Genomic DNA, 115,343 nt, shown 5'->3' on the forward strand with positions numbered 1-115,343 from the left:
CACACACCGACAACATCGGGTGCGGCTGCCCTCAAGAGAAACCACCTTCAGTGACGACCGCCAGCAAGTGTTAGTTCATGCGGAGTCCAAGCGGGCCAAGAAATCTCACCGACCGCATCCCCGTCGACGAACCGCGCAACGATCCGCGTGACGTCCGCGGCGGTGTTGTCGTAAACGGTTGCGTGGTCGGCTCGGTCGATCGCGGCGACGACCAGCGACCACAATCGTTTGAACCGCTCGCGTATCTTTTCTTCCGGCACCGAATGCCCACCCTCAACAACCCGTTCGATGACACGAGCGACTGACAATTCAACCGGAACCAGGACCACGTGAAGCACAACGACGTACCCGGCCTGGCGCGCGCGATCGATCAGTTCCAACTTCGACGGATGCGAGAACACCGTCTCGGCGATAAACGATTCTCCTTGCTCGACAAGTGCGTCCCGAATGGTCGCTGCGATTTGTGCGGCCTTGTAGGAGTGTTCCTCGGCGGCGTCGGGCCACCGATCCTTGGCGATCACATCTGCATTGACGAAGACGCTATTCGGCAGGAGAGGCGCGAGGCGTTGCTCAACGAACGTCGATTTACCGGCACCGTTCGGACCGACAACGAGATCGAGACGTCTCACAGGACGATCTGGGTACCGTCAGGTAAGTGCTTGACGACACGGCCCTCTTCGTCGAGCACAACGGTCGCGCGCCCCTGCACAGCGCGGTCGGCAACATGATTGCCGTTTGCGAGGGATTCTTCGAGTGTGGCCGCGATCTCGGCATTGAACACAGCGCCCTCCTCTGCTGAGAGCGCGCGAAGTGGTAGCCGGCCGGCGAGGGCTGCCTCGACACGGCGGCGGGCTACCTGCCGCTGGTTAGACACCTCGCGTCCCACACGGGCCCAGTGCTCGAGCTGCTGGCGAGCGGAGCGATGTTCCCGCTCCCCTTCGGTTGCTGCAGCGTCCACGAGTTCCGAGGAGAACCTGGTGACCTTGTCGACGACTTCCGCCATGGATCCTCCTTCGAGTAACACCATCGATAATATCGTAGCAATCTGCTACAGCTACAACCACCGTCGATTTTGGTCACCGAACAGAACTGGCCGGCGCTACCGGGCCGCGCCGATGTCGCGAAAGGGACCGCAACTCGCTACCGGACTCCGCAGAGTAAACAGTCGCATCGAACTGTCTGCGACCAAGCCCAGCTTCTCGATCGTCTCAAGTTGAAGGTTCGGCAAGCCCGACGCCTGCCACCATGCGCTGACGAAGATGCATGATGTTGAGGCGTGGGGACGAATTTCGCGGGCTCTCGACGACGCGCTTCCAGTGCAGCTCGCAGCCACCCCGCTACATCGACTCGTGAAAGGATACTCGTCAGTCGAACCAAGGCCATCAACGACTCAGAAGCCTGCTCGTCACCGCGCCCGAACACCTACGCGCCGCCCTGCGAAGCGGATCCTGGGCGGCCAGGGCGTCGTTACGGGTAATCCTGCGTCGATGTTCACGGGTCTGGTGTGGGACATTGCCACCCTCGCTGCGGCGCTGAACACGACGCAGCGGCAGGCTGGCGAGGCGAATCAAAAGGCGCACTACGCGACCGCTTGACCCGCCGAGAATCGTTCACCGCGAGACGGGATGCGGTTCTTCCCGCTCGGCGTGGCTGATCGCACGCCCTAGCCACATTGCCAGAACTGTGCCCGTGGTGCCCCAAACGGCGGCGATACTGGCAATCCACATGTCGCAGTCGGTCATGCGTCAGCGGAACGCAATGGATCTTGGTCCCGCCAACGCGGAAGAAAGATCGAGATGTGAGAAGAGCTCACCGGCGCAAGCGTGTGAATGCGGTGCGCCGGTCAGCCATACGCACCGGGCCACACAACGGCGAGTCAGAGGACGGCGCGTAGTTCAACGAGGCCTACCCCGGCCGATGACGTAGATGAAGTGATCGAACGGACTCTCGCCGAGTGCGAGATTCGGGTCGAACAGTCCGCGTTCGCGCCGTGATGCCATGGCCATTCCGACCGCCGACGCCAAGCCCTGTCCGAGAGGCCCTGTGGAGATTTCGACTCCGTCGGTGTGGCGAAATTCGGGATGTCCCGGCGCCTTCGACCCCCAGGTAGGAAGCGCTTTGATGTCCTCGAGTTCGAGGCCGAAACCATCCAGATACAACTGCAGATACAAGGTGAGATGGGAGTGCCCGCACGAGAGTACGAACCGGTCGCGCCCGATCCACGTGGTATCGGTCGGGTCGTGACGCATCGTGCGTTGGAAAAGGGTGTAAGCCAAAGGTGCCGGACTCATCGCCGTGCCGGGATGACCGTTACCGACCTTTTGAACCGCGTCAGCGGCGAGCACCCGTACGGTGTTGACCGCTCTCGTGTCAAGGTCTGTCCGTTACTCGGATGGTGCGCGGCGGTGAGGATGTCGACGTCATCTGTGAACGACACGAGCAGATCTCCTGTCACTGTGGTCCCGGTGGACGCAGGCGTGTGGTGTTGCCGCATGTTCGGCGAGTCGAGTCGAAGTAGCACGTGGCATCGAAAACTATCCACAGCCGAACTGGGCCAAGCAGCGAGACAGATACCCGTCGAGGAGGGTTTGAAACGCCGCTGACCCTGATTGCCGTGTGTCCTCACACCTCCGCAGTGTGTCCTCACCTCGGCGGTGTAGTGCGCTGGAACGATGCCGGTACTGCACGGCTCACGCTTCGCCGCGGACGATACGGTGCTAGAGGGTCCGATTCTTGCTACGTTCACCGAAGGGCAGCAGCGCGCAGACCGAACGTCGACGACGTCATCCGAAGAACTGCCCGCCTTCAGTGGCTGCAGCTGGTGCCCGGTCTGCGCCCTTGCTGCCGCGATCAGAGGTGAACACCATGAGCTTCTCGCGGGTCTCGCCGGACATGTTGCGAATCTTCTGGCGTTGTTGCGTGAGTTTCTCGACAAGATTCTCGGCGTGCGGGACGGCGGTCCGTGCGGGACGGCGGTCAAGGGAGCGGACCCGAAGGTGGCCCGGATGGTGCCGTGCCGACAACCGACGGTCCCGCCTCAAGACAGCCTCGCCCGTCCGTGTTTGTTCCGATCAACGTGACCGTGCAACGCTGATCAAGTTTCTTCAGCCGGTACTCGGCGCCGTTTCGGCCGTGCCGGGCGTACGCTACGACGCGGCGCGCTCCGGGCGAACCCGGTTTCGACTCGTCAGATCAGCGCGCGCGAAGCGCACCGATCACCAATTCGAGAGCATGCCGTGTGGTGAGCTCAACGATCTCATCGGGCTCACCTCGGAAGTGTTGCACCTCGGCGCGCACAGTACCGTCCACCGCCAGCCCGAACCACACCGTTCCGGGGGCAATTCCGTCCTGAGGGTCGGGACCGCCCACTCCGGTCACGGCGACTGTCACATCCGCGTCGAGAAGTTTCGCAGTCGATGCTGCCATCGCTTGGGCGGCTGCTGCACTGACCACCGGGCCGGAAGGTACCTCGAGTAACCCGTATTTGACGTCGCTTGAGTACGCGACGATGCTGCCGCGAAACCACCCGGCCGAATCAGGTGCAGCACCGAGCAGACACGAAATGTTCCCCCCGGTCAAAGATTCCGACGTGGCGATCGTCGTCACCTCCCCGCCTTTGGCGCGGCTGGCGATCTGCGCGGCAAGGGCTTCCGCACCTGTTTCGTCGGCCATCGCTCGTCCTCCCTTTTCTCTATCTCTTCGTAGTGCACTTCGGCGACCGGGCATCGGAAGCGGCGCACGGCAACCGTTTACCATTCCTCAGATACGTCTGGTTAGGTACGTGGAGATTTTCTCTTCTTATGCCTACCGACGCAAAAGGGAGGGCTCGAGGTGCCGCCGTACCGGCACAGCGCTACCGGGACGCGTTCGCGGCTGATCGGGGTGCCGTCGGCGTAGATCAGTGCCGCTGACCAGCGGACGAGCAGCGGCCCGTCTGGGTGCACCGTGTGATCAACCACTTGCCGAGAGGCACAAGACGGGCACCGACCCTTTGGAAGCCGCTGGACATCTCCGGATGCCGGCGGCTTCGTCTTGCACGGGGTTCGCTCAGTGTCGGCCGGGGAGATCGACTGGCGGACGTGCAATATTCGAAACGTGCAGTATTCCGGCCGGAAATGGACACATCCACCGTGCGTAATTCGCCGCTGGTGCCGATGCCGTCGAGACCAACACCTTCGGTTGCAACCTGCCCAACCTCGCCGACTACGACATCTCTCACCGGATCCTCAATCATGGGCTGAGCCACCAGGACCAAGGATGGACTAGATTCGTCCGCGCCCGGGAGGATGTACTCTTCGGCCGCGATCTACCGGTTCGCCTGGATGCAAACTCTGTTGAAGTTCTTCAACTGCTGCGCCGTCCAGATCAACGTGAATCGTCCCTGCTGCCCAGTCCCACAGCTGGGTCGACCAGACATAATGGGGCACACCCCATTTCGGCTCCCACCCTTCGGTGCTGCGGGGGCGGCGGGAGAGCATTGCTGCACTGTTGGATGCATCGAAGCCTCCAGAATCCGTTGCACGAATATCCTCCGGGGTGAAATCGATGGGTACGCGCACCCTCAACGGGACATCCGCCACGTTCTCCGCGAACCACTGCGCCTGCTGACGTTGCTTGGCTCGGTGCTCGTCGCGGAGCAACTGCTGATACTCCTCGGACGTGTAGGCCGGGCCGTCCCAAACGAACAACGTCTCTTCCAAGGGTTCGCCGACAATGACGTCGATGAACTGTGAGCCCTCCCCAACCTCCTCGACGCGGTAGCCGAGCATCTGCCCGGACTCGGTATCGACCCAGATTCGGAGCGGGTACGGCTTTCCTTCAGGTGGCGCGAGTTGCACTGTCCAACAATTCCGTCCAACGAACTCGGCGACCTCCACCTCCCCGACCGGTTCAGCGAAGTCGTCACCGGCCCATTCGGCCGCGTTTCGTCGTCTGAGCAGGAACTGGCTGGGACCGAGATAAATGACGCGATCAGGAGAGCCGACCCGAGGTCGATCGGAGCGGCCGGTGAAGTCCCATGCCCGAATACCATCACTGATGAAAACAGGTTTTTCGTCGACGTTCTCGACCCGAACCTTGTCGCCTTGCCGCCAGACCCGGCATCCATGACCCGGCACCACCATCATCGGAGGTTGCCCGCTGTAGGCGAATCCACCGCTGAACGACTCTGGAGCACCCTCGACACGAACCTCGTGAATCGTCCCTCGGAGGGGAAGGTCAGGGCCGGTAGTCAGCGCCGTGAGGACTTCGATCCAGGCTGTCATAGCCGCAGCCTAGCGGTTACTGGTCGCACCGAAGCACAGTCGATCGGCCCTCCGCCAACGTGACATGTGGGGGGCGAGAAACTTCGGAGTGTTTGCCTGGGGCCTGAACCGCATTTCGATCCGAGCATCCAAAGTGTGATCGCTGCATTCAATCGAGGGAATGCGTGTTGCATCCGCTGCAACATTGATGCGGCTAGGCGTGGCGGCGCTTGAACAAGCTGATGGCGCATGGTCGATCCGATTCCTCATAGCGCCGTTTCCTGGGAAAACAGTGGCCATAGATCGAGAGTCATGTTGCATCTGTATCGAATCATGGCACCTTGACCTCGTCGACCGATTTGTCGAGGTGCCCTTTGTAACTTGGATGCCTGAGTCCGCCACCGACGCACTTGCGGCACTCGACGTCACAGACATAATCGGGGCTGAGTAGCGCGCCACTCGTCCTATCGCATACGGCGGTGCGATCGCGAATGGACTGGTGGGTCGAACGATTTCGATGAGTGTGTCGCGCAGTTCGCGGCGCTGCCTGGAAGAAAATCCGGTGCCCACATTTCCTATGTAGACGAGTGAGTCTGAATCGTCGTGGGCGCCGAGGATCAGCGACCCGATGCCGTTGGCCGTGCCGCCCGAACCCTCTGCTGGTAAGCCGACATATCAGAACTTGTCGAATGCCTACGTCGCAGTTTTGCACTGACCTTCGAAGGTACTTAAGTGTCCCGCATGGTCATTCTGCTCGCGGGTACACATACGTATCGGAGCTAGCACTACTCGTCGGCTTGGCCAACCTCCTCGACCAGCCACTGTTGGGCTTACGCGATATCCGCACGGGTGAAGTCGATCATGGTCCCGAATGAGTTACCGTACTCGAACAACACTGAGTCGGTCTTGTTGACGACCTGGCGAATGGTGTTGCCGTGAGCCTTGATTCAGTTTGCGTTCAATCGATCCGGTGAGGAGGTTCGGGAAGTGTGGCCGGGCCGACGTCTCGGCATCAACCAACAAACTCCGATGCCTGGTCGTGTCCACGACGTACCGCAGTTACGCGGCAAGCGGAAGTGAGATGAACGCGAATCGCGATCTACCGGCCCGGTCGGGGCCATACGCTGACTCGTCCCAGCACTACCAGGATGTGTCGATAAATGCCGTAGCCACACCCTGGAGGAGACGTAGTGCGGCGCTCGTCCCCCAGTGAGTCCATCACCGGAAGGTAGACCGTATATGACAATGCTCTTCGAACGAACATTGACCACAGCCATGGTGAAACTAATGACGTCAATCTCGACACCCCGGGAACGACGTATTGCCCCGAGGGCTCGCCGATCGCCTTCGGCATTGAGCACGCAACACCGAGACCCACTAACAACTAACCGTTCCGAGTTGTCTGTTAACCCGCAATTTCGAAGCAGTACAAGCCGACCGATCCGGAGTTTTTCTCGACGGTAACAAGACGGTGACACAATCGATTGTCGAGATCGAAGCGAGAACTTGCCAGCCGGAAAACAACGGTGACGACGGCAGCCTGCGCACGCAGCCAGGGCACTTATCCGCACAGTCGGAGTTTTCGGCGTGTCTACACTGGCCGAACCAGGTCGATACTCATGCCGATTTGATCGTAATTTCTCTTGCGATGGAATTTGTTTCGCACTTAATTCTTCGAACTTCGAGTACGGCTGAGGTGGACACGGTTGCGGCTCAGATGACCTCGCGATTCCATGTCGCGACCCGGGGTGATCTCGGTTCGTGTTCAGTCGTTCGAACACACCTGCACCTGGCCTCAACACAAAATCAGAGTCTCGAAAATCAAGATGGGGCGCACCACACATGAGAAACTCGTGCTGCGGGATGGAAATCGTGCTCGAAACCTGTCCACTCCTAACACATTTCCGCCCAGAGCCCCTTGACAGGACGGGTGCGCGACCGGGAGGTGGACGTGACGCTACGGACCGACCGACTCACTGCCCGCGAAACCCCCGTGCAGCGTGCATCTGGTGACGAGAGCAGGCTGGGCCCGTCACGAGGTGAACCACACGTCCGGGAGAGCGCCTTATCTACGGAGGCAGCAGATCCGTCATGACTGAAGAACCAACGACCGACAATACCGCCGAGCAAGCAGTCGGTCCTCCACGCCTGCTCGCACTCCTGCTCGCGATGGCGATGTTCGTTCTCGTCGTCGACACATCACTGATGAATGTCTCGATCTCGTCCGTGGTCCGCGACCTCGACACGACAGTCAGCGGCGTCCAGGCGGCGATCGCACTCGAAGCACTGGTATCCGCGGCATTCATTTTGATCGGCGGCAAGGTCGGCGATCTCATCGGACGCAAACGCGCGTACGTGCTGGGCCTTCTCGGCTATGCAATCGGTGCCTCGGCAATGGCATTCGCGCAGTCCCTGACCGCGATCGTCATCTTCTGGGCCGTGCTAGGAGGAATCGGCGCCTCCCTCCTGCTGCCCGCAATGCAATCCCTCATCCACGGCAACTTCGAAGGAGCAGAGCAGAAGAAGGTCTACGCCTTGGTCGGTGCAGCGGCAGCGATTGCCGCCGCTGTCGGACCGCTACTCGGAGGATTCATCACCACCTATCTCTCGTGGCGCGTCGGTTTCGTGCTCGAGGTCGTCGTCATCGCGATCGTTCTCTCCGGCATCAAACTAGTTCGCGATGTGCCGTACACGGGCCCTACGGGCGTCGATCTGGTGGGTGCGGTCCTGTCCGTGCTGGGTATGGGCGGGATCGTGTTGGGAATCCTGGTCTGGCAGGAAGGCGGTGAAGCCGTTGGTGCGCTGCTGGCGATCGGGGCGATTGCACTGGCAGGGTTGGCGTACTGGCTCGTGCGGCGCAAACATCGAGGACGGCCGACACTGCTGGATCCGGAATTGTTCCGCTCCAAGATCTTCCGGCTGGGCACCTCCGGACAGATGCTCCAACAGATCGCCCTGGGGGGCACGATGATCGCGCTGCCGATCTACCTGCAAATGGTGCTCGAGTACAACGCAATGCAGGCAGGCTTGTCTCTCGCGCCGCTCTCCCTGAGTATGTTCGCAGTGGCCTTACTTGCGGCAAAGAAGGCAGGTGACCGGCGCCCGAGCAAAATCATCAGGTGGGGATTCGTACTGCTCACGATCGGAATCGTAGCGCTGATCCCGATCGTGCCACGGGCAGAGTTCGGCTGGGCTCTGATACTCCCCTTGCTGATCGCGGGATCAGGGTTGGGATTGTTGGTCTCTCAGCTCAACAACTACACACTTGCCCCGATCGAGGAGCAGCGGATCAGCGAAGCTGCCGGCGTCAATTCTGCGGCCGGGTCCTTCGGATTGTCATTCGGGTTGGCATTCGCCGGCGCCATCATGTTGGCGACACTCTCGATCACTTTCACCACCATGGCTGGGTCGAGCACCGTGCTCCCCCAGCCAGAGCAGCAGCAGGTGGCGCAAGTCCTCGAGAACGACGCCGAAGTCATGAGCAACACCCAGCTCGAACAACTACTCGTCAACCAGCCTCCGGAGATTCAGAACGAGATCATCCGCATCAACACCGACACAAGACCTCTCGCACTTCAAGTCGCGCTGCTCATTCCCCTCCTCGCCGGCCTCGTCGGGGTGTTCAATTCGTTCCGGATGATCCGGATCCCGGAAACCCCGTCAACGGTCACCGACAACGAACCGGATGCGCACTGAGTCGTTGCCTGTCTGACTGCTGAACCTCACGTCGGGTAATTGATCGGGTGTTCCAACCGAAGCCATCGTGTCCAACAATCGGGACTCCCCCCACTGAAGTGGGTGCAGTCCCCCAGTCCTGCTATCGAATTCAGCACTACAGGTCGGCCGCCGCGACTCTCGGCGGAGTACGGATAGGGCTGCGTCATGCGTCATGCGGTGCCCGCTTCGTTCTGTCGGGTGTTCACTGCGATCAGGTCACGCATCCGCCCGAGCAGTGACTCGCGAACATCGCGCGGGGAGAGCACTTCCAGAGCTACTCCCAGACCCAACAGGTAAGTGACGAGCATATCGGTGTCGTTTCCCCCTATCACAACGATCGTAGAATCAGATCCTTCACTGGTATAAGTTCCGATCGTCGGCGGGACCACTTCCTGCGCGCGCTCGACCGGCAGAGGTAAACGCACCGTTGTGTATATCGGGTACACAACGCTGGATATTCCCTCTGCCACAAACGCTTCCGCGTCCGGCGCGTCCAGCGCGTCCAGCGGTTCAGTCCGGCTACCTGTCGTGCGGGTATCGAGCACACGATCCGCGCGAAAGGTGCGCCACACGCCCTTCGCAACGTCTTTGGCCACTAAGTACCAACGGCGGTTCCGCCGAACAAGGCGATAGGCGTCCACTTCTCGAACAGAGTGAACCCCGTCGTGACTCCGGTACGACAGCACAAGCCGCTCGAATCGGCGACATGCCGTTGCCAGCCGTAGAAGGATATCCGGATCGATCTGCTGCTCGACGGCTTCGGACGAATGAACAATCACGGTATCCATGAAACGCAGCCGGTCAGCCACACGCACAGGTAACACCCGACGCAGTTTGAACAACGCGGACAGCACAGCCTGATCACCGCCCAACACACCTGTTCCAGCCGCTTCCCGCAGTGACACCGCCACCGCCAGCGCCTCTTCGTCATCGAGCACGAGAGGAGGAACTTGCTGTCCGCCGGACCCGAGCCGATACCCGCCCCACGGCCCTGGATCCGATTCCACGACGTAACCGAGGTCCCGTAACCGTCCGACGTCGCGACGAATGGTCCGTGCATCGACATTCATCCGGTTCGCCAACTCAGTGGACGTCCATTGCACACCGGAGGACAACAAAGCGAGCAGGTCAAGCAGGCGGGCAGAGGAACTGATCACAACAACCATCTTCCCGGACAACCAGGACAGAAACTGTCCTCATCGGATTCTATGGTTACGCCCATGACCGAAAAAGTGGCACCACCACCGCAAATCAGGTTCCTGTCCGTCGACTTCGACTGCCCCGATCCCGCCGTCCTGTCGCATTTCTACAGCTCGATGCTCGGGCTTCCGGTCCTCTTTTCGAGCGACGACTTCATCCTGCTGGGACGTGGCGGCGAATCTGGCCTCGGTTTCGTTCGCGTCGCCGACTACCGCAGACCCACCTGGCCGGACCCTACGGAAGGAAAACAGGCACACATCGAACTCGGTGTCGACGATCTCGATGCTGCACAGAGCTACGTGCTTTCTCTAGGAGCTGAGCTGCCCTCGTTTCAACCCGACATTACCCATTGGAGGGTTCTGCTCGACCCAGCCGGGCACCCCTTCTGTCTCTCGTTCAACGGTTGAGCGGTCGCGCATAGTGACACTTACAGCGGCCAGCGTTGCGTAGTCCGCTGATTCCACCGCTCGGCGAATGTCCTTGTGAGGCATTCGCCGAGCCCTCACGAGGAGCGCACACCGATCGAGCGAGTGAGTGCAGACCACCTCTGAATCAGTGCAGTCGACTTCTGACACTGACACACCCTGGATTGATCGATACCGCCTATCGAAATTCCGTGTCCCAGCATCATTCGGTTCTGAGGCATTGATCGGTGAGACAAGTCCACGAATCGAGGCTGCCTCTCGTGGGGGTTGGTCGCGGTGGATACTTGGAACCTTTCGTTATTTAGGCACCGAAAGCTGAGACAGTCCTGGAATCGGCGTTGTCCTCCGCACCTAGGAGACGGAGGACACCGTTGGTCAGGGTCCGTTGTGGGCAGCGGCTTCAGATGCTCGCCATCAGAAACTAGGGTCAGTGTTTCGGCAGTCGCATCCCCCAGAGAATCAGACCAATCACGAGCGCGATCGCTCCGCCAATACCGTCAATCGCCCACCACACCGACTTGCCGGCGTCGTCGATACCGACGCTCATCTGCGGATCGGGTGTTCGTGTCCATCCGTAGACGGCTATGGCGGCATCGCGGGTTCGGTCGCTGGTCGATTGGGTTGTTCCCGAGCAACTGTTCACCGACCACGGTGCGCCCTGAGTTTCGGTGAAAACGATGTATTCGGTGCCGATCTCGAAGCTGCGCCCGCAGGAAGCACTCAGCAATGCCGGATCGATGTCAGCCTGTTGCGTGGACATGTACCAGCCGACCGACGCATTGAGTGTCTGCACGATGTGAACCTGGACCATTCCTTACGGAAATGCGTACCAGTTGTCGGCGACGGGCTTATAACGACGGAGCTGGTCCGGGTTCAGACTGCAGTTCGCCGTGTATATCCACCCGGCATTGAGTACGACGCTCTGCTCAAGGTCGGCGAAATACACGCAGTTGTCCTCTCTGATATAGACGTGGAACTCAAGCCCGTCGATCACAGTACTTCGGCCGGTATGTGGCGTGAGGTTGTGTTGCATCGCGTTTAGCTCCTCCATCCCACCCCGGGCCCGGTCGAAGGCGCCCTCCGTCGGCGTCGGCAACAGCACAAACACCAAGGCTATCGTCACCACGGCCAGCGGCAAGCCCGAGCCAGATAGCTGTTCCGTTGACTATGAGACGTGCCAGAAATGTCATGTCTGAATGCTGGCAACCACCGTCATAGCGCGGTTCTACGCTGCTCGCATCGCCGATTCCAGCCGGCTACGAATCTCGGGGATGTTGACCTGCGCTTCGAGTGCCGTGCGCGTGGGACCGTCGGCGACACGCAGGATGCCGAGGAGTATGTGCTCGGCACCGATCTCGCGACTCTCGTGGGCAATCGCTTCCCGCAGTGACAGTTCGAGAACCTTCTTCGCGTCCTTGTCGAGTCGCGAGCGCGGGAAGGCGAATCTGCTACGACGCGAACCGATCCCGGCAGGTACGGCAGGCTCGTCGAGGGCCCCCTTCCCGAACGCTTGCTCGAGGCTCTCCCGAATTGCGGCCACGTCGATGCCTATCGACGCCAGCACCTCGGCGTCTTGATCAAGATCGTTCGTCGGAGCCTGGCTGTGCAGCGATTCAGCGGCGACACCGCACTCGCGCAGGGTCGCGGTGGCGATGCCTCGATCGGTGGTCAGAATTGCTGTCAGTAATTCTCGGGGAGTCACCTGATCGGCACGCCCGACCGCGTCGACGACAATCGCTCGGGCGTCTGCAGTAAACCTCTCGAACATGCCCCTACCTGCCTTTTCCTCGTAGCGACTCTACGCTTGCGTGTTTCTTGTGGACGGCCTGGCGGCTCACCTCGAGGGTCTCGGCAATTGCTTGCCAGGACCATCCCTGCTTGCGCGCGTTGGCAACTTGAATGGTTTCGAGTCGTTCGAGCAGTCGTCGCAGCGCCCGAACGGCTCGCAAGCCCTCGGCTGGATCAGGACTGCTTGCGGCGGTGGCGAGTGAGGTCGCTTCGGTCATGTTGTCAATATAGGTTGACAAAATACGGGTGTCAACCAGAGTTGACACATTCGAATGAAAGGCAAGTGACGATCAGTAACTCGCCGCGGCGTCATCCACCGCACGCTGCAGTTCGCCTTGTACGACGCGGGCAATGTTCATCGGCTTCCCACCGAGGCCGACTACCCGAGTGCCGATGAAAACCCGGGCGCTCTTGACCTGACCCGCATCCGGCCCGTAGCTGATCCCGACCGACAGGAGTGCAGGCGAGCATCCCAATTTCTCTGCGCGCGAAACGATGTGGCCGATTCCGCTGTTGACGTGCTGCAGTGTCCGGGGATCCTCGGTATTGCAGGTTCCCTCGGGAAAAATCGCCAGGCAGTCGCCGTCACACAGGCGCTGCGCCGCGACATCCATCATCACGCGGCCCGCGTCCGATACGGCCCGCGGTCCGTGATCCTTGCTGCTCCTGGCCTCGATTAGTGAGCGCAAAGTACGGACCGGCGAGGACAAACGCAACTGCGGCAGCTGCTATGGCGACTCCTTTTGACGCTTCTCGAAGACAAGTGGATCGAGACCGCAGACGGTGAACTCACCCACTACCACGAACTGGGCGAAGGTACCCCGATCCTGTTCCTGCACGGTTCGGGCACCGGCGTCACCGCCGCCGCCAACTGGTGGCTCAATCTTCCGGTTCTCAGTGAGCAGGGGCGTTGCATCGCAATCGATTCCATCGGCTACGGGCAGAGCGTTGTTGCTCCGAACACCGAGTACGGAATCAAGGAATGGGTTCGCCACGCGGTGCGCGTTCTCGACGCCCTCGGCATCGAGAAGACGTGGATTGTCGGAAACTCCCTCGGCGGTTGGCTTGCATTCCAGTTTGCCATCGATTTCCCGGAACGCCTTCTGGGGATCGTCTCGATGGGCACGGGCGGCGCAAAGTTGACGGGCGCGCTGGCCGGTCACTCCAACCCGAACCTGACTGAAGCCGGCATTCGCAAGACCCTCGAACTCTTTGTTGTCGACAAGTCGCTTGTCACTGATGAATTGGTGTCCCTGCGCTACCAATCTGCGCTCAACGATACGGCCTCGGATCGCCTCGCCGAGGTGGTCGCAGCCCGCGATCGTGACCGCACCGAGCTACCGCTCGATTTCGATGTGCTCTCTCGTTTGGATGTTCCGGTTCTGCTGATCCACGGTGTCCAGGACGTGGTGATTCCGGTGTCGCGTACGTGGGAGTTACTCAACGTCATCCCGAATGCCGATGTGCATATCTTCAGCCAGTGTGGCCACTGGTCACAGGTCGAGCGGGCAGAAGAGTTCAATACCGTTATCACGCAGTATCTTTCCGCTCGGGGTGTGAGCCGGTCATGAAGCAGGCTTTGCTGTGCATGTCGCACAGCCCACTGTTGCACCACCTCGACCCGCCGGCCGATGTCAAAGCATCGGTGGAAGCAGCGTTCGACCAGGCCCGCGCATTTGTTCACAATTTTGATCCCGATGTGATCGTGAACTTCGGACCCGATCACTACAACGGATTCTTCTACGATCTGATGCCGCCGTTCTGCATCGGCTACAAGGCAAAGGGCAGTGGCGATTACGACTCGTTTGCCGGTGAACTGAACGTGCCGGAAGCTATGGCCGAGGACTTGGCGCAGTTCGTGATGGATCAGGGGCTCGACCTTGCGATTTCACGTCAGATGGAGGTCGATCACGGTGCGGTGCAACCGATGGAGATCATCTACGGCGACGTAGCGTCCAAACCGCTGATCCCAGTCTTCGTCAATTCGGTGGCCAGGCCGTTCGTGAAGGTTGCCCGCGTGCGTAAGTTCGGCGAGGCCGTCGGCGCGTATTTCAAGAATTCCGACAAGAAGGTGCTGTTCATCGGTTCCGGTGGGCTGTCACATGAACCGCCGGTTCCGCAGATCGCCACCGCCGACGAGGCTCAGCGCAAGATGCTGACCGACGGCCGGAATCCGACGCCGCAGGCGCGCGCGGCCAGGCAACAGCGAGTCATCGACACGGCCGTCAAGTTCGCGGCGGACGAGGCCGACATCATGGATCTGAATCCGGAGTGGGACAGAGGATTTCTCGACGTGTGCGCGTCCGGGCGGATCGAGGACTTTGATCGCTACACCGCAGACGACATGGATGCGGTAGCCGGGCACTCCTCGCATGAGGTGCGCAACTGGGTGGCTGCCTACTCCGCCCTACGGGCCTGCGGTGAATACGAGATCGCCTACGAGTTCTACCGGCCGATCAAGGAATACATCTCCGGCTTTGCCGTCACGACCGCGATTCTGCGGGATATCTAAACACCCGGCCGCAAAGACCATCCTACCTGAAACACTGTGCCATGGTGGAAAGTACACGGAGCGGAAGAGTTTCCAGATGAAGCGTTCGACCGCCGGGCCTGCGGCTAATGAAACTGCTCCGGAGTAGCGTGATCTGAGACCCCATCGGTGCGATTACCGACTGATCCGGTGCATACGATTCTGTTGCACGCCAGGGTGGATCCAATTGGCGAACACCCCGTTCTACTTCATCGCGGGTCCTTGCTCATACCCGCAAATTCGTCGATGACTTAGCCCCGACCTCGTGATGCTGTTCGCACCGGATCACTATGATGTTCTTCTACGATCTCATGCTTCTTTTTTGCGTCGGCTAGCCGCGAGTTCAGTTGGTGACGACAGTTTCGTGAAGGATCGCTAGCGGTCGACCGCAAGGTTGCCGACCCTATCGTCAAGCGAGTACTCAACGACGGCCTTTAATCGCACCGGCGAGCCACCCGTGGACGGGGCTTAGTCCAGTGCTGTGCACCAATTAGCTGAAGGGGCGTCCGGCAACTCAGACTGGCACCGGAGACCGTCCGCAGTTTCTACTACGCAAGCAGTGTCGATGAATTGTTGGGGCGCCACGGGCCGGCCGACCCACAATGTTGGACGAGTTCACCGTCCACCCGCACGAGCATTTCAACGACGGATGCACCTCCGCTGCTGTACTTTACGAAGAACGTCGAGCATTGGGGTATCGCGGCAGTTATAGCTCTGTCCGCGATTACCTTCGCCCGTTTCGCAGAATAGGGGCAGCTCCACAGTCCACACCGAGGGTGCTGAAAGTGCGGCGGATCACCTCCTGGATGCTGCGGCATCCCGACAACCTCACCGACGACGACCAGTCAGACGGGGGCAGGTTCTCGCCAGCGGCCCACACCTCGAAGGCCACCGCAGGACATGTCAACTCGTTCGCGGAGATACTCACCGGACGCCTTGGTGAACAATTGAACTCGTGGATGTCTGCCATCTCGACGGATGATCTCCCTCGCAGCTGCATCGCGTCGTTCGAGGGCTCGACACCGACCACGCTGCGGTCCTGAATGGACTGACTTTGCCATACAGTTCCGGCGCCGTCGAAGGGCATGTCAATCGGATCAAGATGCTCAAACGACAAATGTACGGCCGCGCCGGATTCGACCTCCTCCGCAAACGAATACTCCTCAGCAACTGACACTTTCAAAAACGATCACGGAAAGTGGGCCAGAACCACTTTTCTTGCGCCGTACCTGTGGGAGGGCGCGAAGGACCCACCCGGCCTGCAGTGACATAAGCCGGGTGGGCCCCCTCGGCACGTTGGGGTTGATAGTTATTGACCCGTGGGTTCCTCACTGCACGCACTATCGGACAGGTTTCGATTTCGATCCCGTCGGCTACATAACTGTCGTGGCGATACTGGACGAAGTTTCGCCGCACAGATAGGGGGTCTCCACGTTGTGTGCTCAACGCGGATGACGACAAAGGCCCCCACTCCCAGCGATGGGAGTGGGGGCATCGTTCATCCTGGCGAAGTCCCCCGACGTGGAAGAAGTCTTGAACGACAACGGCTCCTGTGGGCTGTGTGCTCAACCGGCAAGAGCCTGAACCGGACGGTTACGAGGTGCATGCTTGCCTCGGCCATCGCAGCCTAAGGATTACGTACCCAATTGACCGTGATCGAAACGAGACCTGGACGATCGCTCAGCATCCCACCAATGAGCAATTCGCCGTGGGTCCTCACAGCTCGACCTATATCCCAGATGAGGAAACCGGGTGCAATTCCCGTCATCGTCGCACTTCTTGATAGTCGCTATGACGTTGGGACTCTGACGGGAAACCGCGCCCAACCTGATCAATTCCGGGCCGCCCTGAAATACGAATCGCTGTCGACAAAGACCCCCGCTCCATAAATCGGAGCGGGGGCGTCGTTCGTATTACGCGAAGTACACCCGAATCGGACGTACCCCTGAGCAACGATCCCTGCCGGCTGCGTTTTCAACTGGCAGGGATCTCAACCGCAAGGATTCGAGACCCCCTCATGCGAATCTCGACCGCCGCGGTCTGCGAATCATCTCCCCCATCTGTCCGGATTTCAAGCGAGTGGTCAGTCTGAGGTTTCGGATCCGATCCGATCGGATACAGGACTGACGTGTCGGTAACACGGGCGCGAGGAAACCGTCACGCTTGGCCTGCCTTCCGGCTCGCACCTCCCGGAGGTAGGCCTCGTTGAACTGCGCACCGCCCTCCAACTCGCCGTTGTGCGGCCCGGTGCGTATGGCTCACCGGCGCACCGCATTCACACGCTTGCGCCGGTGAGCTCTTCCCGACCGCCTGGGCGAGCAAGAGCGGAAGGGCAACCTGATCGCGATCGTTCGGGCCGATCAGGAAATCCACTCCCATCCCGCGTCGCTCAATTCGTGGTCGTCGCACAGCCATATCTCCACCGAGGCTTCCGGCGGTTCGACTTGTCCAAGCTGGCGGACGCCTTTTGCGTCGCCTCCGAGCCTTCTTGTCGCAGTTGCGGTGCAGTTCTTGACGGCGCATTCATGGTGTTGAGTCATGCTGCACACGTTCGTCTGGGCTGGGAATGAATGCAAATCTCACAGCCCAGGCATGGATTTACTAGGTGAAGCAATTCTGGGCGAGTGAAATCAAGCGCGAGCCCCAGGACCTACGTCCCCACCCTCGGCGACCTTGTGGCACACTTCCAGCTATGTGGTGGATTGTCGGAATTATCGCTATCGGGATCATCGTGGGCACGTTAACTGCAGTATGGGCAGGTCGCGCAATCAGCCACGCCGACCAGAGAGAATCAAGCGCCGAACTGCGTTGTGCGCCGACTGTCGAGGAGAAACCGAACCGTTGCCGAGAGTAGTACGCGATCAGTCATGCCGAAACGCTAGTGGAAGACCCAGTCACGTTAGCGGTAACCTCACCATCGCTGTCCGGGCAAATTCTGGGCGGCTACCTGCGGTACCGATCGATCATTCTGGTCAGCCATTCGACACCTGCCGGATTATCACTGTGAATGCGAATCTCCCGTGGCCACAGCCTATTTTCGAGCATCCAAAAAACGACGGTAGATGTGGTGTCTCTTCCACCTAGGTCGTAGGTGAGGGAGAGCCGTTCCACCATGCCGAAACAGAGTGCGTCGATAGCGCCTGAACTGGTCTTTGCCCACGTCCACCCATCTGGTGGTTTCCGCAAGTTATCAACCCAGAGGTTCATTATGTAGCCGAGCCTGTGATTGGTCGCATTGCTAACCATCTCCCGAAACGGGGGTGGAAGTCCAGAACCTACGTAGGGCGAGTCGCAAGTGCTGTCAGCCCTCAAGTTGGCGAACCTTTGGTCTGACAGAGGCAGGGACCTAAGTAATTTGCCTGTTCAGAAGCAACTTTGGGCGGGTGAAATCGGGGGTGAATCCTCGCTCAGGCGTTTAGTTGAACGCGCAAACAAACCCTGCCCCATGGGAAACCTCGCCGGTGAAAATACCTCGCAGGCGTAGATATTTCAATGGACTTTCTCACGGCCTCACCCACGACGCGTTCGCAGGCAATGCGACCGCGATGCAGCATGAATACAGGGCGGGCACTGTCTGTCCCAGGCACTATCTCGGCCACGGGCATGGCGCGGATACGGTATCGACCGGCGGCAGGAACTACCGGGAACCCCTCGACCTGTTCGCCGTCCAGTCTTATGATCTACGCGGATGACTCAATGCGCAGCAGAGCTTTTTCGACAACCTCCCACTCCGTTATCTCACTCGTGTCCGGTTCTGCTGCGAGCACAGTGAGTTCGACCTCCACCGGTCCATATGCGGTGCCGGTCAATACGATCGCGAAGCCGCTCCCCACTTCAAGCAGAGCACCCGACTGCTTCACGGCGAGGGTGTCGGCGTCCCGCGCTCCTACGACAAACTGATGGTGATCGGTGTTCACGAACGTCCACTGCGTCATGTAAAACACGCTATTCCCTCGCCGTCCGTGTCCATTTTTCTGTGTTTGATCACAAGGTTGCTCGCAGGGGCCGACCGAGTTTATTGAGCACTTCATGCACGAACAATTCTGCGAAAAACCTGCCAAACAATTCCGAGAGTCACAGGCAATTTTGCGCCGGCACCATCTTGACCGCTCTCCGAGCCGTTTCAGCTCGCTCGTCCCGGCAGGCCGGCGCAGGTTCCGAGTGTCTCATCGGCGAGTGTGTCAGCAACGACCGATTCCGAGACAGGCCGTACTGCGAGCACTCTCCACCGAACCGCACGTAACAAGATGTATGTCCGGCACGTCCGACGTGGTTGCTTCGTGCTCTGCTCTTCGTTCTCCCCTGGCTGAAACTCCGCGGCGCTCTTGCCTCAGGTGCCAGTGCAATCCCCGAGGCTCGCGACGATCGATCCCCGTTCCATGACCGGCCGCCACGCGCTGTTCGCGGACACGTCCTTGCCATCTACGGGTGTCGTACAGGTGCATACTCCAGCCATGGATGTCGATTTCGACTTTTCCTGGGCACAGTTCCTCTGGGGCGTATTCATCTTCGTGGGTGTACCCCCAAGATCGGTGCCGGCATCATCCGGTCTGCCTTGCGGTCCGAGCAGGCCCGACTGCGACACACCCCAGGCCGTGACAGTTCGACCGAAACACATACGGGCAGTGGCAGGTTAGGACTGTGGGCAACCGGCCTGACCGCGTTTCCCCTGCGATTCCTGTTCTGTATGGGTTGGCTGCCCTGGCCCGCCGACAACAACGTAGCGCCAGCGCCACCCGCCGGCGCCGCCTTTGCCCCAATTCGCCGCGTGATCCTCTCATGTGTCACAGCATTACCGGCTTAAAAACAAAGTGTCGAACAAAACATAGACAGCTATGACGAACACCAGGTAGGCGAACCAATGCTGAAGTCTTCCAGCATCGATTCGGCTGGAGAGTCGTCCAGTGAACAAGGATGCAAGGACTGCAGCACCGGAAAAGGCGAGCGTCATGGCCGGATCGATGGTGACTCCGCTACCGAGATGTGAGATCAGGCCAGCAGCGGAGTTCGCGACGATAACAAGAAGCGAGGTTCCGATCGCGATCTGCATATCGATTCCCAGCATCAGGACAAGCGCGGGAATGATGAGGAATCCACCACCGACACCGAAGAGCCCCGTGAGCACGCCAACCACCAAGCCGGCAGGGATCGCACGCGGTGCGCAATGCCGCCAATTGATGCCGGAATCCCCTAAGCTGCAGGCGGTCCCGGTATCGCCGTGGTCAGCGAGCATACGGACACCGGCAACGATCATGACGATAGCGAACCCTGTCATCACGACCGCCTGTGGGAGAAGTCTCCCTAGAGCAGTGCCGAGAAAGGTTGCGGGGATACCAGCAACTGCGAATACTGCCGCCAGTCGCCACTGCACGAGGTGTGCGCGAATTTTGGGGACTGCGCCGACAGCTGATGCAGCGCCGACGACGATCAGCGAGATCGGGATTGCCTGATCGATGTCGAGGCCGAGGGCGAATATCAGGACCGGTACGGCGAGAATAGATCCGCCGCCGCCGAGGAGTCCGAGCAGGATACCGATGACGGTACCGGCCGCGAGTGCAATTGCGACAGTCATCGGTATCCCTTTCCATCTATTGGAGGTCGGTATCTTCCCGTTTCATCAAGATCGCGAGTGCGCGTTGCGTGATGCTCTACGTCCTTGATTCATGGGGGGTCGTGGATCAGTTAGCCGGCACCGAGTCGTGCAATGCCGGAGCGGTGGAGGATCAGGCTCATCGGACACCAACCGACTGCGCTGTAGAGCAGGAGATTCGCGGCGACGAACGTGGTGAGAATGAGCCACCAGATGGAGAAGGTAAGAATCAGGGCCACACTGATCAGGACGACCAGTCCACCCAGCATGGGAACGATCCGTTCGATGGTCCAGCCCTGGCGTGGAGGGGAAGCTGTCACGATCTGCGTCTTCCTTTCGTTCGTTGTTCCTCGGAGCGTGTCGGTGCACCCTCGCCGCGGTCCTCGTCGTGGATTCAGGCGAGCGCGAGGAAGAGCTTTTCGAGTTCGGCTTCGGTCATCGGTTCCTTGCCGTTCTCGGTGTCGCCAGTCATGCATTCACGTAGGCCGGTGGCGACGATCTTGAATCCGGCCCGATCCAGCGCCCTTGAGACCGCGGCGATTTGGGTGACGACGTCCTTGCAGTCGCGGCCCTGTTCGATCATCGAGATCACGCCCGCGAGTTGGCCCTGGGCGCGGCGGAGCCGGTTGAGTACCAACGCGATGCTGACATCGTCGCCGACCATGGAGTTTCCTTCCGAAGTAGCATCTGTAATTTCAATATACCCCCGGGGGGTATATGGTCGGTTCGGCCGATCTATTCGTCACACACCGACCGAACCGCAGTGACGTTTGATCAGTGGGAGAAGTTGATGGCAGGTAGTACTTTTCGTAGCCAGGCTGGGGACCACCACGCGGCATGTCCGGTCAACCGCAATAACACCGGCAAAAGGATGAGCCGGATAAGGATCGCGTCGAGTAGGACTGCGACACCGAGAATGATGCCCATCTCCTTCGGGGGCAGTGGGTCAGCGAGCGCGAAGGTGAAGAATACAGCCACCATCACCGCGGCTGCGGCGAAGATCACCCGTCCGGAATGTGCCAAGCCGGCGATGTGTGCGACCTTCGGGTCCCCGGATCGTTCGTAGTGCTCTTTCGCCGTGGCAAGCAGGAACACCGTGTAGTCCATGGCGATCGCGAAGATCATCGCGAAGAAGAACACCGGCCCCCAGCCGTCCAGGAAGCCTTGCGGGGTGAAACCGAGCAATGACGCACCGTGCCCGTCCTGGAAGATCAACTTCGCAACACCGAATGCGGCCGCCGTGGAAAGCAGGCTGACGACGGTTCCGAGGATAGCGATCAAAGGAGCTTGCAGTGCCACTAGCAGCAACACGAACCCGAGCACCAGAATGATGCCGACGATCAACGGGAAGTAGTCGTTCAGCGCTTGCTGCAAGTCGAGGTTCTCCGCCGGCGCGCCGCCTACCAGTGCGCCAGAGGGGAGGTCCGCACGCAAGGTGTCGAGGATTGCCGCCATCTGTGCGTCGGACGGGTCGACGGTCGGCATGGCCTGCAGCATCACATAGTCACTACCGTCCGGGGCTGGTTGCGGCGGCGTCACCATGGCGATATCTTCGGCCGCGGCGGCGGCCTGCGCTGTCTGCGAGGCTTCGGCGGCGGGAGCGATGATCTGCAGCATCCCCGGCGCACCCTCCCCCATCTGAGCTTGAACGAGTTCGTAGCCTTGGCGGACTGGGGCGTCGGCGGGGACGACTTCAATGGAAGGCATCGCAACCTTGAGACCGAGGACCGGGATCGACAACGCGATCAGCACCAGGACAGAACCGATAGCGAACGGCCACGGGTGACGATGCAACAGCTCACCCCAGGCTGCGAACCGCGGAGAACGATGCGTTTGCCGCTTGGCGTAGGGCAATGAGCCGGTGTTGACTTTGCCACCCAGCGCGCCCAGAGTCGCCGGAAGAAGCGTCATCGAGGCCAGCAGAACGAAGAAGACGGCGAGCATGATGCCGATCGCCATCGTCCGCACCGCAGGGGCCGGAACGAGAAGCACGGCCGACAAACTGACCAGCACTGTGATACCGGACAGGACAACGGCTTTGCCCGCCGTGTCCATGGTTTCCGCCACTGCGGCCTGTTTGGAGGAGGCGTGCGCGATCGCGTCGCGGAAGCGGGCGACGATGAATAAGGCGTAGTCGATACCGAGGGCGAGAGCGAACATCATCGCGAAGTTCATCGCCCACACCGAGATCGGAGTGACCTGGTTGAGTAGGACCAGGCCACCTGCCGAGGCGACGAGTCCGGCCAGGGTCAACAGCAACGGGAGCCCTGCGGCGACGAGGGACCCGAACGCGAGCACCATGATCGCGAGGGTGACCGGCCAGGAGAACAGTTCGGCCTGAATCATCGCGTCGTGGTTGGCTTTGTTGAAATCACTCCACAGTGCCGAAGCGCCGGTCGGGTAGACCTCGATGCCGTCTCCGGACAGAGCGGTCAACTCCCCCTTGAGATCGTCCACTGCCTTGACCATCTCGTCGGTGGACGCGTTCGCGCCCGCGATGAGAATTCCGGTGTGCCCGTCCGGGCTGATGGACATTCCCGGTTGCGGTGCGATGATGGCACCGAAACGGGTGTCCCCGGCGAAGACATCCGCGACCGCAGTGAGCGTTTGCTGCACTTCGGGACTGTCGACGGTGTGGTCGCCGGAATGGACCACGACCTGGACCGCGGCGGAGGAGTTACCGCCGAAGTGTTCCTGTGCCAGTTCGCGGACCTGGACCGATTCCGACCCGTTGGCTTGCCATCCGGCGCCCGCGAGTGAGCTGAACACCGATGGTGCGGCGGCGCCGAGGGCTACGAGGACGATCAGCCAGACGCCGAACACCCATTTCGCATTGCCTGCCATGGCCGCGCCCATACGCCCGAGCGCTCCGCCGGAAGATCGAGAGGCCGACGTAAGACCTTCCTCGACAGTAGATTTGCCGGTCATTGGTTAACTCCTGAAGATGCGGTGAATGGGAGGGGCGTGCGCAGCAGTATCCGGTGCGCCGGTCAGCGGCCGAAAAGGGATCGGAAGAACCCGGACCCCGAGTCAGGAGCAGGGGTGCAGGTGCAGCGCCGCGCTTTCGGGACACCTGCCATGACCTGATCGGAGTGCTGGCCGATCCTGCCCAGGTGGTCTTGGAGCAGGAAGAACATGTCGTGGGGTAACACATCTGGTATCTCCTTGTCAGACGTTGTGCCACATATGGACACGAGAGTTTTTGTGAATAGACGCTATTCGGAAGATCGCTCGACCCAGGCCGTGTATCCGCCGACCAGGTCGCTGGCGTTCTCGATGCCCTCGGCCCGCAACAGTGATGCGGCGACGGACGAGCGCCGGCCGCCGGCGCAGTGCACGACGATCGGCTTGCTACGTGGCAGGTCCGCGATCTGGGAACGCAACTGTGCGAGGGGAATCGAGCGTGCACCGTCGATGACACCGAAGTCGCGCTCGCCGGGGTTACGGATGTCGATCAACGTGACCGCGCCCGAATCCAGGAGCTCCTCCAGTTCGACCACAGCAGTACGCGGCGCAGTGCGGACAAGGCCGGTGAGCGCGCCCGGGAAGATACCATCGGCGTCGACGGTGAGGTATCCGATGGCGTTGTCGGATCCGATGCGCGCCAACCGCATTGCCGCATCCTGTTCCTCACCCGGATTGGTGATGAGTACGATGCGCTCCCCGATATCGGCGACCATGCCGCCGGTTTCGGCGAACCTGCCGTCGAATCCGACATTGATCGAGCCGCGCAGATGCCCAGCAGCGAAATCGTCGGGGGTGCGGGCGTCGAGAATACGAGTTCCGTTGGCCATTTCTGTCCGGAGTTCCTCCGGTGTCAGCTCGGCGATGCGCCGATCTTGTTCGAGGAGAGCATGATTCGATTTGTTCAGGGCCACATCGACGGAAAAGTACCCCGGCACCGCAGGCTGACCGTCAGTAACAAGAGCAACGAAGGCATCTTCAGTCATCGACTGCACCGACGGGTTCGTGCGGCGCTGCTCGCCGATCGTGGAGGTCAACTCGGCGGAGAGGTTCTTACCGCAGGACGATCCCGCCCCGTGGGCCGGCATCACGGTCACCGAATCGGGCAACGCCAGCAGTGTCTGGTGGACGGTGCGGTACATCGCCCGAGCCAGGTCGGTACTGGTGCCGTCGCCGAGATTCGCCAGGTCCGGGCGTCCGACATCGCCGATGAATAGCGAATCCCCGGTCAGCACAGCGGACGGGGTTGCATCTCGATTCTCGCGCACCAGCAGGCTGATCGACTCCCACGTGTGGCCGGGAGTGGAGAGGATCTCGATGTCCACCTCCCCCAGTGTCAGGTGTTCGCCATGGCGCAGTCGGCGGATCGGGTAGTCGGTGTCGGCGGCATGGCCGAAACCGATCCACGCGCCGGTCGCCTCGAGCAACTCGAGGTGGCCGGAGACGAAGTCCGCGTGAAAGTGCGTGTTGACGACCCCTTCAATGGTCAGGCCGTATCGGGCTGCATCCGCGAGATATTCGGCGATGTCGCGACGGGGGTCGACCACGATGGCGCGGCCGGCCTTCTCATCGCCGATCAGATACGACGCGTGTGACAGGCACTCGATGTAGTACTGCTCCAGGATCATCAGACAACCTTTCTTGCGCCGTAATGGGATGCATCCAGGATGACATATACCCCCGGGGGTATGTCAAGTACCCCCGGGGGTATATAGCCGCGGCGATACGAGCTGGCAGAAGCGGGGGCGACCTCTTTCAGACGCCAGGCAAGCGAAGGAGTTTTGAAGGAGTGACGGAAAACGCCGAACACCCCCGTAGGAGTGGATGTCGATCTAAAGCATGTCGATCTAAAGCGGCACCCGGAGAGTCCGTAGCCCAGCTTGTCGACGGTAACGACCAGACAGGCCGAACTCTTCGCTGGGCGATGAGTCGCGAAGTCTCGACTCGTCGACTACCCGGTTCGGCCCATCCAGGGGCCGCGCTCCCAGCGACTCCATCTACCGGTCATGCGGAAATCCCGGCGTGTTCGGGTGGCGGAACGGACCTCGTTGCCCTCAAGCGCGCCGAGGTGCACAACACAACCGGTGACACGATGCAGTTCGCGCAGCAGAGATGCCACCACCAGATGGAACTGTTTTCGGTACAAGGCCTGCGCCCCGAACTCGGCCAGCGCGTCGCCCAGCTCATACCAGGGGTGGCGGCGCCGGAGTTAGTGGATTCGCACGAGACGTTCAAGCAGGCGATGGGTACTGGTTCGCGGGATACCCGTCTGGCGGGAGATATCGGCCAGAGTCAGTCGGGGCATGTCCCGCAACAGATCCATCACCAGGGTAGGCGATCGAGAGCCGATGAGAGGGTGATGCGTTCCGAGCTTTGTCCGCATGGCATGGGCGCCCCAGTAACAGTCGCGGTTTCCACCGCGACCTGCGGCCGTGGCGGGAATCCTATCTCAACCACTGACAGCACATCGACGCCAATGCCCTTTCCCGCCAATGGTATTCGGACGTCGGGAATGATGTTGATCAGGCAAGTTACCGATGATCGGAAGCCACGCTGGCTCGGAACGCTTCGTGCCGGACAGGATGAGGCAAGTTGTGGCAGCGCTCATGACGGCAAGGGTGAGACATAACCCGGACGGCACTTCATGGGGCACACACCAGACATCACTCACCCGAGCATTTTGCAGCCCACATCCCCGAAAAGGGATCTTTACTTGCACTCGTTCCGGACTTCGGAGAGAACTCCGACGGACGGAATAATCCGGAGGGGATGTTCGTTGTCGAGGCTGTCGGTGTTCGGTTCTTGCCCCGGGTACCACCCCAGAAATGCCGCTTCGAGCGGCCACTTGCCGAGAGGCGCAATACGGGCACCGACCTCGTGGAAGCCGCTGGACATCTTTTCGGGTGCCCGCGGCTTCGTCTTGCGTGGGGTTCGCTCAGTGTCGGCCGGGGAGGTCGACCTCGTCGGCCGATTTGTCGTTGCGCAGCCCTTTGTAGCTTGGATGTCTGAGTGCGCCACCGACGAATTCACGGTACTCGACGTCACACACGTAAATTGGGGCTGAGTAGCGTGCCACTCGCGCTATCGCGGACGGTGGCGCGATCGCGAATGGACTGGTGGGCCGCTCGATTTCGATGAGTGTGCCGCGCAGTTCCCGGCGCTGCCTGGAAGAAAATCCGGTGCCCACATTTCCTACGTAGACGAGTGAGCCCGAGTCGTCGTGGGCGCCGAGGATCAGCGACCCGATGCCGCCGGCCGCGCTGCCCGAACCCTCGACGAACCCGCAGATAATGGCCTCCGTGTTGGCCCTGAGCGGGGTCTTTATCCAGCTCGGAGACCGTTTCCCCGGCTGGTACGTCGAGTTGACACTTTTCGCGATGATCCCTTCGAGGTGATGCTTTTTCGCGACCTCGAGCATGGCGGCGCCATCTACATTGAGCCAGAACGGGGGGACTTTGATGCGCGGGTTCTCGATGTTCAGACTGGCGAGTGCCTCACGACGCTCGAGATACGGCAGCTCGGTCGTCGAGGTGCCGTCGATATCGAGGATATCGAAGACGTAGTAGGTGGTCAGGGCACTGTTTTGCAGATGGCTGGTGGGTGTGCGGACGTGCATTCTGCGTTGTAACCGGGCGAAGGACGGAACACCTTCGTCTAGGGCGACGATCTCGCCGTCGAGAACAGTTTCGCGGTGACCGAGCACTTCGGCGAGCGCCTCGACGATCTCCGGGAACGACTCGCTGACCCGGTTACCGTTACGCGACCACAACGCCGGTACTTCCTTCCCTGTGGTCGCAATCGCCCGCATACCATCCCACTTGCTCTCCCATGCCCAGCGCTCACCTGTCGGGGGATGCCCCAGTGTGGCAAGCATCGGCGGCACCGGCTTTCCAGTCGCAGGACTCATACATCGAGTCTGCGCAGGCTTCAGCTGATTTCGCGGGATTTTTCGCGGTTGAGACAATAGTGAGACGAGTTGGAAATCCGCCCAAAATCCACCTCGACACGACGCGGCTCTCGAAAAAGCGGGCACAGCGTTCGTCCCATGTCGAAGCTGAGGGTCCTGGGGCGTACGTCCCGCTTACTGGATGATCTGGCCAGCGTTCGGACCAGTGATCGGTGTTGATCACTGTGCACCTCGCAGGGGTGGAGTGATGGGTGTGCCGAGGTCACCGATGGTGCGCCAGTTGCCTGATCCGGCGGCGTCGCTGATCTCCATGCGCGCTGTTCTCCGTTGAAATCCTTTGCCGGTGGCCGCGACTTCGAGCTTCACCCCCGTCACTCGTCCGTGCCCTCGTCCGCCGGTCGGATGTAAAGCCGGGGCCATGTGCGTTGCGAGCACCGCACCCGAGACGGCACTGCCGAACGCCCAGCCGACAGTGCGTAGAACCTGATTGAAACTCACGGCACCACGGAGTGCGATATCGGCAACGCCTTTCGCGATGATGGCGGGCATCGCCCGCGTACGGCATACCCATTCCCGCCCCGAAAGCGAACATTCCGACCAGGATTTCCCACAGTTCACCGCCGCGAGCCACATGATCAGACTCGCGGCGGTGACAAGACCCGCTCCCAAAAGGAGAAGCGTTCCCAACCGGATTCGGTGGGAGATCACACGCACAAGACGATTCGCACCGAAACTTCCCGCCGACAGCGGAAGCATCGGTTCCGATTCTCGCGCATCAATAAGCGTGCGAACACTGTTGATCGACGGAGGATGCGCACTCAGAGCGTTGGCCATCGACGGAATAGGCGGATCGCTGAGTTGGCAACCGATTTCGAAATCCAGCGATCTGGGCACCCTCCCTTGACGTCGGTGGCAGGGCGTCGCTCACCACTAGTCGACTCCGGAGCCGCAAACCCGGCGTCGACAAGCTGAACCTCAATGCGCGTGTTGTTCTTCGTTCGCGGGCGACGACTCCCGGAAGGTGACTCTTCTCGCCAACTCGAGCACAGGCATGTTCATCTCCTGAGACAGCGTTCGAAGCATACGAAATGCTGCAATGGCGTCGACATCGAAACGCTCCATGAGTATGCCCTTGGCTTGGCCTATCAGATCACGTGAGGCAAGAGCACTGCGAAACTGCTCACCACGCCGCGCGCTCGAAAGCGCGATCGCCGCATGGGTGGCTAGATTGATCGCTTGCTCCTCGACCTCGGCATCGCCGTCGATCCCACCGGCAGTGTCCGAGAACATATTCAAAGCGCCGAGTTCCTGACCGTCGATGTAGAGCTGGATCGCCAACACAGACCGAATCGGAGTCCGCTCCCGAACCGCAACCATCAATCGGGGCCACCGACACTCAGAAGCCACGTCGGCGATATGCACCGTCTGATGAGACCAAATCGCATCAAAACACGGCCCCTCACCGTGCTCCTGCTGAAGCTCGTCGAACTGCCGTGGCACAGTGCCGGTCGCCGCAGTCGACTCGAGAAACTCCGGATGGTGCCGAGCACTGGTACGGCGCACCAACGTGACCGCCGCATGATCGACACCCTCGAGCAACTTCACCGCGGCTTCGGTGACTTCCTCGAGCACCTCCGACGGCGCCTTCACACCACCGGAAGACGTTCCGTGTACCGTCCGAGCCAGCTGAGAAATCCGCTCGTACACATCCAGGCCAGGCTCCTCCACTGCGTCCATCTCCACTGCGTCCATCGCCAGCCTCGCTTTCCTACTACAACTGTCACACACACCATCGCGGCCATCAACAAACCAAACAGTCCTGCGCACCAAGGAAAAAGCGGCCCGAAAACCTTCGCAGATGATCAGTTACATGTCCTGGCACCCACGGAAGCTGCGGCGCCGCACACACAAGTTCCGCACAGTTAGGCTGCTCGACACGACTCGGCGCGCGACAGCTAACAAATTCCGGAGCCAACCGATTCTCACGTCACCGAATCAGTGCGCGACAGTGCCGGATTCGCGACGAGCTTCGGGTGAATGCTGCGCATTCAGTGGCAGATGCCCTCAGCTGAACTCATATTCGATTCCCAGACCCGTCCGCTTCGAGCCCAGCGCCCCATCGATCAGCGCGACCAGCCGTGAGGAAGCAATCCGAAAACTCCGATACGGCCGGCCGTAGATCCCAACGCGACTAACGCGCCCGCCGACCAGAGGCGGGTCGCCGAACGGAGGTCCAAATTTTCGTGCACTGTATGCCAGTTCTGCGGCATCTTCGCGGACGTGAGACTCCCGCAATCGTCCCACCCAGCGACCGCTACAGCCGGAAAGCGACAGAAGGAGAAGGTGAACCATGATCAGATTCGGTGCATTCCATCACCTGCGCTCTGCATTCACACGCCTGCGCCGGTGAGCTTCCTCTTGAGACAGCCGACAGCCCCGTCATCCCTGCCGTTCGCTCACTCAACCAATCGCACAAGGCAAGCAGACCAGCACCAACGCGCCGAAGATTCTCAAGAGTGGGCCGTTTACTACACCCCCGGGTACGGAAGCCCGCCGAAGCAGTAGGCAGTGACTCAGCGACCGAGCGCTTTCATTCGAGTGGTCAGCGCGCTTCGAGGTAGGTGACGACGGCCCGATACCCACGTTCGAACGACTTTCTGCCATCAATGCCAGCACTTGCTGTTCGCCGGTGCCGGCCCACAATCCGAGCACACCGCGGTGTCCGTCGAGGCTGACGCCGATCGCGGCTGGGGGCCCGCAGTCGGCAATGAGTGTTCAGTCCCTTGGTGATCGGCACTCGCGCGAATTCCGGAAGTAACTCCCCCTCCGTGGTGATGGCCCGAACAAGTTTGCTGACATTGATCGTCGCTTCTTCCACTACCTCCCACGCTGAAAGAGGGGGCGAACTCGTCAGGCTCGTGATCCAACACCTCGACGGTCAACGAGACAGGACCGTATGCGATTCCCGTCATGATGGTGACAAAGTTCGGGCCTACCTCGAGCACACTGCCAGTTTCCGACGGCTCGTACGTCTCGGCTGCCTGCGATCCGACGACGAACTGATGGTGGTCGACAACAGCAGTCCCGGTCTGTTTCACCTCTGGAATCTATCCCGCCGCTCACGGTCCCGAATTCAGCACAGCGCTACGTTCCTTTGTTCCGTAGACCTCACGCCGAGTTTGCTATTGCAGAGAACTTTGCCCAATCCGGCATGCGACCGGGCATTGAGAGAGCTTCAAGTAGTGTCCGAGAATGAATCGATATCTTCAGCCCCTTGCGATGCCGTCCTCGACGTAGCCCACAAGGTGTTTCGGTCCATGATGTAGACGGCGGGAGACACAAGTGCGCCCTGCACGAACACGATTCCCTCCAAGAACAAAAAGGACGTCGACCTCCGACCCAGACGACACGTCGGCTGATCGTGTCGGGTTCACCGAGACTTGTCGCGATATGGACGGCGCGCACGAAACCTGGCACACAAACTTTCTCCGAGCCGCGATTGTGCAGCTGCGCGGTCGAGTTGGCCGGTACGAATGGCTTGATCGGCGATGACGGTGAGGGCACTCGTCCACGCGGTGTAGACCTTGGCGTGCTCATCGACGGCCTGTTCGAGGCTCAATAGCATCCCGATCGCGCTATGTGGTCTTGTGCGACGACGGTTGCCAGGCTCCGCTGAATGCTCACAACCTGGCGGTCACCCGGCCGAGCGTGTCGACCAGGACGGTGCTCCACAGGTGTACGAGGTACTGCGCCAGAGCGTTTCGGACGGAAAATGGTGACACAGGGAGCCCTTCGAATTACCGGTTCCGGCGAGGATCTCGTTGATACTCGCGGCGTCGTACGCGAAAATGTCAGTCGCAGGAAGAAGTCGCACCTACACCCCGCTCCACGGTTCTGACACAATGGTTATCGTGGCCTACCTGGTCAAACCTGGACATCGCGCGCCGCCGGTGAGTTCACCCGTGCCGGTTGACACTGCGCTTCCCTGGGTGTGCGTCATCGGTGCCGGATCATCGGGTATTGCCGCCGCCAAAGCGTTGTATACCGCAGGCATTCCGTTCGATTGCTTCGAAAAAGGCAGGATGATCGGCGGCAACTGGGTCTACGACAACCCCAACGGCCAGTCCGCCTGCTATGAAACGTTGGAAATCAACACCTCCTGTCCACGCATGGCGTACTCCGATTTCGCGATGCCACCCGACTACCCGCCGTACGCGCGGCACGATCAGGTCCACGCCTACTTCGAGTCTTACGTCGACCATTTCGGGTTCCGACACACCATCACCTTCGACACCACCGTCGAGAACGTCCGACGCGAGCAGGACGGCACCTGGTCGGTGCGCACCAACGGTCCCACCGGTGAACACACGAAAACCTACGACGCTGTCCTGGTTGCCAACGGGCACCACTGGGACGCGCGCTGGCCAGAACCCACCTATCCCGGCACCTTCAGTGGAACGCAGATCCATGCCCACGACTACCGCAATGCGGACCAGCTCGCCGACCGCGACGTGGTCGTCGTCGGTATGGGAAACTCGGCACTCGACATCGCCGTCGAAGCATCGAAAGTCGCTCGCAGCACCACCCTGTCCGTGCGGCGCAGCCAGTGGGTACTGCGCAAGATGCTCTTCGGCAGGGCCGCCGACCAGGTCGCACTGCCAGGATGGATGCCATGGTGGGTTACCGGAGCCAGATTGCGGCTCGGCGCCGTTGCCTCAGGCAGCCTCACCCGCTACGGCCTGCCCCGGCCATCGCACAAGCCGAGCCAGTCGCACCCGGTGCAATCCGAGCAACTGCGCGCACGACTCGATGCCGGCGCGATCATCCCACGCCCGGGCATCGATCGATTCGACAGCGACACAGTGGTTTTCACCGACGGGCGCAGCACGCGAGCCGACCTGATCGTCTGGGCCATCGGCTACCGGGTCAGTTTTCCGTTCCTGGACACGGATCTGATTCGCGCCCGCGACAACGATCTTCCGCTGTGGAAGCGGACCGTGCACCCGGACCTTCCGGGGCTGTACTTCATCGGACTCCTACAACCGGTCGGTGCGGTCATGCCGCTCGCCGAGGCGCAATGCGCCTGGATCGCGGACATCCTCACCGGCCGATATCTTCCGCCGTCCGACGCCCGGATCCGTAAGCAGATGGCGACCGAGCACAACCGCAACAAAAGGCAGTTCTATACTTCCCCGCGGCACACCATGGAAGTCGACTTCGACCACTACCTGTGGGACCTCACCCGCGAACGCAAACGAGGTGGGCGCCGCGCCCGCGCCCTGCACTGATTGCCCGTACGCGTGCGGGGAAATGACGATTGGCCACCACAATTGTCCTGGACACAGAATCTGTTGTTATACAGCCTGATACGAGATCATCACTGACGATCCTTGTCACCGTCCCTCAGCAGGACTGGGGTGAGGCACCATCACCAACCTCTACCGACGATAAACGGCGCGGCGTCCATGGTTGTTAGGCGGCAGAACTGTCACAGATCGTCGACGTCCAGCGTCTTCATGTTGAACCACAAATGACAGGAGACGATTATGACCAGCACAGCTCGCATTCCGCGGACCGAGATCAAGGGCATCTACGGAGGATTGGTCAAGATGGTGATGCGCAAGATGATCGGTCGCGTACCGGAAAGCGCCGAGATGCTGTGGAATCACCCTGCCGTCTTCAAAGACATGATGAAGTTCGGCGGCAGGACCGAGAAGTGGGACAAGCTCGACCGCAACCTGGCGACCTTCGCCACCATGGCCGCGGCCGCCGAGATCGGCTGCAGCTTCTGCTTGGACTTCGGCTACTTCACGGCCCACAACAAAGGCCTTGACGAGGCCAAGGCGCGCGAAATACCGAGATGGCGGGAATCTGATGTGTTCACCCCGCTCGAGCGACAGGTTCTGGAGTATGCCGAGGCCATGTGCCAGACCTCGCCGACCGTCACTGACGAGATGTCGGCGGCGCTGCGCGAAGAGCTCGGGACGCCGGCGCTCATTGAGCTGACCGCCAAGGTTGCCTTCATGAACCTCTCCGCCCGGTCCAACGTCGCACTGGGTATCCACTCAGAGGAGTACGCCACATCGTGTGGTCTGCGGCCGCTCGCGGCCCCGAAGCCGTAGTCTCCACCTCATGAGTGGAGATCCGTTCATCACCCACCGCCGACTGCTCTTCACAGTCGCGTACGAGATGCTCGGGTCCGCTGCCGACGCCGAGGACGTGGTGCAGGAGGCCTGGCTGAAGTGGACCAACGTCGACCAGGCCGATGTCCGGGACCCGCGAGCCTTCTTGGTCCGAATCGTCACCCGGAAGGCGCTCGACCAGTTGCGGGTGCTGTCAAGGCGGCGCGAGGAATACGTCGGCCCGTGGTTGCCCGAGCCGCTATTGACCACTCCCGATGTGGCCGAGGACGTCGAGTTGGCAGACAGTCTGTCCACAGCGGTGCTGCTCGTACTCGAGACGCTGACACCGACCCAGCGGGCTGTGTTCGTGCTCCACGAGGTGTTCGACGTGGGGTACGACGAGCTCGCGAAGGCAGTGGGCAAGAGTCCCACCGCCGTACGCCAGATCGCCCACCGCGCCCGGGAACAGGTCGCCGCGCGGCGGCCACGCGGGATCATCTCCCCCGCCGACACACGGAAGGCCCTGATAGCGCTCCAGTGGGCGATAGCGACTGGCGACCTCCACGACTTGGTCGACATACTCGCACCTGACGTCGTGGTCTTGGGTGACGGTGGCGGCATCAAGCAAGCTCTGCCGCGGCCTGTGTCGGGCGCGGACAAGGTGGCTCGACTGTTTGCTGCCGGTCTGGCCGGCTGGGGTGCCGGTATGACCGCCGAACTGGCCAATGTGAATGGCGGACCCGCGCTGATCATTTGGTTGGACGGAGAACTCGACAGCGTGGTCTCAATGCGCATCGAAGACGGCCTGGTCAGCGGGATCTACACCGTCCGGAATCCCGAGAAGCTCTCCCGGATGATGCAGGAGGCCGCAGTCAGTCGCTGACGCAAGCCTTCTCGCGGATCGTTTCGTTCAAAGCCGACGATCGAGTTCTGCCCCATCATGCCGACCTCGGGCACCGAGAGGTCGGCGGATCCGCCACAGCCACCGTTGACCCCTGTTGCTTTTCCCATGAGCTCCGCGCACATCGCGGTCAGTGGGGCGTCGCAGGTGAGTGCCTATCCGTGACCACGGTAGATGGGGAAGACCAGATCTCGTGGGAGGTCCAGAGCTCTGGTGGCACCGACGTAGATCGCTTCCTGCCCGCTGCAGAGGTGCACTGACGTCCGCCAGGGCAGCGTTAACCGGGCCCAATGCGCGTCAGTGGAGAGGTCGCCGCGATAGCTGGCCCGCTGACGAATCCACACTGAAACCAACGGTTTTGGTTTCGCAGTGACGAGAACGTGGAGTAATGAATCTCCACCGGTGGTGTAGTCGCTATGACACACTCCAACTCAGTCACTGTATATACCTCTCATAACGATCGAGGGTTCGCCGATGCAATCGCTGCCGGAATCAGCGTCGGGGCTCACTTCGCGCCACAGACTGCGGACATAAGTCTGTTGGCGCATCACACCAACGTTCACGGCAGACCACTTGTTCTCGTGCCGCCCGGGGGCGTCGAGTGGTTGGTGAAGGAGCTCTCCGCTCTCAAGGGATCGATCATGGTCGGCGACCTCAGTAGCGGCCACTCCATGATTCGGGGGCTCGTGGCGGGCGCCCACACAGCACTCAACTCGCAACTACCGTTCGCATCGCTGCTCGATGAGCTGCAGACTGCGCTGAGCTCCGATTACGTTGAGCCAGCACGCGACAACTCCTCGCTCGTACAACGCATCCTGTTGCGCACAGAAGAATCCGCACGAATCGCCAGGCTCACCAATCGCGAGTTCGAAATCATGGGACTTCTCTACGGTGGTTCTAACGTCGATTCGATTGCTCGAAGCGCCCACATTGCGCCGACCACGGTTCGCGCCCACATAAGAAGCATCTTGCAGAAGCTGCAGGTGCACTCTCAGCTGGAGGCCTGCGCGATGCTCCGCCGCTCTGGTCAGGACGCACGCAGGCACCCAATGGAACTTCGGATCGGACGCTTCTAGCAGGCAGTGCCCCAGACACACTTCCTGCGATGGGTGCGCGCCCTGATCGAACTCGAATTCCGCAAAGATCGTCAATTTTGACGATTCGACGACGTGTCCGGACGTCGATGATTAGGTCCTGCACGACACCGAAGACATGCGTGAACATCGAAAGGCGCCTCCAATCAATGGAATACACAAGCACAGTGCCACGCCATCTCGTCCACAGACATGCTGTTGCCGAGGTTTTCTTGACGGACTACCGGATCGAATCGGAGTCGACGTACCACGTTGCTGTTCAGCTCCCGGTCTCGCATCGGATATTCGACGCATCAAGCGAGCAACACGATCCCCTCGGGGTAGCAGAAGCATTTCGACAGGCAGTGGTGCTTCTCTGCCACACCCGATACAACATTCCACTGCACTACAAGTTCCTCATGGAGACATTCAGCTTCGAGATGTTGGATGCACTCGACGTGCAACCAGCAGCGGAGCCATTGACGTTCTCTATAACAGTGGACAACCTCACCCACCGTGACGGAGCCGTCTCGGGCGTCGAAGTGTCTGGGGTTCTCAGAGAGGGCACTCGTCACGTCGCCAGATGCAACGCTGTTGCGCGAGGAGCCAGTCCCGAGGGATACCGTCGAATTCGACAAGGACGAGAAGACTACTGCCCGCGCGAGCGCATCCTTCCCCCCGGAACTGCGGTCATCGGATCAGAACGGGTCGGACGTTCAAACAATCGAGATGTGCTCATCAGCACTGATGCTGCTCGGCAAACGGTGTTCTGCACCCCCGATCCCCGCAACCACTCCCTCTTCGACCACCCCGTCGACCACATCCCCGGAATGATCCTTTTCGAGGCCGCTCGACAAGCCGTGCGGTACCACACCGGCGACCCGGCAACACAAATCGCCACACTGTCGGCGGGCTTTCCACGGTTCACTGAATGGGAAACTCCGTGCCACGTGTCAACAACCCCCCTCGACGCGTCAGGCAACGTGCACCGGGTTCGGTTCACTCAAGATCAGCAGACCACTGCGGAACTTGAACTTACAATTGCGGACGCGTCATGAGGCCGCATGAACATGTTCGTCTCGCCACGTCGCCCACGTCAAAGGCCCAGTGGTTCCCATTCCCTCGGGGCAAGCGCCGCCAACCGCATGACGTGAGTCAACTTGTCCTCTCGGACAATCGTCGGCAACACCAAGTTCCACATCTGACTCAACCGCTCGTACAGGTCGGTTCTGCCAGTCAGCATCTCCGAGAGAATCTGCACTCCGGTGAACGACCCCACGACGAATCGAGCCAGCGCGTCGATATCGGTGCCCGGGACGATATCGCCGGCTTCAGCCGCTCGGCTTGCCACCTGCTTGATAGCCTCGATCCAATCGAGATACGGCTGTTCGATGGGGCCCCGAATACTGCCGATCTCCATCGTCAAACGCATGCCACCTCGTGCGATGGGCTCGGTCACAAGCTGTCGAGCCATCTCCTGCGAGACGAGCACCAGCGTTTCGACCGCGATGTCGGAATGCGCAGCAACCTGCCGAGTACCCTCCATCGCCATGCCATGCTGGGCAGCGATGACCGCGTGCGCAAGCTCCTCCTTCGACGCGAAATGAAAATACATCGCGCCCTTGGACACGCCCCCGTGCTGCAAGATCGTGCTCAGACTTGCGGAGTACCCGAACTTTTCGAAGCTCTTCGCAGCACCCAAAATGACGGCCTGGCGCGTGAGGACAGCACGCTCCTGCATGATCTACCCAGCTCTCGTTGCAGACGGAATGTATCTCAACGATACGTCGAAAGGCCCGATCGCCTCGCTCTCGACACGGACACACCGTGACAACTCTGGTACTCGGGGCCACTGGTTTCATCGGCTCGGCGGTGATGAACCAGCTGGTTTCCCAGAACGAAAATACCGCAATTGGTTTCGTTCGCACGGACAGCGCAGTCCAACAACTCAGCCGCAACGGAATTGCCGCCTCGATCGGCGAGATCAACGACAGCGCTTCTCTACGAGCTGCAATGAGTCAGGCGTCCACCGTCATCTGTTGCGTGTCGTACGTGGGCGCCGATGAACAACAGTGCATTCACGTAAACCAACATGGCATACGGAATGTTGCGTCGATCGCAACCGCCGTCGGCGTCGAACGGTTGCTCTACGTCAGCACCGCGGCCGTCTACGGGCCTGGCCCTTTTCGAGACTTACCGGTCAACGGCGCACCTCTCAGACCCCTCTCACCTGCCAGTCGCACGCGCGCCCTCGCCGAGAAGTTCGTGCGCGACGCGGGGGGCCTGGTCATCCGGCCCCACCTCGTATACGGACCCGGCGACAGATGGTTTCTTCCGACTCTGACGCGAATTGTCTCTCGACTCGACTCGATCATCGACGATGGAAACGCGGTCCTGTCAGTAGTCGATGTAGACCTACTCGCCCGATCTATCTACAAACTGTCGACAGAACGGCAATTTCGCTACGGCTCAACACTTCACGTCAACGAGCCTGTCCCACGGAAAGTCATCGACCTTCTCGAACGTCATACGCAGGAAACCAACTGGACTCTGCCCCGGAACTCTCTCCCCCGCGCCGACGCAGTGAAAGTGGCTCCCCAGCTGGGCCTCAACAGACGGCAGATAGACATGATCAGTCTCGATCACTGGTATCGGTCGCGACTGTACTGATGACGCAAGTTCGTTCTCGCCAAAAGTACTGCCTCCCAAGCATTTCATCTCCTTACCGGGCTCGCTATGGGAGTCGCCGAAGACGTCATGTACAACGACATTCAAACTGCCCACAATCCCGCCGAGGTTCTCAAATACCTCAAGAACGCAGGATTCACCGATGTCACACACCTGCAGGGCTGTGTCATCGCCGGGGCACACCAGTCTGTATGCGGCCGAGGTCGGCTAGCGGAATCCGTGGATTCCGCTAGCCGGAGCAGGGTCCGGCGCCGAATACAATCCGCATGCAGCGGTCAACCGACCAAACCACTTGTGGGGCTACGGGACCGGGAAGGTGCCACGACTCGGGTTGACCGGAATCTGGTAAGCCTCGAATGCCCTCGCGAAACACTGCGGTTTGACGCCGGATTACCCAGCTTGATCGAATGAGCCATGACTTCGTCGTACATCGACCTACGCTCGGACACCGTCACCAGACCTGACGCAGAGATGCGTAAGGCGATGGCCGACGCAGAGGTCGGCGACGACGTCCTCGATCACGACCCGACTATGGCTGCGCTCGAAGAAGAAGTGGCTCACACTCTGGGGTTTCCAGCGGCACTGTGGGTCCCGAGCGGATCGATGGGCAACCTGATTGCGCTGATGCTGCACCTTCGTCGCGGCGATCAGTTCCTGGCGCCGGAACACTCTCACGTGTTGGGCTCGGAGTTGGGCACCGCTGCCTGGCTCGCCCAGGGGATGCCGATGGCGCTGCCGCACGACGGTGGACCCGGACGCCCGAGCCCCGAGACCGTCGTAAGAGCGGCGGGCTCCCCCGGCCCGTACTTCACGTTGAACACCACGCTGCTCTGTCTCGAGAACACTCACAATTTCGCCGGCGGCGCCGTTATGAATCCCGCCGAGTGGACGACGCTGGTCCACGCGGCGCGATCACGCGGCTTGAAGATTCACCTCGACGGCGCCCGCCTCTGGAATGCCGCTGCTGCACTGGATATTTCGCCTGCTGAACTGGCTTCCGGTGCCGATACCGTGCAGGTGTGCCTGAGCAAGGGACTTGGCGCGCCGGTCGGCTCGATTCTGGCCGCATCACCCGAATTGATCACCGAAGCCCGAAGGATCCGCAAGATGCTCGGGGGCGGCGTTCGTCAGGGCGGGGTGCTTGCCGCCGCCGGAATCGTTGCGCTTCGCTCACAAGGTCGTCTGTCGGACGATCACGACAATGCGCAGCGGCTCGCGTCGGGGCTTCGTGAGCGCGGGTGGGATGTCGACGAACTTGCCACCAACATTGTTCTCGCCACCACCGCCGATCCATCGGCCACGGTTGCTCAGCTCGCCACTGTTGGCGTCGGCGCAGTGACCGTTGCCGGGAAGGTGCGGTTCGTGACACATCGAGACGTGAGCACTGCAGACATCGACACGGTCCTGTCCAGAATAACCTTCTGATCCGCGTTAAAGGTGTCGGTGCAAGGTGCTGCGAGCGAGCAACATTCAATTCGGCCGAGAAGCGACCGATGAAAGCTCGTCACACCGTCGAACGCGATACCGATCGCATCGCCCAACACGTCGCGTCGATCGATGTACTGCGTCCCGACGGATCCGGCGGGACCGGGTGGCCGTCGAACTCGACGGATGCCAACGCGTAGATCACCTCGGACGACTTCAGCCACCGCCCGCGATCATTGCGCTCCTGCTGCAATAGCACTCACACCGCAGCTCGCACCGTCGCTGGCCGAACCTCTGATCCGTACACGTAAAATTCATTCTTCTGGGCTGCCCGACTAGAACGCGCTGAGATCGTTTCTGCGGGTTTGGGTGGCGTTGAGACCATCGACACACGAACTCACGAACGGACCCTACTCGGCGGCGACATCCTCATCGGTGTCAACGCGGCCGGCATGGCCAACGAAAAGTTCTGGTCGACCATGGGCACACACCTGAACGACGCCATGCGCCATCTCGACTAGATCGGATTGGACCTGTTCCCCGATGTGTTCCACCCCATCCCCCATGAGTCACTGGCCGACGCGACACAATTCCTTTTGACCACAGCACGAGGCCACGCAGGCCAACGTCCTGCACCTCGTCGCTGACGCCGTCCTAAGCAGTGGCACGACGTCGCGGTCTACGAGTTCGGCATCAGTAATGCCAACGCGGCTTTGCCCCGCTCCACCGTTTAAAGGTCGCTCGTCTCGTCACCATCGACGGGTGGCTGATCAGCGAGGTCGGTCAGGGCGTCAGGTAGCTGGGAATAACCCTCCACGGGCCGGCTGGTCAGTCAGCCGCTGCGTGTGGGTCCCCGCGAAAGCTTCTGATCTCCAGCGCTACGAGCAAGTCGACGACGAAGGTTAGAGCCGCCACAGACCTGAATTCTTTGCACCAGAGGTCGGGATTGATCGTGCACATTTGCACACAACCAACGCGGAGATTTCACATCCAGCCATTTTCGACGCTGTTGTGTGCATCCAGAATCGCATCGGCATGCGCTCGAATACACAATCGGGCCGACACTCGTGAAGAGTGCCAGCCCGATTGCAGTGGGACGCCCTACAGGTACTGGCCTGTGTTCGACTCGGTGTCGATAGCGCGGCTTGCGCTGGCGTTCTTGCCCGTGACGAGGGTACGAATGTAGACGATCCGCTCCCCCTTCTTGCCCGAAATGCGTGCCCAGTCATCAGGATTGGTGGTGTTGGGCAGATCCTCGTTCTCGGCGAACTCGTCGACGATGGAATCGAAGAGATGCTGCACGCGCAAGCCGGGAGCACCGGTGTCGAGCACCGACTTGATGGCGTACTTCTTCGCGCGGTCGACGATGTTCTGGATCATGGCACCGGAGTTGAAGTCCTTGAAGAACAAGACCTCCTTGTCACCGTTTGCATAGGTGACTTCGAGGAAACGGTTCTCCTCACTCTCCGCGTACATGCGATCCACAACACGAACGATCATTGCCTTGAGGCATGCCGCGCGATCCCCACCGAACTCGGCGAGGTCGTCGGCATTGATCGGTAGACCGTCCACGAGGTACTTCGAGAAGATGTCCTGCGCGGATTCGGCGTCGGGACGCTCGATCTTGATCTTCACGTCCAGACGGCCCGGCCGCAGAATGGCAGGGTCGATCATGTCCTCACGGTTGGACGCACCGATGACGATGACATTCTCGAGACCCTCGACGCCGTCGATCTCACTGAGCAACTGCGGAACCACTGTTGTCTCCACGTCGGAGGACACACCGGAACCACGGGTGCGGAAGATCGAGTCCATCTCGTCGAAGAACACAATAACCGGGGTGCCTTCGGACGCCTTCTCGCGCGCACGCTGGAAGATCATCCGGATGTGGCGTTCGGTTTCGCCGACGAACTTGTTGAGGAGTTCGGGGCCCTTGATGTTGAGGAAGTAGGACTTTGCGTCCTTGCTGTCCTGTCCGCGGGCTTCGGCAATCTTCTTCGCCAACGAGTTGGCCACCGCCTTCGCGATGAGTGTCTTACCGCAACCTGGCGGACCGTAGAGCAGAACACCCTTCGGCGGACGCAGTGAGTACTCGTGGAACAGGTCCTTGTGGAGGAACGGCAATTCGACGGCGTCCCGGATCTGTTCGATCTGCCGACCGAGCCCACCGATGTCGTCGTAATGGACGTCCGGGACCTCTTCGAGGACCAGATCCTCGACCTCGGCCTTGGGAATACGCTCGAATGCATATCCGGCTTTGGCATCGACCAGCAAGGAATCGCCTGGTCGCAGCTTCCTGGTTGGGGAATCTGCGTCATAGGCGATGATGTCGGCCTGGGGATCTGCGAATACCGCTGCCAGAGGCGCGGCAAGCCACACGATGCGCTCTTCGTCGGCGTGCCCGACTACGAGCGCCCGCAAGCCGTCGTCGAGTACCTCACGCAGGGTGCTGATCTCACCGACCTGCTCGTAGCCGCCGGCTTCGACGATCGTGAGGGCCTCGTTGAGTCGCACTGTCTGACCCTGAGTAAGCGTGTCGGTGTCGATGTTCGGTGAACACGTCAGACGCATCTTGCGGCCGGACGTGAACACGTCGACCGTCTTGTCCTCGTGAACGGCAAGCAGCACGCCGTAGCCACTCGGCGGTTGACCGAGTCTGTCGACCTCTTCACGTAGAGCGATCAGTTGTTGACGGGCCTCTTTGAGGGTGTCCATCAACTTGCCGTTTCGGATGGCGAGAGAGTCCACTTTCGACTCCAACTCCCGCACTTGTTCCGGCGACTGCGCGAGCTGACGCCGCAGCACCTGCAATTCCACTCGTAACGCGTGAAGCTCTTCTGCTGCCGCAACCGAATCCGGGTTTTCTGTCGAGCTCATATGCGTCTCCTCCCAGTGCGATAGATCAACGCTACCGGCATCGCGGCTCAAGTGTCGCCAGACACGGTGCGCGAGTTCGATTTCACAGCAGTGACAGCGCCGCCGAGACCGTTCCTGAACCAAAAGTAAGCCATGTTAGCCTTGCCTACAATGTCGAGACAGCGCCTGTCTCCCCCCAACGAAAGGTCACGCTGTGATCATCCGCAAGACTCTTGTCAGCGCCTGTGCCGTCGCCGCTGTTCTCGCTCTCGGAGCATGCAGCTCGGACGACAGCTCCGATTCGTCGGCCACCACCACCTCCGTTGCTGCCACGTCGAGCGCTTCCGCAGCCTCCAGCGCGACGACGTCCGCTGCTGCGGCCGCAGCTGCCCCGACGGCAGACGAGCTGAATGCACAGCTGGTCGCGCTCATCGATCCGGCCAAGCCGATTGCCGAGAAGACCGCGCTTGTCGTCGACGGAACCAACCGTCAGGCCAACATCGAGACGATGGGCGCCGCTCTGGGCGGCAACCCCGCGTACCAGATCACCTTCACCGTCGAGAACGTCAAGGTAGACGGCCAGACGGCCACTGCTGACGTTGCAGTGGTGAGCCCGCACGGCGCAATGCCTGCCGCTCCGTGGACGTGGGAACTCGAAGACGGCACCTGGAAGCTGTCCGACACCTCCGCATGCGTGCTCCTGGAAATGGGACGCGCTTCCTGCGCAGGATAATTTCTCCGCAAAAAACTAACGAGCGGCGACCCGATATTTTTCGGGTCGCCGCTCGTTGTTCGAGTCAGTGATTACTTGGCTGCAGTGTTCGAGCCCTTGCCGGCGCGGCGCTGGGGCTTCGGGGTCACGGTGCCCTCGGCCAGTCGACGCGCACTGATCAGGAACGCGGTGTGCCCCTGCATACGATGCTCGGGACGAACGGCCAATCCGACCACGTGCCAGCCGCGCACGATGGATTCCCACGAGCGCGGTTCGGTCCAGCATTCCTGCTCCCGCATCGCTTCGACCACCTTGGACAGCTGGGTTACCGTCGCGACGTACACGATCAGGACGCCGCCGGGAACCAAGGCCTTGGACACGGCCGGCAGAACATCCCACGGTGCCAGCATGTCGAGAACCACGCGGTCGACCTTGCCGCCGTGGGCTTCCGGATCGAACTCCGCGAGATCCGCGATGGTCAGTTCCCAGTTCGGCGGACGCTCGCCGAAAAACGTCTCGACGTTGCGAACCGCATGTTCGGCGTGATCGTCGCGCACCTCGTACGAGATGACCTTGCCCTCGGGTCCGACCGCGCGAAGCAGCGAACACGTCAGTGCGCCGGAACCGGCACCTGCTTCGAGCACCCGCGCACCGGGGAACACGTCGCCTTCGTGGACGATCTGCGCGGCGTCCTTCGGGTAGATCACCTGCGCGCCGCGCGGCATCGACAGCACGTAGTCGACCAGCAAGGGACGCAAGGCCAGATACGGCGTCCCGTTGACGGACTTGACGACGCTGCCCTCTTCCGCGCCGATGAGATCGTTGTGCACGATCCCGCCCTTGTGCGTGTGGTACTCGCGGTTCGCCTCGAGCACGATCGTGTAATGCCGACCCTTGCCGTCGGTCAGCTGGACGCGGTCGCCGACGCGGAACGGACCGGTGGGACGCTTGCCTGGCGCTGTTACCTCAACTTCAGCGGCTGCCTCTGCTTCGATTTCTTCAGCGGCGGGTTCCGGTTCGGTGAGAGCGGACTGCGCAACCTCATCCAACTCGGTCGTGATTTCTTCGGGTTGCGTATCGTTCACCATGCGTGAGTAATCCCTGTTCGTTTTGCTCCGGCGTCCTCGCCACCGGCCCCGACGGAGTTGTCGGGCCAAGCGTCTAGCCTGCCAGGTGTGAGCTCTGTAGAACTGCCAGCCCCCTCTTTAACGGGTGGAACATCACACGATCGTCCGCGCAGTCGGCCGGCACTGTCACCTTCTCGTGCGGGCGACTACAAACAGTGCCCGCTTCTCTATCGCTTCCGAGCAATCGATCGAATCCCGGAAACACCCACAAGGGCGCAGGTCAGAGGCACCGTCGTCCATGCCGCGCTGGAAGCGTTGTTTGCGCTGCCGACTGCGCAACGCGTTCCGGATCGGGCCGCGGAGCTGGTTCGCCCCGCCTGGGAACGGGTGAGCACCGACTCCCCCGACGCGGCCGATTTGATTCCCGACGAGGATCTCGACGGTTTTCTCGCCGAAGTGAGCAAGCTGGTTCACACCTACTACACCCTCGAAGATCCGACGCGATTCGACGCGCAGGCGTGCGAGGTCTACGTAGAGACTGAACTCGAGAACGGCGTTCGACTTCGCGGCTTTGTCGATCGCATCGACGTGGCGCCCACCGGCGAGGTGCGCGTCGTCGACTACAAGACCGGTAAGGCCCCGCGGGAATTCACCGAGTCCAAGGCGCTGTTCCAGATGAAGTTCTACGCACTGGTTCTATTGCGCACCCGCGAGATCGTGCCCGCTCAACTCAAGCTGATCTACCTGGCGTCGGGATCGATCCTCACGTACACCCCCGATCACGACGAACTGGTGCGTTTCGAGCGGACATTGTCCGCTATCTGGAAGGCAATCCTGGCGGCAGGTGCCACCGGAGACTTCCGACCCAAGCCTGGCAAACTATGCGACTGGTGCGATCACAAGGCCCTGTGCCCCTCGTTCGGCGGCACACCACCGCCGTATCCCGGGTGGCCGGACTTGCAAGGCACAGAAGTTGTTGCGGCAAAGGAGAATACGTAATGGCAGATACTTCGTACTACCAGTTCTTAGGCGCTACCGAGGAAGGTCACGAGCGTTTCGCGACCACACAGGCAACTGTCAGTATCTGGGGTCCGACGCTTCAACATGGAGCTCCCCCATCTGCGCTGCTGGTGCGCGCCCTCGAGCGTTGCGGCGCCCGCGAGGGAACCCGACTGACCCGGGTGGTCGTGGAAATTCTCGGACCGATCCCGATCGCTGACCTCGAGGTTCGCTCGTGGATCGAACGACCCGGTCGCAGAATCGAATTGATCGTGGCCGAATTGTGGGCCACCGGGCCCGACGGATCTCCCCGCGCAGTGGCGCGCGGTACGGCGTGGCGCATGGAGACCGCAGACACCACAGACGTAGTCCATGTGGTGGACCCGCCATTGGAACCCCGTGACACCGGTACACCGGGCGTGCTCGGAGGTATGTGGAACATCGGATACCTCGAAACGCTCGAGTGGTCGTGGATTGCCGAAATCGGTTGCGAGGGAACCGGAAAGGTTTGGGCACGGCCCAAGCCTGCATTGGTCGAGGGCGAAGAGATGACAGCTCTCGAGCGGTTGTTTGCCATCGCCGACATCTCCAACGGAGTCGGGGCCAAACTCGACCCAGCGCACTGGACGTTCCTCAACACCGACCTGACCGTGCACATCTTCCGCATCCCGGAAGGTGAATGGGTCGGTGTTTCTGCCGAAACCACCACTGGCCCCGATGGCATCGGCATGTGCGCCGGAGTGCTCTACGACGAGCAGGGGGCAGTCGGACGTATTGCCCAGACCTTGCAGATCCGCGCCCGTTCCTGATTCTGAGAACCGAAGAAGTTCCACGAGTCGTCGACCTCTGCCTGGCGACTTCGACGGCCACACAAAACAGGGGACCGACGACGCCGGCAAGACGTCTACGACAAGGTCGACGCTTACACTTGGATCATACATGTAAACATTGCGAAGCGGTAACCAACTGGTCAGTAACCTGCAATGCCAGTCCCCTGACCAGGAGCCGAGGCGTCAGAAGCGGTGGGTCATGCGAGTGCAGCGGCAGCGAGACGTTCGAGCGAGTATTCGGTGACAGTGATCAACGCGCGTACCGCGGACGCGCGGTCTCGTGCATCAATCTCGATCATCGGAATTTGATCGGATAATGCCAACGCCTGACGGAGGTCGTGTGCCGAATGAATCGGGGCGCCGTCGAAACGGTTGACTGCCACGATGAACGGCAAACCGCGCGCTTCGAAGAAGTCGACAGCGGCAAAGCTGTCTTCGAGGCGGCGCGTGTCGATGAGGATGATCGCCCCGATGGCGCCGGTGATCAGGTCGTCCCACATGAACCAGAATCGCCGCTGGCCGGGTGTTCCGAACAGATAGAGAACCAGGTCGTCGGCCAGCGTGATACGCCCGAAATCCATTGCGACTGTTGTGGTGTCCTTCTTCGGTGTCGCGCCGAGGTGGTCGATACCGTCACTGGCGTCGGTCACCATTGCTTCGGTGCGCAGCGGGACGATTTCGGAGACCGTCCCGACCAGGGTGGTCTTTCCGACGCCGAAGCCGCCGGCTATCACGATTTTTGTCGATGCGACGCGAGACGGCGCGTCAGAGTGCCCGAAGTCCACGGAGGGTCCTTTCGATCAGGTCGAGGCGTTCGACCGCAGTAGCGTCGCTTCGCAGAGTGGCTTGTACTTCCAATGCCCCGGTAACAACAAGATCTGCCACCAGGACCCGGGCCACCCCGATCGGAACACCGAGGTGTGCCCCGATTTCCGCGATCGAGATTCGTTGCCCGCAGAGCGAAACAATCGACGCGCGGATGTCCTCGGGTGCAAGGTTTTGCGCGACGGCATCCTCTACCGTTGCGACGATCGCTTCGAGCGGAAGGTCGATGGACGGCTTCGTCCTGCCTTCGGTGAGTGCGTACGAGCGAACGAGACTCGGTTCGGGATCAATGTGCTCGGAGTGATGATGTGGCATCGAGTTCAAATATCCCGACCTGATCTGGGAGCGATGTCCATGGTTGTTCCAACTCGATCGACCAGAGTTGCCATTTCATAACCGATCTGACCGATGTCGCACCCCGCGACGGCCAGCGCGGCCAGGTAGGCACCGCTGCCGACACCCATGAGGAGGAGGTACCCGTTTTCCATCTCGACAACCGATTGCAGGACTGCACCGCCGTCGAACAACCGCGACGCACCGGCGGAGAGACTTGCGAGTCCCGATGTCACGGCGGCCAATTGGTCGGCCCGGTCGAGTGGAAGGTGGGTGCTCGCAGCGCTCAGCAATCCGTCGGCCGAGACGATGATGGCGTGACTAACTCCCGGAACATCGCGCGCAAAGCCCGACACCAACCAGTCGAGTGCGCGAGGAGTTTCTGGGGCTCCGACAGGATTCACTGTTCTCCTTCGTCTTTCTGCACGTGTGTGGTCGAGTGCAGGGATGTGGTGTTCTCATTGTCAGCGTGCCGTCGCCCGCGGCTGACACCGGCTTGGTAGTCACTCCATCCCCGTCTGGTGTTTTCCGGGTCGGCGCTGCGGCGATGGGATCCAGAACGGAGAGGGGCAGTCGCGGTTCCGATAGTTCCGGGAACCAAGCGCGCACCGCGGTCCCGGATCGGGAGACCCGAATCGGAGATCCTGGTGACGGGCGTGTCCGTTGACGCGCGGGCGGCCACCCAACCCTCGTCGGCCTCAGTTGTCCAGATGAATCCGCTTGTGGCGCTGGAGCCGTCGTCTATGGGGTCGACCAGCCACTCGGACACCATTCGGGAAAAGATCGGAGATGCAGCTGCGGGAATGTCAGAGGTAGCCTCCGGAGCATCCGCGCTGAACACGTCCACGTGCGGCGGTGTCGAGTCACGAGTACGGGACGAGAAGAATGCCGCCGTGTTCGTCGGGTTGGGGGTGCCGAAGTGGTGCCGCGGCGCAGGTTTCCTGGCGGCGGACTCGCTGTTATCCGATTGAGTGACAGCAGTTTCCGTGTCGACTGGCGCTGGAGTTTCCGGTTCGGTTGCGAGGGAACTTCCAGTGCCGGGTACCCCGCTGTTGCCTGGCGTTCGGCGAGGAAGTGTGTTCGACGTGGGAAGCACGCTGGCGAGCGCCTGCGATTGGACTGCCGAGGGAGCACCCGAAACAGGTGGAGGCAAGGTGACAGCAGTGACGTTTCGAGGTTGGCGCTGCGGCAGCCCGTTCGCCGATACTCCCGCTAGCTCGGCTACCGAAGTTTCTGCGCGCTGGACTGTTGGAACTGGAGTAGCTGCGCGAACCGGAAGAACAGGTGCGGCCGTCGACGTTCGAACCGCGTTGTCGCGTGGTGCGACGAGCAGCGCCACCGGTAGGTGAACCATTGCGGTGATTCCACTGTGATCGGATGTGCTGCCAGAAGGGCGCAACCGTACCGAAATATTGTATCGACGGCTGATACGACTGATGACAAAAAGTCCCATATGACGGGCAGTGTCGGGGCTCATTTCACCTCCCGAAGAGAGGCGTCTATTGGCGTCGAGCAGGTCGGCCGAGGACATTCCGATACCGACATCGGCTATTTCCACCAGCACGGAACCGTCGTTCGTACGTGCGGCATCGATCGTCACCATGGTTTCGGGCGGTGAGTAGCGCAGGGCGTTGTCGAGCAGTTCGGTCATGAGGTGCACGACATCTGCACTGGCCTGGCCACTGACGACTGCCGAGAGAATCTGTCCGAGTTCGACGCGTTGGTAGTCCTCGACTCCGGAGACCGAAGCGCGTAGTGCATCGGCAAGTGCGATCGGAGCAGTTCGTACGCGTCGACCTTCGGTGCCGGAGAGGATGAGGAGATTGTCGCTGTTGCGTCTCATTCGGGCTGCGATGTGGTCCAGACGAAAGAGATTCCCGAGGCGGTTCGGATCGTCTTCGTCCTGTTCGAGTTGCTCGATGAGGCCGAGCTGCTGGTCGACGAGGGACTTGTTACGCCGTGACAGCGTTTCGAACATGTTGTTTACCTGGCGACGGAGTGCTGCCTGCTCGCCGGCGAGGGCAATGGCTTGACCGTTCATGTCGTCGACCGCACGTGCGAGCTGGCCGATTTCCTCGTGAGTGTCAACAGGTACGCGAGGGATTTCGAGGTCGCTCACTTTCTCGCCGGCGCGGATTCGTTCGATTGCCTCGGGCAGTCCCCGTCGTGCTGCTTGGAGAGCGGCGAATCGTAGGCGCCGAATGGGTTCGACCAGCGAGCGGCTGATGATCAGTGCGATCACGAGGGCTGCAAGGACTGCGCCGAGGACGAGCGCGGTATCTCGGAGCGCGGCGGATCTGGCGGTGTTGGCTTCGGTGTTCACTGCCGCGGCGAACTTGCTGGATGCGGCGGCTGCTAAGTCGTCGTAATGATCGCGACTTGTCTGCATCCCGGCGTCGATCTGGCTGCTCAGCGGGGATGTCGCTGCGGTGGCACCGATTTCGTCGATGCGGCCCTGCGCCGACGTGCGAAGCGCGTTCACAGCGGCGACGGAGTTCATAGAGCTAGCCGATTCATCGCGCGGGAGCACTACTCCGCGCAGGGCTGCGAGTTCTGCGCCCGCAATGCCGACCAAGGCGGTTCGTTCTTGCTGATCGAGACGCCCGGAACCGAACAGAATGCGCTGATCGGCGAACGCTCGGCGAGCTGACCACAAGGCAGAGAACTCGCCGCCGCTCTGGCGCATAACCGGCTGCGGGGAATCCCGCATGATGTCAGCGAATATGGTCCAGATGTCGACAGATGCCTCGTTGACGCGGGTCACCAGTCGAGCAGGTGCTACTGCGCCGGCAGACACTTCGTCGATAATCGACTGGCTGTTCTGTAGAGCGCGGGTGACCTGACCGTTGATTGTGGCGTCGGCTTGGAACATTCGACCGGCGGCGGCGAATTCTTCCATGGCCGCAGTCGTTGCTGCCGTGGCGGTAGCGAGTTCGGCCCCTGAGGAGGAAGCGACGGCAAGGTCGTCGAGAGCCTCTTCCAGCCGAAGAGCCGCGGGAGAAGCAAGTACACGGTCCGCGGATGAGCTGAGTTTTGCAGCAGTGGAGAGTTCGGCCTGGATCCGAAGTGTGCCTAACAGGATGGCAACGAGCATCGGAACTGCGAAGACGGCGACAACCTTCCAACCGAGGCGCCATTCGCCGATCGACCACCACGAGGTTGTGTGTGCATCGTGTTTCATGCGGACAAATGCCTCTTCGCGTCTACTATTTAAGTCTGTCAACCCCCCGATCAGGGAATCGCCCGAGTTCCTTCGACTACGTGCAATCGAAGGAAAGTGATTGAACGGTAACAGAATGATCTCTAGTACATTGTGCCGATAGTCCCTATTGTCCGGATTTTTTGTCTGTTATGTCGGCATTGTGGCCTCGTTTGTCGGCACGGCGACGGGTATCAGTGGGCAAACCACAAGCAGTTGTTGACTGGTCAAAACAGGTGTTCGAGGGCCTAGGTGGCTCTCCGCTGTGCGACCGGATTCATCGCGGTATATCTGTAGTCACCGCGGAATTCTGTGTTGCGCGCAAGGCGTACGTTACGGGTTCCGTCGCCACACCCGGCCTCAATCCGCGGTTCAGTCTCGCACCGCAAATTCCTGCGCTTCCAAGGCCAGATCATCAGCAGCGGAATCCATATGTGCGGTCACATGATCCGAAGTGGTCAAGACTGCCACGATCGGAACGGCCAGAGCCAAGAGGCCGAACACGAAGACGGGAAAAAGGAATGAAAATACCTCGAGTCCCTCCGGAACTTTTGCCGACGGATCGTGAACAACTTCTACCGCGGCCATTCCTGTGTAGTGCATGCTGACTACGGCAACTCCCATGATCACACCGGCGAAGAAACGCAGCCCAGTGGATTCCAGAATCATCGTGAACAACAATGCGACTGTAGCGGCGACGACAGCGATCAGGAGCGAGAGCGCGACAAAGTACACGTCGTAGTGGATCTCGCCTTGAAAGCGTAAGGCGCGCATACCCGTATAGTGCATGACGTTGACCGCGACACCCATCACAAGGCCGCCGACGAGGAGTCGGCTCAACCGAAACTTCGTGCCGATGATCAGCAAACCGATGAATACAGCTGTCACTGAAATCAGCGCCGAGACGATCGTCCACATCAGGCTGTATCGAATCGGGCTGCCCGGTACTGAAAATCCGAGCATCGCAATAAAGTGCATCAACCAGATACCGACACCGCCGATTGAGAGCGCCGCCATTGACAACCAGCGCATCCGCGATCCGCGCGTAGTAGCACTTATGGAATGACGCGTACATGCCAATCCGACAACCGATCCGACGACAGAAACAACGAAGGCCAATCCAAGCAGCCAGATTCCCATCGAGAAGTGGTGCATTTCATCCGACATGCAAGGTTCCTTTAGATTGTTGTTGTAACTTTCAATTGATGCACTCTCTCACAGAGCTTTCGGTTGCCGGCACGACCACTCCAAGACGAGATCCAGTGTGCAGAGTGATCACGATGCGCAGAATCGACGAAGACTTGTCGAAGAATGAGTAAGGCCTGTCGCTGCTTCGAAAGCGATACTCGAATGCGTCGATGCGATCGGTGGCAGATCGCCCTATCGGCTATTCGCTTCGAACCTTCGAATGTAAGTGTTGAGCCCTTCGAAAACCGCTGCACTTAAACACGTGCACGTTGCATCGAAGGTCAGCGCGCTGCTATTCCTACACGCGACCTTTCACCCCGACTGGATCTTCACCACAAACTAATTCTTAGCCGCTCATAAAATTGCGGTCGATCCGGACCACCGAAAGCGCTCGCCGCCTGGACGCGGAAGTGGTTGCAGCGCTTGTCGGTTACAGCTAGGCAGCCGTGCCGGCTGGTGGAGTGCAACAGGTGTCGCCTTTCCATGCGTTGACCCCCTCCTTCACTGCAATGACGGAAATGACCAGGGCGGCAATCGGATCGGCCCATGACCATCCGAGGAGTGCGTTGAACAACAGGCCGACCAGGAGGACGGCAGAAAGATAGGTGCACAGCAGCGTCTGTTTGGAATCGGCTACTGCGGACAACGAGCCCAGATCGCGCCCGGTTCGGTGCTGCGCCCGCGACAGTATGGGCATAATCGCCAAACTAATGGCAGCCAAAGTGATTCCGACGGTAGAGTGCTGCGCCTCCCCAATCCCGAACAGTGATCGCACGGCGTCGACGGCGACATACAGGGCGAGGCCGAAGAACGAGAAGGCGATGATCCGGAGCGCAACATTCTCTCTCGCTTCTGGATCCTTGCCCGAAAACTGCCAGGCAACGGCGGCAGCAGAGGACACTTCGATTACCGAGTCCAGGCCGAAGCCGATCAGCGCCGTTGAGGAAACCCGCGCGCCCTCGGTGAGAGCAATGATCGCTTCGAGCACGTTGTAGCTGATGGTCGCTGCGACAAGCAGTCGGATGCGGCGTGAAAGTACTTGCCGCCGTTCGTCCGACAGTGGCGGTCGCGTACCGGCGAGGTCGAGATCGGATGCCATCAACAGCATCCTTCCCTGTCTGCGTCCGGGCAGCATGACGGGTCAACGGCCAGGACGAGGCCGATCAGATCGTCGAGCGCGCGGCCGATCCGAGGTTCCGAGAGCTCGTAGCGACTGCGTCTTCCTTCCGGCACGACTACCACGAGCCCGCACCCGCGAAGGCAGGCAAGATGGTTCGACAAGATCTGGCGAGAGACCCCGATCTTCTCAGCCATCTCCGAGGGGTATCCCGGCCCGGCGCGCAGGCTCAGCAGAATCTGGGTCCGCGTCGGATCCGACAGGGCGTAACCGAACCGAACCAGGGCGTCACGGTGAACCAATGTCTCCATACGCAAACAGTACATCGAATTATGTATTCAGAAAGCACTGAACTGATGGTCCGTCAGCCAGGCATGACCTGTCCCCCAATGTCGTACGAGGCAACTGCTGCCACAATCGCCAGGCAGATGCTGATCACCGCGATCGCATAACCGAGGCCGAACCTCCGGGTCCGATGGAAGGCGACGCAAGCCAACGCGGGAACGAGGCACACCAGTGACGCTGCTGCTGAACTGATCCAATAGGACGGTGCGGCTTTGTACAGACCGTCCCACAGTCCGAGTGGAGGAACTGGGTCCGGAACCGGGACGTCAAAGATATTCCGTACCGCAAACGTCATCGGCAGAAACAGGAACACACCTACCAAGAATCCAGTGAGAACTCCCCACCCGAATCTCCATCGTCCACCCATTGAATTGCCCATCGCAGCTCAGCCTAGAGCCCGGAATCCGTGTGCGCCAAGAAATTCCCGGTCCACCATTCAGCATCAATACAGGCAGACGAAGCCGCTAGGGTCGCGCGCCGAAAGTTCTTCGACAGTCCAACTCGAGACACTTCGGGCGCAGCACGCTTTCCCAGTCGGTGGCGGAACACTTTGTGCTGAACAACCCCACAAAGAGTGGAATGTCCGTTATCTTCCTCGGTAGTGGTTGCAATCTCGTGGCTGCTCCGCATCCCGCGCACGGATACAGTCACCACGAAAAGGGGGACATCTGTGAATAGTCTCGAAACGCCTGCTCGTTGGTCCCGGACCGCCGCGGTGCTCGGAACCGGCGCACTCGCCGTCGCGATTGCCCTCGGCGGTCCTGTCGCCACAGCATCTGCCGACAGTCCGGTCACCGACTTCGGCAGCATCTCGTTTTCGGTGACCAACGCCGGCGACAACACCATCTACGACATCAACGCCATCCTCAACCTCCCGCCCGGCACACTTCCGCTCGAGTTGATGATGCCCGCTATCGGTGCTCGCCCCTCGGCGCCTCAAGCGGTGAACGACTCCTTCGGCGACTCCTTTGTGGGCACCTCGTTGGAATTCGTTCTGGGCTTCGCTCTGGCGGGCGCCAATTTCTCCTTGTCGCCCAGCAACTTCGGATCACCTGGAAGTTCAGGGTGGTAAACCAGTCCTGACACACAAATGTGGCCGCTCACCCTAGCGGGCGAGCGGCCACATTGTGCTTGGTAAGAATCAGGCTAACCGATCAGAATGCGCGCACCGAACGAATGTTGGACGCGAGGATGGCCCTGGCACCAAGTTCAGCCAGGGCATCCATCACCTGATTGTGTCCCTTGATAGGAACCATGGCACGCACGGCGACCCATTCCGGATCGGCAAGCGGAGACAGCGTCGGAGATTCCATGCCCGGCGTCATCTTGATTGCTTCGTCGAGGATGCTGCGCGGGCAGTCGTAGTCGATCATCAGGTTCTGCTGAGCGAACACGATTCCGCGAACACGCTCGATCAACTGGTTGCGTGCCGCGTCATCCTGCGGGGCGCCGGTGCGCTCGATGAGGACACCTTCGGAGTCGCACAGAGAATCGCCGAAGGCAACAAGGTTGTGCTGACGCAGAGTGCGGCCGGAACCGACTACGTCGGCGATAGCGTCGGCAACGCCGAGCTGGATCGAGATCTCCACGGCGCCGTCGAGGCGGATAACGGAAGCCTCGATGCCGCGAGCGGCGAGGTCAGCGCGAACCAGGTTCGGGTACGACGTCGCAATACGCAGGCCGGCAAGATCTTCGACGGTCCAGTCCTTGCCGGCAGGTGCGGCGTAGCGGAAGGACGAGCGACCGAATCCGAGCGCCAAACGCTCCGAAACCGGTGCACCGGAGTCTCCGGCGAGGTCGCGGCCGGTGATGCCCAGATCGAGTTCACCCGATCCGACGTAGATGGCAATGTCCTTGGGGCGCAGGAAGAAGAACTCGACCTGGTTGGAGAGGTCCAGAACCGTCAGGTCTCGCGAATCGGTGCGACGACGGTAGCCCGCTTCGCTGAGGATTTCGGCGGCGGACTCGGACAGCGAACCCTTGTTGGGAACTGCGACGCGCAACATCAGTGAACGTCCTTTCGGAAGGTGTGGTCAGACGTGGGAAAAGGGAACCGCAATTGTCGGGTCAGATCCTCTTCACAGATGTCGGTACACGTCTTCGAGGGTCAGCCCTCGACCGACCATCAACACCTGAGTCCAGTACAAGAGCTGAGAGATTTCTTCGGCTAGCTGCTCATCGCTCTGGTACTCCGCAGCGATCCACACTTCACCGGCTTCCTCGATGACCTTTTTGCCCTGTGCGTGAACACCGGCATCGAGGGCGGCGACGGTGCCGGACCCCTCGGGACGGGTGGCAGCACGCTCGGTCAACTCGGCGAACAAGGATTCGAAGGTCTTCACGGGTAGCTATTCTTTCACGAGTGCGGAACGGATTTTCACAGGCCTACAGGCTGGCCCGTCACAAGCCCTGATCGAGAGCGCGCGTACTGACGAACCGGCGAGCACTGCCCGTGATCGGATCCGGGTATTCCAGTGCCCGGGCGAGGAGCCTCAGCGGTGTGGAGAAGTCACCTGAGGCTGCCGGACGGTAGTGCGGGTAGTAGTTGTCACCGACGATGGGGATGCCCATCGAATTCAGATGCAACCGCAGTTGGTGTGTGCGCCCGGTTTTCGGGAACAGGCGGTACCTACCGAGCGTGCTACCAGCAGAATCGGTGAGTCGTTCAACCAATTCGATTCGGGTTTCGCTGTTCGGTTCGCCCTCGACTTCGGTCGCGGTCATCTCGCCGTGCACCTTGTTGATGCGGCTACGAACGATGCGCGGAAACGTCAATTCCGGATCGAAACCCGCGATGGCTTCGTACTCCTTGACGATCTTCTGCTCCGCGAACAGTTCCTGATACGGCCGTCGCAGTTCCGGAGTCACGGTGAAGACGATGACACCGGCAGTCATGCGGTCCAGCCGATGCACCGGCGCCAGATCGGGGAGATCAAGGTCACGGCGCAGGCGGACGACGGCGCTTTCGACGATGTGCGCTCCGCGCGGAATGGTCGCGAGGAAGTGTGGTTTGTCGATCACCAGGATCTGCCCGTCGCGGTACAGGATCTCGATCTCGTGTGGGACCGGGATTTCGGCTGGTGGTTCGCGGTAAAAGTAGACAAAGCGGGTGGGCTGATACGGAGTTGCACCCGTGATGATCCGCCCGTGCTCGTCGACGACGCCGCCTGCCGCTACCAGTGCGTTCCAATTCTCCTGCTCGTCGGGGAACTCACCGACCAGAAACTCGAGGACGGTGCGTGCGTCGGACTCCCGGGGCATCCGAAGCCGATCCGGGCCGAGTCCGTCTCGGATCGGCAGCGGAGCCTTGGGCACGCCTTAGACCTGTTCGAGATCGGGTGAGCAACTCTCGCACAGCAATTCGAGGGTCCGTCCGTCTCCGTCGATTCTGTTGCGGAAGCGCGGCGTCGGCGTTCCGCAGTCGACACAGACACCGATCACCTTTGCCTCGGGCGAGAATTCGATGTTCATCCGCTTGTCGAAGACGTACAGCGATCCGTCCCACAGGCCCTTGTCGCCGAATGTCTCGCCGTAACGGACGATCCCACCGTCGAGTTGGTACACCTCTCCGAAACCGCGTGAACGCATCAACGACGACAACACTTCGCAGCGCACTCCCCCGGTGCAATAGGTGACCACGGCCTTGTCCTTGAGATGGTCGTACTTGCCGCTGTCGAGTTCGCTGACAAAATCTCGTGTTGTTGTCACGTCCGGGACAACGGCGTCGCGGAAGCGTCCGATTTCCGCTTCGAAGGCGTTTCGTCCGTCGAAGAAGACAACGTCGTCGCCGCGATTGTCGACCAATTCGTGCAGTTCCTTGGGCGCCAGGTGGACGCCGCCGCCCACCACACCCTTCGCATCGACCTCGAGTTCGTCGGGTGCCCCGAACGTCACGATCTCGCTGCGCACCTTGACGGACAGGCGTGGGAAATCGTTGCCGAGTCCGTCGGACCACTTGATGTCGGCCGTGCGGAACGGTTCGTACCCGCGAGTGCCACGCACGTATCGCTTGACGTCCTCGATATCGCCGCCCACCGTCGCGTTGATTCCGTGCTGCGAGATCAGGATTCGGCCGGTCAGATTGTTCGACTCGGCGAGGCTGTGCTGCCACAACCTGATCGCCTCAGGATCGGCCAACGGCGTGAACTGGTAGAACAGAACAATTTTCGGAATGGACACTTTCCCTACACCAGCCTAACGTGCCGCACGCGCATGAACGTCGTGAAGATCGTGAATCGACAAGTCCGTCAACGACTCCCGGAAGATCCGTCCCGGCCCCGCCGGAACATCGACTTCACAGGGAACAACCAGCACACCGCAGCCTGCTGCGGTGGCAGCGGCAGTACCCGTCGGTGAATCCTCGATCGCCAGACACTGCGCCGGTTCCAATCCGAGAAGATGCGCACCACGCAGGTACGGATCCGCAGCAGGCTTGCCCTGAGCTACTTCGTCGCCGCACACACTGTGGTCGAAGAACTCTCGCCCGAGCATCCCGAGAGCGCGATCGACCAGAACCCGCTCGGTATTGGTTACCAGAGCCGAGAGAAGTCCCCCGTCGCGAACCGTCGCAAGTGCCTCCTGCGCGCCGGGACGCCAGGTCACTCCGTCTTCGAAGAGATCTCCGACGCGGGTGTACATCCAGTGCTTCGCCTCGGCGACGGCCTCCGGGTGCTGCTCGAGCCCCAGCGAATCGAACACCGTTGCCAGGGCAAACGGGCTGGAAGCGCCGATGACGGCGACTCGCGTCGCTTCCGTCATCGGCCCACCCAGGCGCAGCGACAGCTCACGCAGCGCAACATCCCACAACTTCTCCGAATCGAGCAAAGTGCCGTCCATGTCCCAGAGGACACCACCCAGCGTCGTTTCGGATACCTCGGTCAACAACTCAGACATTGAAATACTTGGCTTCCGGGTGGTGCAGGACAAATGCGTCAGTGGACTGTTCCGGATGCAACTGCAGTTCCTCCGAGAGGTGGACGCCGATGCGTTCCGGCTCGAGCAGCGCGACCAGCTTGGCGCGATCCTCGAGGTCCGGGCAGGCGCCGTAGCCGAAGGAGTACCGCGCGCCGCGGTATTCGAGGTCGAAGTATCCGGACACATCGGTGGGATCCTGCTCGGCAACCGAATGGCCACCCGGCAGAACCAGTTCCTCGCGGACCCGTCGATGCCAGTACTCGGCAAGTGATTCGGTGAGCTGTACACCGATCCCGTGAACCTCGAGGTAGTCACGGTACGAGTTCGACGCGAACAACTCGTTGGCGAAGTCCGCGATCGGCTGCCCCATGGTGACCAACTGGAACGGGAGAACGTCTACCTGACCGCTAGCCTCGGCCTCCTTGCGTGAGCGCACGAAGTCCGCGATGCACAGGAAACGGTCCCGGTGCTGGCGCGGGTAGGTGAACCGGAATCGTTCCGGTGCATCCGGTTTCGGTTCGGTCAGCACGATGACGTCGTCGCCCTCGGACACGGCCGGGAAGTAGCCGTACACCACTGCGGCGTGCGCGAGAATGCCCTCCGCCGTCAACCGGTCCAGCCAGTAACGAAGTCGCGGCTTGCCTTCGGTTTCGACCAACTCTTCGTAGGTCGGACCGTCGCCCTTACGCTGACCGCGAAGTCCCCACTGCCCCAGGAACAGTGCGCGCTCGTCGAGCAGACCTGCGTACTCGGACAGCGCCACGCCCTTGACGATGCGGCTGCCCCAGAACGGCGGCGTCGGAACCGGGAGATCGGTTGCAACATCGGAGCGTTCCGGCAGGATAACGGGAGCTGCTTCGGCCTTGCGCTTTTCGGCGATCCGCTTGGAACGCTCGTGGCGAGCCTTCCGCTCGGCAACCTTCTCGCGGGCGGCGATTGCCTCCGGGCTGTCCGGTGCTGGCCCGCCGCCACGCTTGGTGGTCATGATCTGATCCATCAGATTCAGGCCTTCGAACGCGTCGCGGGCATAGCTGACCGCACCGTCGTACACCTCCTGAAGATCGTTCTCGACGTACGAACGCGTCAGTGCGGCACCGCCCAGCAGAACCGGGAACTGTTCCGCCACGCCGCGCGAGTTCAGTTCCTTGAGGTTGTCCTTCATGACGACCGTCGACTTCACGAGCAGGCCGGACATGCCGATGACGTCGGCCTTGTGCTCGATCGCGGCATCGAGAATGGTCGCGATGGGCTGCTTGATACCCAGGTTGACGACGTCATAGCCGTTGTTGCTCAAGATGATATCGACGAGGTTCTTGCCGATGTCGTGGACGTCGCCCTTGACCGTCGCAATGACCAGTCGACCCTTGCCGTCGTCGTCCGTGGCCTCCATGTGCGGCTCGAGGAAAGCAACAGCCGCCTTCATGACCTCAGCGGACTGCAGAACGAACGGCAACTGCATCTGTCCGGAACCGAACAGTTCACCGACAGTCTTCATGCCCGAAAGCAGGGTCTCGTTGATGATTTCGATCGGGGACTTGACCGTCATCGCCTCAGTGAGATCATCGTCGAGACCGTTGCGCTCACCGTCGACGATGCGGCGCTCGAGGCGATCGAACAATGGCAGACCAGCAAGCTCCTGGGCGCGTGACTCGCGGGCCGACGCCGCCGAAACGCCCTCGAACAGCTCCATCAACTTCTGCAGGGGGTCGTACCCTTCGCTGCGACGGTCGTAGACCAGGTCGAGTGCTGTCACACGCTGCTCTTCCGGGATCCGGGCCATCGGCAGGATCTTGGAGGCGTGCACGATCGCGGTGTCGAGGCCGGCCTCGGTGCACTCGTGCAGGAACACCGAGTTGAGCACCTGACGGGCCGCGGGGTTCAAACCGAAGGAAATGTTGGAAATACCCAGTGTGAAGTGCAGTTCCGGGTACGCGGCCTTGAGCTGACGGATGGCTTCGATGGTCTCGATACCGTCGCGGCGCACTTCTTCCTGACCGGTGGAGATCGGGAAGGTGAGCGCGTCGACGATGATGTCGGACTCGGCGAGACCCCAGTTGCCTGTGATGTCCTCGATCAGACGCTTGGCGATCGCGACCTTGGTCTCGGCCGTACGCGCCTGGCCCTCCTCGTCGATGGTCAACGCGACAACGGCAGCGCCGTGCTCCTTGACCAGCGTCATGATCTTGTGGAAACGCGACTCAGGACCAGCGCCGTCCTCGTAGTTGACGGAGTTGACCGCGCAGCGCCCACCGAGGTGCTCTAGCCCGGCCTGCAGAACCGCAGGTTCGGTGGAGTCGAGCATGATCGGCAGCGTCGACGCCGTTGCCAACCGGCTGGCGAGCGCGGACATGTCGGCAGCACCGTCGCGACCCACGTAGTCGACGTTGAGGTCGAGCATGTGTGCACCGTCGCGAGTCTGATCCTTCGCGATGTCCAGGCACTTCTGGTAATCCGCGGACAGCATCGCGTCGCGGAAAGCCTTGGAACCGTTGGAGTTCGTGCGCTCGCCGATCATCAGGATGCTGGCGTCCTGCTCGAACGGGACAGCCGAGTACAGCGACGACGTGCTGGCCTCGTGAATCGGGGCGCGCTGCGCCTTCTCCACCAGGCGGACCGCATCGGCGACTGCCCTGATGTGATCGGGGGTGGTTCCGCAGCAGCCACCAACCATGCCCAGACCGAACTCGGAGACGAATCCACTGAGAGCTTCGGCCAATTCGTCTGCGGTCAACGGGTATTCGGCACCGTTGGGGCCGAGTTGCGGGAGGCCGGCGTTGGGCATGACCGAGACCGGCAACGTCGAGTACTTCGACAGGTGGCGAAGGTGCTCGCTCATCTCTGCCGGACCGGTTGCGCAGTTGAGTCCGATCATGTCGATACCGAGCGGCTCGAGTGCCGTCAACGCGGCACCGATCTCGCTGCCCAGAAGCATGGTTCCGGTGGTCTCGACCGTCACGTGCGTGATGATCGGAATCCGCAGACCCAACTGTTCCATCGCCCGCTGGCTACCGAGGATCGCAGCCTTGACCTGAAGGAGGTCCTGGCAGGTCTCGACGAGGATGGCGTCGGCGCCGCCCTCGATCATGCCGAGGGCGGATTCGGTGTACGCGTCACGCAGGACGGCAAACGGGGCGTGGCCCAGGCTGGGCAGCTTGGTTCCCGGACCCATCGAGCCGAGGACAAAACGGGCCATACCGTCGCGGCCTGGACCCATCTCGTCAGCTACCTCACGAGCAAGGGCAGTGCCCTTCTCGGAAAGCTCACGGATTCGATGCGAGATGTCGTAGTCGGCGAGGTTGGGCAGGTTGCACCCGAAAGTGTTGGTCTCGACAGCATCCGCACCCGCGGCAAAGTACGCGCGGTGGATGTCTTTGAGCACGTCGGGGCGGGTGTCGTTGAGGATCTCATTGCACCCCTCTAGTCCGAGGAAATCATCTAGTGTGAGGTCCGCGGCCTGCAACATGGTGCCCATCGCTCCGTCGCCGATGACAACGCGCTGATTCAACGCATCAAGCAGGGCAGAGTTAAATGGGGCAGACATGCCGTCCAGAGTAGTGGGCGCTCTCCGATGCTCTGGCCGTAGGCTGGGTGGGTGAGTCCAAGTGAGTTCCCCGTCACTCCCGACGGCCCGGTCGATTTTGATGATTCCGCGGCCTTCGAGAGCCCTGATCGCCCTGAGGGCGATATCCCCGTGCTGCGCGATCCCATTCTCGTGGCAGCCTTCGAAGGCTGGAACGACGCAGGTGACGCTGCCAGTGGCGCCATCGAACACCTCGAACTGATCTGGGACGCCCAACCGCTCGCGGAGCTCGATTCAGAGGACTACTACGACTATCAGGTCAACCGCCCCACCGTTCGGCAAGTCGACGGCGTCACCCGAGAAATCGTGTGGCCTGCCACACGATTGTCCGTCTGCTCGCCGCCCGGCAGCGAGAGCGACATCGTTCTGCTTCACGGCATCGAACCGAACATGCGTTGGCGGAGCTTCTGCGAGGATCTTCTCGAGCTGATCGACCAACTGAACGTCAAAACGGTAGTCATCCTCGGCGCACTTCTCGCGGACACGCCGCACACCCGCCCGGTACCGGTAACCGGAACCGCCTACAGCAGCGAATCAGCGACTCGATTCAACCTCGAGCAGACCCGCTACGAAGGGCCCACCGGAATTACCGGAGTCCTTCAGGACGAGTGTGTCCGCGCCGGCGTGCCAGCCATCTCGTTCTGGGCAGCGGTGCCGCACTACGTGTCTCAACCGCCCAACCCCAAGGCGACGGTGGCGCTCCTGCAGCGAGTCGAAGACGTCCTCGATATCGAGGTACCACTCGGTGAACTGCCCGCTCAATCCGAGGACTGGGAGGAAGCGGTCAACGAAATGACCGCAGACGACGAGGAAATCGGCGAGTACGTACGGACGCTGGAAGAACGCGGTGACGCTGAGACCGATATCACAGAGGCAATCGCCAAGATCGACGGTGACGCGATCGCTGCCGAATTCGAGCGTTACCTACGGCGACGGGGCCCCGGTAGTTTCGGTCTGTGAGCAACACTTCTCTCGATGAAAACACGCAGAACCCCAGATCTCTTCGCCTTCGCCTTCAACTGATCGCGCTGTACGCCGGCGGGTTTCTCGGCCCGTTCGGCGGCGGCGTGGTGGCGTCCGTTCTCCCCGAGATCGGCGACGATCTGGGGGTCGGGGCATCTGCGGCAGCGTCGTCGCTCACTGCGTACCTCCTGCCGTTTGCGGCATTGATGCTGGTGTCAGGAACCCTCGGCGCACGGTGGGGAAAGGTGCGGACCGTCCGCATCGCGTACGGCGTGTACGTGGCCGCGTCGTTGGCATGTTTCCTGGCTCCGTCGCTGGAGATCTTCCTGGCCGCCCGGGTCCTGCAAGGTAGCGCGAACGCCTTCACGACTCCCCTCCTGCTTGCATCGTTGGCAGCGGCAACGCCACAGGCCCGACTCGGCCGCGCACTGGGCGCCTTCGGTGCGTTTCAGGCCGCCGGCCAGTCGTCCGCTCCCCTGATCGGCGGCCTCGCAGCCGAATTCGATTGGCGCCTCGCATTTCTCGTCATCGCGATGGTTGCCGGAGTTCTGGGCGCCGTCGGCTTGCCCAAAACCACAACACCTCCGGCGGCCGCACCCGCGCGACTCCGCGACGCGCTGCGGCCGGAAGTGCTGCGGATCGGCGTCGCCGCACTCCTCGGCTGGGGCGCACTCGGCGGACTGAGCTTCCTACTGGCATTCCGGTTCGAGGACGAATTCGGGCTCTCGCCCACCATCCGCGGCCTGATGCTGACGCTGTTCGGTCTGGCCGGCATCATCGCCGCCCGACGAGTGGGAATCCTGATCGACCGCATCGGCGCGCGAAAGGCAGTGACCATCGGTGCGATCAGCGGAGCTGTCCTCGTCGCAGTTGTCGGACTCGCGTCCGCCATCCCCGCCATCGCCATCGCCTGGTTTATCGCCGGTATTGCGAGCCAGTTCGTGCTCGTCGGCGTCAATGCAGCGGTGCTCGGCTCACAGGGTCCGAATCGCGGCGGCGCGGTATCCGTTGTGCAGGCAATGCGATTCGGCGGCGCAGCACTCGCTCCCCTGGCCCTCACACCGATTTACGACGCCTCGTCCATCGCGAGTTTCCTGATACCCGCAGCTCTACTGGCTGCCGTGGCTCCCTTGATCATGCCCCGGCAGAAACCGTCAGCGGAGACGGCGGCCTGACCCCCCGGCTGTCGGTGATTTTTCGATCTTTTTTAGCGACTGAGGTGCGCCGACTGAGTGAAGTGAGGTCGTTGTTGCGGATTGTGTCTCCACTAAATATTCGGAAAATTTGGTGTTTCCGTCGTCGACAGATATTGATACAATGGAACAATGAGTGAATCCGAGTCGGAACCTGAGCGCCCCATCGATATTTTTCGGCGATCCGTCGCGATCATCGAAGAAAATTTGCCCGCCACCTGGTCGCTGTCGACGCAGCGCTCCCCCGACCTGTCGGAGGCGCCTATCCGCCTCGACCTGCGCTCCCCTGACGGGTCGATCGCCAAATTCGGCGTCTACGCCGCACACGGGGTCCTCAGCAGTGACGTTCCCGGCATCGCCGACCGCTTCCCCACCGGGCTGACCGGTTTCGTCTGCGCCAAATACCTGTCCGAACCGGTGCGTCGCCAACTCGACGCCCATGCACTCTCCTACGCCGACGCGACGGGCAACGTCTCGCTGACCGCCGATCGTCCTGCCGTCTGGGTGCGGGGCAGAGGCGCCGACGCCGATCCGTGGCGCGGCCCCGGACGGCCGTCAGGCCAGCTCGCCGGCGATCCCTCGGCGCGAGTCGTGCGGGCGCTCGCCGATTTTGCCCCGCCGTTGGCGATCACCGCTCTGGTTCGCTTGGCCGGCGCATCAACAGGCGCGACGTATCGGGTGGTGCAAACCCTCGCGGATCGCGAATTGGTCACCAGACTCCCCCGCGGCGGTATCGCCGACGTCAACTGGCAGAAAATGCTCCGTGAGTGGGCGCAGGAATCCGTCGCCAAAGCCCCCACACCGCACGGCTTTCACGCTCCGGACGGACTCGAAGCGCTCTTCGATCAACTCCGCCAACTCAGCGGGCATATCTATGCCGGCACGGCATCTGTCGCCGCCGCACCGTTCGCCAGATACGCACCCACTCAGCGGGCACATTTCCACGCCGACAACGTCGACCAGTTTGCCGATGCGTTGAGTCTGCGCCGCGTCGAGACCGGTGCCGATGTGTGGGTCACCGCTCCCCTGTCACCGTCGGTGTTCGATCGCATTCTCACCCGCGACGGCATCCGGATCGTGTCGCCGAGCCAGGCCTACGCCGATCTTCTTGTCGGCCCGGATGCCGACGAAGCGGCGGCCGATCACCTCATGCGCTGGATGATCGAGAACGAATCGCAGTGGCGACGCGCCGCCTCCCCAGCCAAGGATCGACCATAGGAAAATTCGGCCGATGGTTTCGCCTACGCTGTCCTGGTGAATGAAACGCATATCGCGGGCGTAGCGACGGCGTACGCGGATACCCATCGACTGAAACTGTTTTCGTTCACGGTCGCCGAGAAGCGTGCCGAGTACCTGTGGGTACTGCGCGCATTCGACCACGCACGCGCCAATTACACGGTCCTGCTTCATTCGGGAACAGTCGCGCAGATCCTCGAGAAGATCGGCGGAACGGACCCTGCCGCTCAATTGTCGTCAGCCGAGATCGCGCCGCTGCTCGATCAGCTCCATGTCTGGGAAATCCTCGAACGCAGCTACGACGGCACCCGCGCTGCGTCGCTGGCCGAGTACCGCAACCGGCATTTTGTGTATCAGTTCGGTCAGGCCGGCTATCAGGTGTACCGGTCCGTCGAGGACGTTCTTGCCGCCAGACTCGACAATTCGTCCCTGTCACGACTGGCGCTGGCGGATCTTCTGGCCGACATGTCGGAACTGGCCGAAGCCAATCGAACGGCAGACGGCGACCTCATTTTCCGCAAACTCAAGCGCCTCGACTCGACGCTCTCCGACATGGCCGATCGCGCTGCGCACTTCTACCTCACGCTCGGCGATCTTGTTCGGACGACGGAAGTCACGCCGCAGGCATTCCTGAACCACAAGGACGCCCTGCTGACGCACATGCGTGAGTTCAGCTCCGACCTTGCGCGGTACGCACCAAAACTCAAGGAAGCTATCGAGCACGTCGAATCGACGGGTGTCGACCGGATGATCCGGCTGGCTGCGGCCAGCGACGAGCGAGTGTTTGTTCCGATTGCCGAACGCGAAGACGACTGGATGGCTCGCTGGCGCGGCTTGACCGCGTGGTTTGTCTCCGCAGAGACCGGGATCAGCGAGTCCGAGCGCCTACGCGAAGGCACCATGAGTGCGATTGCCGCAGTGCTCGCCCTGTTGCGCCGCGTCACGGAAACCCGCCGGGGCGGCGTCAGCCGCGAAAGCCAGCTGCGTCACCTAGCCGGATGGTTTGCCGCGACACCGTCGGAGGACGCGGCTCATGCACTGTTCCAGGCCGTGTTCGACCTCGGTCGCCCGCGCCACCTGTCGATGGTTCATCCGGACGCCGACATCATTTCTCACCACCGATCCTGGTGGGAGGCACCGCCCGTCGAAATTGCCCGCACCCTGGCCGAAACGGGACGCCCACCGTCACCTGGTCTGCCCAGCAAGGTCGCTCGCAACGACGGCAGCATCAGACGACTACGCGAAGAACAGCTCGCCGCGCAGCGAACCCGCAGTGCCGCAGCACAATCCCTGGCCACCAACGGCGTGTATCAACGTGAGCTCAACGAGCAGGAGACCGAAGTTTTGCTGAGTTTGCTCAATGCCGCACTCACGGCCCGCGTGCCGGTGGTCGGCCGTGTCAAGAGTTCCACCGGTAGCGAGAACGGGGTGAAACTGACGCTGAGCCCGTCCGACGGTTCCACCACCATCACCACCGCCCGTGGCCGGATGCACCTCGACGGCATCGAGGTCAGCGTTCGATGAGAGCTCGCGAGATCACTCCCCTTGCGCTCGATTCGTATCAGCGCGCCGCGCGGGTCATCCTGTCGAATCACCTCGTCACCACGTCGTATCCGGATCGCGCGGCGCTTCCACTGCTGCGGCGGTGGGCTACGGAACTTCGAGACGACCTCCTGGATCTGTTCGGATACCGCCTCGAGGTCACCGAGACGACGGCCCGGTTGTTCACGGTCTCCGATCGCCTCAACCCGTCGGCGCCCGCCCAGACGGCAACCGAGCGCACGTTCGACCGCACCCGGTACTCGTACTTGGCACTGTGCCTGGCTGCCTTGGGTCGCGCCGGCAACCAGATCACGTTGTCGGAGTTGGCAGATCACGTGGCTGCCGACGCCGCACAGGTGGACGGCGTCGAACTGTCCACTGATCGCGGCGCCGATCGTGACGCGTTTGTCGACGCCGTCGGCTGGCTCGGTGTTCGCGGCGCTATCGCATTGGCCGACGGAGACGCGAACGGCTGGGCGTCCAATCCCGAAGCGGGGGAAGCACTCTACGACATCGACCGGTCCGTCGTCGTAGCGCTGTTCCGCCCACCGCGCGCTCTGCAACACCTGCATTCCATTCGCGGGCTCCTGGCTGCCGAAACATCCCAGGCCGCTGAGGAAGACGGAGTTCCCGTGGACGCCAAGGCAATCGGTCGACGGGTGCGCCGGGCTCTCGTCGAACGTCCGGTGGTGCTGGCCGGCGAACTGGATCAGCATGAACTGATCGCGTTGGCCCAACCCAAGACCGCGTCGGACGTCGAAATGCTGACCGGGCTGGTTGCCGAGCGCCGGGCCGAGGGAATCGCGATGATCGATCCCACCGGACGCCTGTCGGACGTGCGTTTTCCCAGCACCGGCACGATCGCCCAGGTCGCGTTGCTGCTGGCCGGGGAAATCGCCGATCGAATCCTCGATGTCGACGCGCCGGAACTGCCGAAACTGCCGCTCCCCCTCGAGTCCGACGACCATTTGATCGAGCAACTCGATGCGGCGATCCCCGAGGCCGGAATCTTCGAGGACCTTGCGGACGAGGACGCCGAGCCGGTCGAACCCGCTTCGGAGCCTGCTGATCCCCCGGAACCGGCAACGTATCCCCTGATCGACGACACGTGGCTGGCGGACAAGATCACCGAATTGGTGGATCAGTTCGGCCGGACGTTTGCGGCGCAATGGCAGGCGGATCACAACGGACTGCGGAAACACTCGCTCGGCCTGCTGCAGCGATTACGCCTGACGCACGCAGTTCCCGGCGGAGTTCTGGTTCTGCCCGTACTCGCGCGCTACCGCGACGTCGTGGTCAATGTCCGCGAACGCGATCCCCTCATCGATTTTGCGGTCGACAACTCCGCACCCGAATCCAGTTCCGAATTTTCCGGCAGCACAGAAGAACCAGAGGTAGAAAACGCATGAACAGCGCCCGTTTCCGGCCTACCCGGGCCGGCATCATCAACCTCTGGGATTACCGCGACCAGGAATTCTCCTTCGCCGACGGCCGACTGGTCCTGCGCGGCCCCAACGGCTCGGGCAAGACCAAAGCCCTCGAGGTGCTGTTCCCGTTCGTGTTCGACGGCCGCATCGAGCCGCGTCGCCTCAATCCGTTTGCCGGCGAAGAACGCACCATGAAGTCGAATCTGCTCTACCGCGGACAGGACACCGCGCACTCGTACGTGTGGATGGAGTTCTGCCGCGGCTCGCTCGACGACCCCGAAGCCGTCACCGTCGGCATCGGCATGCGTGCGAGCCGCACCAACGACAAAGTCACCCGCTGGTACTTCGTCGCCGACGGCCGGGTGGGTGTCGACTTCTCGCTGATCGGCAGCGACGATCGTCCGCTGACAAAAAAGCAGTTGGCCGAGCAACTGGGCAGTGACGCGATCACGGACCGTCCACTGGACTACCGCACCGCCATCGACGCGCGCATGTTCGGCCTCGGCGTGCAGCGTTACGACCAGCTGATCAATCTGATCCTGACGCTGCGCCGTCCACAGCTCGCGAAGAACCTTGACCCGAAGGGCCTTTCGCAGGCTCTCACCGACGGTCTGCGTCCGCTCGACGACCAACTGGTGCTCGAAGCTGCGCGCTCGTTCAGCGACATGGAAGAAGTCGGCCGCGCCCTCGAGGGGCTGGCCGCTGCCGACGGGGCCGCGCAGACTTTCATCGGCGTCTACACCAAGTATCTGCGTCAGCAGTCGCGGGGTGAGATCGAACAGGTCGGCGCTCGACTGGCTGCGGTCACCAAAGGTGTTGCCGCCATGGACGAGTCCGCCGTTGCCCAGTTGCGGAGCCGAGAAGCCCGCGCCGCCGCCGAAGAACGATTCAATGCCGCCGAGCAGGCCCTCGATCACGCCCGCGCCAATGTCGAAGCGCTACAACGCTCCAGCGCGTACGAAGGCAAGCAGCAGCTCGACGACCTCGCCCAAGCAGTGGCAACGCTGAAACTGTCCACCGAGCAGCAAGCCGACAAGTCCCGCAAGGCGCAGGCAACATTGGCGCAGCGCGGCGACGAAGCCGACAAGGCCACCGCGTCGGTACGCCGCGCCGCCGAAGCACTCTCGCGGGCCGAGGACGAACTGCGCGTCGGCGCCGAAGACGCCGGCATCGTCTGGACACCGCTACCCGACGGCTCCCGCAGCGACCAGATCACCGCAGCCGTGCGCGGCCACGCCGAAGAGCGCGACGGCGACGTTCGTGTTGTGCGGGCCGCCCTCGCCACTGTCGAAAAGGCCACCACCGAGCGGACCCGCGCCGAGAACTCCTCACGTCGTGGCCAGGAACTCCTCGAATCCGCCAAAGCTGCGGTCCTCGAAGGTGAAGCCGCCGTCGAACTGGCTCGCAGCGAATGTGCCACCGGCCTTCGCTCGTGGTGGACAGGGCATTCGGAACGCTATGCCGCTGCCGGCGCCGATACCTCACTGTTCGAGGCGTTGGACGGAGCCCTGTCGGCGGTCGGTGACGAAGACGCCCCGACGTTGGCGGCCGTGCTCGCCGAACACACCGAGTCCGGAATCGAGGCCCTACGGGAGCGTCGACGCTCTGCGGAAGCGGAAATCGTCGCCTCCCGCGCCTCCGTCACGGCACTGAAGGCCGAACGCAAAGCCGTTTCGGCCGAACACGACGACGCTCCGCCGGCATTCCACGCCCGCACCGACAGCCGCAAGGACCAGCCGGGCGCTCCCTTCTGGAGCCTCGTTCGATTCGCCGAGTCCGTCGAACCCGAGGTCGCCACGGGAATCGAATCCGCACTGCAGGCCGCAAACATGTTGGACGGCTGGGTAGTCCCCGGTGAGCAGCTTCCGGAATTCGTCAGCGAGCAATTCCTCACGGCGCTCCCGGCGAAACAGCGTCCCAAGGGACGTACGCTCGCGGACGTCCTCGAGGTCGAAGGCAACTCCGACGTCCCCGACGCACAGGTCCAGGGAATTCTCGCCTCGATCAGCCTGGTCGAGAGCCCGGACACCACCACGGCCGCCGTGGCGATCGGCGTCGACGGCCGATTCTGGCAGGGTGTTGTCCACGGACGACACGTCAAGACCGACGCCGAGTACATCGGCACCACGGCCCGCGCGCGGCGCCGCGCGGCCCGTATCACCGAGATCGACGCAGCGCTGGGCGAACTCGACGCGGCAATCGACGCCGGCACGGCTCTGGTGGCGCAGACCAACGAGCAGTTGACTCAACTTGCGGCCGCCGCAAAGGAACTACCCAAGACCGGCTCGATTCTGCGTGCGCTCAAGGCCGTCGCCGAGTCCGCGGGCGCATTGCGTACGCGGTCCGAGGCAACCGAGAGCGCACAGCGCGAACTCGACGCGGCGATAGCGGATCTCGCGGCCAAGGAAAAGCAGTTGCGCGCTACGGCGTCGACGCACCGGACCCCGCACGTCGGCCGCGAACTGGATTCATTGGCAGCGGCGATCCGTCACTTCGAAAAGCAAGGCGACGTGGCCCTGCGATGCCGACGCGAGCACGCCAAAGAGGTGGAACTCGAACGCGAATCGAGCGATCGTCTCGACGAGTCACGCACCAACGCCGAGGAATTTGCCGAAGAAGCAGCGATCGCGGAAGAGAGCCTGCTCCAACAGGTCCAACGCCTGGAAACCTTGCGCGACACCCTCGGCGCAAGTGCCGAACAAATCGATCTCGATCTCGCCAAGGCGCGCGCCAAGATCGAGGAATGCAAAGTCGACCAACGCGCCGCCCGTAAGGCCTACGACGCGGCCGTGCTCCACATCGGCACCGCTGAAGGCGCGTACAACACCGCCGTCGAGACCCTGCGACACACCCTCACCGAAACACGGAGCGATGCAGAGCAACTCGCGCCCTATGCACGACCCGATCTGCTGGAACTGCTCGGCATCACCGAGCCCCTGAGCTGGCCGGCCAGTTCCGCTGCCTGGATGAGCCCCGATCAACTCGTCTACCGGATCCAGAACGAGGACCGGACCGACGACGCCCCGCACCCACCGGTACTCCCCGAAGACGTGGACAAGCTGTACCGGGCGCTCGACGCGGCAACGTCGACGGTTCGCGTCACCGACGGCGCCCGCAAGGCCACCCGCACGGCTCTGACGTCCGCGCTGCAGGAATTCGACGCCCAGCTTGCTGCCGCCGGCCAGGACTACCGCCTGCAGTGGGACGCACCGGACGGACTCACCGTCGTCCGCGTGCAGGACGAGCAGGGACACTCCTCGATCGGCGAGTTCGCGACCCGGATCCACGAAGCGCGCGGCGATCAGGAACAGCTGCTCACCGAATCCGAACGCCGCATTCTCGAAGATGCCTTGCTCACCGGCCTGGCCCAGCAGATTCACGAGCGCACCGTCGACGCCCGCGAACTCATCGCGCAGATGGGCACCGAAATGCGTGAGCGGCACATGTCGTCCGGCAACACCATCGGCGTCCACTGGGTTCTGGCCGACAATCTCGACGAGAGCTCGCGGGCCATCTCCAAACTGCTCGATCGAGATGCGTCGGCGCTGGGCGTGGACGAGTTGGCAACCCTGCGCGCACATTTTGCGACGCAGATTCGCACTGCCCGCGCGGCGCACCCCGAGCGGTCGTACCCGGAGATCCTGTCGTCGGCACTCGACTACCGGCAGTGGCGGTTCTTCTCCTTCACCCTCATCAGCGGCGAAGGCAAGGAAGACAGGCTCACCGTCGCCCGGCACAGCGCACTCTCCGGCGGCGAGCAGTCGGTATCGCTGCACCTGCCACTCTTCGCGGCTGCGCACGTCATGCTCGATTCCGCCGATCCGCACGCGCCGCGACTCCTCGCACTCGACGAGGCCTTTGCCGGCGTCGACGACAACGGTCGAAGCGAATTGTTGGGATTGAGCGTCCAGTTCGATCTGGACCTCTTCATGACGGGGTACGACCTGTGGATCACGTACGCCGACGTACCGGGGTGCGCGCACTACGACCTGGCGCACTCCACGGCCGAACAAGCCGTCAGCGCCGCGCTACTGGTGTGGTCGAACGGTGAACTGCTCGCCGAACACGACGGCACGGATTTGGCGCGAGCACTCGGATCTCCGCTGCGCCGCAGGGTGCCCACCCCCGCCGAGGGTGCACTCGACTACGCCTAGCACTGTGCGCCTTTGTTAACCGCCCGCGGTTAACAAAGGCGCAGAGCATGTCGTCTCCGAATGGGAAGCACCCAGGATGGGTATCACGCCGATACCCGCGATTCTCAACCATGGGCGCAAATCCCGAGAGACGGAGGCGACATGAAGAAAACCATCGCGACAATCATGATCGTGGGCGCAGTCTCGACAGTGTGCGCCTGCGGAAGCGACGATGACGCGCAGAATCAGGACAACGGTCGCGCCAGTCAAGTAACGATGAAAATGCCTGCCGGGACGTCGACGGGCGATATGAGCGCTGTGGATCGGGGGAAACTCACGGCATTTGTCGTGGCGTTCCGCACCCGCTACCCGGATCTTTCACGGGATCGAGACGACCAGGACATCAAGGAAATCGTCCTCGACACATGTGACGACATTGCCGATGGCGACACCAGACAACAAGTCAGCGACGAAATACGCGATCAGGCCGAGCATAACGGCCTTGTCCCGACGCAAGCGCAAATCGACGAGATCTACGACATGGTCATACCGGCGTGCCCGTGAAAACACGCTGTGCGCCTTTGTCAACCGCCCGCGGTTGTGTGAAGTGTCAGGACATCGCGGACACTTTCATGTGTCATGACATCCCGGACGGTTTGGTGGTGTCCACGATCGGTGGATGACACGCCGCCGAAAGATGCTCAGCCCTGCTGTCCTGGTCGCGATCACAGAACGAGCGGCTGGCCGCAAGGTCAACATCGCAGCCCTGTGCCGCGAGGAGAACATCAGCACCAGCTGGTTCTACGAACAACTCGGCCGGTTCACCAAAGGCGGCTTGGAGGCGTTGACACCGCACAGCACGGCACCCCACACACGACCCTCGACCACCCCACCCGGGGTGGTCGAGGCCATCGTGCGGGCCCGCAAAGACCTCCACGACGAAGGTAGTGACAACGGACCGTTCTACATTCGGCAACGACTCATCGCCGACGCAGAAACGATCATTCCGTCCGAGTCGACGATCTACCGTCACCTCAAACAACGCGGGCAGATCCTCGCGCAACCGAACAAACGCCCCCACACCTACCGTCGATTCGAATTCCCGGCACCGAACGCGTGCTGGCAGATCGACGGCACCCACATCTACCTCGCCAACGGCACCCGAGTCACCGTCGTCGAGATCATCGACGACCACTCCCGCGTCTGTATCGCATCACATGCGGCAGTCTCCGAATCGTTCGAATCTGCTTGGGCAGCCTTACAATCCGGCTTCGAAGAGTATCGATATCCGACGATGATCCTCTCCGACAACGGCACCGCGTTCTCCGGTCGACGGCGAGGGACGATCTCCGAACTCGAACGTGAACTCGCCGCGCCCGGGATCGTCGCGATTTCCTCCTCAGTCGCGCATCCGCAAACCTGTGGGAAGGTCGAACGCCACCACCAGACGATGAAGAAATGGCTTGCCGCGCGCCCGGCCGCGGCGTCGCTGCCGCAACTGCAGATCCTGCTCGACGAGTACCGCCGTTTCTACAACAACCGGCCGCAGAAAACACTCGGCGGCGCCACCCCCAGCACGAGGTGGGCAGCGACGCCGCCGGCCGCACCCCATCCCACAGCGATGGTGGCAGCGGGGACGAGTACTCGCCCCAGTTCTCCGACCGGGGTGATCAAAATCCACGGTCTCTCGATCCACCTCGGTCGAGTATGGAAGAACCGCGAGACCGTCGTGTTCTGGCAGGGCGAGCGTTACGCGGTGTTCGTCGACGACGAACTCGCACGCGAGCTCGTCGTCGACCGCACCCACACCCGGCAACTTCTCAACCCACGAAAATCGTGAAGTGTCCGCGATGTCCTGACACATATGTGTCCACTAAGTCATGACACATCACACAACCGCCCGCGGTTGACAAAGGCGCACAGCAGATGGTTCAGCGCAGCGAAATTCCCAGCAGAGCGTCGACGGCATCGGCGAACTCGCCTGGTGCCTGTGCGTCGGATCCCCCACCTTCGATTGCGCGGCGTGCCCAACCGTCGAGGGCGTCCAGAGCCTTGGGGGTGTCGAGATCGTCGGCGAGATGCTGACGCAGACGGGCGACGGTGTCGGTGGCGGACGCAGCGGAACTCAAGGCCGCTGCCTCACGCCAGACCTTCAGACGCGCCTGGGCGTCCTCGAGGACCTGTTCGGTCCAGGCCCGGTCCTGGCGGTAGTGGCCGGAGAGCAGTCCGAGACGGATCGCTGCGGGGTCGACTCCCTCGCCACGAAGTTTCGAGACGAACACCAAGTTGCCGCGACTCTTCGACATCTTCTCGCCGTCCAGACCGATCATGCCGGTGTGGACGTAGTGACGCGCAAATCGACGATCACCCGTGGCACATTCGGCGTGCGCCGCCGAGAACTCGTGGTGCGGGAAGATGAGGTCGCTGCCGCCGCCCTGGACGTCGAAGCCGGAGCCGATGCGGTTGAGTGCGATGGCCGCGCACTCGATGTGCCAGCCGGGGCGACCCGGACCGAACGGTGACGGCCATGACGGCTCACCCGGACGGACGGCCCGCCACACAAGCGCGTCGAGTGGATTGCGCTTGCCGGCGCGATCCGGATCGCCGCCGCGCTCGGCGAAGAACTTCTCCATCGTCTCGCGGTCGTAGCCGGATTCGTAGCCGAACTGCTCGGTGGCGTCGGCCCGGAAGTAGACGTCGGGGAACTCGGCGTCGTCGACGATGTACGCCGCGCCGGATGCGACGAACTTCTCGACGAGTTCGACAACTTCGTTGATCGATTCGACGGCACCGATGTAGTCCTTGGGCGGAAGCACGCGCAGTGCCTCCATGTCTTCCCGGAACAGCACTGTCTCGCGCATCCCGAGAACCATCCAGTCTTCGCCGTCGCGGTTGGCGCGTTCGAAGAGCGGATCATCCACGTCTGTCACGTTCTGGACATAGTGAACGTCGTGTCCGGCGTCGCGCCAGATGCGGTTCACGAGGTCGAAAGTGAGGTACGTGGCGGCGTGCCCAAGATGGGTGGCGTCGTACGGTGTTATGCCACAGACGTACATCGTGGCGGTCTTCCCGGGGGTAACCGGACGAACCTGACGGTCGGCTGTGTCGTACAGCCGCAACGGCGGCCCCTGACCAGGTACGGACGGGAGTGCGGTATCGGACCAAGACTGCATACTGGCGAGCCTAGTGGAGACTCGTCGACGGCTCGGAAGGTGCTGGCTGATCTGGCACTGGTTCGGGCGTTGACGCCAGCTTGCTCGGCCACCAGATTTTCTGCCCGATGTCGTACGTCAGCGCCGGGACCAGCAGCGATCGGACAATGAGCGCGTCGAGGAGCACACCGAAGGCCACGATGAAGGCGATCTGCGCGAGGAACAACAGCGGGATCACAGCCAAGGCCGAGAAGGTTGCTGCCAGAACAACTCCGGCGGACGTGATCACGCCGCCGGTGACGGTCAGTCCGCGAAGCGCGCCGGCCCGCGTGCCGATCTTCTGTGCCTCTTCCCGAACTCTGGTCATCAGGAAGATGTTGTAGTCGATCCCGAGAGCGACCAGGAACACGAACGCGAACAGCGGCACCACCGGATCTGCTCCGGGGAATCCGAAGACGTGATCGAACACGAGCGACGAAATACCCAGTGTCGCAGCAAAAGAGAGCACAACGGTGCCCATCAGCAGCAAGGGTGCAAGGAGTGATCTCAGTAACAGTGCGAGGATCACGAAGACGACGAGCACAACCACCGGAATGATCAGGGTGCGGTCGCGGGTAGACGTGGTCTTGGTGTCGAGATCCGTTGCGGTGACGCCACCGACCAAGGCGTTGGCCCCCTCGACGGAGTGGACTGAATCACGTAGTCGCACAATCGTGTTTTCGGCCTCGATCGAATCGGCGGCATCGGTCAGCGTCGCCTCGAGCGAGACACGGCCGTCGACAACAAGCGGCGCTCCCCCGTTCTGCACAACAGTGACGTCACTGACTCCGTCGACTCGACTTGCCGCGACAACTGCATCCAGCTGATCCGCATCAGCGATCACGATTGCCGGGGAACCTGATCCGGCATCGAAGTGTTCACCGAGAATCTCCTGGCCCGCCACCGAGTCCACGTCGAGCAGAAACACGTCGGACGACGCCACACCGCTGGCCTTGAATTGCGGCATCATCAGCGCGAAGAGAACCAGCACCAGCGTCGACGCGACCCAGAAGCGGCGCGGATGCCGCCCGATTCTAGCGGCAAGTCCGGCCCAGAACCGGTGATCGTTCGCCTCGTCGTGATGAGCGACGTCGGCGTCGAATTTCGGCTTCGTCGGCCAGTACGCGGTACGTCCGAACAGGACCAGAATGGCGGGCAGGAATGTCATCGAGGCGAGGAACGACGCGGCGATTCCGATGGCAGCGACCGGTCCCAGTCCACGGTTCGAGTTCAGATCCGACAGCAACAGGCACAGAACGCCCGCGATCACGGTGCCGGCGGAGGCCGCGACGGGTTCCAGCGTCGCACGCCATGCCACCCGCATCGCCGAGTATTTGTCCTGCTCGATGCGCAGTTCCTCGCGATAGCGTGAGACGAGCAGCAGCGCGTAGTCGGTCGCGGCGCCGAATACCAGGATGAACAAAATGCCCTGGCTCTGACCGTTCAACGCGATGACGTCGGCGTCCGCCAGCAGATACACCAACAGGCTCGACAAGCCGAGCGCGAAGACCGCCGAGAAAATGACCACGAACGGCAGGATCGGACTGCGATACACCACGATCAAGATCAGAATCACGACTGATCCGGCCACCAACAGCAGCAGACCGTCGATGCCGGCAAAAGCGGCAGAGAGATCGGCGACCTGACCGGCCGGACCGGTCACCAGTACCGTCAGCCCCTCCGGCGCAGATTCGAGCGCAGCACGTAGTTCCTTCACCGAGGTCTTGACCTCGACGGTGCTGTCGATCGGCAGGAACAGCTGCAACGCCTGACCGTCCGCCGACGGAATCGCGGGCGAGCTCGCGCCACCAAATCCTTCGGTTCCGACAAACTTTCCGACGGTGTCCGTCAGGAAGGCGCTGTCGCCGCCCTGTATCCCACCCGAACGTTCTGCGACGACAATGGCCGGGACGAATCGTGTATCGGTGAAACCTTCCTGGAGCTTCGACACCTCGGTTGCTTCCGCCGATGCGGGCAGAAAGGACGTGTTGTCGTTCTGCTGCACTGTGCTCAGTTTTCCGGCAAACGGCCCACCGAAACCTCCGATCGCCAACCAGCCGATTACCAGCAGAGCTGGCACAATCCATCTCAGGCGACGACGCGTACTCGTGGGTGTGCTCACGGTTTCTCCTGAGCTCGGGTTGGCTGATGCGTGTTGGTCCCCTATTTTGTTCAGTAAGCTGAACAATTGCAAACGGAAGGCAGGAGAGTGGCCGAGGACGGGCTCGAAAACTGGCCGACAGGCCGCTTGTTGTCCACTGCGGCGCGCCTCGTCGAACACTCGTGGGAGCAGGTCCTGCGCAGCCAGGACATGACACACGCCGGTCTTATCGTCCTGCACTCCATCGCCACGTCCCCCGCGTCGCAGCGGGACATCGCCAAGACGGCTCGGGTCACCGACCAGACGATGAGCCGGACCGTCGATCGCCTCGAGCGTGCCGGGTACGTCACCCGAGACACCGATCCTCGCGACGAACGACGACGCGTCATCGCCATCACCGCATCCGGCCAGGCGACCTACGAACGTCTACTCGAACTCGAAAAGGACGAAGCCGCCCTCGCCTTCGGTTTCAGCGATGTCGCGGCATTGCGCGAACAGCTACTTCGGCTGGTTCGGTCCCCGGAACTCAATCCCAAGTACAACGAAAACTAGAACGCCGGCCACGGGATCGTTCGATGCCCGTTCGGCACCGGCATGACTGCCGACACCGTCAACTCGCGCGCCCGCTGAGCCAGCGCCTCGATTTCCTCGTCGGTGACCAGTTCCGAGAGTTCGTCACCGAAACTGCCGTCGACGGTAGTTGCCAATTCCGCGACATCCGCGATCAACGGCCCGGGAACTTGCTGGCCTGCCCAGCCCCACAACACCGTGCGCAGTTTGTTGTCCGTGTGCATGCAGATGCCGTGGTCGACGCCGTACACGGAGCCGTCGATCCCTTCGAGGGCATGACCGCCCTTGCGATCTGCGTTGTTGATGAGGACGTCGAGGACTGCCATCCGCTGCAGCCGCGGATCATCGGCGTGAATCAGCGACACCGGTTCGCCCGCTGAATCGAACGCCTGAAGAACCTCGAACCATCCCGGCGGAACATTGTCCGGGCTACAGAGATCCACGATCTCCGGCAGACCGAGCACATCAGCGTGACGGTCGACGGTGTCGATCCATTTCTGTACCATTCCCGGGCCAAAAGGTCCATCGCGCAACACCGTTCGCGGGATGACACCCCACCCCAGAGCTTCCGACACCAGATACGACGCCACTTCTCGCCCCGCGAGAGTCCCGTCCGGGAAGTCCCACAACGGGCGCTCGCCGCGCACCGGCTTGTAGACGACCCGCATCGACTCGTCGCCGAGAACGGCGTCGCACACCAAGGTTGCGTTGCTGGCAGTGGTGATCTGACCGATCACCGTCAACTCACCCTCGAGTTGGACGTCCAGCCCGGATGGCCTCGACACCGCTCAGTCCTCGTCGGAGTCTGCGTCGTCGATCGCGAATCCGAAAGAATCACCGCGGCGATATCCGTTTGTCCTGACACAGATATGCCCGTCCGGAGCGAGGGGTTCGCCGCACAGCGGACACGGAGCACGACCCGCGGCGATCACGCGCTCGGATCGCAGCGAGAATTCGCGCGCCTGCTCCGGGGTCAAGAACACGCGGACCGCGTCGGGTCCGTCGTCCGAATCGTCCAGCACTACCGACTCGTCGAACTCGGTTTCGCTGACTGCAAGAAGTTCCACGACGACGGCGCCGGCATCTGCGTCCCAGCCCAATCCCATCGTGCCGACGCGGAATTCGGCGTCGAGCGGAGTAACCAGCGGACTGAGGTCGGTGATGTCACCGGCTTCCGGTGGAACCTCGGTGCCGAAACGGCGATGCACCTCTTCCAGGAGTAGACCCATCCTGTCGGCCAGTACCTGCACCTGCTGCTTTTCGAGCAACACGCTCACAACTCGTGCCTCGTGCACGGCTTGGAGATAAAAAGACCTGTCACCGGGTTCTCCCACGGTCCCTGCGACAAATCGGTCAGGGGTGCGAAATACGTGAATCGCGCGCGACATTGCACCTCCTCGAATTCGAGCGGAACTTCCCTGGATACCCATTATCCGTCACGATCACACTCCGACCTCGCCGCCTGGCACGGATTCCTGCTCAGGGGCGGAGCCGTTGGTTGCCGCCTTGGCCTGACCGATCGCCGCCAATGCGTCTCCGGTGTCGTTGACGCGCAGCACGAAGGGCGAGGTGGTGGAATATCGGATCACACTCATCGACGCCGGTTCTGCAACGATGCGCTGAAACGAGTCGAGATGCATCGCGTACGCGTCTGCCAGTACGGATTTGATGACGTCGCCGTGTGTGCAGGCAATCCAGACGACATCCTTGCCATGCTCCTTGGCAAGTCTTCTGTCGTGTTCACGAATCGCGGCAACCGCCCGCGCTTGCACCTGCGCCAGACCTTCACCGTCGGGGAAGACGGCACCCGATGCGTGGCGCTGCACAACTTTCCACAGCGGTTCTTCGAGCAAGTCCTTCAGCGGACGACCCGTCCACTGGCCGTAGTCCACCTCGACGAGGCGCTCCTCGACAACGGGAGTCAATCCGCGGTCGGCGGCAAGCGGACCCACCGTCTGCTCACACCGCAGCAGCGGCGAGCGGACGATCTCGGCAATGTCGAGACCCGCCAACCTGTCGACGACGCCGTCGGCCTGTTTCCGGCCGTGATCGTCGAGTTCCACACCCGGCGTTCGACCGGCAAGTGTGTGGGCCGTATTGGACGTCGACCGCCCGTGCCGCAGAAGGACAACTGTCATGCCATAACCCTAATGGGGCGGGGCATTGCGCGGCGGACGGTCGACGTCGAAACCGGCGTTATGTCGCGGACACAACCCCTGTGGCCAGCAACGCAAGGACGACTACGCCGAGAGCGATTCTGTACCCGACGAACCAATACATCGAATGATTGACCACAAACTTGAGCAACCACGCGATGGCCGCGTAGCCGACAGCAAACGCGATGACCGTCGCGACGAACAGCTGGGGGCCGCTGGCGTTCAGTCCCTCGCCCGCAGGTTCGAAGGCGTCGGGCAGGCTGAAGAGCCCCGACGCGAGCACCGCCGGGATTGCCAGCAGGAACGAATAGCGTGCAGCGGCCTCGCGCGTAAGTCCGAGAAACAGACCGGCACTGATGGTTCCACCCGAACGGGACACCCCGGGAATGAGGGCAAGCGCCTGCGCCGAACCCATGATTATGCCGTCGCGCGCCGTGAGGGATTCGATGGGTCGGGACTTACGTCCGTAGTACTCGGCGGCGGCGATCACGAGCGCAAACACGATGAGCATCGTGGCGATCAACCACAAATTGCGTGCGCCGGTACGGATTTGGTCCTTGAACAGGAAACCGAGAATACCGACGGGAAGGGTACCGATGATGACGTACCAGCCCATCCGGTAGTCGAGGTCGCCGCGATGCTCGGCATGGAACAACCCGCGGAACCATGCGGTGACGATCCTCACGATGTCGCGCGCAAAATAGATCAGGACCGCAAGTTCGGTGCCGAGCTGAGTCACCGCGGTGAAGGACGCACCGGCGTCACTTCCGAAGAAAATCTCGGAGACGATCCGCAGGTGCCCCGACGACGAGACGGGAAGAAATTCGGTCAATCCCTGCACGAGCCCCAGGACCATGGCCTGTAGCCATGTCATCGCCTCACCCATCAGAGAACCGCCTGCACAAATTTTTCGAACTGGACTGATTCGAATGGGATTACTACACAACAGTTTCGTGGGGCGAGTTCACTTTTCACTGGCGTCACGCTACCGGGGCGTCGCCTGACGTGCCGAGTCCGGCACGCTGATGCCCGAATCCCCCGAGTTCGGTCGGGCGAGCACTAGTCTGCACGTGGTGAGAACTCCCGGGTGCGACGCACGCATTCGGGTCGGGCGTGAGATGGACGGCATTGATGAAACACAGATCAGTCGGAACGAGCGGACTTCGGGTGTCTCGACTTGGGCTCGGCACACTGACCTGGGGACGCGACACGGACGGGGACGAGGCCGCCGCACAACTTCTGGCTTTCGCAGAGGCCGGCGGAACCCTGGTCGACAGTTCCCCCGCGTACGGTGACGGCGCCGCGCAACGACTCCTTGCCGAACTTCTCGACGACGTCGTCCCCCGCGACGAACTGATCGTCAGCTCGAGCGCGGGGATCAACCCCAACCCGATCGGCACGGATCGCGTTGACTGCTCACGGCGTGGCCTGCTCCGCCAATTGGACGCAACACTGCGCGAACTCGGCACCGACTACCTCGACATGTGGCAGGTCGCGACCTGGGATCCGCTGACCCCGGTCGACGAGGTCGCGGCAACTCTCGACTACGCGGTCTCGAGCGGCAAAGTCCGCTACGTCGGTGTGCGCGGATACCTCGGGTGGCAGTTGGCTACCGCCGTCGGAGCTTGCGGCACAACATCTCTCACCGCCACCCAAGCCGAGTACTCCCTCTTGGCGCGCGGCGTCGAAGAGGAATTGTTTGCCGCGGCATCACACCACGGCGTCGGAGTGTTTGCCGCTGTCCCCCTCGCCGGCGGCGTTCTCACCGGCAAGTACCGGGGCGGGATTCCCGTCGATTCCCGCGGGGCCGACGACGCACATTCCGGCCACGTGCAGAGCTATCTCACCGATTCCTCGGTACGGGTTGTCGACGCGGTCGTTACAGCCGCCGACGGTCTGGGTACCTCACCGTTGGCTGTTGCTCTCGCATGGGCCCGCGATCGCCCGGGAGTTGCCAGTGCCGTCGTCGGCACTCGGGACCTCGCACAACTGACGGGTGTGCTGGTAGCCGAGGAACTCGAGTTGCCCGCTGCGATCGCTGCAGCACTCGACGACGTGAGTGCGTAACTTCGGGTCTCACTCATCGAAATACCCGAATTACCCACCTAGCGAGGGCAGGCTAACCTAGTAGATAACACGTTCCTGAGCTAGAGGAGAACCTATGACCACGCTTGACGTAGACCACAGTCCCGCCGACGCGTCGGCGTTCTCCGAACGCATCAAAGCGCAGACCGACGCAGCGCACCGCGAAACCGAGCAGTCACGGTTCGTCGGCGCTCTGCTCGGCGGCGAACTGACCACCGCCGGATACGCGGCGCTACTGGGACAGACGTACCTGGTCTACACAAGCCTGGAGGAAGCCGGCCGTGCGCATGCCGACAACGCACTGGTCAACCCGTTCCTCTCCGACGATCTCCTCCGCGTCGCAGCGCTCGAGGCCGATCTCGAGTTTCTGAATGGACCGAACTGGCGTGAGGGCCTCGAGGCACTGCCCGCAACGCAGCGGTACGTGGCGCGTTTGCAGGAAGTTGCCTTCGACTGGCCGGCCGGCTTCGTGGCACACCACTACCTTCGCTACATGGGCGATCTGTCCGGTGGTCAGATCATCCGCCGCATGTTGGAGCGCGCGTACGGTTTCGAAACCGACGGCCTGCGTTTCTACATCTTCGACGGCATCCCCAAGCCCAAGCCGTTCAAGGACGCGTACCGCGCGAATCTCGACGCACTAGCAATTTCCCCCGACGATCAGCAGAAGTTCATCGACGAGGTCAATCTGGCCTACCGCCTCAACGGTGATCTGTTTGCCGATCTGGAGGGCGACATCGAGAGCTACCTCGTCAAATGAGCAAGCGTTGGGCCGCCGCAGCACTGATCGCGGTTGCCGGTTTCGGATTGGTCGCGTGCGGGTCGGCGGACAACGCCGGCGGCGCCGGCTCAACGCAGGCTCGCACTGCGGTACTCGAGGATTCCAGCCCCACACCGGTGAGTGAGAATCCCGTTGCCGCGCTGCCCGCCACCGTCACAGGCTTCGACGGTGTCCCGGTCACGATTACGGACAACAGTCGGATCGTCGCCGCCGACCGGTACGGAACCTTTGCCGCAACCACCGTTGCACTCGGGCTCGGGGACAACCTGGTCGGCCGTGACACAGCGGCCAAGTTCCCGGCCGTCGAAGACGTCCCGGTCGTGACGGTGGGCGGTTCGTCGCTCAGTGCCGAAGCGATTCTCAATCTCAACCCGACCGTCGTTCTCACCGACACGAGCATCGGCCCGCAGAGTGTGCAGGACCAACTGCGGGCAGCCGGAATCCCCGTTGTCTTCTTCGATCCGACCCGCACGCTCGAAGGAGTCCCGTCACAAATCCAGGCCGTCGCCGACGCCCTCGGTGTACCGGAGCAGGGCAAGGCGCTGGTCAGTCGAACCGAGAGCGAAATCGACGCAGCGCGGGATCTGGTCCCCGATGACCGCGATCCCCTGAAGATCGCGTTTCTCTACCTCCGCGGATCAGCGATCACCATGATCGGCGGTGACGGATCCGGAGCCGATTCACTCATCGAGGCACTCGGCGCCGTCGATGCCGGAACAGCGTCCGGCATCACACAGAAGTTTGCGCCCATCACCAGTGAGGCACTCATCGCAGCAGCGCCCGACGCGTTTTTGATGATGACCGACGGTCTCGCTTCCATCGGCGGAATCGACGGTCTCGAGAAGATCCCCGGCATCGCCCAGACCCCGGCCGGAAAGAACCAGCGGGTCGTCGACATGGAAGACGGCGTCCTGCTCAGCTTCGGCCCCAATACCGGGCGAGTGATGCAATCGCTCGCCGAAGCAATCTACGGACCCGCTGATTCGTGAGTACAGAAACAGATAAAGCCGTCGAGAAATCGGCACCGCGACCGGCATCACGCTCACGAGTGAGTGGGGTGTTGATCGGACTCACCGTCGCGTTGGTGATCGTCGCCGTGCTCTCCGCGTGCATCGGTCAGGTGCCGACGTCACCACTCGAGGTGCTCAGCAGCATCATGCACCGCATCGGCCTGGACATCGGCCCGATGCCCGCCCACCCCAGCGGCGAAGTCACGCTGTGGGAGGTGCGCTTCCCCCGCGTCGTTCTGGCCATCTGCGTCGGCGCGGCACTCGGATGCTCCGGTGCCCTACTGCAAGGCGTCTTCGCGAATCCTCTGGCCGAACCGGGTGTGATCGGTGTGTCCTCGGGTGCAGCGGTGGGAGCCAGCGCAGTCATCGTGGTCGGTGGTAGTTTTGTCGCTGGCTGGGCCATCGCCGCAGCCGCGTTTGTCAGCGGACTCGTGACCACGGCAATCGTGTATCTGTTCGCCCGCCACGAGGGCCGGACCGAAGTGGTCACCTTGGTCCTGACCGGTGTGGCAGTGAACGCATTTGCCGGCGGACTCATCGCCTTCTTCACCTTTATCGCCAGCCCGTCGGCACGTGATCAGATCGTGTTCTGGCAACTCGGCAGCCTCAACGGCGCCACCTGGAGTTCGGTGATGGTGGTCGCACCGATGGCCGTCGCCGGAATCGCGGCGACCATGGCTATCGCGTCGCGCCTCGATCTCCTCGCTCTCGGCGAGCACGCCGCCAGGCACCTGGGTGTCAACGTCGAGCGGCTACGGCAACTGGCGGTCTTGATCGTTGCGCTTCTGGTGTCGGCCAGCGTTGCCTTCACCGGCATCATCTTGTTCGTCGGACTCGTTGTTCCCCACCTCATGCGCATCGTCGTCGGCCCAGGCCACCGCGCACTCATCCCGGCAAGCGCACTGACCGGCGCATTGGTACTACTCCTCGCCGACCTCGGATCACGCTCTCTGATCGACAACGCCGACCTTCCCCTCGGAATGCTCACAGCACTGGTCGGCGGACCCTTCTTCTTCTGGCTCCTCCGACGCACCCGTTCACAGCAAGGCGGGTGGGCATGAGCAGCATCGCCCGGAACTGGCGCGAACTGTTCGGACGAACGCCACCGGAACCGTCGAATCCGCAGAGCGGTGACATCACGCTGCAAGCGCGGGACATCACCGTAGAACGCGGTGGCAGGCACATCCTCGAAGGCGTCAGCGTCGACGTGCGCGCCGGCGAAGTAGTTGTCCTCGTCGGCCCGAACGGCGCGGGCAAGTCGACGCTCCTCGCCGCGCTGTCAGGCGATCAGCCCGTCGTCTCGGGCCGCGTCGACGTCGACGGAACCGACCTGAATCACTGGACACCGTTGGACATGGCCAGGCGGCGGGCCGTACTCCCCCAGAAACACACCATCGGCTTCTCGTTCACCGCTCGGCAAGTTGTCACGATGGGCCGAGCGCCGTGGGCCGGCACCGCCCGAGAGGATCGCGACGGCGACGCTATCGCGGCAGCAATGAAAACCTGTGACGTCGAAGCATTTGCCCATCGACCGTTTGCCGCACTGTCGGGCGGCGAGCAGGCCAGGGTGGCGCTCGCCCGCGTTCTGGCGCAGGAAACGTCGACGGTTCTCCTCGACGAACCCACCGCCGCACTCGATCTCGGGCATCAGGAAGCAGTCATGTCCGTTGCACGCAGCCGCGCCGCCGACGGTGACGCCGTTGTGGTCGTTCTGCACGATCTGGCGTTGGCTGCCGCCTATGCGGACCGGATAGTCGTCCTCGAGAGCGGCCGCATTGCCGCCGACGGTCCACCTGCGTCGGTTCTGCGTGAAGATCTACTCACCCGTGTCTACGGCTATCCCGTGGAAGTGTTCGATCATCCACGAACCGGCGCGACGTTGGTGATACCGCGACGTGATTCTCTGAACACGGAAAGTCGGCAAGCCGGTGTCAGCGAACGGAATCAATAATCGAGCCGAGCCGATCAAGGACTCCGCGCAACGTGGTCACTCCGGGACCTCGAGCCGGAGAATGTGACGAATCCGACTCCGCAGAATGAACTGCGTCTCGCACCACAGCAGAAATGCTGCGCTCATCGGTCAGGTCCACATCGGTCACCGAACGATTGGCCGTGGCGATCACGTCTTCAGAACTCGGTACGGTGCGCTCGCAGTAATCGCGGTATACCTCGACGTACAAAACACTCTTGCGAACCCGAAATGCGAAAGTTCTCCCCTCCGACCTGCCGAAACCGTGAGCATACGGGCCTACCGAAATATCTTCGATCTCGAAATCGCCGAAAGATCCGCCAGGTCGTTCCGCAGCGGATTCGGTGGGTTCGACAGGAATCACAGTGAGCTCCTCGAGGATTGCCGCGTGGGCGGAAATCCGTATTTGTACGGTATCGCGTGCGATCGGCAGACGGAATGACCGGTGCACTCCGATGCAATGAAAACCAATTCGCAGCGATCAGGGATGATCGAGTGCAGGCGCGCTCCGCTGAAACACCGTCTCGAGTAGAAAACGAGGAATCAACACCATGACTCGCATTGGGCTCCGCACCACCACAGCAGCGATGGGGGCGGCGTTGATGCTGGTGACAGGATGTTCTTCCGACGACGGCGAGACCAAGCTCCAGACGATTGATCCGGCAACCGCCGTAGCGTCGCCTGCCACGACAAATTCGCTCGACGGCGTCGTTCATCCGTATTCGGGTCGGATCGATTCCATCACATTTGATCCGGTTACGCGCAACGTACTTCTCGTATCGCAGGAATCGCCCACTGTTCGGATCGTCGCGGCCGACGATGTCGAGTCCTCGAGCGCGGCAATGACCGGCCGCGACGTCAGCATCGACGGCAACATCCGGGACGTGTCCATCGCTTCCGACGGAAACGCGCTGTTGTCCATGGACAACCAGGTTGTGAAGCTGAATCTGACGTCCGGCGAGCAGACGACATTTCCCTCCCTTGACCCGGCCAACTCCGCAGTCGAGTTGGCCGACGGCCGCATCGCGATCGGAACCGAGCGAGGCACAGTTCACGTTGTCGACCCGAGTTCTGATACATCACAAACTATTTCAGGCCTCGCATCGGTCGACGAACTTGCCGTCACGGGCGACAACGTGAGCGCCCTCGACCATCGTCAGACCTCGCTCACCGACATCAACCTCGAGGAAGATCGACTCGGATCGGCTTTGCGTGCCGGAGAAGGCGCGACGCACCTCGTGACGGACCGTTTCGGTCGTATTCTCGTCACCGACACCACCGGCGACGAACTGTTGGTCTTCACCGCCGATCCCCTTCTCCTGCGCCAGCGGTTCCCGGTCGGTGATTCGCCGTACGCAGTGGCCTACGACGAGACCGCCGATCGTGTGTGGGTAACTCTGACGGCTTCCAACGAAGTTGTCGGACTCGACCTCTCGTCGGGAATCCCGGTGGAAACGAACCGATACAACACCGTTCGTCAGCCCAATTCCCTCGCGGTCGATTCCAGCACCGGAACCCTCGTCGTCGGCTCCGCAACCGGGGACGGCGTACAGGTCATCCCCACTCGGAACGGCTGACAATGCAGCGGCACAACGGTGTATCACCACATCTGCGACGTACCCCGTCACCGCAGTGGGACATGTCCGACGACGTGTTCGACTATCTGCCGCTGCAACTACCGCCCCATGTCTCACGAGTGACGGCGTCGATGCGCCTGGCGATTTCCGCCGAGTTCGGCGGTTGGGAACTCTCGCAGGTTCGGCTGTACCCCGACGGCAGCCGTCGGGTCCTGCTGCGGCGCAAGAAGACACCGTTACACGTGGACAACCCGGACGGCATTGCTCACTGAGCCGCCCGTTTCATCGAAGATCTCACCAGACAAGCAGGAGAATCGTGTACCAACTGCTCTTGAGCCTGATGTTCCGGCTTCCCCCGGAGCGCATCCACCACCTGGCCTTCACCGCGATGAAACTGGTGACCCGGTTTGCACCGATCAGGTGGCTCGTGGCGAAGGTTCTCGTTCTCGACGATCCGGTACTGCGCAGTCAGGCATTCGGACTGACATTTCCTGCCCCACTCGGTTTGGCGGCGGGCTTCGACAAGGACGCCACCGGCGTCGACGCGTGGGGTCCGCTCGGTTTCGGCTTCGCGGAAATCGGAACAGTCACCGCGCAGGCTCAGCCCGGTAATCCGCAGCCACGACTTTTCCGACTGCCTGCGGACCGTGCACTGATCAACCGCATGGGATTCAACAATCACGGCGCCGGGCATGCCGCGAACTTCCTCCGTCAGCGCCGAGTCATCGTACCGATCGGCGCGAACATCGGAAAGACCAAGATCGTCGACGCCGCGGACGCACCCGCCGATTACACCGCGAGCGCCCAATTGCTCGGACCGCTCGCCGATTTCATGGTCGTCAACGTCAGCTCACCGAACACCCCTGGCCTACGTGACCTGCAAGCCGTCGAGTCGCTGCGCCCGCTCTTGCAGGCCGTGCTCGATACCGTCCATATTCCGGTGCTGGTGAAGATTGCCCCTGATCTGTCCGACGAGGACGTCGACGCAGTCGCCGATCTCGCTGTCGAACTCGGGTTGGCCGGCATCGTGGCCACGAACACCACCATTCGCCGTGACGGTCTGAAAACCCCCGATGCCGAGGTAGCTGCGATCGGCGCCGGCGGACTCTCGGGCGCTCCCGTCGCGGACCGCTCACTCGAGGTACTGCGGCGGCTGTATGCGCGGGTGGGCGACAAGCTCACCATCATCTCTGTCGGCGGTATCGAAACAGCTGATCAGGCGTGGGAACGGATTCTCGCGGGCGCAACCTTGGTGCAGGGCTACACCGGCTTCATCTACGGCGGACCCTTCTGGGCGCGCAGTATCCACAAGGGAATCGCGAAGCGTGTTCGCGCGGCGGGCTTCTCGTCGATCAGTCAGGCCGTCGGGGCGGAGAACCCCCGCTGAACTGCTGTGCGCCTTTGTTAACCGCGGGCGGTTAACAAAGGCGCACAGTGCATTACTCGACCTCGAACGTACCGGTCAGCGTTGCGCGCGCAATTGCGTGCGCGAACACGTTGAAGCCGAGAAACGCCGGCGAAGAATCAGCCGTGACTCCGTCGAGCTTGTCCACGTCGAGTGCGTGCACCGCAACGATGTACCGATGCGGACCGTGTCCGGGAGGCGGGCCGGCGCCGATGTAACCGAAGCCCCCGCCGTCGTGGCGCAGCGTCACGGTTCCCTCCGGAAGGTCAGTGCTGTCCGCACTTCCGATGCCTGCGGGCAGTTCGGTGACCGAAGCCGGGATATTCGCCACGGCCCAGTGCCAGAATCCCGACGCCGTCGGAGCATCCGGATCGAACACGGTGACCACAAAGCTCTTCGTCTCGGCGGGGAAACCCGACCACGACAACTGCGGCGATATGTCCTGCCCACCGGGAACGCCGAAAGCGCCACTCGCTTGCGCAAGTTTCAGCGGCTCTCCGGCAGTGATGTCTTCACTGGTCAGCTCGAAGCTCGGGAGCTTCGGCAGTGGTTCGTACGGATCGTAAGCCATGCGAAACCTCTCTGTTTTTAGTAATCGCTGTTTTTGGTAATCGCTGTTTCTCGTACTCGGTGACTGTGTACGCGTTCAGGAATTGAGCAGAAAATGTTCCAGAACACGTGTTCCGAACAGTAGTGCGTCCACCGGCACGCGCTCGTCGACGCCATGGAACAGCGCGGTGAAATCGAGTTCCGGCGGCAACTGCAGCGGCGCAAAGCCGAAGCACCGAATCCCGAGCTTCGCGAAGGCTTTTGCGTCGGTGCCTGCGGAGAGCATGTACGGCACGGTGCGCGCACCGGGATCGTGCGCCAGGATTGCGTCGTTCATCGCGTCGACCAGATGACCGTCGAACGTGGTCTCGTACGAGTCGAGTTTGGTGATCCACTCGCGGGTGACGTCGGGTCCGATGAGGGCGTCGACGGTGCGCTCGAACTCGGCTTGCCGGCCCGGAAGCACACGGCAGTCGAAGACAGCCTCGGCAGTCTGAGGAATGACGTTTGCCTTGTAGCCGGCCTTGAGCATCGTCGGATTGGCCGTGTCCCGGAACGTTGCTCCGATGATCTTGGCGATGCTGCCCAGTTTCGCGAGGGTCCCGTCGATGTCCGGTGACGTCGGATCGAAGTCGAGTCCGGTCTCCTCGCTGACCGCGGTAAGGAATTCCGCAACGGAATCGGAAAGAATGATCGGGAACTCGTGGGCGCTCAGACGCGCAACGGCGCCGGCCAGTATGGCGACAGCATTGTCGTCGTGCAGGAAGGACCCGTGTCCGGCGCGGCCTTTTGCCGTCAGCCGCATCCAGCCGAGTCCCTTTTCTGCCGTCTCCACGACATACAGACGACGGTCGGTTCCATCCGGACGGGGAACGGTCAGCGAGAACCCGCCCACCTCGCCGACTGCTTCGGTGACGCCTTCGAACAGATCCGGGCGATGCTCCACGAGCCACTGGCAGCCGTACTTACCGCCCGCCTCTTCATCGGCGACAAACGCGAACACGAGATCGCGCGGCGGCACTGTTCCCTCTGCCTTGAACTGCCGTGCCAGAGCCAGGATCATCCCGACCATGTCCTTCATGTCGACGGCGCCGCGCCCCCAGATGTATCCGTCCTGAACGGTGCCGGAGAAAGGGTGAACACTCCAGTCGGCAGGCTCGGCCGGGACGACGTCCAGGTGACCGTGCAACATCAAGGCGCCACGGCCGGACTCTGCACCCTTCAACCGGGCAAACACGTTGCCACGGCCCGGCGCACCGGATTCGACGTATTCGGTCTCGTAACCCACTTCCTGTAGTTGGGCGGCGACCCACTCCGCGCACGCCCGTTCACCCTTGGTCGTTTCGAGTTCACCCGTATTGGACGTGTCGAACCGGATCAGAGAGCTGACAAGGTCGACAACTTCGTTTTCGGCGCGAGAAGGGCCTGAATCTTTCGGCGATAAGGACATGTCACTTTCCTACCACCGAAACACTTGTCGCGGCGGCATGGACATGGTCCGACCTGGCGATTTGGGCAACCTCACCGAATCGGATACTCTTTCCCAGCACCGAGAAATCGGGGCCGAGTCCGAGTGGCGGAATGGCAGACGCGCTAGCTTGAGGTGCTAGTGTCCTATTAACGGACGTGGGGGTTCAAGTCCCCCCTCGGACACTCGAATAAACAACCAATGACTCCAGCTGATCAAGCTGGGGTCATTTTTTGTTCACTATGTACCGAACGCCAGAAATTCGGACATCCCCTGTGCTTGACTTCGTCTATGCGAAAATCATTGCTGGTCGCAGCCTTGATCGGCACGTCGATGATGACCGCGACATTGCCTGCCGGAGCCGCTACGCAAACCTGGGACGGCGATTACTCGGTCAAACGGTTCGCAGCCTCGAAAACCGGTACCAGCCTCGCGGCAAGTCAGTGGGAACCGGATTTCTCCGATGTCTACACGTTCGAAACCGATTGTTCCGGCGGACCCTGTGTCGCCACCGTGATCGCCGGGCCCGCGCCGGCAAATCCGACTTTGCCTCAGCCTGCGCAATACACCTGGGACGGCACCAGTTGGGTTCATCCGTACGACTGGGAATGGGACTGCTATCAAGGTGAGGGTGTACCCAAAGTGTGGGCGCCGGCTCATTCCGTGGCCTATTACACCCCCCAGCCGGACGGCACTCTGGTCGGATCGTGGCGCACAGAGATCGATGGCGGCCCCTGCGACGGTTCGGTGATCATGGCGGTCGCGGCCTACCCGGTCAATTCAAATCCAGGACCGTTCGGCAGCGGCAACTGACCCGCCTGAACAGGACAAACGTGCACACTGTCCACGCGATTTGGGAGAGCGGGACAGCATCGGATACTCTTTCCCAGCACCGAGAAATCGGGGCCGAGTCCGAGTGGCGGAATGGCAGACGCGCTAGCTTGAGGTGCTAGTGTCCTATTAACGGACGTGGGGGTTCAAGTCCCCCCTCGGACACTCTGTGTTGAGACAGACAGGAAAAGCTCCGGTTCATTGAACCGGAGCTTTTCTCGTAAAGGGCCAAGTTCCCGCACCGGGAACAGACCGCGCGAGCGGCGATCGAGATGGAACAGAAGTTCACGTGGATACAGACACACGGCAGTTCGACGTAACGGATTCAGAATCTGCGGGAGCAGAACTGGCCGGACTCGACCCCGCAGAACTCGAAATCTGCTTGAAGGTTCTGCGCGAAGCAGCCGAACTCGACGACGAGCATCCCGACTCGATCATCATGCAGCGTGCCGTCGGCCATCTGTTCAAACGTCTCAAGAAGAAGCGCCGCCTCGCCTCGCGTGCAGCGGTCAACGAAGCCGACCGCACTGTCGTCGCCGCAACGGCCACGGGATCACCGGATCGAATCGACGACGAAACCGCCGGCATCCCCATCAAGTCGAATACCGCCGGGGCAATTGCCGGCACCCTCATCAAGGCGCGTCCCTGCTACATCTGCAAGCAGCGCTACACCCAGGTCGACGCGTTCTATCACCAGTTGTGCCCGGACTGCGCCGCAACCTCTCGCGCCAAGCGTGACGCCAGCACGGACCTGACCGGACGCCGCGCACTCCTCACCGGAGGCCGCGCCAAGATCGGTATGTACATCGCTCTGCGCCTCCTGCGCGACGGTGCCCACCTGACGATCACCACGAGATTCCCCAACGACGCGATCCGGCGCTTCAAGGCGATGGAAGACAGCGCCGACTGGATTCATCGTCTCCGCATCGTCGGCATCGACCTCCGCGACCCCGCTCAGGTAGTTGCCCTGGCTGATTCCGTTGCGGCACAAGGCCCCCTCGACATCCTGATCAACAACGCCGCGCAGACGGTCCGCCGCTCCCCCGGCGCGTACGGCGCTTTGGTCGACGCCGAATCCGGCGCACTGCCGGCGGGCGAGCTCCCCGATGTCGTCACCTTCGGCAAGACCAGCGACGCGCACCCCGCAGCACTGGCCGGGTCACTATCCGACGTCGCAGCCATCACCTCCGGAAATCTCTCCGCCGACGCCGTCAGCTCGCTCGCGCTGGTCGCAAAATCCGCGTCACCTGACCGCATCGAGCAGGGCATTGCCATCGATGCCGGCGGGCTCCTCCCCGACCTCGCCCACACCAACAGTTGGGTGCAGACCGTCGAGGAAGTTGATCCGATCGAGCTTCTCGAAGTGCAACTCTGCAATTCGGTTGCCCCGTTCATTCTCGTCTCACGCCTGCGCCCGTCGATGGCAGCAGCGGCAGCGCGTCGAAAGTACGTCGTGAACGTCTCCGCAATGGAAGGCCAGTTCAGCCGCGCGTACAAGGGTCCTGGTCACCCGCACACCAACATGGCCAAAGCAGCACTGAACATGCTGACTCGCACCAGTTCCAAGGAAATGCTCGAGGACGGCATCCTCATGACTGCCGTCGACACCGGGTGGATCACCGACGAGCGTCCCCACTTCACCAAGATGCGCCTCGCCGACGAAGGATTTCACGCTCCGCTCGACCTGGTCGACGGTGCCGCTCGCGTCTACGACCCCATCGTTCAGGGCGAGCTGGGCGTCGACATCCACGGTTGCTTCCTCAAGGACTACAAGCCCTCACCCTGGTGAGTGGTGACCCCACACACCTCCCCCTCTCGATGTGGTGATCTCGACACCCCCTAGCGGCCGTGTCGAGTGCCGCATTTGCGGTAGTGCTCGGCAATGCACGCGATAATGGACCTCGACACTGCTCACTGCCTCGGAGGAACCATGACGATTGCCGTCGTACACAAGGACAGCCCGGAGGGCCGGGCGGCAATTGTCCACGGAGCACGCGAATCGGTGAATCGGCGCGAGCAACTTGTCGTGCTGCACGTACTCGACGACGTCAACGTCCCGGATACCGACGAAGACAGCGCGGCCTTGCGCGGCGAGATCCAGTCGGCACTCGACGCCGGCGGATTCGCGCAGACGCCCTGGGAACTGCGCACCACCGAACATGACGGCGATCCGGTGACCGCTTTGGTGGAGTTGGTCGATGCCGTCGAAGCCGATCTGTTGATCGTGGGAACGCGTCGTATGTCACCCATCGGCAAGTTTCTCCTCGAGCGCCCGCTACAGCGACTACTGCTCGAAGTCGAGGTCCCGATCCTGGTCGTGAAGGAACCGTTGCCTGCGGAGTGAGCTCACTCACACCCAAGAGGGAACCGCGTTTGTAGGCTGACTACATGACCGGACCCTTGAGTGACCGCGAACTCGACATCATCGTCTACGGAGCTACCGGCTTCGTCGGCAAACTCCTTGCCGAATACCTCGTTCGGCATGCACCCGCCGGAACGAAGATCGGACTCGGCGGGCGTTCCCTCGAGAAGTTGACGGCCGTGCGGGCCGGATTGGGAGCGGCCGCCGCCGAACTTCCCCTCGTAGTCGCCGACGCGGATGATTCGACTGCCTTGAAGGCACTTGCCGAACGAACACGAGTTGTGGCCACGACGGTCGGCCCGTACGCAAAGTACGGCCATCAGTTGGTTCACGAATGCGCCGCAGCGGGAACTCATTACGTCGACCTCACCGGTGAGGTTCTCTTCCACCGCGAGAGTATCGACGCCAATCACGAGCTTGCGGTGTCGACGGGCGCCCGCATCGTTCATTCCTGTGGGTTCGATTCCATCCCTTCCGATCTCGGGGTGCATGTCCTGCACAAGCTGATCGAGGCGGACGGTGCCGGAGAATTGACGGACACGACCCTGGTGGTCACGTCATTGCGCGGCGGTGTCAGCGGCGGGACCATCGATTCGGTCCGCACGCAGATCGACGCGTCGAAACACGATGCACGGCTGCGGAAACTCGCGGCCTCGTCGTACTCGCTGAGCCCCGACCGCACCAGTGAACCCGATCTGGGCAAGCAGAGTGACGCCACGGTCGTCGACGGCCGAAAAATCGATCCGTCACTGCACGGGTGGAAGGCACCGTTCTTCATGGCGTCGTACAACACCCGCGTCGTCCGTCGGAGCAATGCCCTTCGCGACTGGGCCTACGGGCGAAAGTTCAAGTACACCGAAGTGATGAACGTCGGTTCGTCGGTGGTCTCACCCGTGATCGCCGGCGGTGTTGCCGTGGGACTGGGCGCTTTGATCGTGGGCCTGGCACTTCCGCCGACGCGTTTCCTGCTGGACAAGGTCCTGCCGGCACCCGGTGACGGCCCGAGTGAGGAAACCCAGAGCAAGGGCCATTTCACGCTCGACGTATTCACGACGACCACGACCGGCGCGCGGTACACCTCGCGGGTGAAGGCCAAAGGCGATCCGGGATATAGTGCTACCGCAGTGATGCTCGGCGAATCAGCGCTGAGTCTTGCTGTCAGCAACGCAGAATTGCCCGATAACGCAGCCTTACCCAACGCTGCGGGCGTCCTCACCCCGGCCACAGCCTTGGGAGATGTCCTGGTCGAACGTCTGCGTCGCAGTGGTTTCGAGATCTCCGCAGGCCGGTTGTGATGTATCCATCGAGGCTCTGTCCACCTGCGAGATACTCACTAGTAACATTGATTGTGGTTCATGGCACCCGTCGTGGTGCTCCGATTTCGGAAAAGTGAGGCTATTCATGACTGAGCGCGTTCAGGTCGGCAGTCTGCAGGTTGCCAAGGTTCTCTACGACTTCGTGGTCGAGGAGGCTCTGCCGGGCACCGGTGTAGACGCCGAGACCTTCTGGGCCGGCGCCGACAAGGTCATCACCGAGCTTGCGCCGAAGAACCGCGCCCTGCTCGCCAAGCGTGACGATCTGCAGGCGCAGATCGATCAGTGGCACCGCGACCACTCCGGCGCCCCCATCGACGCCGCAGCGTACAAGGCGTTCCTGCAGGAAATCGGATACCTCCTGCCCACGCCCGCCGAGTTCTCCGTGACGACCACCAACGTCGACACCGAGATCACCTCCACCGCCGGCCCGCAGCTGGTCGTCCCCATCCTCAACGCCCGCTTCGCCCTCAACGCCTCCAACGCGCGTTGGGGTTCGTTGTACGACGCGCTCTACGGCACCAACGCCATCTCCGAGGACAACGGCGCCGAGAAGGGTTCGGGCTACAACAAGGTCCGCGGCGATCTGGTCATCGCGTGGGCTCGTGAATTCCTCGACGCGGCAGCACCTCTCGCGTCGGGATCACACGCCGATTCGACGAAGTACGTGATTGACGACAGCGAACTGAAGATCACGTTGGCGGACGGCAGCGTCACCACGCTCGCCCAGCCGGAAAAGTTCGTCGGCTACCTCGGCGAGAAGGACGCACCTACCAGCATCCTGCTGCGTAACAACGGACTGCACGCCGAAATCCAGATCGACGCGTCGTCGCCGATCGGCAGCACCGACGCCGCCGGCGTCAAGGACGTCGTTCTCGAATCCGCGGTCACCACCATCATGGACTTCGAGGATTCGGTCGCCGCTGTCGACGCCGACGACAAGGTTGTCGGCTACCGCAACTGGTTGGGCCTCAACCGTGGCGATCTGTCCGAGGAGATCAAGAAGGGCGCCAAGTCCTTCACCCGCACCCTCAACGGCGACCGCAAGTACACCGCCGTCGACGGCACCGAACTGGCCCTGCACGGTCGCTCACTGCTGTTCGTCCGCAACGTCGGCCACCTCATGACCAACCCCGCGATCCTCGACGCCGACGGCAACGAGGTTCCCGAGGGCATCCTCGACGCCTTGATCACCAGTGCCTGCGCGGTCCACGGTCTCTCGATCAGTGACGCCAACGGCCCGCTCGACAACAGCCGCACCGGCTCGATCTACATCGTCAAGCCCAAGCAGCACGGTCCCGAGGAAGTTGCCTTCACCACCGAACTGTTCGGCCGCGTCGAGCAGGTCCTCGGCCTGCCCGAGAACACGCTCAAGGTCGGCATCATGGACGAAGAGCGTCGCACGACGGTCAACCTCGCTGCCTGCATCAAGGAAGCCGTCGACCGTGTCGTGTTCATCAACACCGGTTTCCTCGACCGCACCGGCGACGAGATCCACACCTCTATGGAAGCCGGCGCGATGGTGCGCAAGGCCGAGATGAAGAAGCAGAAGTGGATCGGCGCCTACGAGGACTGGAACGTCGACACCGGGCTGGCCTGCGGTCTGCAGGGCAAGGCTCAGATCGGCAAGGGCATGTGGGCAATGACCGAGCTGATGGCGGACATGCTCGAGCAGAAGATCGGCCACCCCAAGGCCGGCGCCAACACCGCGTGGGTGCCTTCGCCGACCGGTGCAACGCTGCACGCGACGCACTACCACCGCGTCGACGTGTTCGCCGTTCAGGACGGACTGAAGGGTAAGCCGCGCGCCAGCGTCGACGACATCCTGACCATCCCGCTCGCTCCCAGCACCGACTGGACGGACGCGGAGAAGAAGGAAGAACTCGACAACAACTGCCAGTCCATCCTCGGCTACGTCGTCCGCTGGATCGACGCGGGTGTCGGCTGCTCCAAGGTTCCCGACATCCACGACGTCGCACTCATGGAGGACCGCGCAACGCTGCGTATCTCGAGCCAGCTGCTCGCCAACTGGCTGCGCCACGGCATCGTCAGCGAAACCGACGTCGTGAACGCTCTCGAGCGCATGGCACCGGTGGTCGACCGTCAGAACGACGGCGACGCCGAATACCGCAACATGGCACCTGACTTCGATTCCAACATCGCCTTCCAGGCTGCCAAGGAACTCATCCTCGAAGGCGCGAAGCAGCCCAGCGGATACACGGAGCCGATCCTGCATCGCCGCCGCCGCGAGTACAAGGCCGCCAACGCCTGATTCACCTCACTGAACGCGAAGCTGAACCGAACAGCCTCGGCACCACTGCGGTGTCGAGGCTGTTCGCGTAGGCCCCGAAGATTCGTCACTAGACTGGCTCTCGGCAGAGATCGTCGAGTGAACAAGGTAGGGCAGCGTACGTGGGCGAACATCGCGGCGGGTCAGGCGCCAGAGGTATCAGTAAGGGGCCGATCCTTGTTGTCGTGGCAGTAGTCCTGATCGTGGCCGGTTTCTTCGGGTGGAAGGCCCTGGGCAATCGCATCGACGACCAAGGTCAGCAAGCGGCGGGGACGTGCGTCGAAGGCAACCGGACGCTCGACATCACGGTTGACCCGTCGATTGCACCGCAGGTCGAGCAGTTGGCCAAGCGATTCACTGAGACTTCACCAGTGATCCGGGATCATTGCATCACCGCTGCAGTCAATGCAGTGGCATCGCGATTAATAACAAATGCACTGGAAGCGGGTACCGAGTGGGATTCCGCTGCACTCGGTCCGCGCCCAAATCTTTGGATTCCGACCAGTACCTTCGAACTCGCACCGCTGTCCGGTAAAGGCGTGATTAACGGAGAGCCACGATCACTCGCGAACTCGCCGATTGTCCTGGCGCTCGCGCCGGAGACGGCAACAGCGCTGGAGTCCGCGAATGCGGGATGGCAGTCCCTCGGCGACACAACACTGGCGCTTCCCGTCGGCAGCCCGCAGACGATCATGGCAACGCAGGCGATTGCCGCGGCCGCGGCCGGCGCCGGTACCGGACCCGTCACGGTCGAGCAGGCCAAGTCCAGCCAAGTCACGTCGGCGCTGAGCGCACTGGCATCACAGTTCCAATCCCTCCCGACGCCGCCCGCTACTACCGCCGACGCGCTAGCCGCCCTCACGAGTGGAGCACCCGACACCGTCACAGCGGTCCCGGCCATCGAACAGTCGATCGCCCAGTCCGCGAACGCAGACATGACGGCATTCTCCCCCAGCGGCGCAACCCCGCTCGCGGATTATCCAGCCGTGATCGTCGCGGGCGGTGGCATCGACGAAACTGCCTCACGCGCCGCCGCACAGTTTTCCGAATTCATGCGCACTGCGGAGCAGTCACAGATCTTTGTCGACGCCGGATTCCGTGTCGAAGGCAAGAGCGTCCCGGATCTTGGCGCGCTCGAACCCACCCAGATCACCTCCACGTTGACACCCGCATCGGCGGAGACGGCCGCTGCTCTGAACGCTGTTATCGCCAACCCTGTTTCCGTTCGCAGCACAACCATCCTGTTGGACACCTCGACGTCGATGACCGCCGACATGGCCGCGGTCAGTGCGGCGCTGGGATCTCAGTTGGTCCGCAGTCCAGACGCATCCGATGTCGGACTCCACGCCTTCCCTGGTACTAGTGCAACGGCATCCGAGCGCGTGGTCGTTCCCGGCGCTCCCCTCGATGCCGATCAACGAGCCAAGCTCACTGCTTCTCTGAACAACCTTCGTATCGACGGCAAGACGACCAAGTACCCCGCGTTGGCGGAAGCGTACAAGGAAGCGACAAGCGGATACGACGCCGATCGAACCAACTCCGTGTTGCTTGTCACCTCGGCTGCCACCGACGAGTCGACGATGACACGCGCCGAACTCCTCAGCGCCATTGCGTCAGCGACTGATCCGGCCCGCCCGGTTCGGGTCGACGTCCTGGTTGTCGGCGCCAGTGGTGATGCCTCCACACTTCAAGACGTCTCCGACAGAACTGGTGGAACATTGATTCGCGTAAACCCGAATGACTCCGCCGCAATGTCGGCCGCAGTCGCGGACCTGTTGTCCTGATGGCACGTATCGCAGTATTTGCCGTAGTTCTTGCGCTTCTCACGTGGTTTCTGCACCGCAGGCTGGTCCGCGCAACCGGCATGCCGACGCGTTGGGCTCGCATCGCCGACACTGCGTTGGTGCTGTTGGCAGTTCTCACGCTCATCGGTATGGGTAGCGGCGAGGTCTTCCCCACGTCGTGGGCGCGCCCGGTCGGGTTTCTCGGGTGGGTCTGGTTGGCGTCGTGGCTGTATCTGATTCCGGGATTGCTGATCATCGGAGCGTGCGCCGGCGTCAATCGCCTGGTGCGTAAACGCCGGGAAGAACCGGAGATGGATCCGGCGAAGCGTCGCACCTTGCAGTTCGCTACCGCCGCGGTCACACTCGCGGCGCTGGGCACCGCCGGGTACGGCGTCTACGAGGCGTCGAACCCGAAGGTCTCCCGGATTCGGGTCCCGCTGGCACGCCTGCCCGAGGGTTTCGACGGATACCGGATCGCCTTGATCACCGATCTGCACGTAGGTCCGGCCCGCGGGGTCGACTTCACCCGCAAGGTGGTCGAGATCGTAAATGCGCAGAACGTCGATCTGATTGCGATCGGCGGGGACCTCGTGGACGGCACCGTCGCGAAAGTTGCTCCCGATCTTGCTCCGCTCGCCGATCTTCAGTCGCGCGACGGAATCTTCGGAGTCAGCGGCAACCACGAGTTCTATGCAGACGACGGTGGCAAGTGGCTCGACGTGTGGGAAACCTTGGGGATCACGACGCTTCGCAACAGCCGAACGTCGATCACGCACGAGGGCGACACGATCGACATCGTCGGAATCCACGACTACACGTCGCCGGCCCCGTACGAGCCGAATCTGACTGCCGCACTCGAGGGCCGCGATCCGAACACGTTTGCGTTGCTGCTCGCGCACGAACCTCGCCAAGCGCTCGAAGCGTCGGAGTTGGGTATCGATCTGCAACTGTCCGGGCATACGCACGGCGGCCAGATGTGGCCGCTGCGCTATCTCGTTCCGCTGCAGCAGCCTTCGGTGCAAGGTCTGGACAAGGTCGGCAACACCGTGCTGTACACGACGCGCGGCGCCGGAGCGTGGGGTCCGCCGGTACGCGTCGGCGCACCGCCGGAGATCACCGTTCTCGAACTCGTGCGCGAGTAGTGATGATCTCCAGCGGCTGAGCAGACTAGCTGCCTGCGAACGCTTCGATCGGCGGGCACGAGCAGATCAGGTTGCGGTCGCCGTGTGCGCCGTCGATACGACGCACGGACGGCCACACCTTGGGTCGAGCCTTGCCGCGCGGGAACACCGCGATCTCACGTGAATACGGGTGATCCCACTGCGCCGCGATGCTGCCGGCGGTGTGGGGAGCACCACGAAGCGGGTTGTCCTCCACTGTCCACTCGCCGGATCCGACGCGATCGATCTCGCCACGAATGGCGATCATCGCGTCGCAGAACTCGTCGATCTCTTCGAGGTTTTCACTTTCGGTGGGCTCGACCATCAATGTGCCGACGACGGGGAAGCTCATGGTCGGAGCATGGAAACCGTAATCGGCGAGACGCTTGGCAACGTCGTCGACGGTGACGCCGGTGTCCTTGGTCAGACCGCGCAGGTCGAGGATGCACTCGTGCGCGACCATGCCGTTTTCGCCGGTGTAGAGAACCGGGAAGTACTCGTCGAGTCGACGCGCGATGTAGTTGGCCGACGCGATGGCTGTCAGGCTGGCGCGGCGCAGGCCCTGAGCTCCCATCATCCGGATGTACGTCCAGGTGATGGGCAGGATGGACGCGCTGCCGTACGGGGCTGCGGAGATCGTGCCTTTACCGCCGAGTTCGGGGGCCATCGGGTGTCCGGGCATGAACGGTGCGAGGTGCGAGCGCACACCGATCGGTCCGACGCCGGGTCCGCCGCCGCCGTGCGGGATGCAGAAGGTCTTGTGCAGGTTCAGGTGGCTGACGTCGCCGCCGAATCGGCCCGGACGGGCAAGGCCGACAAGCGCATTGAGATTGGCGCCGTCGACGTAGACCTGGCCGCCGGCATCGTGCACTGCTGCGCAGATGTCGGAGATCTCATGCTCGTAGACACCGTGCGTGGAGGGGTAGGTGATCATGATCGCGGCGAGACGCTCAGCGTGATCGGCAATCTTCGCACGCAGGTCGTCGACGTCGACGTCACCGTTGGGACGGCACGCCACCACCTCGACGCGCATGCCGGCCATGACGGCCGAAGCCGCGTTGGTGCCGTGAGCGCTCGACGGGATGAGGCAGGTGTCGCGGTGATCGTCGCCCCGGCTGAGGTGGTAGTTGCGGATTGCGAGCAGGCCCGCGTACTCGCCCTGGCTACCGGCGTTGGGCTGCAGGCTCACGTTGTCGTAGCCGGTGACCGCGACCAGCCAGTCCTCGAGGTCCTTGATGATCTTCAGCAGACCGGGTGCGTCCGACGTCGGAGCGAACGGGTGGATTGCGTTGAACGCGGGCCACGTGATGGATTCCATCTCGGCGGTCGCGTTGAGTTTCATGGTGCACGAACCGAGCGGGATCATGCTGCGGTCGAGCGCAATGTCCTTGTCGGACAGCGCACGCAGGTAGCGAAGCATTGCCGTTTCCGTACGGTAACGGGTGAACGCTTCGTGCTGCAGGTAGTCGGACGTGCGCTCCTGAGAAGCGGGGACCGAGTTGCCCTCTGCTTCGATGGCGACAACAGCGTCGTCGATGCCGAACGCGTCGAGCACTGCCAGGACGTGATCGGCGGTGGTGGCCTCGTCGCAGGAGATGCCGACATGATCGGCGTCGACCAGACGCAGGTTGATCCCGGATTCCTTGGCCGCAGCGACAACCTCGGCCGCCTTGCCCGGAACCTGAGCCAGCACGGTGTCGAAGAACGAATCGTGGACAACGGTCACGCCGCCCTCACGCAGGCCGTTGGCCAATGCGTGTGCACGGGCAGCGACGCGCAACGCAATCGCCTTGAGTCCCTCGGCGCCGTGGTAGCTCGCGTACATCGCAGCCAGAATAGCGAGGAGCACCTGAGCGGTACAGATGTTGGACGTCGCCTTCTCGCGGCGAATGTGCTGCTCACGCGTCTGCAGCGCGAGGCGGTATGCCTTGTCTCCGTCGGCGTCGATCGATACACCGACCAAGCGCCCGGGCAGCTGACGCGCATGCTTGGAGTGCACGGCCAGGTAACCGGCGTGCGGTCCGCCGTACCCCATTGGAACACCGAAACGCTGGGTGGTGCCGAAGCACGCGTCCGCACCGAGTTCACCCGGCGAGGTGATGAGCGTCATCGCAAGGAGGTCGGCGCCGACGGCAACCAGTGCGCCGCGTTCATGGGCTTCCGCGATGATCGAGGTGTAGTCGACGACGCGTCCTGACGCCCCGGGGATCTGGGCGATGACGCCGAAGAAGTCGCCTTCGGGCAGGCCGGCAGTAAGGTCTGCCGAAACGATCTCGATGCCGAGCGGCTCAGCACGAGTCTCGATGACGGCGAGGGTCTGCGGGTACAAGTCCGCGTCGACAACGAAGCGCGGGGACTTGCTGCGGTTCGCGCGGCGCAGAAGCGTCATCGCTTCGGCGGCAGCGGTGGCCTCGTCGAGCATCGACGAGTTGGCCAGTTCCATGCCGGAGAGGTCGGCGACCATTGTCTGGAAGTTGAGGAGGGCTTCGAGGCGGCCCTGGCTGATCTCCGGCTGGTACGGGGTGTACGCGGTGTACCAGGCGGGATTCTCGATGATGTTGCGCAACAACACCGGCGGCGTCAGAGTGTCGAAGTAGCCGAGGCCGATCATCGACGTCGCGACGGTGTTCTGGGCAGCGAGTGCGGTCAGTTCCGCGAGCGCCTCATGCTCGCCGACCGGCAACGGCAAGGCGTCGAGGCCCGCAGCGATTCCGCCGGGTGCAGCGTCGAGAATGACCGACGGAACGGCTTTGGTGGCGAGATCGTCGAGGGAGTCGACCCCGATGAGTTCGAGGATGCGCGCGAGTTCCGCGGCGTTCGGACCGACATGGCGGTCGGCAAAATTACGGCTTGCAGCGTCGATCACGACAACTCCCAGGCAGATCGGAGGATCAGGACACACACCGACTGCGGTGTGTTCCTCCCCCTCTGTCGCCTGCTCGACACACGAGCGCCTGAGAGATTCGGTAGTGATCCGCCACGTTTGGGAACCACAGCCTTTCCCCGTCGGCGGGTGGGTTATCCCACCGCTTTCCAGAGGCGTCGGAGCCCGTACGGTCCTTGGTGCCTGAGAGATTGACGGGGAGGTATTGCTCCTTCGGCGCCCTGATAACGCTCACAAAAAGTCCGCAAATCGAAGACTGGTGTGTGAAGCACTACCCGAGGCTCTCCCGTACGCCGGCGACGCGTGGCCCAGTCTAGTTGACCGGCCGGCCTTCCGTCGCCACCACATCGACCGAGCGGGTGTGACGACGCAAACACTATCCGGTCTTGCGGCTCACACGATTCTTGCGGCGCGACGCCAATTCGTCTTCGGGATTCGGATCGCTTTCGCCGCCGTCGGCACGTTCGGCCGGGAAGTCGGCGATGGTTCCGGTGAGTTCACGCATCGCGCCGCTGACGGCGATGCCGAATACTCCCTGACCGCCCTGGAGCAGGTCTACGACCTCTTCGGGTGACGTGCACTCGTAGACGGTGGTTCCGTCGGAGAACAGTGTGATGTTGGCAAGATCGCGAACGCCGCGGTGACGCAGATGATCGACGGCCACCCGGATGTTCTGCAGCGAGATCCCGGTGTCGAGCAAGCGCTTGACGATCTTGAGAACCAGAATGTCCTTGAAGGAGTACAAACGCTGACTGCCGGAGCCGGCTGCACCGCGGATGGACGGTACGACCAGGGCGGTACGTGCCCAGTAGTCGAGCTGACGGTAGGTGATTCCGGCGATCTGGCAGGCGATGGGCACGCGGTAGCCGACAAGATCATCGGGAATGGAGTCGTCCGGGAACAATCCGGGTTGCAACTCTTCCGACGTGGGTCGGGCAGCCGGATCTGCAGTCAGTTCAGCGACGCCGGAATTCTCCGCCTTGCCTACGTTCGACTGTTCTTCCACTGCCGTCTCCTTCTCGATACGCCATCGTGTAATCACGCTGTGCTATGCGGCAGAGTCTGATACCCGAACAGAAACGGATACCCGCGTCAGCCGATCTCGAACCACCAAACATTTCGAAGCAGTGAATCCGAGGCACGTAATTCCACGAGTGGACTTACCTAGAGTACGCCCCGACAGAGCATCTGGACCAGACTCTATTTCAAGGCTCAACGATCTTCACCGCTCGCAACGGTAAGACCCCGGCGCGATTTTGGTCAACGCAACACGCCGAAAGAGACTAAACCTCTACTTGAGAGTTGAAGCCTAAAGTCAAATGCAGAGACAACCGGGCTAACCGTCAGTTGCCTTGAAATCGTCCGGAGAAATTGTGTCGAGGAATTCCTTGAACTTCTCCACCTCGTCCTCACGCTCGTCGGGAATGATCAATCCGGCCTCGGCAAGGACTGATTCCGAGGCAAAGATCGGCACCCCGATCCGAAGCGCCAACGCAATGGAATCCGACGGACGAGCCGAGACCGTAGTTTGCTCGTCGAAAACCAGGTCGGCGTAGAACGTGCCTTCTTGCAGATCCACAATGCGGACTTCCTGCAGGCTACGGCCGAAGGATTCGATCAGTATTTTGATCAGGTCGTGTGTGAGCGGCCTCGCCGGCTCGACTCCCTGTTGCTCCAGAACGATCGCCGTGGCTTCCGTCTGCCCGATCCAGATCGGTAGGTACCGATCACCGTCCGACTCGCGGAGCAACAAAACCGGCTGATTCTGGGGCTGCTCGACACGAACTCCGATCACACGCATTTCGCCCATCGAGCTTGCCTCCAACCTGAAATAACCCTGGTGGCCGCATTCACGACCGTACTGAGATTCTATTCGCGTGGAACGAGATGATCGAGAACTCAGCGATCAAGACTTCCGCGGACTGCTGATTTGACCAGGCATGTGTGCAATGTCAGCGACAATGCTGCCAGTTCTCGAACCATTTCCTCGGCTCGATCGCGGGCACCCGCGTCACGTCCCTTGGCGACCGGTCCGGCGATCTGGGTAACCAACCCGGCTTCACGATCGGCAGCCAACTTGAACGCACGCAGATGTCGAACTTCCAGACCGTATTCCGCCATCGCCTTGGCTGTCCGAGCCAACGTCACCGCGTCTTCGTCGAAGAATCCGGCAGCGCCCGGCACGATCAGACCCGTGCGAATCAGGTCGGTCAGGAATCGATCGTCGATGTCCGCGCGAGCGAGTAGATCTGCCCGACCCACCCGGACTTCACGATCCACCCGGAAAACCTCGGGTGATACTTCCCCCGGAGCGATCGACAGGACGCGCGGACGACGCGGCGCAGAGTTGTCTGCGCTAACCGTCGCGGCACCACTGTCGATCGCCTCGAGTTGTTCCTTGATGACTTTCAGCGGCAGGTACTGATCACGTTGAGCGGTCAGTACGTAGCGAAGACGCTCGCAGTCCTCGATGGAGAACCTGCGGTATCCCGACGGCGTCCGTTGGGGGCTTATCAAGCCCTCGGACTCGAGGAAACGAATCTTCGAAATCGTCACGTCGGGAAAATCTGGACGCAACCGATCCAGCACGGAGCCGATAGACATCCCCGGCTGGCTCTGCTGCCGCAATGCCGTCATTAGCTACCAGCACCTGCTGACGCCTCGCCCACCTGCGAACCGCCGGAACGCGGGCCGGTGAGGAAAACCAGACGGAACTTACCGATCTGCACCTCGTCGCCATTGGCGAGCACTGCCGAATCGACAGGCTCACGGTTGACGTAGGTGCCGTTGAGACTTCCGACGTCGACGACGTGGAATTCGGCTTCTTCCTGACGGAACTCAGCGTGGCGGCGGCTGACCGTCACGTCGTCGAGGAAGATGTCACTATCCGGGTGGCGACCCGCCGACGTGGTCGGCTGATCCAGCAAGAAACGCGATCCCGCGTTGGGTCCTCGTTTGACGACGAGCAGAGCGGCGCCGGCCGGTAGACCTTCGACACCTGACACCGGCTGCTCGGCGGCCGGTGCTGCTGAGGAGTTATCGAGCTCGTTGAGGAAATCCGCACGGAATACCGATGTGGTCTCCGCCGGCGTCTCCCCGTAGCCCGCGTCGTTACCGTTCTCGCTCACTGTTTCTCCTCCTCGATCAATCGTCCAGATCAGAAATCACTGGACTACGCAGTGCACTTTTATCTCGAGCATCTTTCACAGTCACTTACAGATACGACCTGCACCCCGACTTGGCACATGCGTACCCCACGACCGTACCCTGCGCACACCCTTGTGTGCAGCGAGACTGGCCGCGACTGGGCAGGTCGGCGCTCAAGCCCTAGCTGGACGTCAGGGCGGTGTATCCCGCAGCGTCCAAAGTCTCCGAAATCGCACTGTCCAAAGTGGCTTCGTCGGCAACCTCGAGATCGACGAGCCAACCGTTGTTGTACGGATCGGTGTTCACGAGTTCGGGAGCGCCATCCAATTCGCCGTTGGCCGCAATAACTTTCGCGGTGAACGGTGCAAAGATGTCTGACACGCTCTTGGTCGATTCGACCTCACCGAGCGACTCGCCTGCGGTGACGTCTTCTCCCGCGGCGGGGAGCTGAACGAACACCACATCTCCGAGCTGTGACTGAGCGAAGTCGGTAATGCCGACTCGAACAGATGTCGGGCCGGTTCGCTTCACCCACTCGTGTTCCGCGGTGTAACGCAGATCGGTAGGTGTATCGAGCTCACTCACAGTGGCTTCCTTTCACATGCCGCCCGAAAGTTCCGGACGCAAAAATTCAATTTCCGGGTTGAGCGTATTGGCGCGGATTCAATTGTCGCAAGGCGGAGATCGTGACCTGCTGTGATTGCTCGACGGTAGAACTTCCTCCGCCCCGTGAAACGTTGTCGAACACTCCGCCCGGAATGTTCAATGCCGCTGCCAAAGTCGGCGGATCGCCGATCGCGCTCACAGTGTACGGCGCTGCGATCTTCGTTCCGTCCACTTCGATGTCGCCACTGCGGCCGCCGACCCACGAATTCACGCCGATCCGGATCGGTTCGCCTGTGGCTCCGGCAATCTGAATCGCTTCGGCTCCGGCGGCACGTAATTCCTGGATCAGATCGAGAACGACCTCGGGCCCGACGCCGCCGGTCGGATCGGTCAACGTCATGGTGACGCCAGGGCCAGTCGCCGGCGCCGTCCCCACCTGGATGGAGAGGGCATTCAATCTGGCCTGCGCTTCACTGAGCGCCGCGTCGGTGCTTCCGCTGCGGCGCAATTTCGCCAAGGAATCCTCGAGCTCCGAGACTTCCTGCCGCAGCGCCGCTTCGCGTCGGTTCAGGTTGTCGAGAACGACAAGCAGATCGGCGGGACGAGCAGAATCGAGCGAGTCCCCCGCAACGGTACTGCGCACCTGAGTTGCGATCGCCACGCCAAGAACACCGAGCAGGACCGTCGCAAGAATCGCGAACACCACGTTGGTGCGATGCTTGTCCGCGGGCCGCAACTCGTGACGGCCCTCGTCGTGTTTCCTGGACGCTGCTTCAGCCATGCCTCACGCTCCGAACAGCCGGCGGCGCAGTGCCGCAGCGTTGCCGAAGATTCGAATCCCCAGCACCACCACGATGGCCGTCGAGAGTTGGGTGCCAACTCCGAGCTGATCACCGAGCCAGACGATCAGCGCGGCAACAAGAACGTTGAAGACGAAGGAGACGACAAATACCTTGGCGTCGAAGATCTCGTCCAGGTACGCCCGCAGGCCACCGAACACTGCGTCGAGGGCAGCGACAACGGCGATCGGGAGGTACGGCGCGAACGCGTCGGGCACCTGTGGGCTGAAGACAACACCCAGCACGATCCCGACCACCAATGCGGCGAGTCCGTACAGCGCGGAACCGGCCTTCATCGAACTCGCTCCATCTATTTCGGTCCTATCGGTTCGGTCGCAACGCGCACCGGACGCGTCGCGGCAGGCGGAAGGTTCATCGAATTATCCTCGGCCACAGCAAAACCGACGCCGTACAACTGCGCGATGCTGGACATCCGCAAGTAGGCATCGCTGACGACGAATTCTCGCTGCATTGCGCGACTGTCACCGATTGCCTCGACAACGTACGGCGAGAAGACGGGCTGATTGTCGACCAGCATCGCACCACCGGCCTGACGGATCGTTACCGTCGGGCCGATGCGGACGCCGCCAACGGCAACAGCCTCGGCGCCGCCTGCCCACAGTGCGTTGACCACACTCTGAATGTCCCGGTCGAGAACGACGCTTTTTCCACCGACGCTGCGTTGAGATGCGTCGGAAAGATTGGGGCGTCCGGCCGGGTCGGTGAGGGTGACGGTGATGCCTTCTCCGTGCACGGCTTCGGCGCCCGCTTCACTTTCGATGCGGCGCAGTTGCCCGAGAATCTCGTTGCCTTCGGTGTCGCCGGCCAAAGCAGTAGCGCGGGCGGCGTCGACTGCCGCGGCGAGGGAGCGGCGGGTCGCGTCCAGGTCGTCGATCTGATCTTCCGTCGCCCTCACCTTCGCAACAAGATCGGCGCGGAGGTCTTCGGTGCCTGACACCTGCCCGGCTGCCGCGACCGCTGAGACGGTCAGGACAAACCCGAGAAGGAGCCCGCCCAGAGCCAGCCATGGGCCGGTGCGCGGCGCCGTGTTCTTGCTGTGATCGTGTTCTCGCTCGAGTGCTGCCGCCTCGTATCCTGGATCGAGGTGTTCGGTCATCAGCGACCGGAGCAGTGACGGCACCGGGTTGCGGCGCACGTCCTCCCCCGTCCTTTTCATCGAGGTACAACCTCGTAGGTCCGCGCGATCCGAGCCGCTTTGAGGACGTAGATCACGGCAGTCCACACGTACAGGACTGTTCCCCAGATCAGGAAGGCAAAACCGAACGCGTGGGTGAATCCTGCGATCGCCCAATCTCCGTAACCCGCCAATACCAGCGGCAACGCAAACATGAGCAGGAATGTAGCGGCTTTACCGAGATAGATGACTTCGGGCGGCGGGAGGCCGCGCCTGCGGTAGATCGGAAGAGTGAGTGCGAGGATCAGATCCCGGCCGATCAGGATCGCCGCGACCCACCAGGGAATGAAGTCGCGAGCCACGAACGTCACGAGCGTCGTCACGACGTACAAGCGATCGACCAGCGGATCGAGCAGAGCCCCCAACTTCGAACTCTGATCAAGGATCCGTGCCAACTTGCCGTCGAGCCAGTCCGTGAATCCGGTGAGCATCAGCAGTGCCAGCGCCCACCCGTCCGCATGCGTCACCAGCAGCAGGTACGCAAACACCGGGAGCAGCAGCAGACGCGCCATGCTGAGAATGTTGGGAACTGTCAGAACTCGATCCGTCACGACAAGTTCCTGTTCACCTGATGTCACTGCACACACCTCGTATTGTTCCGCACTCCGCATCGAACTGGCCGCGGTCGCGATGCCGTGGTGCCAGCTTTCCACAGCACTTGCGACATTTTGCTCATGGTCACCCCTCGCGCGAGCCCAAGGCTGCTCGCGCGAAGTGTGGGTGGCGCTACCGCCAGGCGAAAACGGGTTGTTCGAGGTTGTCGATCCGGGTGTGCCGTCCACGCAGGACTTCCCGCAACTGGTAGACGACCGCCCCTGTCGGAGCATGCACGAGGCTGGTGCGAAACGGCCACTGCACCACCGGATTCGGCGACTCCTCGATCGACACGAAACGCGGGTCGACGTCGAGTTCGGCGGACGTGACCGCATACAACGACGCAACTTCGTCCGGGTTGGGGACCAATTTGTCGATATCGGCGCCCGACCACACCACAAACGGGCGGATCACGAAGCCAGAGCGTGTGACGTAATCGTCGAGGCGGCCGATGATGTCGGACGTCGCTGCGGTCAGCCCCAGTTCTTCGGAGAGCTCCCGCACCGCACCTTCCTCCGGCGTCTCACCGGCGTCGACGCTCCCGCCGGGCAGAGCGAATTGGCCGGGGTGTGCGCGCATCTTGCTCGGCCGCTTCGTCAGCGGGAACACCGACGTGCCGTCGGCATCTCGCATCAGGGCAAAGACCACCGAAGCCAGCCTGCGTCCGCCCAAGTCAACGGATCGTGGTTCGAAGGTCGAAAAAGCTGATTCGACATGGGCCCGATCCAGTAAATCCACGTTCACCATTGCTCGACAGTAGCGCGGTCCCCTCGAGATTCAGACACAGGCCAGTTTCCGTTTGAGCGTTTTGCGAGATTACCGGCGGAAAACCCTGTCATGCTGACGTAGTGAAAGCATGGTTCGAGCACACAGTCGTCGATACCGGACGGCTGCCGTTGTTCTTCCTGCTGGTCGCGTTTCTGCTTACCTTCTTGTTCATCAGATTCAGTGTGCGCATGATTCGCGCGGAAGTGTCGTGGTGGCCGGGCAATGTCACCCCCGGTGGTATGCATATCCATCACATGGTGTTCGGGCTGATGATGATGCTCGTCTCCGGGTTTGCCTTCATCGCGTTGGCGGATTTCCACACTCCCGTCGCCAATTGTGTACTCGCGTCTGTGTTCGGAATCGGTAGCGCGCTGGTACTCGACGAATACGCTTTGGTCCTGCATTTGCGTGATGTCTATTGGGCCGAGGAGGGTCGGTCGTCGATAGATGCGGTATTCGTGGCGATCGCCATTTCCTTTCTTTTCTTGTTCGGCGTCCATCCGATCGGGTTTGCCGGCGAGTTCGATCCGTACGAACAAGATCGCAGTATCGCGACTCTCATCGCGATAATCGTCGCGCTGATACTTCAATTGGCGCTCGCGATGATCACACTTCTCAAAGGCAAGTTATGGACCGGTCTGATCGGACTGTTCTTCCCGCCGCTCCTGATCGTCGGCGCAATCCGTCTGAGCCGACCTGGTGCGCCGTGGGCCAGGTCCCGGTACCGCTACAAGCCGGTGAAGCTCTCTCGCGCGGTCGCTCGCGAGCAACGTGTCAGAGAACCACTGATCAAAGCCAAGATTCGATTCCAGGAAAGCGTCTCGGGAAGTTTCGGGGTACCGGAAGCCATCCCCCGGCCGGCAGCTGAACCGGCCACAGCGTCGACGCCCGAGCCGTCGCCCACGACTCCGAAGTGGCGGATATCCGACGCACTGCGATGGCGTCGTACCCGCAGACGACTTCGCACCGTCCCTGTGTGGCGGCTACCCGTTCTGCTGGTCGTCGCTGCGTTCTTCTTGGCCGACACGCTTATCGACGTCGACAGTTCCGTATTCGACGGCTTCGGTTCCGATTCGCTGGAATACGCCGTGGATCCGGGGGCTACGGCAACTTTGCTGAGTGTTATCGCCGGCGGAATGATCACCCTCACCGGCCTTGTGTTCACCGCGATCACACTTGCCATGCAATTCGGTGCTTCGCAGATATCGGTACGGGTGGTTCCCATGCTGGCTCAGCAGCGAGTTATGCGATGGTCCATCGGGATGTTTCTCGCGACATTTGTGTACTCGATCATCGTTGCCCTGGATCTTGCTCTCAATACCCAGCATTCAGCTCCCCAGATATCCACGTACACGGCGTTGTTCCTCGCGATCATCAGCGCAATTCTGTTCATCGCCCTGGTGTCCCGGGTCGGCTCGATTCTCAATTCGAGTCGACTTCTTCGGTGGATCGCGGCCGAGGGACGAAGCGCAATCGTTCGCTCGTACCCGCACTACGACGAATCGGCTCAGGACGCACCCTCCGTCGCCGCAGCACCTGTCACTGATCGCGCACCGGCCGTCGACGATTCAGCGGACCTCCTGGTTGTTCGACTGCGACACCTCTCCCCCAACGGGCGCATACTTCTGGCGATCAACCTGCCGCGGTTGGAGCGATTGGCGTCCAAGTGGGGCGTCAGCGTCGAAGTGGTGCCAGGCATCGGAGAATTTGTAGCCCAGAACGCGCCGCTGTTCGAAGTGCGTGGCACGTCGATGGCGATTCGCCCGGATTCTCTGATGTCGTGCCTGATCTTCGGTGACACTCACGGTCCCGTCGTCGGTCCTGCGGCGGCAATTCAATCCATCGTCGATATAGCGCTCAAAGCACTGTCGCCGGCCATCAACGATCCGGGCCGCGCGGTCCAGGCTCTCGACCACATCGAAGATCTGCTCGTTCTGCTGGCACCGCGAGTACATGCCGACTCCGCGACGTCCACGCTGACCCGGATCCGCGGGCAGGAAAGAACCTGGACTGACTACGTGTCCATCGCCACCGACGAAATTCGGCACTTCAGTACCAATTCTGCTCAGGTGCAGCGCCGACTGCGCGCCGTGCTCACCACCTTGCTGACAGCGTGCCCGGCGGATCAACATGCCCCACTCCTCGAACGCCTCGACGCCATGAACACTCAACTGACCCGCGAATGGACCGGCGAACTGGACATCCGCCTGGCCGGTGTCGCCGATCCCCAGGGCCTCGGATCTGAAGCGGGGGCTAGCGGACGCGTCCATCCGCTGATCGTCGGACGACCGGCGGCGAAGTAGTTCAGAGTGCGGAGTTGAACGCCTGGACCCGTAGATCCCGCGCCAGGTTGTCGCGCTTCTCGAGCACCAACCGCCGCAACGACGCCGGCGCGTCGGCATTGGCGTCGAGCCACTGATCGACCGCAGTCGTGTCGTCGGACGCAGGGAACAGCCCGTTCACCAGGCGCCGCGCAATCTCGATGCTGCGGCCTGACCACCACGTGCGCAACGAAGCGAAGTAGTTTGCCGCGTAGCCCTCGATCAGGGCTGCGTCGACGCCGGCTTTGAAACCGCCGATCATGGCATCGAGGTGATCGTTCGACAGGGTCAGGTCGGTGGTTGCGGCGCTCCAGACGCGTTCCTTGGCCGCTGCCGTGGGTAACGACGCAAGAGCGCGAGCGTGGGCAGTCCTGCCGGCCGACGTCTCGTCGCTGCGCAGCTCGCGGTCGAGGTCATCCGGTTCGGCAAAGCCGGTGGCAGCCAGAGCAATCCACATCGACCACCGCAGATCGGGATCGAGAGCGAGCCCGATCGGTCCGGGGCTCTCGCCCAGCAGAATCGCACGCAGCGCGTCGGCCCGCGAGTCGTCGATCGCAGCCGCGGCAGCACACGCGCGGGCCCAGGCCAGCTGACGGCCCGATTCCGGTTCGCTCTCGAACATCGCCTTCCACGCCGTAGCCAACCACCCAGCCGCCGCGCTGGCGCGCAGTTCGAGCGGGACGTAATGCTGGATCGCGAAATGCGCGTCGGCGGTGATCGAACTGAGAATCGCCAGGTCAGGTTCCGAGGGGCCGAATTGTTCGGCCACGGCAAGGTACCGGAACACCGACAGTTCCCCGTCACGCACGGAGTTCCACAGCGAAGACAGAATCAACCCACGCGCGAGTGGATCGACAATACGATCGAGCGACGATTCGACGGTGGCGAGCGACGCCGCGTCGAGTCGAATCTTTGCGTAGGTCAGGTCGTCGTCGTTGAGTAGGACCAGCGATCCCGCCGAAACGTCGATCGGTGTGCGCTCCGCCGAAATGTCGACCTCGACGCGCGCGGTGCGAACCAGGTCGCCGGTATCGCCGTAGTCGTAGACACCGACTGCCAGTCGATGCGGTCGGGGATCGGTCTGCACCAACTCCCCGGCCTCGAACGTCAACGTCGACACTCCCGTTGTCTCGAGCCAGGCCCGTGACCAATCGCGCATGTCTCGCCCTGACGTCGCACTCAAGGCGTCTAGGAAATCGACGAGCCGAGTGTTACCGAAAGCGTTCGCCCGGAAGTACTTCCGGGACGCCTCGAAGAACGCGTCACGTCCGACGAAGGCGACCAGTTGTTTGAGGACGCTCGCGCCCTTGGCGTATGTGATGCCGTCGAAGTTCAGCTTCGCCGCTTCCAGATCGACGATGTCAGCGACGATCGGGTGCGTGGTCGGCAACTGATCTTGCAGATACGCCCACGCTTTCCGCTTGATCGCAAACGCCACCCAGGCGTCGGTGAACCGGGTTGCCTCGACGCTGACCAGCGATCCCATGAAATCGGCGAACGATTCCTTGAGCCACAGATCGTCCCACCACACCATGGTCACGAGGTCGCCGAACCACATGTGCGCCATCTCGTGCAAGATCGTGTTCGCGCGGCGCTGGTACTGCTCGGCGGTGGCTTTGCCGCGGAACACATAGGACTCGGTGAAGGTGACGAGCCCCGGATTTTCCATTGCGCCGAGGTTGTATTCGGGAACGAAAATTTGGTCGTACTTGCCGAACGGGTAGGGATAATCGAAGGCGTCGGCGTAGAAGTCGAGGCCTTGCCGGGTCACGTCGAACACGTCGTCGGCGTCAAGATAGTGCGCCAGCGACGCTCGACACAGAACACCCAGCTCGACGGTGAGTTCGCCGCGACTCCACACCGAACTCGCGCGATGGTACGGACCGGCCGCGACTGCCGTGATGTACGTCGAGATCGGCAGTGTCGGAGCAAAAGTGACGGTCTTGCTGCCGGCGGCATTCGAATCCGTCTGCACGGGAACCTGATTCGACAGCACTTCCCAGGACTGTGGTGCCGTCACCACAAAAGTGAACGGCGCCTTCATGTCCGGCTGCTCGAAGCACGCAAACACTCGACGGGCATCCGCCGGTTCGTACTGCGTGTACAGGTACGTCTGCCCGTCGGCGTCGTCGACAAATCTGTGCAGACCTTCACCGGAACGGCTGTACTCCGCGAGCGCCACAACCTGGACGACGTTCACATCCGCCAGCCCGGTCAGCGCGATCCGCGCACCGTCGTACGCAACAGCAATGCGACGGCCGTTCACCTCGACCGATTCGACCGCACTGCCGATGAAATCGAGCCACGTCGAATCCACGGTCGACGTCATCTCGACCGTGGTGACGGTCCGGAACG

The 115,343-nt window shown here is 61.9% G+C and carries 108 protein-coding genes, 2 tRNA genes, 2 pseudogenes and 1 riboswitch (2 of these 113 cut by a window edge); of the genes and pseudogenes, 48 read left to right on the forward strand and 64 right to left on the reverse strand.

Translation table 11 applies throughout. The features are described 5' to 3' along the window. The 4 genes and pseudogenes from FFI94_RS16185 to FFI94_RS16205 form a co-directional block, all read right to left on the reverse strand. Positions 1-3, reverse strand: the start of a protein-coding gene (locus FFI94_RS16185) for a hypothetical protein (RefSeq protein ID WP_138868744.1). 228 nt of this gene lie to the left of the window's left edge; the window shows 3 of its 231 coding nt (coding positions 1-3); the start codon lies at positions 1-3; its stop codon lies off the left edge, out of view. A 44-nt stretch (positions 4-47) separates the two neighbouring features. Next, the gene (locus tag FFI94_RS16190) at positions 48-629 is read right to left on the reverse strand and encodes a zeta toxin family protein (RefSeq protein WP_138868745.1); all 582 of its coding nucleotides are present in this window, start codon (positions 627-629) and stop codon (positions 48-50) included. Beyond that, positions 626-1,003, reverse strand: a complete 378-nt coding sequence (locus tag FFI94_RS16195) for a TA system antitoxin ParD family protein (protein WP_138868746.1) — start codon at positions 1,001-1,003, stop codon at positions 626-628. Before FFI94_RS16195 ends, FFI94_RS16190 begins: the two co-directional genes overlap by 4 nt. A 913-nt stretch (positions 1,004-1,916) precedes the next feature. Continuing rightward, positions 1,917-2,437 (reverse strand): annotated as a pseudogene (locus FFI94_RS16205) (transketolase); the annotation flags it as partial. Positions 2,438-2,672: 235 nt separating this feature from the next. Between FFI94_RS16205 and FFI94_RS33715 the strand changes: the two are divergent. After that, positions 2,673-3,080 carry a hypothetical protein gene (locus FFI94_RS33715; RefSeq protein ID WP_185993449.1) on the forward strand — a complete coding sequence of 136 codons (408 nt, stop codon included), beginning with the start codon at positions 2,673-2,675 and terminating at the stop codon, positions 3,078-3,080. Between the two features lie 112 nt (positions 3,081-3,192). Here FFI94_RS33715 and FFI94_RS16210 read toward each other — a convergent pair whose 3' ends face one another. Further along, complete coding sequence (locus FFI94_RS16210; protein ID WP_138868747.1) at positions 3,193-3,672, reverse strand: CinA family protein; 480 nt, start codon at positions 3,670-3,672, stop codon at positions 3,193-3,195. Between the two features lie 466 nt (positions 3,673-4,138). Here FFI94_RS16210 and FFI94_RS34750 point away from each other — a divergent pair. Beyond that, positions 4,139-4,225 (forward strand): annotated as a pseudogene (locus FFI94_RS34750) (homocysteine S-methyltransferase family protein); the annotation flags it as partial. 37 nt (positions 4,226-4,262) lie between these two features. On the opposite strand, the gene FFI94_RS33720 reads toward FFI94_RS34750, so the two are convergent. Beyond that, entirely contained in the window at positions 4,263-5,264 is a 1,002-nt protein-coding gene (locus FFI94_RS33720) for a hypothetical protein (protein WP_185993227.1), read from the reverse strand. Between the two features lie 9 nt (positions 5,265-5,273). Further along, positions 5,274-5,873: a hypothetical protein gene (locus FFI94_RS34270; RefSeq protein ID WP_313905572.1), complete on the reverse strand. Its 600-nt coding sequence runs from the start codon at positions 5,871-5,873 to the stop codon at positions 5,274-5,276. A 1,461-nt stretch (positions 5,874-7,334) separates the two neighbouring features. On the opposite strand from FFI94_RS34270, the gene FFI94_RS16230 reads away from it, so the two are divergent. Continuing rightward, positions 7,335-8,939: an MFS transporter gene (locus FFI94_RS16230; RefSeq protein ID WP_138868749.1), complete on the forward strand. Its 1,605-nt coding sequence runs from the start codon at positions 7,335-7,337 to the stop codon at positions 8,937-8,939. Between the two features lie 191 nt (positions 8,940-9,130). On the opposite strand, the gene FFI94_RS16235 is transcribed toward FFI94_RS16230, so the two are convergent. Then, positions 9,131-10,117 (reverse strand): YafY family protein, encoded by a 987-nt coding sequence (locus tag FFI94_RS16235; protein WP_138868750.1) that lies wholly within the window; start codon positions 10,115-10,117, stop codon positions 9,131-9,133. A gap of 63 nt (positions 10,118-10,180) precedes the next feature. Between FFI94_RS16235 and FFI94_RS16240 the strand changes: the two genes are divergently transcribed. Further along, positions 10,181-10,567 carry a VOC family protein gene (locus FFI94_RS16240; RefSeq protein WP_138868751.1) on the forward strand — a complete coding sequence of 129 codons (387 nt, stop codon included), beginning with the start codon at positions 10,181-10,183 and terminating at the stop codon, positions 10,565-10,567. A 445-nt stretch (positions 10,568-11,012) separates the two neighbouring features. Here FFI94_RS16240 and FFI94_RS16245 read toward each other — a convergent pair whose 3' ends face one another. The 5 genes from FFI94_RS16245 to FFI94_RS16265 all read right to left on the reverse strand — a co-directional run bounded on the left by FFI94_RS16245 (position 11,013) and on the right by FFI94_RS16265 (position 13,062). Then, on the reverse strand, positions 11,013-11,378 hold the full coding sequence (locus FFI94_RS16245; RefSeq protein WP_138868752.1) for a hypothetical protein: 366 nt from the start codon (positions 11,376-11,378) through the stop codon (positions 11,013-11,015). Between the two features lie 21 nt (positions 11,379-11,399). Further along, the gene (locus FFI94_RS16250) at positions 11,400-11,723 is read right to left on the reverse strand and encodes a hypothetical protein (RefSeq protein ID WP_138868753.1); all 324 of its coding nucleotides are present in this window, start codon (positions 11,721-11,723) and stop codon (positions 11,400-11,402) included. 87 nt (positions 11,724-11,810) lie between these two features. Next, positions 11,811-12,353 carry a Clp protease N-terminal domain-containing protein gene (locus FFI94_RS16255; protein WP_138868754.1) on the reverse strand — a complete coding sequence of 181 codons (543 nt, stop codon included), beginning with the start codon at positions 12,351-12,353 and terminating at the stop codon, positions 11,811-11,813. 4 nt (positions 12,354-12,357) lie between these two features. Further along, positions 12,358-12,591 carry an HTH domain-containing protein gene (locus tag FFI94_RS16260; protein WP_138868755.1) on the reverse strand — a complete coding sequence of 78 codons (234 nt, stop codon included), beginning with the start codon at positions 12,589-12,591 and terminating at the stop codon, positions 12,358-12,360. A 72-nt stretch (positions 12,592-12,663) separates the two neighbouring features. After that, positions 12,664-13,062, reverse strand: coding sequence for a hypothetical protein (locus tag FFI94_RS16265; protein ID WP_260684160.1), 399 nt, complete (start codon positions 13,060-13,062; stop codon positions 12,664-12,666). A 54-nt stretch (positions 13,063-13,116) separates the two neighbouring features. Between FFI94_RS16265 and FFI94_RS16270 the strand changes: the two genes are divergently transcribed. The 4 genes from FFI94_RS16270 (at position 13,117) to FFI94_RS16285 (ending at position 16,077) form a co-directional block, all read left to right on the forward strand. Then, entirely contained in the window at positions 13,117-13,944 is an 828-nt protein-coding gene (locus FFI94_RS16270) for an alpha/beta fold hydrolase (RefSeq protein ID WP_260684161.1), read from the forward strand. Continuing rightward, on the forward strand, positions 13,941-14,885 hold the full coding sequence (locus FFI94_RS16275; RefSeq protein WP_138868757.1) for a 3-carboxyethylcatechol 2,3-dioxygenase: 945 nt from the start codon (positions 13,941-13,943) through the stop codon (positions 14,883-14,885). Before FFI94_RS16270 ends, FFI94_RS16275 begins: the two co-directional genes overlap by 4 nt. A gap of 803 nt (positions 14,886-15,688) precedes the next feature. After that, positions 15,689-15,946, forward strand: a complete 258-nt coding sequence (locus FFI94_RS16280) for a hypothetical protein (protein WP_138868758.1) — start codon at positions 15,689-15,691, stop codon at positions 15,944-15,946. 5 nt (positions 15,947-15,951) lie between these two features. Continuing rightward, the gene (locus FFI94_RS16285) at positions 15,952-16,077 is read left to right on the forward strand and encodes a hypothetical protein (RefSeq protein ID WP_397495566.1); all 126 of its coding nucleotides are present in this window, start codon (positions 15,952-15,954) and stop codon (positions 16,075-16,077) included. Between the two features lie 1,186 nt (positions 16,078-17,263). Here the strand turns inward: FFI94_RS16285 and FFI94_RS16290 are convergent. The 13 genes from FFI94_RS16290 to FFI94_RS16350 form a co-directional block, all read right to left on the reverse strand. Continuing rightward, on the reverse strand, positions 17,264-17,443 hold the full coding sequence (locus FFI94_RS16290) for a hypothetical protein (protein WP_138868760.1): 180 nt from the start codon (positions 17,441-17,443) through the stop codon (positions 17,264-17,266). A 403-nt stretch (positions 17,444-17,846) separates the two neighbouring features. Beyond that, complete coding sequence (locus FFI94_RS34625; RefSeq protein WP_313905573.1) at positions 17,847-18,149, reverse strand: cyclic-phosphate processing receiver domain-containing protein; 303 nt, start codon at positions 18,147-18,149, stop codon at positions 17,847-17,849. 434 nt (positions 18,150-18,583) lie between these two features. Continuing rightward, complete coding sequence (locus tag FFI94_RS16300) at positions 18,584-18,838, reverse strand: hypothetical protein (RefSeq protein WP_138868761.1); 255 nt, start codon at positions 18,836-18,838, stop codon at positions 18,584-18,586. 857 nt (positions 18,839-19,695) lie between these two features. Beyond that, positions 19,696-20,475: a sulfite exporter TauE/SafE family protein gene (locus FFI94_RS16305; protein ID WP_138868762.1), complete on the reverse strand. Its 780-nt coding sequence runs from the start codon at positions 20,473-20,475 to the stop codon at positions 19,696-19,698. A 110-nt stretch (positions 20,476-20,585) separates the two neighbouring features. Beyond that, positions 20,586-20,813 (reverse strand): DUF2892 domain-containing protein, encoded by a 228-nt coding sequence (locus FFI94_RS34275; protein ID WP_138868763.1) that lies wholly within the window; start codon positions 20,811-20,813, stop codon positions 20,586-20,588. Between the two features lie 74 nt (positions 20,814-20,887). Then, entirely contained in the window at positions 20,888-21,157 is a 270-nt protein-coding gene (locus tag FFI94_RS16315) for a metal-sensitive transcriptional regulator (RefSeq protein WP_138868764.1), read from the reverse strand. Between the two features lie 110 nt (positions 21,158-21,267). Continuing rightward, entirely contained in the window at positions 21,268-23,421 is a 2,154-nt protein-coding gene (locus tag FFI94_RS16320) for an MMPL family transporter (RefSeq protein ID WP_138868765.1), read from the reverse strand. A gap of 287 nt (positions 23,422-23,708) precedes the next feature. Further along, complete coding sequence (locus FFI94_RS16325; protein WP_138868766.1) at positions 23,709-25,085, reverse strand: rhodanese-like domain-containing protein; 1,377 nt, start codon at positions 25,083-25,085, stop codon at positions 23,709-23,711. Between the two features lie 581 nt (positions 25,086-25,666). Beyond that, complete coding sequence (locus FFI94_RS34755; RefSeq protein WP_138868768.1) at positions 25,667-25,840, reverse strand: helix-turn-helix domain-containing protein; 174 nt, start codon at positions 25,838-25,840, stop codon at positions 25,667-25,669. Positions 25,841-26,166: 326 nt separating this feature from the next. Then, on the reverse strand, positions 26,167-26,352 hold the full coding sequence (locus FFI94_RS16335) for a hypothetical protein (protein WP_138868769.1): 186 nt from the start codon (positions 26,350-26,352) through the stop codon (positions 26,167-26,169). 40 nt (positions 26,353-26,392) lie between these two features. After that, positions 26,393-27,364 (reverse strand): non-homologous end-joining DNA ligase, encoded by a 972-nt coding sequence (gene ligD / locus FFI94_RS16340; RefSeq protein ID WP_138868770.1) that lies wholly within the window; start codon positions 27,362-27,364, stop codon positions 26,393-26,395. A gap of 219 nt (positions 27,365-27,583) precedes the next feature. Continuing rightward, on the reverse strand, positions 27,584-28,258 hold the full coding sequence (locus FFI94_RS34280; RefSeq protein WP_260684162.1) for a hypothetical protein: 675 nt from the start codon (positions 28,256-28,258) through the stop codon (positions 27,584-27,586). Positions 28,259-28,339: 81 nt separating this feature from the next. Continuing rightward, positions 28,340-29,116 carry a GAF and ANTAR domain-containing protein gene (locus tag FFI94_RS16350; protein ID WP_260684163.1) on the reverse strand — a complete coding sequence of 259 codons (777 nt, stop codon included), beginning with the start codon at positions 29,114-29,116 and terminating at the stop codon, positions 28,340-28,342. Positions 29,117-31,275: 2,159 nt separating this feature from the next. Here FFI94_RS16350 and FFI94_RS16360 point away from each other — a divergent pair. The 5 genes from FFI94_RS16360 (at position 31,276) to FFI94_RS16380 (ending at position 36,518) form a co-directional block, all read left to right on the forward strand. Next, positions 31,276-32,652, forward strand: a complete 1,377-nt coding sequence (locus tag FFI94_RS16360) for an NAD(P)/FAD-dependent oxidoreductase (protein WP_138873224.1) — start codon at positions 31,276-31,278, stop codon at positions 32,650-32,652. A gap of 258 nt (positions 32,653-32,910) precedes the next feature. Further along, complete coding sequence (locus tag FFI94_RS16365) at positions 32,911-33,486, forward strand: carboxymuconolactone decarboxylase family protein (protein ID WP_138868774.1); 576 nt, start codon at positions 32,911-32,913, stop codon at positions 33,484-33,486. 10 nt (positions 33,487-33,496) lie between these two features. After that, positions 33,497-34,369, forward strand: a complete 873-nt coding sequence (locus FFI94_RS16370) for an RNA polymerase sigma-70 factor (RefSeq protein WP_138868775.1) — start codon at positions 33,497-33,499, stop codon at positions 34,367-34,369. 659 nt (positions 34,370-35,028) lie between these two features. Next, entirely contained in the window at positions 35,029-35,463 is a 435-nt protein-coding gene (locus tag FFI94_RS16375; RefSeq protein ID WP_260684164.1) for a LuxR C-terminal-related transcriptional regulator, read from the forward strand. 185 nt (positions 35,464-35,648) lie between these two features. Continuing rightward, on the forward strand, positions 35,649-36,518 hold the full coding sequence (locus FFI94_RS16380) for a ScbA/BarX family gamma-butyrolactone biosynthesis protein (RefSeq protein WP_260684165.1): 870 nt from the start codon (positions 35,649-35,651) through the stop codon (positions 36,516-36,518). Positions 36,519-36,556: 38 nt separating this feature from the next. Here FFI94_RS16380 and FFI94_RS16385 read toward each other — a convergent pair whose 3' ends face one another. Beyond that, positions 36,557-37,201: a ScbR family autoregulator-binding transcription factor gene (locus tag FFI94_RS16385; RefSeq protein ID WP_138868778.1), complete on the reverse strand. Its 645-nt coding sequence runs from the start codon at positions 37,199-37,201 to the stop codon at positions 36,557-36,559. 86 nt (positions 37,202-37,287) lie between these two features. Between FFI94_RS16385 and FFI94_RS16390 the strand changes: the two genes are divergently transcribed. The 4 genes from FFI94_RS16390 to FFI94_RS33730 all read left to right on the forward strand — a co-directional run bounded on the left by FFI94_RS16390 (position 37,288) and on the right by FFI94_RS33730 (position 40,094). After that, positions 37,288-38,130, forward strand: a complete 843-nt coding sequence (locus FFI94_RS16390; RefSeq protein ID WP_138868779.1) for an NAD(P)-dependent oxidoreductase — start codon at positions 37,288-37,290, stop codon at positions 38,128-38,130. 432 nt (positions 38,131-38,562) lie between these two features. Next, positions 38,563-39,573, forward strand: a complete 1,011-nt coding sequence (locus FFI94_RS16395; RefSeq protein ID WP_138868780.1) for a low specificity L-threonine aldolase — start codon at positions 38,563-38,565, stop codon at positions 39,571-39,573. A gap of 68 nt (positions 39,574-39,641) precedes the next feature. Further along, positions 39,642-39,773, forward strand: a complete 132-nt coding sequence (locus FFI94_RS34285) for a hypothetical protein (protein WP_260684166.1) — start codon at positions 39,642-39,644, stop codon at positions 39,771-39,773. A 165-nt stretch (positions 39,774-39,938) separates the two neighbouring features. Further along, positions 39,939-40,094, forward strand: coding sequence for a hypothetical protein (locus FFI94_RS33730; RefSeq protein ID WP_185993229.1), 156 nt, complete (start codon positions 39,939-39,941; stop codon positions 40,092-40,094). 580 nt (positions 40,095-40,674) lie between these two features. On the opposite strand, the gene arc is transcribed toward FFI94_RS33730, so the two are convergent. After that, positions 40,675-42,450, reverse strand: coding sequence for a proteasome ATPase (gene arc, locus FFI94_RS16400; RefSeq protein ID WP_092807749.1), 1,776 nt, complete (start codon positions 42,448-42,450; stop codon positions 40,675-40,677). 193 nt (positions 42,451-42,643) lie between these two features. Here arc and FFI94_RS16405 point away from each other — a divergent pair, with 193 nt between their 5' ends. Next, positions 42,644-43,162, forward strand: a complete 519-nt coding sequence (locus FFI94_RS16405; RefSeq protein WP_138868781.1) for a hypothetical protein — start codon at positions 42,644-42,646, stop codon at positions 43,160-43,162. Between the two features lie 71 nt (positions 43,163-43,233). Here the strand turns inward: FFI94_RS16405 and FFI94_RS16410 are convergent, their stop codons facing one another. Next, positions 43,234-44,229: a tRNA (adenine-N1)-methyltransferase gene (locus FFI94_RS16410; RefSeq protein WP_260684167.1), complete on the reverse strand. Its 996-nt coding sequence runs from the start codon at positions 44,227-44,229 to the stop codon at positions 43,234-43,236. Between the two features lie 87 nt (positions 44,230-44,316). Here FFI94_RS16410 and FFI94_RS16415 point away from each other — a divergent pair, with 87 nt between their 5' ends. Both FFI94_RS16415 and FFI94_RS16420 read left to right on the forward strand, forming a co-directional pair. Beyond that, positions 44,317-45,207 (forward strand): RecB family exonuclease, encoded by an 891-nt coding sequence (locus tag FFI94_RS16415; protein WP_138868782.1) that lies wholly within the window; start codon positions 44,317-44,319, stop codon positions 45,205-45,207. Further along, a complete protein-coding gene (locus FFI94_RS16420) occupies positions 45,207-46,016 on the forward strand; it encodes a thioesterase family protein (RefSeq protein WP_138868783.1) in 810 nt (269 codons plus the stop codon). The genes FFI94_RS16415 and FFI94_RS16420 overlap by 1 nt, the downstream gene beginning before the upstream one ends. Before the next feature lie 218 nt (positions 46,017-46,234). Here the strand turns inward: FFI94_RS16420 and FFI94_RS16425 are convergent, their stop codons facing one another. The 8 genes from FFI94_RS16425 to FFI94_RS16460 form a co-directional block, all read right to left on the reverse strand. Next, positions 46,235-46,822, reverse strand: coding sequence for an ATP/GTP-binding protein (locus tag FFI94_RS16425; RefSeq protein ID WP_138868784.1), 588 nt, complete (start codon positions 46,820-46,822; stop codon positions 46,235-46,237). Further along, on the reverse strand, positions 46,803-47,177 hold the full coding sequence (locus tag FFI94_RS16430; protein ID WP_138868785.1) for a DUF742 domain-containing protein: 375 nt from the start codon (positions 47,175-47,177) through the stop codon (positions 46,803-46,805). The genes FFI94_RS16425 and FFI94_RS16430 overlap by 20 nt, the downstream gene beginning before the upstream one ends. Before the next feature lie 5 nt (positions 47,178-47,182). After that, positions 47,183-47,599: a roadblock/LC7 domain-containing protein gene (locus FFI94_RS16435; protein ID WP_138868786.1), complete on the reverse strand. Its 417-nt coding sequence runs from the start codon at positions 47,597-47,599 to the stop codon at positions 47,183-47,185. Then, positions 47,596-50,376, reverse strand: coding sequence for an ATP-binding protein (locus tag FFI94_RS16440; protein WP_138868787.1), 2,781 nt, complete (start codon positions 50,374-50,376; stop codon positions 47,596-47,598). The genes FFI94_RS16435 and FFI94_RS16440 overlap by 4 nt, the downstream gene beginning before the upstream one ends. Before the next feature lie 390 nt (positions 50,377-50,766). After that, positions 50,767-51,561: an MHYT domain-containing protein gene (locus FFI94_RS16445; protein ID WP_138868788.1), complete on the reverse strand. Its 795-nt coding sequence runs from the start codon at positions 51,559-51,561 to the stop codon at positions 50,767-50,769. A gap of 457 nt (positions 51,562-52,018) precedes the next feature. Beyond that, positions 52,019-52,681: a cation transporter gene (locus tag FFI94_RS16450; protein ID WP_138868789.1), complete on the reverse strand. Its 663-nt coding sequence runs from the start codon at positions 52,679-52,681 to the stop codon at positions 52,019-52,021. Next, positions 52,681-53,010, reverse strand: coding sequence for a helix-turn-helix transcriptional regulator (locus FFI94_RS16455; RefSeq protein ID WP_138868790.1), 330 nt, complete (start codon positions 53,008-53,010; stop codon positions 52,681-52,683). The genes FFI94_RS16450 and FFI94_RS16455 overlap by 1 nt, the downstream gene beginning before the upstream one ends. A gap of 53 nt (positions 53,011-53,063) precedes the next feature. After that, on the reverse strand, positions 53,064-53,423 hold the full coding sequence (locus FFI94_RS16460) for a hypothetical protein (RefSeq protein ID WP_138868791.1): 360 nt from the start codon (positions 53,421-53,423) through the stop codon (positions 53,064-53,066). A gap of 291 nt (positions 53,424-53,714) precedes the next feature. Between FFI94_RS16460 and FFI94_RS16465 the strand changes: the two genes are divergently transcribed. Next, a complete protein-coding gene (locus FFI94_RS16465) occupies positions 53,715-54,116 on the forward strand; it encodes a hypothetical protein (protein WP_260684168.1) in 402 nt (133 codons plus the stop codon). Between the two features lie 82 nt (positions 54,117-54,198). On the opposite strand, the gene hisG is transcribed toward FFI94_RS16465, so the two are convergent. From hisG to metH, 6 genes are all read right to left on the reverse strand, one after another. Further along, entirely contained in the window at positions 54,199-55,050 is an 852-nt protein-coding gene (gene hisG / locus FFI94_RS16470; protein WP_138868792.1) for an ATP phosphoribosyltransferase, read from the reverse strand. Positions 55,051-55,122: 72 nt separating this feature from the next. Beyond that, positions 55,123-55,386: a phosphoribosyl-ATP diphosphatase gene (locus FFI94_RS16475; protein WP_003944933.1), complete on the reverse strand. Its 264-nt coding sequence runs from the start codon at positions 55,384-55,386 to the stop codon at positions 55,123-55,125. A 58-nt stretch (positions 55,387-55,444) separates the two neighbouring features. Then, complete coding sequence (locus tag FFI94_RS16480) at positions 55,445-56,305, reverse strand: pseudouridine synthase (RefSeq protein WP_397495567.1); 861 nt, start codon at positions 56,303-56,305, stop codon at positions 55,445-55,447. Between the two features lie 57 nt (positions 56,306-56,362). Beyond that, positions 56,363-57,223 (reverse strand): rhodanese-related sulfurtransferase, encoded by an 861-nt coding sequence (locus tag FFI94_RS16485; RefSeq protein ID WP_138868794.1) that lies wholly within the window; start codon positions 57,221-57,223, stop codon positions 56,363-56,365. 15 nt (positions 57,224-57,238) lie between these two features. Then, positions 57,239-57,937 carry an HAD family phosphatase gene (locus tag FFI94_RS16490; RefSeq protein ID WP_138868795.1) on the reverse strand — a complete coding sequence of 233 codons (699 nt, stop codon included), beginning with the start codon at positions 57,935-57,937 and terminating at the stop codon, positions 57,239-57,241. Continuing rightward, the gene (metH, locus tag FFI94_RS16495) at positions 57,930-61,499 is read right to left on the reverse strand and encodes a methionine synthase (protein ID WP_138868796.1); all 3,570 of its coding nucleotides are present in this window, start codon (positions 61,497-61,499) and stop codon (positions 57,930-57,932) included. Before metH ends, FFI94_RS16490 begins: the two co-directional genes overlap by 8 nt. Positions 61,500-61,550: 51 nt before the next feature. Here metH and FFI94_RS16500 point away from each other — a divergent pair, with 51 nt between their 5' ends. From FFI94_RS16500 to FFI94_RS16535, 8 genes are all read left to right on the forward strand, one after another. Next, positions 61,551-62,498, forward strand: a complete 948-nt coding sequence (locus tag FFI94_RS16500; RefSeq protein ID WP_138868797.1) for a PAC2 family protein — start codon at positions 61,551-61,553, stop codon at positions 62,496-62,498. Further along, entirely contained in the window at positions 62,495-63,676 is a 1,182-nt protein-coding gene (locus FFI94_RS16505; RefSeq protein WP_138868798.1) for an MFS transporter, read from the forward strand. The genes FFI94_RS16500 and FFI94_RS16505 overlap by 4 nt, the downstream gene beginning before the upstream one ends. Before the next feature lie 150 nt (positions 63,677-63,826). Beyond that, positions 63,827-64,912: a helix-turn-helix domain-containing protein gene (locus tag FFI94_RS16510; RefSeq protein ID WP_138868799.1), complete on the forward strand. Its 1,086-nt coding sequence runs from the start codon at positions 63,827-63,829 to the stop codon at positions 64,910-64,912. A 90-nt stretch (positions 64,913-65,002) separates the two neighbouring features. Further along, positions 65,003-66,454, forward strand: a complete 1,452-nt coding sequence (locus tag FFI94_RS16515) for a TIGR02677 family protein (protein ID WP_138873226.1) — start codon at positions 65,003-65,005, stop codon at positions 66,452-66,454. Beyond that, complete coding sequence (locus tag FFI94_RS16520; protein WP_138868800.1) at positions 66,451-67,881, forward strand: DUF2398 family protein; 1,431 nt, start codon at positions 66,451-66,453, stop codon at positions 67,879-67,881. The genes FFI94_RS16515 and FFI94_RS16520 overlap by 4 nt, the downstream gene beginning before the upstream one ends. Continuing rightward, positions 67,878-72,053 carry a TIGR02680 family protein gene (locus tag FFI94_RS16525; RefSeq protein ID WP_138868801.1) on the forward strand — a complete coding sequence of 1,392 codons (4,176 nt, stop codon included), beginning with the start codon at positions 67,878-67,880 and terminating at the stop codon, positions 72,051-72,053. The genes FFI94_RS16520 and FFI94_RS16525 overlap by 4 nt, the downstream gene beginning before the upstream one ends. 141 nt (positions 72,054-72,194) lie before the next feature. Then, complete coding sequence (locus FFI94_RS16530; protein WP_138868802.1) at positions 72,195-72,596, forward strand: hypothetical protein; 402 nt, start codon at positions 72,195-72,197, stop codon at positions 72,594-72,596. Between the two features lie 115 nt (positions 72,597-72,711). After that, a complete protein-coding gene (locus tag FFI94_RS16535; protein ID WP_138868803.1) occupies positions 72,712-73,872 on the forward strand; it encodes a DDE-type integrase/transposase/recombinase in 1,161 nt (386 codons plus the stop codon). A 91-nt stretch (positions 73,873-73,963) separates the two neighbouring features. Here FFI94_RS16535 and mshC read toward each other — a convergent pair whose 3' ends face one another. Next, positions 73,964-75,205: a cysteine--1-D-myo-inosityl 2-amino-2-deoxy-alpha-D-glucopyranoside ligase gene (mshC, locus tag FFI94_RS16540; protein ID WP_138868804.1), complete on the reverse strand. Its 1,242-nt coding sequence runs from the start codon at positions 75,203-75,205 to the stop codon at positions 73,964-73,966. A 10-nt stretch (positions 75,206-75,215) separates the two neighbouring features. After that, positions 75,216-77,345, reverse strand: a complete 2,130-nt coding sequence (locus FFI94_RS16545) for an MMPL family transporter (protein WP_138868805.1) — start codon at positions 77,343-77,345, stop codon at positions 75,216-75,218. 87 nt (positions 77,346-77,432) lie between these two features. On the opposite strand from FFI94_RS16545, the gene FFI94_RS16550 reads away from it, so the two are divergent. Then, the gene (locus tag FFI94_RS16550) at positions 77,433-77,876 is read left to right on the forward strand and encodes a MarR family winged helix-turn-helix transcriptional regulator (RefSeq protein WP_138868806.1); all 444 of its coding nucleotides are present in this window, start codon (positions 77,433-77,435) and stop codon (positions 77,874-77,876) included. On the opposite strand, the gene FFI94_RS16555 is transcribed toward FFI94_RS16550, so the two are convergent. Genes FFI94_RS16555 through FFI94_RS16570 form a run of 4 tightly spaced genes read right to left on the reverse strand, consistent with a single transcriptional unit; the run spans position 77,873 to position 80,936 of the window. Continuing rightward, on the reverse strand, positions 77,873-78,679 hold the full coding sequence (locus tag FFI94_RS16555) for an SCO1664 family protein (protein ID WP_138868807.1): 807 nt from the start codon (positions 78,677-78,679) through the stop codon (positions 77,873-77,875). The two genes, FFI94_RS16550 and FFI94_RS16555, sit on opposite strands and share 4 nt — an antisense overlap. Positions 78,680-78,682: 3 nt before the next feature. Beyond that, positions 78,683-79,282 (reverse strand): DUF3090 domain-containing protein, encoded by a 600-nt coding sequence (locus FFI94_RS16560; protein WP_138868808.1) that lies wholly within the window; start codon positions 79,280-79,282, stop codon positions 78,683-78,685. A 54-nt stretch (positions 79,283-79,336) separates the two neighbouring features. Further along, positions 79,337-80,032 carry a histidine phosphatase family protein gene (locus tag FFI94_RS16565; RefSeq protein ID WP_138868809.1) on the reverse strand — a complete coding sequence of 232 codons (696 nt, stop codon included), beginning with the start codon at positions 80,030-80,032 and terminating at the stop codon, positions 79,337-79,339. Positions 80,033-80,090: 58 nt separating this feature from the next. Further along, positions 80,091-80,936 carry an undecaprenyl-diphosphate phosphatase gene (locus tag FFI94_RS16570; protein ID WP_092807715.1) on the reverse strand — a complete coding sequence of 282 codons (846 nt, stop codon included), beginning with the start codon at positions 80,934-80,936 and terminating at the stop codon, positions 80,091-80,093. A 245-nt stretch (positions 80,937-81,181) separates the two neighbouring features. Between FFI94_RS16570 and FFI94_RS16575 the strand changes: the two genes are divergently transcribed. The 5 genes from FFI94_RS16575 (at position 81,182) to FFI94_RS16595 (ending at position 85,877) form a co-directional block, all read left to right on the forward strand. After that, positions 81,182-82,117, forward strand: a complete 936-nt coding sequence (locus tag FFI94_RS16575) for an aldo/keto reductase (RefSeq protein WP_138868810.1) — start codon at positions 81,182-81,184, stop codon at positions 82,115-82,117. Positions 82,118-82,211: 94 nt separating this feature from the next. Further along, positions 82,212-82,895 (forward strand): heme oxygenase (biliverdin-producing), encoded by a 684-nt coding sequence (locus tag FFI94_RS16580; protein WP_138868811.1) that lies wholly within the window; start codon positions 82,212-82,214, stop codon positions 82,893-82,895. After that, a complete protein-coding gene (locus FFI94_RS16585) occupies positions 82,892-83,905 on the forward strand; it encodes a hemin ABC transporter substrate-binding protein (protein ID WP_138868812.1) in 1,014 nt (337 codons plus the stop codon). Before FFI94_RS16580 ends, FFI94_RS16585 begins: the two co-directional genes overlap by 4 nt. Further along, entirely contained in the window at positions 83,902-84,987 is a 1,086-nt protein-coding gene (locus tag FFI94_RS16590) for an iron ABC transporter permease (protein ID WP_138868813.1), read from the forward strand. Before FFI94_RS16585 ends, FFI94_RS16590 begins: the two co-directional genes overlap by 4 nt. Next, on the forward strand, positions 84,984-85,877 hold the full coding sequence (locus FFI94_RS16595; RefSeq protein WP_138868814.1) for a heme ABC transporter ATP-binding protein: 894 nt from the start codon (positions 84,984-84,986) through the stop codon (positions 85,875-85,877). Before FFI94_RS16590 ends, FFI94_RS16595 begins: the two co-directional genes overlap by 4 nt. Here the strand turns inward: FFI94_RS16595 and FFI94_RS16600 are convergent. Further along, positions 85,858-86,259, reverse strand: coding sequence for a hypothetical protein (locus FFI94_RS16600; protein WP_138868815.1), 402 nt, complete (start codon positions 86,257-86,259; stop codon positions 85,858-85,860). The two genes, FFI94_RS16595 and FFI94_RS16600, sit on opposite strands and share 20 nt — an antisense overlap. 187 nt (positions 86,260-86,446) lie before the next feature. Here FFI94_RS16600 and FFI94_RS16605 point away from each other — a divergent pair, with 187 nt between their 5' ends. The 3 genes from FFI94_RS16605 to FFI94_RS16615 are packed head-to-tail and all read left to right on the forward strand — an operon-like array spanning position 86,447 to position 88,859. Next, a complete protein-coding gene (locus FFI94_RS16605) occupies positions 86,447-87,472 on the forward strand; it encodes a hypothetical protein (RefSeq protein ID WP_138868816.1) in 1,026 nt (341 codons plus the stop codon). A 2-nt stretch (positions 87,473-87,474) separates the two neighbouring features. Continuing rightward, positions 87,475-87,744 carry a DUF5703 family protein gene (locus tag FFI94_RS16610; protein WP_221937755.1) on the forward strand — a complete coding sequence of 90 codons (270 nt, stop codon included), beginning with the start codon at positions 87,475-87,477 and terminating at the stop codon, positions 87,742-87,744. A gap of 44 nt (positions 87,745-87,788) precedes the next feature. Next, complete coding sequence (locus FFI94_RS16615) at positions 87,789-88,859, forward strand: quinone-dependent dihydroorotate dehydrogenase (protein WP_138868817.1); 1,071 nt, start codon at positions 87,789-87,791, stop codon at positions 88,857-88,859. Positions 88,860-88,911: 52 nt separating this feature from the next. Here the strand turns inward: FFI94_RS16615 and FFI94_RS16620 are convergent, their stop codons facing one another. Next, positions 88,912-89,448, reverse strand: a complete 537-nt coding sequence (locus FFI94_RS16620) for a YbhB/YbcL family Raf kinase inhibitor-like protein (protein ID WP_138868818.1) — start codon at positions 89,446-89,448, stop codon at positions 88,912-88,914. A 75-nt stretch (positions 89,449-89,523) separates the two neighbouring features. Then, positions 89,524-90,876, reverse strand: coding sequence for a M20/M25/M40 family metallo-hydrolase (locus FFI94_RS16625; RefSeq protein WP_138868819.1), 1,353 nt, complete (start codon positions 90,874-90,876; stop codon positions 89,524-89,526). Positions 90,877-90,993: 117 nt separating this feature from the next. Between FFI94_RS16625 and FFI94_RS16630 the strand changes: the two genes are divergently transcribed. The 9 genes from FFI94_RS16630 (at position 90,994) to FFI94_RS16670 (ending at position 100,616) form a co-directional block, all read left to right on the forward strand. Beyond that, positions 90,994-91,079: transfer RNA gene (locus FFI94_RS16630), tRNA-Leu, on the forward strand. 106 nt (positions 91,080-91,185) lie between these two features. Beyond that, entirely contained in the window at positions 91,186-91,707 is a 522-nt protein-coding gene (locus tag FFI94_RS16635; protein ID WP_138868820.1) for a hypothetical protein, read from the forward strand. 97 nt (positions 91,708-91,804) lie between these two features. Further along, positions 91,805-91,890, forward strand: a tRNA-Leu gene (locus FFI94_RS16640). Positions 91,891-92,071: 181 nt separating this feature from the next. Further along, entirely contained in the window at positions 92,072-93,514 is a 1,443-nt protein-coding gene (locus FFI94_RS16645) for an SDR family oxidoreductase (protein ID WP_138873228.1), read from the forward strand. 141 nt (positions 93,515-93,655) lie between these two features. Next, positions 93,656-94,069, forward strand: coding sequence for a universal stress protein (locus tag FFI94_RS16650; RefSeq protein ID WP_033232182.1), 414 nt, complete (start codon positions 93,656-93,658; stop codon positions 94,067-94,069). Positions 94,070-94,113: 44 nt separating this feature from the next. Beyond that, the gene (locus tag FFI94_RS16655) at positions 94,114-95,382 is read left to right on the forward strand and encodes a trans-acting enoyl reductase family protein (RefSeq protein ID WP_138868821.1); all 1,269 of its coding nucleotides are present in this window, start codon (positions 94,114-94,116) and stop codon (positions 95,380-95,382) included. 106 nt (positions 95,383-95,488) lie between these two features. Next, positions 95,489-97,672 carry a malate synthase G gene (locus tag FFI94_RS16660; protein WP_138868822.1) on the forward strand — a complete coding sequence of 728 codons (2,184 nt, stop codon included), beginning with the start codon at positions 95,489-95,491 and terminating at the stop codon, positions 97,670-97,672. A 140-nt stretch (positions 97,673-97,812) separates the two neighbouring features. Continuing rightward, the gene (locus FFI94_RS16665; RefSeq protein WP_138868823.1) at positions 97,813-99,474 is read left to right on the forward strand and encodes a substrate-binding domain-containing protein; all 1,662 of its coding nucleotides are present in this window, start codon (positions 97,813-97,815) and stop codon (positions 99,472-99,474) included. Beyond that, positions 99,474-100,616, forward strand: coding sequence for a metallophosphoesterase (locus FFI94_RS16670; RefSeq protein WP_138868824.1), 1,143 nt, complete (start codon positions 99,474-99,476; stop codon positions 100,614-100,616). The genes FFI94_RS16665 and FFI94_RS16670 overlap by 1 nt, the downstream gene beginning before the upstream one ends. A gap of 25 nt (positions 100,617-100,641) precedes the next feature. Here the strand turns inward: FFI94_RS16670 and gcvP are convergent, their stop codons facing one another. The 11 genes from gcvP to FFI94_RS16730 form a co-directional block, all read right to left on the reverse strand. After that, positions 100,642-103,500 carry an aminomethyl-transferring glycine dehydrogenase gene (gcvP, locus tag FFI94_RS16675; RefSeq protein ID WP_138868825.1) on the reverse strand — a complete coding sequence of 953 codons (2,859 nt, stop codon included), beginning with the start codon at positions 103,498-103,500 and terminating at the stop codon, positions 100,642-100,644. A gap of 52 nt (positions 103,501-103,552) precedes the next feature. Further along, a riboswitch (glycine riboswitch) is annotated at positions 103,553-103,681 on the reverse strand. A gap of 213 nt (positions 103,682-103,894) precedes the next feature. Next, positions 103,895-104,473 carry a MerR family transcriptional regulator gene (locus tag FFI94_RS16685; protein WP_313905575.1) on the reverse strand — a complete coding sequence of 193 codons (579 nt, stop codon included), beginning with the start codon at positions 104,471-104,473 and terminating at the stop codon, positions 103,895-103,897. A 381-nt stretch (positions 104,474-104,854) separates the two neighbouring features. Then, on the reverse strand, positions 104,855-105,328 hold the full coding sequence (locus tag FFI94_RS16690) for a bifunctional nuclease family protein (protein WP_138868827.1): 474 nt from the start codon (positions 105,326-105,328) through the stop codon (positions 104,855-104,857). A gap of 89 nt (positions 105,329-105,417) precedes the next feature. Continuing rightward, positions 105,418-106,155: a MerR family transcriptional regulator gene (locus FFI94_RS16695; RefSeq protein WP_033231913.1), complete on the reverse strand. Its 738-nt coding sequence runs from the start codon at positions 106,153-106,155 to the stop codon at positions 105,418-105,420. Then, complete coding sequence (garA, locus tag FFI94_RS16700) at positions 106,155-106,646, reverse strand: glycogen accumulation regulator GarA (protein ID WP_033231912.1); 492 nt, start codon at positions 106,644-106,646, stop codon at positions 106,155-106,157. Before garA ends, FFI94_RS16695 begins: the two co-directional genes overlap by 1 nt. A gap of 199 nt (positions 106,647-106,845) precedes the next feature. After that, complete coding sequence (gcvH, locus tag FFI94_RS16705) at positions 106,846-107,250, reverse strand: glycine cleavage system protein GcvH (RefSeq protein WP_092807693.1); 405 nt, start codon at positions 107,248-107,250, stop codon at positions 106,846-106,848. Between the two features lie 46 nt (positions 107,251-107,296). After that, entirely contained in the window at positions 107,297-108,052 is a 756-nt protein-coding gene (locus FFI94_RS16710) for a DUF881 domain-containing protein (protein ID WP_138868828.1), read from the reverse strand. A gap of 3 nt (positions 108,053-108,055) precedes the next feature. Then, positions 108,056-108,406, reverse strand: coding sequence for a small basic family protein (locus FFI94_RS16715; RefSeq protein WP_138868829.1), 351 nt, complete (start codon positions 108,404-108,406; stop codon positions 108,056-108,058). 14 nt (positions 108,407-108,420) lie between these two features. Continuing rightward, a complete protein-coding gene (locus FFI94_RS16720) occupies positions 108,421-109,287 on the reverse strand; it encodes a DUF881 domain-containing protein (RefSeq protein WP_138868830.1) in 867 nt (288 codons plus the stop codon). Then, positions 109,284-109,817, reverse strand: a complete 534-nt coding sequence (locus tag FFI94_RS16725; protein ID WP_397495568.1) for a CDP-alcohol phosphatidyltransferase family protein — start codon at positions 109,815-109,817, stop codon at positions 109,284-109,286. The genes FFI94_RS16720 and FFI94_RS16725 overlap by 4 nt, the downstream gene beginning before the upstream one ends. 214 nt (positions 109,818-110,031) lie before the next feature. After that, positions 110,032-110,646 (reverse strand): CoA pyrophosphatase, encoded by a 615-nt coding sequence (locus tag FFI94_RS16730; RefSeq protein WP_138868831.1) that lies wholly within the window; start codon positions 110,644-110,646, stop codon positions 110,032-110,034. 101 nt (positions 110,647-110,747) lie between these two features. On the opposite strand from FFI94_RS16730, the gene FFI94_RS16735 reads away from it, so the two are divergent. Next, positions 110,748-112,970: a DUF2254 domain-containing protein gene (locus FFI94_RS16735; RefSeq protein WP_138868832.1), complete on the forward strand. Its 2,223-nt coding sequence runs from the start codon at positions 110,748-110,750 to the stop codon at positions 112,968-112,970. Position 112,971: 1 nt separating this feature from the next. On the opposite strand, the gene pepN is transcribed toward FFI94_RS16735, so the two are convergent. Further along, positions 112,972-115,343, reverse strand: partial view of an aminopeptidase N gene (pepN, locus tag FFI94_RS16740; protein ID WP_138868833.1) — the 3' portion only. 115 nt of this gene lie beyond the right edge of the window; 2,372 of the gene's 2,487 nt are visible here — the last part of the coding sequence; the start codon falls outside the window, past its right edge; it ends in the stop codon at positions 112,972-112,974.

This window comes from Rhodococcus sp. KBS0724 (assembly GCF_005938745.2).
In the GTDB taxonomy this organism is placed as follows: Bacteria; Actinomycetota; Actinomycetes; order Mycobacteriales; family Mycobacteriaceae; genus Rhodococcus_F.

What these genes read in the sequence shown, in the direction of transcription:
- FFI94_RS16605 (WP_138868816.1), top strand. Translation starts at nt 86,447, where the DNA reads ATGACTCGCATTGGGCTCCGCACCACCACAGCAGCGATGGGGGCGGCG.
- FFI94_RS16335 (WP_138868769.1), bottom strand. Translation starts at nt 26,352, where the DNA reads ATGTCCAGCGGCTTCCACGAGGTCGGTGCCCGTATTGCGCCTCTCGGC.
- FFI94_RS34755 (WP_138868768.1), bottom strand. Translation starts at nt 25,840, where the DNA reads ATGCGGACAAAGCTCGGAACGCATCACCCTCTCATCGGCTCTCGATCG.
- FFI94_RS16570 (WP_092807715.1), bottom strand. Translation starts at nt 80,936, where the DNA reads ATGGGTGAGGCGATGACATGGCTACAGGCCATGGTCCTGGGGCTCGTG.
- FFI94_RS16395 (WP_138868780.1), top strand. Translation starts at nt 38,563, where the DNA reads ATGACTTCGTCGTACATCGACCTACGCTCGGACACCGTCACCAGACCT.
- FFI94_RS16625 (WP_138868819.1), bottom strand. Translation starts at nt 90,876, where the DNA reads ATGTCCTTATCGCCGAAAGATTCAGGCCCTTCTCGCGCCGAAAACGAA.
- FFI94_RS16230 (WP_138868749.1), top strand. Translation starts at nt 7,335, where the DNA reads ATGACTGAAGAACCAACGACCGACAATACCGCCGAGCAAGCAGTCGGT.
- FFI94_RS16480 (WP_397495567.1), bottom strand. Translation starts at nt 56,305, where the DNA reads ATGCCCCGGGAGTCCGACGCACGCACCGTCCTCGAGTTTCTGGTCGGT.
- FFI94_RS16315 (WP_138868764.1), bottom strand. Translation starts at nt 21,157, where the DNA reads ATGGTCGGCGACGATGTCAGCATCGCGTTGGTACTCAACCGGCTCCGC.
- FFI94_RS16410 (WP_260684167.1), bottom strand. Translation starts at nt 44,229, where the DNA reads ATGGTGAACGATACGCAACCCGAAGAAATCACGACCGAGTTGGATGAG.
- FFI94_RS16375 (WP_260684164.1), top strand. Translation starts at nt 35,029, where the DNA reads ATGGTCGGCGACCTCAGTAGCGGCCACTCCATGATTCGGGGGCTCGTG.
- FFI94_RS16420 (WP_138868783.1), top strand. Translation starts at nt 45,207, where the DNA reads ATGGCAGATACTTCGTACTACCAGTTCTTAGGCGCTACCGAGGAAGGT.
- FFI94_RS16720 (WP_138868830.1), bottom strand. Translation starts at nt 109,287, where the DNA reads ATGAAAAGGACGGGGGAGGACGTGCGCCGCAACCCGGTGCCGTCACTG.
- FFI94_RS16725 (WP_397495568.1), bottom strand. Translation starts at nt 109,817, where the DNA reads ATGGCGCGTCTGCTGCTGCTCCCGGTGTTTGCGTACCTGCTGCTGGTG.
- FFI94_RS16655 (WP_138868821.1), top strand. Translation starts at nt 94,114, where the DNA reads ATGACCGGACCCTTGAGTGACCGCGAACTCGACATCATCGTCTACGGA.
- FFI94_RS16575 (WP_138868810.1), top strand. Translation starts at nt 81,182, where the DNA reads ATGAAACACAGATCAGTCGGAACGAGCGGACTTCGGGTGTCTCGACTT.
- FFI94_RS16350 (WP_260684163.1), bottom strand. Translation starts at nt 29,116, where the DNA reads ATGGACGCAGTGGAGATGGACGCAGTGGAGGAGCCTGGCCTGGATGTG.
- FFI94_RS16365 (WP_138868774.1), top strand. Translation starts at nt 32,911, where the DNA reads ATGACCAGCACAGCTCGCATTCCGCGGACCGAGATCAAGGGCATCTAC.
- FFI94_RS16195 (WP_138868746.1), bottom strand. Translation starts at nt 1,003, where the DNA reads ATGGCGGAAGTCGTCGACAAGGTCACCAGGTTCTCCTCGGAACTCGTG.
- FFI94_RS16440 (WP_138868787.1), bottom strand. Translation starts at nt 50,376, where the DNA reads ATGAAACACGATGCACACACAACCTCGTGGTGGTCGATCGGCGAATGG.
- FFI94_RS16730 (WP_138868831.1), bottom strand. Translation starts at nt 110,646, where the DNA reads ATGGTGAACGTGGATTTACTGGATCGGGCCCATGTCGAATCAGCTTTT.
- FFI94_RS16430 (WP_138868785.1), bottom strand. Translation starts at nt 47,177, where the DNA reads ATGCCACATCATCACTCCGAGCACATTGATCCCGAACCGAGTCTCGTT.
- FFI94_RS16565 (WP_138868809.1), bottom strand. Translation starts at nt 80,032, where the DNA reads ATGACAGTTGTCCTTCTGCGGCACGGGCGGTCGACGTCCAATACGGCC.
- FFI94_RS16660 (WP_138868822.1), top strand. Translation starts at nt 95,489, where the DNA reads ATGACTGAGCGCGTTCAGGTCGGCAGTCTGCAGGTTGCCAAGGTTCTC.
- FFI94_RS16320 (WP_138868765.1), bottom strand. Translation starts at nt 23,421, where the DNA reads ATGACCGGCAAATCTACTGTCGAGGAAGGTCTTACGTCGGCCTCTCGA.
- FFI94_RS16715 (WP_138868829.1), bottom strand. Translation starts at nt 108,406, where the DNA reads ATGAAGGCCGGTTCCGCGCTGTACGGACTCGCCGCATTGGTGGTCGGG.
- arc (WP_092807749.1), bottom strand. Translation starts at nt 42,450, where the DNA reads ATGAGCTCGACAGAAAACCCGGATTCGGTTGCGGCAGCAGAAGAGCTT.
- FFI94_RS16260 (WP_138868755.1), bottom strand. Translation starts at nt 12,591, where the DNA reads ATGACCGAAGCGACCTCACTCGCCACCGCCGCAAGCAGTCCTGATCCA.
- FFI94_RS16385 (WP_138868778.1), bottom strand. Translation starts at nt 37,201, where the DNA reads ATGCAGGAGCGTGCTGTCCTCACGCGCCAGGCCGTCATTTTGGGTGCT.
- metH (WP_138868796.1), bottom strand. Translation starts at nt 61,499, where the DNA reads ATGTCTGCCCCATTTAACTCTGCCCTGCTTGATGCGTTGAATCAGCGC.
- FFI94_RS16290 (WP_138868760.1), bottom strand. Translation starts at nt 17,443, where the DNA reads ATGACTCAACACCATGAATGCGCCGTCAAGAACTGCACCGCAACTGCG.
- FFI94_RS34625 (WP_313905573.1), bottom strand. Translation starts at nt 18,149, where the DNA reads ATGGTTAGCAATGCGACCAATCACAGGCTCGGCTACATAATGAACCTC.
- hisG (WP_138868792.1), bottom strand. Translation starts at nt 55,050, where the DNA reads ATGTTGCGCGTCGCAGTTCCCAACAAGGGTTCGCTGTCCGAGTCCGCC.
- FFI94_RS16530 (WP_138868802.1), top strand. Translation starts at nt 72,195, where the DNA reads ATGAAGAAAACCATCGCGACAATCATGATCGTGGGCGCAGTCTCGACA.
- FFI94_RS16240 (WP_138868751.1), top strand. Translation starts at nt 10,181, where the DNA reads ATGACCGAAAAAGTGGCACCACCACCGCAAATCAGGTTCCTGTCCGTC.
- FFI94_RS16210 (WP_138868747.1), bottom strand. Translation starts at nt 3,672, where the DNA reads ATGGCCGACGAAACAGGTGCGGAAGCCCTTGCCGCGCAGATCGCCAGC.
- FFI94_RS16305 (WP_138868762.1), bottom strand. Translation starts at nt 20,475, where the DNA reads ATGACTGTCGCAATTGCACTCGCGGCCGGTACCGTCATCGGTATCCTG.
- FFI94_RS16525 (WP_138868801.1), top strand. Translation starts at nt 67,878, where the DNA reads ATGAACAGCGCCCGTTTCCGGCCTACCCGGGCCGGCATCATCAACCTC.
- FFI94_RS16490 (WP_138868795.1), bottom strand. Translation starts at nt 57,937, where the DNA reads ATGTCTGAGTTGTTGACCGAGGTATCCGAAACGACGCTGGGTGGTGTC.
- FFI94_RS16255 (WP_138868754.1), bottom strand. Translation starts at nt 12,353, where the DNA reads ATGTTCGAGAGGTTTACTGCAGACGCCCGAGCGATTGTCGTCGACGCG.
- FFI94_RS16325 (WP_138868766.1), bottom strand. Translation starts at nt 25,085, where the DNA reads ATGATCCTGGAGCAGTACTACATCGAGTGCCTGTCACACGCGTCGTAT.
- FFI94_RS16510 (WP_138868799.1), top strand. Translation starts at nt 63,827, where the DNA reads ATGAGTGAATCCGAGTCGGAACCTGAGCGCCCCATCGATATTTTTCGG.
- FFI94_RS16520 (WP_138868800.1), top strand. Translation starts at nt 66,451, where the DNA reads ATGAGAGCTCGCGAGATCACTCCCCTTGCGCTCGATTCGTATCAGCGC.
- FFI94_RS16300 (WP_138868761.1), bottom strand. Translation starts at nt 18,838, where the DNA reads ATGACGCAGTGGACGTTCGTGAACACCGATCACCATCAGTTTGTCGTA.
- FFI94_RS33720 (WP_185993227.1), bottom strand. Translation starts at nt 5,264, where the DNA reads ATGACAGCCTGGATCGAAGTCCTCACGGCGCTGACTACCGGCCCTGAC.
- FFI94_RS16535 (WP_138868803.1), top strand. Translation starts at nt 72,712, where the DNA reads ATGACACGCCGCCGAAAGATGCTCAGCCCTGCTGTCCTGGTCGCGATC.
- FFI94_RS16610 (WP_221937755.1), top strand. Translation starts at nt 87,475, where the DNA reads ATGCAGCGGCACAACGGTGTATCACCACATCTGCGACGTACCCCGTCA.
- FFI94_RS16650 (WP_033232182.1), top strand. Translation starts at nt 93,656, where the DNA reads ATGACGATTGCCGTCGTACACAAGGACAGCCCGGAGGGCCGGGCGGCA.
- FFI94_RS16595 (WP_138868814.1), top strand. Translation starts at nt 84,984, where the DNA reads ATGAGCAGCATCGCCCGGAACTGGCGCGAACTGTTCGGACGAACGCCA.
- FFI94_RS16370 (WP_138868775.1), top strand. Translation starts at nt 33,497, where the DNA reads ATGAGTGGAGATCCGTTCATCACCCACCGCCGACTGCTCTTCACAGTC.
- ligD (WP_138868770.1), bottom strand. Translation starts at nt 27,364, where the DNA reads ATGAGTCCTGCGACTGGAAAGCCGGTGCCGCCGATGCTTGCCACACTG.
- mshC (WP_138868804.1), bottom strand. Translation starts at nt 75,205, where the DNA reads ATGCAGTCTTGGTCCGATACCGCACTCCCGTCCGTACCTGGTCAGGGG.
- FFI94_RS16460 (WP_138868791.1), bottom strand. Translation starts at nt 53,423, where the DNA reads ATGGGCAATTCAATGGGTGGACGATGGAGATTCGGGTGGGGAGTTCTC.
- FFI94_RS16670 (WP_138868824.1), top strand. Translation starts at nt 99,474, where the DNA reads ATGGCACGTATCGCAGTATTTGCCGTAGTTCTTGCGCTTCTCACGTGG.
- FFI94_RS16450 (WP_138868789.1), bottom strand. Translation starts at nt 52,681, where the DNA reads ATGGCATCCGATCTCGACCTCGCCGGTACGCGACCGCCACTGTCGGAC.
- FFI94_RS16455 (WP_138868790.1), bottom strand. Translation starts at nt 53,010, where the DNA reads ATGGAGACATTGGTTCACCGTGACGCCCTGGTTCGGTTCGGTTACGCC.
- FFI94_RS33715 (WP_185993449.1), top strand. Translation starts at nt 2,673, where the DNA reads ATGCCGGTACTGCACGGCTCACGCTTCGCCGCGGACGATACGGTGCTA.
- FFI94_RS16580 (WP_138868811.1), top strand. Translation starts at nt 82,212, where the DNA reads ATGACCACGCTTGACGTAGACCACAGTCCCGCCGACGCGTCGGCGTTC.
- FFI94_RS16620 (WP_138868818.1), bottom strand. Translation starts at nt 89,448, where the DNA reads ATGGCTTACGATCCGTACGAACCACTGCCGAAGCTCCCGAGCTTCGAG.
- FFI94_RS34285 (WP_260684166.1), top strand. Translation starts at nt 39,642, where the DNA reads ATGAAAGCTCGTCACACCGTCGAACGCGATACCGATCGCATCGCCCAA.
- FFI94_RS16690 (WP_138868827.1), bottom strand. Translation starts at nt 105,328, where the DNA reads ATGGGCGAAATGCGTGTGATCGGAGTTCGTGTCGAGCAGCCCCAGAAT.
- FFI94_RS16560 (WP_138868808.1), bottom strand. Translation starts at nt 79,282, where the DNA reads ATGTCGCGCGCGATTCACGTATTTCGCACCCCTGACCGATTTGTCGCA.
- FFI94_RS16585 (WP_138868812.1), top strand. Translation starts at nt 82,892, where the DNA reads ATGAGCAAGCGTTGGGCCGCCGCAGCACTGATCGCGGTTGCCGGTTTC.
- FFI94_RS16695 (WP_033231913.1), bottom strand. Translation starts at nt 106,155, where the DNA reads ATGACGGCATTGCGGCAGCAGAGCCAGCCGGGGATGTCTATCGGCTCC.
- FFI94_RS16275 (WP_138868757.1), top strand. Translation starts at nt 13,941, where the DNA reads ATGAAGCAGGCTTTGCTGTGCATGTCGCACAGCCCACTGTTGCACCAC.
- FFI94_RS16710 (WP_138868828.1), bottom strand. Translation starts at nt 108,052, where the DNA reads ATGGCTGAAGCAGCGTCCAGGAAACACGACGAGGGCCGTCACGAGTTG.
- FFI94_RS16445 (WP_138868788.1), bottom strand. Translation starts at nt 51,561, where the DNA reads ATGTCGGATGAAATGCACCACTTCTCGATGGGAATCTGGCTGCTTGGA.
- FFI94_RS16635 (WP_138868820.1), top strand. Translation starts at nt 91,186, where the DNA reads ATGCGAAAATCATTGCTGGTCGCAGCCTTGATCGGCACGTCGATGATG.